The organism is Streptomyces sp. NBC_00503, assembly GCF_036346895.1.
Classification (GTDB): domain Bacteria; phylum Actinomycetota; class Actinomycetes; order Streptomycetales; family Streptomycetaceae; genus Streptomyces.
The window spans coordinates 7,826,054-7,939,662 of sequence record NZ_CP107855.1 but is presented as its reverse complement, the minus strand read 5'-3'; the positions used below and the strand labels follow the sequence as shown (position 1 = coordinate 7,939,662).

Here is a 113,609-nt window from a genome sequence, read left to right as displayed (position 1 = left end):
CGCGGGTGAGGGCACGGTCGAACTCTCACTGGGTGACGGTCCGGTGCTGGCCGTGCTCGCGCTGTCCCCGGGCACGGCCGGTCCGTACGACTACGCCACCATGAGCGCCCCCGTCGCCGTGGCGGCCGGTGTGCACGAAGTCCGCCTCGGACTGCGCGGCCCGGTGCGGCTCGCGCGCGTCGCCTTCTCCGTCTGAGGCGGGGTGTGAGGCGAGATGTGAGGCGGGGTGGTGTGCCCTCGGCACGCCACCCCGGGCGCGCTTTCAGCCGATCTTGGTCAGGTTCCAGTTCTGCGCGGGGCCGCCGTTGGAGGACCACTGGATGACCGGGATTGCGTCCCCGCTCGCGTAGCCGTTGTCCAGGACCTTTCCGCTGTGCCGGTTGGTGAGCCGGAACGCACCCCCGCCCAGCGCGGTGACCGCCCACTGCTGGCCCTGACCGCCGCCATCGGTGCGCTGGACCAGCACCGTGCCGTCGGAGGTGCTGCCGTTGTCATCGAGGGCCTTGCCGCTGCGGACACAGACCAGCTTGTAGTAGCCGTGGCCCAGGTCGGTGACCGTCCACTGCTGGGGAGTGCCGCCGTTGGGGGCCCACTGGGCGACCTGGCCGCCCTCGGTGGTGGTGTTGGCATTGTCGAGGGCCTTGCCGTTCTGCGCGCTGACCAGCCGGTAGACGCCGCCCGCGAGGACCGCCGGCATACCGCTGACCTCCACGCAGACCACGGAGTCGTTCGCGTTGGGCGCCGTGGCCGGCACGCTGGCGTTGATCTGGCCGCCGCTGACCGTGTAGGCGAGCGAAACCGAGGGATTGCTCATCAAGTAGACGCGGCTGATGGTGTTCTGGACCGCCGGGATCTGCAGGGTGCCGCCCGTCGGCCATGTGAAGACGTGGGCGAAGAGCTTGCCGTTCTTCTTGGTGATCCTGCCCCACGACGGCTCGACGGCGAAGGGGCTGCCGCTGGTCCCGTGGATGCTGTCGGCGTGGGTGGCCATCCAGGAAGCCAGCCCGGTCAGTACCGTCGTCGCTCCGGCGGTCACGGTGCCGTCGCCCTTGGGGCCGATGTTGAGCAGGTAGTTGCCGTCCCGGGAGACGACCGTGACCATCTCCTGGACGATGTCCTTCACCGGCCTGTAGTTGTTCTCGGCCCAGTCGGTGTAGCCCCACTGGCCGTTCATCGTGGCGCAGGTCTCCCACGGCCGGTCCAGCGGCGTGACGGGCACGGTCTGCTCCGGGCAGGCGAAGTCCCCCAGGCCGAGGTCGCGCTTGACGCGTTCGTTGACGACGAGTCCGGGCTTGCGGGCCATCAGCCACCTGTAGAGGTCCTCGCCGTCGGCCTTGGTCCACCAGTCGGTGAGCGTGGGGGCGGCCGGGTTGGCACACCAATCGCCGTCGAACCACAGGACCGCCGGGTCGTAGCGGTCGAGCAGTTCCTGCAGCTGGGCCTTCATGTCGTTGATGTAGGCGGTGCGGGCGGCCTGCGAGGACATGTCGGAGAAGAGGGTGCTCCGGTTGATGGTCTGGGAGGGGTGGCTCCAGTCCAGGATCGAGTAGTAGAGCCCGAACTTGACGCCCCGCTTCTCGCACTCGGTCTTCAGCTGGGCCAGCAGGTCGGGCTGGAAGCCCTTGTAGTCGTGCAGGTTGTACTGCTTGGTGCCGGTGGTGTCCGTGAAGCCCGCGACGTTGGAGTCCCACATCGCATAGCCCTCGTGGTGCTTGGCGGTGATCACGAGGTACTTCATGCCGGCGTTCTTGGCCAGTTCGGCGATGTTCGCGGCGTTGAAGCTCGCCGGGTTGAACGGGGTGGTCACCTGGGCCTGGTAGTCGGCCTTGTTCCAGTTCTCGCTGGAGAACGCCCACTCGCCGTGGCCGCGGTAGGAGTAGGACCCGAAGTGGATGAACATGCCGAACCTGGCCTGGTACCACCAGTCCAGCTTCGAGGGGACGCCGTACGCCTGAGCGGTGGCGGGCCACACGACCTGCGGGAGACCGAACGCCACGGCGCCGCCGGCGAGGGCGGCGGCCTTGATCAGGGAGCGTCGGCTGAGGGGGGAGGAGGACATCTTCGACTCCTGGAGAGTGAATGGGCAGGGGGAAGCGGTCTGTTCGGTGAGGGGGGATGGGGAGGGGGTAGGGGGCAGCGCACCGGGCGCTATGCGTCCACGACCAGGACGATGTCCAGCGTCCTGGGCCCGTGCACGCCCTCGACACGGTCCAGCTCGATGTCGCTGGTGGCCGAGGGGCCCGAGATGAGCGTGAGCGGCCGGCAGGGGTCGAGCCGGCTCAGCGCGTCGGGGACGTCGGGCACGATCTGGTCCGCCCGGACCACGCAGACGTGCTGGTCCGGCAGCAAAGTGAGGACCCTGCGCCCCTGGCCGGGTCCGTGGTCGAGGGTCACGGTGCCGGTGACGGCGATCGCGACGGCGACGGTGGTGACCACGGCGTCCGCCCCGTCGAGTTGGCCCACGGTCAGCGGCGGAGCGTCTTCCAGCCGCGTCCAGGGCCCTTCCGGGAGCAGGTCCTCGGGAAACCCGGGCGGCACCACCAGGGACCGGGCCCCGGTGCGGGCCAGCGCGCGCCCGACGGCCGCCGCCGCACCGGCAGCGGGAACCCGGACCACCGTGGCGCGGTATTCGGCGGCGCGTTCGGCGAAGAGCCCGATGACGTCCGGTCCCGCGTGGTCGGCGCGCGGGTTGTCCGGGAGCGGTACGTCGTCGGGGTCCTCCGATCCGGGCACCCCGGCCAGGGCTGCCCGCACCGCGCTCAGTACGCTCTCGCGGTCGTTCATCCTCGTCCCTTCCCTTCCACGGTCTCGGGGCTGTCCGCATGCGCGGGTCTTCTCGTCCGGCGCCACCAGGCGCGGAACGTTTCCCTGGGCGGCACGGGTGTGTCACGGCTGGCGGACCAGCCGGCGAACGGACCCGGCAGGGCGCCGATCCGGCCGTCGCGGGCCACCAGCCGTGCCCCGAGGCCGGCGAGCTTCTGGGCCGCGGCCAGTCGGCGCAGGGAGGACATGACGGCGCCCGCGGCCTTCATGGCGAGCGCCTCGACGGTGGGCAGGCGCGGGCTGCGCCGCCCTGCCTCCACGGCCTTCGCGCGCAGGTGGACCAGCACCTCCGGGATGTCGATCTTCACGGGGCAGGCGTCGTAGCAGGCGCCGCAGAGGGTCGAGGCGAAGGGCAGGGAGGCCGCCCCGCTTTTGATGTCACTGCCGATGCCGACGAGCTGCGGGGTCAGTACGGCGCCGATCGGGCCGGGGTAGACGGACCCGTAGGCGTGGCCGCCGGTGCGCTCGTACACCGGGCAGACGTTCAGGCACGCCGAGCAGCGGATGCAGGCGAGTGCCTGGCGGCCCACCTCGTCGGCCAGTGTCGCGGTGCGGCCGTTGTCGAGGAGGATCAAGTGGAAGTTCTGCGGGCCGTCGCCCTCGGTGACGCCGGTCCACAGGGAGGTGTACGGGTTCATGCGCTCGCCCGTCGACGAGCGGGGCAGGAGCTGGAGGAAGACGTCCAGGTCGGCGAAGGACGGCAGGACCTTCTCGATGCCCATCACGGTGATCAGCGTCTCGGGCAGGGTCAGGCACATCCGCCCGTTGCCCTCCGACTCCACCACCACCACCGTCCCGGTGTCGGCGGCGGCGAAGTTGGCACCCGAGACGGCCACCTTGGCCCGCAGGAACTTCTCCCGCAGATGGAGGCGGGCCGCCTCGGCGAGATCGTGGGGATCGTCGGAGAGCCCTTCGGGAGCCGGCCTTCCCCACTCCCCCATCTCCCGCCGGAAGATCTCCCGGATCTCGGAGCGGTTGCGGTGGATGGCCGGCACCAGGATGTGGGACGGGCGATCGCGGCCCAACTGCACGATGAGCTCGGCGAGATCGGTCTCGTAGGCGCGGATGCCGGCGTCGGCGAGCGCCTCGTTGAGACCGATCTCCTGGGTCGCCATCGACTTGACCTTGACGACTTCACTCTCGTCCGTATCGCGCACCAGGTCGGTGACGATGCGGTTGGCCTCGGCGGCGTCCGCCGCCCAGTGGACCACTCCGCCCGCGGCGGTCACCGACTGCTCCAGGCGCAGGAGATGGTGGTCGAGGTGGCGCAGGGTGTGACGTTTGACGGCCGCGGCCGTCTCCCGCAGTTCCTCCCAGTCCTCCAGCTCGGCGGCGACCGCCAGCCGCTTGTCCCGGATGGTGCCGGTCGCCCGGCGCAGGTTCGCCCGCAGTTGGGTGTCCGCGAGCGCGGCACGCGCCGCCTGGGGGAAGGCCGGGGCGCCCAGCCATACGACGTTGTCGGCGCCGCTCACTGTGCGCCTCCTTCCGTGGAGGCCAGGATCTCGGCCAGGTGCACCGTGCCGACGCCGGTACGCAGACGGGACAGGCCGCCGCCGATGTGCGCGAGACAGGAGTTGTCGCCCGCGCTGAGGAACTCTGCCCCGGTGCCCAGGACATGGCGCATCTTGTCGGCGAGCATGGCGTTGGACACGTCCGCGTTCTTCAGCGCGAAGGTGCCGCCGAAGCCGCAGCAGGACTCGGCGGCGGGCAGTTCGACGAGGTCGATGGCCTTGACGGCGCGCAGCAGCCTGAGCGGCCGGTCGCCGACGCGGAGCATGCGCAGCGAGTGGCAGGTCGGGTGGTAGGTGACGCGGTGCGGGAAGTACGCGCCCACGTCGGTGACGCCGAGTACGTCGACGAGGAGTTCCGACAGCTCGTACACCGTCGGCGCCACTGCCTCGACCGCCTCGGTGAGGGCGGAGTCCCCGTACTGGGCGGCCACCACCCGGTGGTGGCCGCGCACCATGCCCGCGCAGGATCCGGAGGGCGCGACGACGGCGTCGTAGCCCGCGAAGACCTCGGCGAAGCGGCGCACCATGGGCAGGGTCTCGGGCCGGTAGCCGGTGTTGAAGTGCATCTGGCCGCAGCAGGTCTGGCCCTGCGGGAACTCCACGGTGTGGCCGAGGCGTTCCAGCAGTGCGGTCACCGCCTTGCCGGTGCCGGGGAACATCGTGTCGTTGAAGCACGTGATGAAAAGGGCTATGCGCATGGGCTTTCCTGGGGCGGGGGGTCCTGGGGCGGGACCGGGGGTGCGGCGATGGTCAGGCCGTAGGTCCGCACGGCCGTGCCGGTGAAGACCTCGCGGCGCTCGGCCAGGCTGAGCCCGGCTGTCATGTCGCGGGCAGCGGCGAGGACTTCGGCGTAGGTGGCGGCGAGCCGGCAGACGGGCCAGTCGGAGCCGAACATCAGCCGCGCGGGGCCGAAGGCGTCCAGGACGGTATCGGCGTAGGGCCTCAGGTCATCGGCCGTCCAGGAGTCCCAGTCGGCCTCGGTGACCATGCCCGAGAGTTTGCAGACGGTGTTGGGGAGGGCCGCGAGGCGCCTGATCTGTTCCGCCCAGGGGGCGAGTTCGCCGGACGCGACGGGCGGCTTGCCGAGGTGGTCGAGGACGAAGGCGAGACCCGGCAGGCGCTGCGCGGCCTCGATGGCGGCCGCGAGCTGGTACGGCTTCACCACGAGGTCGTAGACGAGTCCGGCCTCGGCGGTCGCGGTCAGGCCGCGCAGCACCTCCGGGCGCACGAGCCAGCGGGGGTCCGGCTCGCCCTGCACCTGGTGGCGCAGCCCCACCAGGTGCTCCCCGCCGGGGCCGGCGCGCAGCCCGGCGAGGGTGTCGGCGACGGCGGGTGCGGTCAGGTCGGTCCAGCCGACGACCCCGGCGACCAGGTCGCTGCGCGCGGCCATGGCCAGGAACTCGGGGGTCTCTTCCGCCACGGTGATCGTCTGCACCAGCACGGTTGCGGTGACGCCGGCCGCGCGGGCGTGGGGCACCAGGTCGGCCAGGGAGAAGTCCCTGCGCAGCGGGGCGAGTTCGGGCCCGGTGATCCAGTCCTGGTCGCGGACGGACAGGTCCCACACGTGGTGGTGGGCGTCCACGATTCCCGGCCCGTGGTCCGCCCCGGTCACAGCTCCCACACCACCGGCAGCGAGGCGTCCGAGCCCTGCGCGGAGTAGTCGTGGACGACGTCCAGCAGTTCGGCCATCCGGGCCTGCCAGGCGATGTTGACCGGCAGTTTCTCGAGTTCGGCGATCATCACCTGGTAGTCCCGGACCTCCAGCACGTGGAACAGGTCGGTGCCGCTGCGCCAGATCGTCCACGCAATCACCCCCGCGGCGCGGATGGCGGCGGTCAGCTCCTCGGGCACCTGGCGGTGCGCGGCGTCGTACTCCTCGACGCGGTCGGCGCGGACCTTGGTGTGCAGGGCGACCTTCATGACGGCTCCTTCGGCGACGGGGTCGCCCCGACGGGCGCCGTGGCGGGTAGGGGGGTGTCCGGGTCCAGCAGGCCCTCGGCGCGCAGCTCGTCCCACAGGGCGTCCGGGATCGGGCGCCGCAGCTGCTCCACGGTGTCGCGCACTTCCTCGGGGGAACGGGCACCGGTCAGGACGCTCGCCACGGACGGGTGGCCGAACGGGAAGCGCAGCGCGGCGGCCCGCAGCGGCACGCCGTAGCGCTCGGTGACCGCCAGCAGCCGCAGGGCCCGGTCGAGGACGGGCTGCGGAGCGGGCGCGTAGTCGTAGGTGGCGCCCGGCCGGGGGGCGGTCAGCAGCCCGGAGTTGAAGACTCCGCCGATGATGACGCTGCGGCCGCGGGCGGCCGCCTCCGGGAGCAGTTCGGTGAGCCCGTCCTGGTCCAGGAGGGTGTAGCGGCCGGCCAGGAGCACCACGTCGATGTCGGTCTCGCGCACGAAGCGGGCGGGCAGGGCGGACTGGTTCATGCCGATGCCGATCGCCCCGACCACGCCTTCGCCACGCAGCCGCTCCAGCGCCGGGTACGCCTCGCGCAGCGCCTGCTCGGCGTGGTCGTCCGGGTCGTGCAGCAGGGCTATGTCCACGCGGTCGAGGCCTAGGCGTTCCAGGCTCGCTTCGAGGGAGCGCAACACTCCGTCGGCGCTGAAGTCCCAGACCCGGCGGTGGGTGGACGGGACGGCGAAGCCGTGGCCGAGGTCGTTGCCGGGGATGCCCCGCGGGTCCGGCTCGAGGAGCCGGCCCACCTTCGTGGAGAGGGTGTAGGTGTCACGGGGGCGGGCGCGAAGGGCGGCGCCGAGCCGGCGTTCCGACAGGCCCAGTCCGTAGTGGGGGGCGGTGTCGAAGGTGCGGACGCCGGCGTCCCAGGCCGCGTCCACGGTGGCGTGGGCGGCCTCGTCGGTGACCGGGTGGTAGAGGTTGCCGAGGGCCGCGCAGCCCAGGGCGAGCTCGCAGACGGGTACCGCGCTGCCGCCCAGCCGAGTGGTCCTCACGGCCGGGCCGCCGGGCGCAGCCTCAGTCCCTGCATGCCGCCGTCCACGGCGAGGGCGGTGCCCGTGACGGACGCCGCGGCAGGACTGGCCAGGTAGACGATGGCGGCGGCCACCTCGTCGGCGGTCACCAGGCGGCCCATGGGCTGGCGGGCGTTGAGGGCGGCCCGTTCGGCCTCGGGTTCGTCGGCGGCGTCGAGCAGCCGGGCCACCCAAGGGGTGTCGGCGGTGCCGGGGTTGACGCAGTTGACGCGGATGCCCTCACGGACGTGGTCGGCGGCCATGGCCAGGGTGAGGGACAGCACGGCGCCCTTGCTGGCGGAGTACAGGGCGCGCTGCGGCAGTCCGGCGGTGGCCGCGATGGAGCAGGTGTTGACCACGGAGGCAGCGCCCGGACGGGCAGTGGCAGCGCGGCGCAGGTGGGGCAGGGCGGCTCGGGTGGTGCGGACCATGCCGATGACGTTGACGTCCAGGACGCGGTGCCACTGTTCGTCGGGGTTGTCCTCGACGGTGCCGGCGGCGCCGATGCCCGCGTTGTTGACGAGGATGTCGATGCCGCCGAGCCGCAGGGCCGCCTCCGCCACGGCGGCGCGTACGGAGGCGTCGTCACCGACGTCGGCCTTGAGGCCGAGCAGCGGTTCGGGTACGCCTTGCGGATCGAGGTCGAGTACGGCGACGGCCGCTCCCCGCGCCGCCAGCGCGCGGGCCGTGGCGAGCCCGATGCCGGACGCGCCGCCCGTGACGAGAGCTTTGAGGCCGGTCAGTTCGCTCATGCCCTTTCCTCCTGCGCGGCGCGGTCGGACACCCAGAACGTGCCGTCCGGGTAGAGGTATTCGGCGATGGACTCCGCGTGCATGGCGGCGGAGAAGCCGGAGGCTAGCGGGGCGGTGTAGTGCCCGTCCCTGATCACCACCGGCTCGATGAAGTGCTGGTGGAGGTGGTCGACGTACTCGATGACGCGGTTCTCGGTGGTTCCGGAGAGGGCAAGGTAGTCGAACATCGACAGGTGCTGCACCAGCTCGCACAGTCCCACTCCGCCGGCGTGCGGGCACACCGGCACCCCGAACTTCGCGGCGAGCAGCAGGATCGCGAGATTCTCGTTGACCCCGGCCACCCGCGCCGCATCGATCTGGAGTACGTCGATGGCACCGGCCTGGAGGAGCTGCTTGAAGACGATCCGGTTCTGCACGTGCTCGCCGGTGGCCACCTTCACGGGGGCGACGGCCCGCCGTACGGCCGCGTGGCCGAGTACGTCGTCGGGGCTGGTCGGCTCCTCGATCCAGTACGGGTCGAACTCGGCGAGCGCGTTGGTCCAGCTGATCGCCTCGGGTACGTTCCACCGCTGATTGGCGTCGATGGCGATGCGGATGCCGTCGCCGACGGCGGCGCGGGCGGTGCGCAGTCGGCGGATGTCGTCGCTCAAGTCGGCGCCGACCTTGAGCTTGATCTGCGTGAAGCCGTCGGCCACGGCCTGCTTGGCCAGCCGGGTGAGCTTGTCGTCGCTGTAGCCGAGCCAGCCCGGGGAGGTGGTGTAGCCCGGATATCCGCGCTCCAGCAGGTCGGCCTCGCGTTCCGCGAGCCCCGTGCGGCCCTCGCGCAGCAACGTGAGGGCCTCCTCGGGCGTGAGCGCGTCGGCGATGTAGCGGAAGTCGACCTGGGAGACCAGCCACTCCGGTGAGGCGTGGGCGAGCAGCCGCCACAACGGCTTGCCCGCCCGCTTGGCCGCCAGGTCCCACACGGCGTTGACCACGGCGCCGATGGCCATGTGCATGACGCCCTTCTCGGGGCCGAGCCAGCGCAGCTGGCTGTCTCCGATCAGGTCGCGGCTGACCGATCCCGGATCGGCGCACAGTTCCTGGACGGAGCGGCCGATGACATGGGGCCGCAGGGCGTCGATCGCGGCGACCTGGACGTCGTTGCCGCGTCCGATGGTGAAGGTGAAGCCGTGCCCTTCGTGCCCGTCGCCGGCGTCGGTGCGCAGTACGACGTACGCGGCGGAGTAGTCGGGGTCCGGGTTCATCGCGTCGGAGCCGTCCAGTTCCCGCGAGGTGGGGAACCGGACGTCGTAGGTGTCGACGGCGGTGATCCGGGCGGAGGTTGTCGTCAAGGCGGTGCTGCCTTTCAAGCTTGGATGAAGGTCTGGCGCTGGCTGCCGAGGCCGTCGACGGAGAGCTCGACCGTGTCGCCGGGGCGCAGATAGGGATTGCCGGGAAGACCCAGGGCCACGCCCGCGGGCGTGCCGGTGTTGATCACGTCGCCCGGTTCCAGGACCATGTACTGGCTCAGGTACCGCACGATGTGCTCGACCGTGAAGATCATGTCGCTGGTGTGGCCGTCCTGCCGCTTCGCACCGTTGACGCTCAGGTGCAGGCCGAGGTCCTGCGGGTCGCCGGCCTCGTCTGCGGTGACCAGCCACGGACCGAGCGGGTTGAAGGTCTCGCAGGACTTGCCCAGGTCCCACTGCGAGGAGTACTCCAGCTGGAACTCCCGCTCCGACACGTCGTGGCTGATCGCGTACCCGGCGATCACGGCCCGCGCGGCATCCGGTCCGTCCAGGTAGCGCGCCCGGCGGCCTATGACGACCGCGAGTTCGACCTCCCAGTCGGTCTTCACCGATCCGCGGGGGACCAGCACCTCGTCGTAGGGGCCGACGACCGTGCCCGGGTCCTTCATGAACACCACCGGACGGGCGGGAATCGCCGCGCCGGTCTCGGCGGCGTGATCGCGGTAGTTCAGGCCGACACAGACGAGCTTGCCCGGGCGGGTGACGGGCGGCCCGACGCGCAGGCCGTCCGGGTCCAGTTCGGGCAGCTCCCCCGCCGAGACCGCCGCGCGGGCCCGGTCGATCCCCCCGGAGGCGAGGAAGACGCCGTCGATGTCCCGGGTCACGGAGGACAGGTCCAGCAGCCGGCCGTCGTCGGTGCGTACCGCGGGCCGCTCTTCACCTGGGGGTCCGACTCGTAGCAGTTTCACCGGGGAACTCCCTCGCCGAGCGGGTTTCGGTTGAGCCTTCGGGACGGTCGGCCGTGCGGGCCGGGCGATTTGAGGTGCGCCGGTCCTTGCCGTTCGTCAGGGCCTCGGTCATCCGGATGGCCAGTCATTCATCGGATGTATCCCGGGCCACAGCGACCATAAGCGCGGAGATCGCGGCTGACAATGGATTCCTCGGATGTATTTCCGCGTCGTTGCCGCCGATGCTCACGACGAGCGGCTCTTCCGGAACCGGCCGGGGTACGCCTCCCGTTCCGTCTCTACCTGCGAGGAGTTGGAGATCGGGCGGGGTCGGACGGGATCGGGCAGTGGCGCGGAACCCGCTTGCGCATCGGTCCGGTACATCAACCCGGTCACGGACCTTGTCAACGTCGGCAACGTCGTCGTAACGTCCCCTCCCAGATACATCGGAGGAATGGCCGGATCATTGGGTGCGCCGTCCGGCGCCCCCCGCCGCCTTCCGCACGGCGCGTACGCCACCCCCTCCCACCGTCGCCGCGCCCCTGGCTCAAGGAGAGAACTCGGCCATGAACCCCACTCGCTTCCGCTCCACCGCCGCAGCCGCCACCGCCGTCCTGGCGATGCTCGCCCTCGCCACCGCGTGCAACCGCGAGAGCCCCGGCTCGGCCGCCCCGGGCGGCGACAAGTCCGTCATCGGCATCGACCTGCCCCGCTCCGACTCCGACTTCTGGAACTCGTACGCGCAGTACGTCAAGAACGGCATCAAGACCGACGGCGTCAACGCGCTGCCCCTGAGCAACTCACAGAACGACGTCACCAAGCTCGTCGCCAACGTCCAGGTGTTCCAGAACACGGGCGCCAAGGCCGTCGTCATGGCGCCCCAGGACACCGGCGCCGTCGCTTCCACCCTGGAGAGCCTCGCGTCGAAGAAGATCCCGGTGGTCAGCGTCGACACCAGACCGGACAAGGGCACTGTCTACATGGTCGTCCGAGCCGACAACAGGGCGTACGGCACCAAGGCGTGCGAGTTCCTCGGCAAGCAGCTGGGCGGTCAGGGCAAGGTCGCCGAGATGCAGGGCGCCCTCGACTCCATCAACGGCCGCGACCGCTCCGAGGCGTTCGCGCAGTGCATGAAGGCAAAGTTCCCCAACATCCAGGTCTTCGAGCTGCCCACCGACTGGAAGGGCGACGTGGCCTCGGCCAAACTGCAGAGCCTGCTCGCACAGCACCCGGACCTGAACGGCATCTACATGCAGGCGGGCGGTGTGTTCCTGCAGCCCACCCTCGCCCTGCTGGAACAGAAGGGCCTGCTCCAGCCCGCCGGGCAGAAGGGCCACATCAGCATCGTCTCCAACGACGGCATCCCGCAGGAGTTCGACGCCATCCGCAAGGGCCGGATCGACGCCACCATCTCCCAGCCCGCCGACCTCTACGCCAAGTACGCGCTGTACTACGCCAAGGCCGCCGCCGAGGGCAAGACCTTCCAGCCGGGTACGACCGACCACGACTCCACCATCATCCAGCTGCCCAACGGCCTGGAGGACCAGCTGCCCGCTCCGCTGGTCACCAAGGAGAACGTCGACGACAAGGCCCTGTGGGGCAACAACGTCGGCTGACGACCGGCGGGCCCCACGCCGCGCGCGGTCGGAACCGGACACCCCCCGTCCCCCCGGTCGCGGCCCCTCCCCCGCAGCCCGGGTGCGCTCCTGCGCACCTCGGCGCCCCAGCCTCCCCCCGTACACGAAGGACGGTATCCACCATGGCGGACACCGCGACCGCCCCGGCGGCCGGCCCCGGCACCCCGGCCCCCGTGGCCGAGGCGACCGGCATCAGCAAACGCTTCGGCGCGACCGTCGCGCTGCGCGACGCCCGCATCAGCATCGCCCCGGGCGAGTCGCACGCCCTGGTCGGCCGCAACGGCGCCGGCAAGTCGACGCTCGTGTCCGTCCTCACCGGCCTCCAGCAGCCCGACACCGGAGCACTGCGCTTCTCCGGCGAGCCGGCACCCGCCTTCGGCGACATCGACGCCTGGCGCTCCCGCGTCGCCTGCGTCTACCAGCGCTCCACGATCATCGGCGAACTGACCGTCGCCGAGAACCTCTTCCTGAACCGGCAGAGCGGCGGCCCGCTGCGGCCCATCCGCTGGAAGCAGCTGCGCCACCGCGCCGGGGAGCTCCTCGGCGAATACGGCGTCGACGTCGACCCCGCCGCTCGGGCGAGGGACCTCACCGTCGAGCAGCGGCAGTTCGTGGAGATCGCCCGGGCCCTGTCGTTCGGCGCCCGCTTCATCATCCTCGACGAGCCGACCGCGAAGCTCGACGGCCGCGGCATCGGCCGCCTCTTCGGCAAACTCCGCGACCTCCAGCGCCAGGGTGTCGCCTTCCTCTTCATCTCCCACCACCTGCAAGAGGTGTACGACCTCTGCACCACGGTCACGGTCTACCGCGACGCGGCCCACATCCTCACCGCGCCCGTCGCCGAGCTCGGCCGTGCGGCGCTGGTGGAGGCCATGACCGGCGAGTCCGCCGCCTCCACGGTCACCGCCGCCCCCGGTCGCCCGGGCACCCGGGCCGATGCGACGGAGCTACTGGCCATCGACGGTCTGACGCTGTCCGGCGCCTGCGAGGGCATCTCCCTCTCCGTACGCTCCGGCGAGGTCGTCGGGCTCGCCGGAGCCACCGCCAGCGGCAACGTGCAAGTGGGCGAGGCGGTCGCCGGTCTGCACCGCGCCAAGGCCGGCCGGATCTCGGTCGACGGCAAGGCCGTGCGCACCGGCAGCGTGCCCTCCGCGCTCACCGCCGGCGTCGGCCTGGTCCCCGAGGACCGCCACCATCAGGGGCTGGTCAACAACCGCAGCGTGGCGGAGAACGCCACGCTCACCGTCACCGACCAGCTCGGCCCCTTCGGCATCGTGCTGCCCGCCCGCACCAGGGCCTTCGCGCAGCGCGTGATCCTGGACCTCGACATCAAGACCCCCGGCGCCGCCACCCCGGTCTCCGCCCTCTCCGGCGGCAACCAGCAGAAGGTCGTCGTCGCCCGCGCCCTGGCCACCGATCCGCACGTGCTCGTGGCCATCCGCCCCACCAACGGTGTGGACGTCAAGTCCAAGGAGTTCCTGCTCGGCAGGATCCGGCAGGTCGCGGACGGCGGCAGGGCCGCGCTGATCGTCTCCGACGAGCTGGACGACCTCAAGGTCTGCGACCGGGTCGTCGTCATGTTCCACGGGCGGGTGGTGGCCGAGTTCGCCCAGGGCTGGAAGGACGAGGACGTCGTCGCCGCCATCGAGGGCGTCGCCGGCGACCCGGCTTCCGCCACCCCGTCTCCCACATCCGCCCTACCCGCCTCACCCGCCTCATCCGGCGCGGACGAGCACGGAAGGTAGTCATGTCCGCCACCTCAGATCTCACCGAGCACGCACCGAGCACGGCGGCGCCGGCCGCGGCGGACACCGCCCGCCGCGGGGCCGGCCTCGGGCGCCTGCGCGAACTGTCCCTGGTTCCGGCGATCCTCGTCCTGGGCCTCATCGGGTTCATCGTCTCGCCGGCCTTCCTCACCACCGACAACCTGATCGGTGTGGCCCAGCAGTCCACCGAACTGAGCCTGCTGGTGCTCGCCACGACCTTCGTCCTGATCGCCGGCCGGATGGACCTGTCCCTGGAGTCCACCATCGGCGTGGCCCCCGTCATCGCCGTGTGGCTGATCCTGCCCGCCAGTGGGGGCCGGTTCACCGGGCTCGGCCTCTTCCCCGAGTGGACGGCGATCCCGCTCTGCCTGCTCGTCGGGGCGCTGATCGGCGCCGTCAACGGCTTCCTCATCCTCAAGCTGCGCCTGAACGGCTTCATCGTCACCCTCGGCGCCCTGACCATGCTCCGAGGGCTGCAAGTCGCCCTCTCCGAAGGCCAGTCCATCGTCGAGCTGCCCCCGTCCTTCACCTACCTGGGCAGGGCGTCCTGGCTGGGCGTGCCCGCCGCGATCTGGGTGTGCGCGCTGCTCTTCGCGATCGGCGGCAGTGCGCTGGCCTGGCTCCGGCACGGCCGGGCGCTGTACGCGATCGGCGGCAATGCCGAGGCCGCCCGCACTGCGGGCATCCGCGTCGACCGCACCGTGTGGGTCGTCCTCGTCCTCGGCGGCGTGCTCGCCGCGTTCGCCGGTATCCTTTACAGCGGGCACTACGGCTCCATCTCCGCCACACAGGGCAGCGGCTGGATCTTCCAGGTCTTCGCCGCGACCGTCATCGGCGGAGTCAGCCTCAACGGCGGCAAGGGTTCCGTTTTCGGCGCCCTCACCGGCATCCTCACCCTCCAGCTCGTCGTCAACGTCATGACGCTGGCGGGCGTTCCGCCCCTGTGGAACCAGTTCCTCAATGGCGCCATCATCATCGTCGCCCTGGTCATCTCCCGGTTCGCGTCCGGTGAGAAGCAGGAATAGCCTCGTCCCGCAAGCGGCTCCGCAGGCCCCGGTCCGGGTATGTGCGGAGCCACCGCCCCGCACATACCCGGCACTGAGAGGCACGTTAGTGGCACTGACGGACGAGGCGATCGACAAGATCAAGGCGATGATCCTCGACGGAGAACTGGCCCCCGGCTCCCGCCTGCCCAAGGAGGAGATCCTCGCCGGACAGCTCGGCCTGTCCCGGAATTCGCTGCGCGAGGCCGTCCGGGCGCTGACGGCCATGCGGATCCTGATCACCCGTCAGGGCGACGGCACCTACGTGTCCAGCCTGGAGCCCCATCTCCTGCTGGAGAGCCTCTCCTTCGCCGCCGACGTCTCCCAGGGCCGCACCGCGCTGCAACTGCTCCAGGTGCGCCGGCTGCTGGAACCGCAGGCGACCGGGCTGGCCGCTGCCCTGCTGACGCCGCAGGACCTCCAGGAACTGCGCGACATCCTCGACAGGTCCCGGGCCGCCACCACCGTGGAGGAGTTCGTCGCCCACGACATCGCCTTCCACCTCAGGATCGTGGAAGCCGTCGACAACCCCGTGCTGTCGATGCTCCTGCGGGTCCTCTCCACCCGTACCCAGCGCGTCCGCATCGTCCGCGGCAGCCGGACCCGTGACGCGTTGGACAACGCCCACCAGGACCACGAGCAGATCCTGGGCGCGCTCCAGTCACGCGACGCCCTGCTGGCCGCCGCGGCCGCGACCGTCCACATCACGGCCGTGGAGCAGTGGCTGGCCGCCAGCCTGAGCGACGACCCGCTGCGAGCCATCGACGACTGACCCGGTCGCCCTTCTGCGAACCTAGTGCCGCGTCAGGCAACGTTTGCCCGTTGAGGAGCGGCGTCCGGTGCGTGCTCTCGGTGCGCCGGCCGGAAGCGCTCGTACTGGACGTACTCGGCTTTCGGCCGGTGCGGCGAGAGTGCGTGCCGGGCGTTGCGACGGGGCGAACGTTGCCTGACGCGGCACTAGGCACTGTTTCTCGGATCTCCTGACGTGAGTGGGGTGTTGGGGTCAGGCTTGCCGTATGGGCCGTGGGGATCTGACGAACGCTGAGTGGGACCGGCTGGAGTCGTTCCTGCCTCCTGGTGGTGCTCGTGGAGGCCGGTGGAGTGATCACCGCCGGGTCATCAACGGGGTGCTCTACCGGGTCCGGACCGGTGTGCAGTGGCGGGATCTGCCGGAGCGGTTCGGGCCGTGGGAAACCGTCTATAAACGCCATCGCCGCTGGTCAGCGGATGGAACGTGGGCGATGCTGCTCTCTCGGATTCAGGCCGCCGAGGATGCCGCGGGCCGGATCGACTGGGAGGTGTCGGTGGACTCGACAGCAGTGCGGGCCCACCAGCACGCTGCCGAGCGCGAGGAAGACACCGGCGGCATCCGGTCCTCAAAAGGGGGACGTTCGGGGGACGAACCAGGTCGATCCGGTGTTGCGGAAACTGGAGGTCCGGCTCGAAGAAGTGGTCAGATCGGCGAGTGCCTGGGACGCTCCCGCGGCGGATTCACGACCAAGATCCACCTCGTCGCGGACGGCCGATGCCGGCCTCTCGCCCTCCTCCTGACACCCGGACACTACGGCGACGGGCCCCAGTTCGAGCGGGTGCTGGAGCAGGTTTCCGTACCCCGCATCGGCGTCGGAAGGCCCCGCACTCGCCCCGACCATGTCCTGGCCGACAAGGCCTACACATCCCGAAGGAACCGCTGCTACCTGCGACGACGCGGAATCCGGCACACAATCCCCGAACGCCTCGACCAGCAAAGACACCGCAAGAACCGAGGTTCCCGAGGCGGCCGTCCCACCGGCTTCGACAGCGAGCGATACAAGAAACGCAACACCGTCGAACGAGCCATCAACCGGCTCAAGGGCTTCCGCGCCGTCGCCACCCGCTACGAGAAACGCGCCTACATCTACCTCGGCACCGTCACCCTCGCAGCCCTCATCATCTGGCTCCGCACATGATCCAAGAAACAGTGCCTAGTGCTGTGGCAGGCGGGCGGGATCGGCGATGATCTGCCGGACGGTCGACCACGCCGCGCCCAGCACCGGTCCGCGGCGCCCCAGGGCGGAGGGGCGTACCGCCTCCGGGTTCCAGGGCCGGACGGTGACCCGGGCGGCCAGCTCGGTGCGTACCGACGGGAGGAGCCAGTCGGCGAGTTCGGCGTAGGCGCCGCCCAGTACGAGGCCGTCCGGGTCGATCAGGTTCACCGCCGAGGTCAGGGCGAGGCCGAGGGCCCGGCCCGCGCGGTCCAGAGCGCGCAGGGTCGTCGCGTCCCCGGCGGCCGCCCGCTCGGCCAGGAGGGCCACCGGGTCGCCGACGTGCGCGAGCCCGGCCTCGCGGAGCACGGCAGCTTCGCCCGCGTACTGCTCCAGGCAGCCGCGTGCCCCGCAGGCGCAAGGGGCGCCCTCCGGATGGACGGGCAGGTGGCCGAGTTCGCCCGCGAAGCCGCGGGCGCCCCGGAACAGCTGCCCGCCGATGATCAGTGCGGCACCGATTCCGGCCTCGGCGGAGACGTGTACGAAGGTCTCGGCGGGGTTGCCCCGGTGCCACTGCTCGGCCAGCGCCCCGAGGTTGGCCTCGTTCTCCGGCTCGGGCGCGGTGTCGGGGTCGGGCCAGTGGTCGGCGGGGCGGACGGCTTGCCAGCCGAGGTTGGGGGCGTTCGCGATCAGTCCGCCCGGCTCGTTCGGCACCACCCCCGGCACGGCCAGGACGCGGCCCGCGACGCGCAGCCCGAGGGCGGCGGCCTCCGCCTCCGCCTCGGCGCCCAGCGCGGCGGCCTCCGCCAGCACCTGCCCGGCCGGCCGGCCCGCGTTGGCCCGCTCCACCCGGCGCCACACCCGGGGTTCACCGCGCAGGTCCACGACGCACGCGGCGAGATGGGTGACGCCGATCTCCAGGCCGAGGCCCGCGGGACCCCGGTCGTTCAGGACCAGTGCCCGTCCGGGGCGGCCGACGCGCCCGCTGGGCGCGGTCTCCGTCTCGGTCAGCGCGCCGCGGCCGATGAGCTCGTCGACCAAGGAGGAGACGGCCGGCCTGGTCAGGCCCGTATGGCCGGCGACGTCCGCCCGGGAGAGCGGACCGTGTGCGGCGACCGCGCCGATCACCACCGCAAGGTTCTGCCGGCGCATGCCCTGCTGCGAGGCGGGCACGGCCTCCGCGCCCCCGCTCGCCCTGCCGATCCCCGCCATTGGGCCGACCCTCCTATCGTTCTGCCGGCGGGAGCTCCTGCAAGGCCCGCGCCCGCCGCAGCGTACTGGTGATCCGTTCGAGCGTGTCGTCGTCACGGCGTACGGGGTCCAGTACCCGGCCCTCGGCGGTCCGCCAGCGCCGGGCGACGGCGTCTGCGGGCTCACCGGTGAGCAGTGCGGCGGCCTGGGCGGCGGCCCCGAGCGCGACCAGTTCCTGTGCCGCGGGTACCTGGACCGCTCGGCCGGACAGTCTCAGGACGGTCCGCTGCCAGGCCCTGCCGCGGGCTCCGCCGCCGATCAGCAGCAGTGGTTCGTCGGGGGCGGGGCTCTCGCCTCCGGCACGCAGTACGTCGTCCAGGGCCACGAGCAGGGCGTGGGCGGCGCCGTCGTAGGCGGCCTGGAGCACCTGTCCGGGCGTGGTGTCGTGGCGCAGGCCGTGGATCAGGCCGGAAGCGCCCGGGAGGTCCGGCGTGCGCTCGCCGTCCAGATAGGGAAGGACCACCACCGTGCCGCCCGCCTCGACGTCCTCGCGGTCGCGTCCGACCAGGGCTGCGAAGCGGTCGACGGCGAGGGTGCAGTTGAGCGTGCAGGCGAGCGGCAGCCAGCCGCCGAGGGCATCGGCGAAGCCGGCGACGGTTCCGCTCGGGTCGGTGGGCCGGGTCCGGCCGACGGCGTAGACGGTGCCGGAGGTACCGAGGCTCAGCACCGGGCGTCCGGGGGTCAGGCCCAGCCCGAGGGCGGCGGCCATGTTGTCACCGGTCCCGGTGGCCACCAACGTGCCCTCGCGCAGTGGCGTCCCGGCCCGGACGGTGCCCGCGAGGGCGCCCGGCGGGAGGACCTGTGGCAGCAGCCCGTGGTCGAGGCCGATCCGGTCGAGGACGTCCTGGTCGTAGCCGTCCGGGCCCCACCAGCCGGTTCCCGAGGCGTCACCGCGGTCCGTCACCGCCTCACCGGTCAGCCGCTCCGTCAGGAAGTCGTGGGGAAGCCGGACGGCCGCGACGCGGTCGGCGGCGGCAGGCTCGTTCGCGCGCAGCCAGGCCCACTTGGCGGCCGTGAAGGCGGCCGTCGGGACGCTGCCGGTACGGCGGGCGAGCTCGGCCGGGCCGAACGCGGCTCCGAGTCCGGCGGCCTGCGGGGCGGAGCGGACGTCGTTCCACAGCAGCGCCGGGCGCACCGGCCCGCCTGCCCCGTCGAGGGTGACCAGGCCGTGCTGCTGGCCGGCGATCGAGCAGGCGGCTGCGCGATCCGCCCAGCCGGTGGCCGCCACGGCCTTGCCGAGCGCCCCCCACCACTGTTCGGGGTCGCTCTCGCGTCCGGGGCCGGCGCTGACGTCGTGCGAGGCGCGGCCCTCGCCCAGGACGGCGCCGGTTTCCAGGTCGACGGCGAGGGCCTTGGTGGACTGGGTCGAGCTGTCGACACCGATCACGACACGCTGAGCAGACATGCGTTCCTCCGGTGGGGTTCCTTCTGGCGTCCCGGCATACTAATTTGTTTTTCGTCATTACAAATAGCCCTCGGCCTGATCCGGAGCGCCCCATGACCAGCGACCCGCTCGTTCCCACCCCCGCGCACAGGTTCACCTTCGGCCTGTGGACCGTCGGCTGGCAGGGGCGGGACCCCTTCGGCGACGCCACCCGGCCCGCCCTCGACCCCGTCGAGAGCGTGGAGCGGCTGGCCGAGCTCGGCGCCTACGGCGTCACGTTCCACGACGACGACCTGATCCCCTTCGGCTCCGGCGACGCCGCCCGCGAGCAGGCGGTCAAGCGGTTCCGTACCGCCCTCGACACGGCCGGGCTGAAGGTGCCGATGGCCACGACGAACCTCTTCACCCACCCGGTGTTCAAGGACGGCGCCTTCACCGCCAACGACCGGGACGTGCGCCGGTACGCGCTGCGCAAGACCATCCGCAACATCGACCTGGCCGTGGAACTCGGCGCCGAGGTCTACGTCGCCTGGGGCGGCCGCGAGGGCGCGGAGTCGGGCGGGGCCAAGGACGTGCGCACCGCCCTCGACCGGCTGAAGGAGGCCTTCAACCTGCTGGGCGAGTACGTCGAGAACCAGGGCTACGACCTGCGCTTCGCGATCGAACCCAAGCCCAACGAGCCGCGCGGCGACATCCTGCTGCCCACCATCGGCCACGCCCTGGCGTTCATCAACGAGCTGGACCGGCCCGACCGGGTCGGCCTCAACCCGGAGGTCGGCCACGAGCAGATGGCCGGGCTGAACTTCCCGCACGGCATCGCCCAGGCCCTGTGGCACGGCAAGCTGTTCCACATCGACCTCAACGGCCAGACCGGCATCAAGTACGACCAGGACCTGCGCTTCGGCGCCGGCGACCTGCGCCAGGCCTTCTGGCTGGTGGACCTGCTGGAGTCGGCCGGCTACGACGGCCCCCGCCACTTCGACTTCAAGCCGCCGCGCACCGAGGACTCCGCCGGCGTCTGGGCCTCGGCGGCCGCCTGCATGCGCAACTACCTGCTCCTGGCTGAGCGTTCCCGCGCCTTCCGGTCCGATCCGCAGGTCCGGGCCGCGCTCGCCGCCTCCCGACTGCCCGAGCTCGCCCTGCCCACCGCCGAGGACGGCCTGGCCGGGCTGCTGGCCGACCGGTCCGCCTTCGACGAGTTCGACGTGGATGCCGCCGCCCGCCGCGGCATGGCCTTCGAGCAGCTGGACCAGCTCGCCCTCGAACACCTCCTCGGGGCCCGCTGAGCCGACGCCCGCTGAGCCGGTGCGCGCAGGAGCCGGTGCGCGCAGGAGCCGGGCCGTGGGGTTCCACGGCCCGGCTCCGCCACGCCTTAAGAGGCCGGCGCCTTCGCGCCGCCCGCCCGCCTCAGGCCGGGTGGGCGAGGTCGGCCTCCAGGGTGCCGGCGGGCCGGGCGTGGACGGTCCCGTCCGGCCCGCCGAACCGGAGCTGCCAGGGATGCAGGCTGTCGGTGGTCACGCGGAGCCGGTCACCGCGGCGGCTCAGGTGGAAGCGGGCCGCCTCGCCGGGGCCGTCGGAGCGCGGGATCACCACGGTGCGCTCGGCGCCGTCGGCGAAGGCGTGCACCCGCAGTTCCACGCCGTCCGCCCAGGCGGAGACCGGGCGCTGGTCCTCGGCGCCGAGCGGGATGACGGAGTCGGGGCGGGCCAGCAGCGGCAGGGTGTGGAAGCCGTGCTGTTCGCGGACCCAGCGGGGACCGTTGATCCGGGCGCCGGTCAGAACGTTCGTCCACGTCCCTTCCGGCACGTAGTACTCGACCGTGCCGTCGTCGGTGAAGACCGGAGCGACGAGCAGGTCGTCGCCGAGCATGTACTGCCGCTCCAGCGCGGCCGCGGCGGGGTCGTCGGGGAATTCCAGCACCATGGCGCGCATGACGGGGATGCCGGTGGCGTGGGCCTGTTGGGCGGCGCGCTGGAGGTACGGGGCGAGGCGGTGCTTCAGCAGGGTGAACTCCCTGGTGACCTCGACGGCCTCCTCCCCGTAGTCCCACGGGACGCGGTAGGACTTGCTGCCGTGCAGGCGGCTGTGCGAGGAGAGGAGGCCGAACTGCACCCAGCGCTTGAAGACGGTGGGGGTCGGGGTGCCCTCGAAGCCGCCGATGTCGTGGCTCCAGAAGCCGAAGCCTGACATGCCCAGGGAGAGCCCGCCGCGCAGCGACTCGGCCATGGCGTTGAAGTGGGATTCGCAGTCGCCGCCCCAGTGCACCGGGTACTGCTGGCCGCCGGCCGTGGCGGAGCGCGCGAAGAGCAGTGCCTCGCCCTCGCCGCGTTCCGCCCGCAGCAGGTCGAAGACGGCCTCGTTGTAGAGGTGGGTGTAGTAGTTGTGCATCCGCTCGGGGTCGGAGCCGTCGTGCCAGACGACGTCCGTGGGGATGCGCTCGCCGAAGTCGGTCTTGAAGCAGTCCACGCCCTGGTCCAGCAGCGTCTTCAGCTTGCCGGTGTACCAGTCGCGGGCGGCCGGGTTGGTGAAGTCCACCAGGGCCATGCCGGGCTGCCACAGGTCCCACTGCCACACGCTGCCGTCCGGGCGCCGCACCAGGTAGCCCTCGCGCACGCCTTCCTCGAACATCACCGACTGCTGCGCGATGTACGGGTTGATCCAGGCGGAGATCCGCAGTCCCTGCTGCCCCAGCCGGGCGAGCATGCCGACCGGGTCGGGGAAGGTGTCGGAGTCCCATTCGAAATCGCACCACCGGTAGGCGCGCATCCAGAAGCAGTCGAAGTGGAAGACGCTCAGCGGGATGCCGCGCTCGGCCATGCCCGCGACGAAGCGGTTGACGGTGGCCTCGTCGTAGTCGGTGGTGAACGAGGTGGTCAGCCACAGGCCCAGCGCCCAGGCCGGGGGCAGGGCGGGGCGGCCGGTGAGCGCGGTGTAGCGCTCCAGGATCTGCTTCGGGGTCGGGCCGTGGACGACGAAGAACTCCAGCGACTGGTCCTCGACGCTGAACTGCACGTGGCCGACCGACTCGGAGCCGACCTCGTAGCTGACCTTGCCGGGATGGTTGACGAAGACGCCGTAGCCCCGGTTGGTCAGGTGGAAGGGGATGTTCTTGTACGCCTGTTCGCTGCTGGTGCCGCCGTCGGCCTGCCAGATGTCCACGACCTGCCCGTTCTTGACGAACGGCGTGAACCGCTCCCCCAGGCCGTAGACCAGCTCTCCTACTCCCAGCGAGAGTTGGCCGAGCATGAAGTGCCGCCCGGTGTCGTCGGTGACGAAGCCGGCACCGCGTTCGCCGACGGAGGTCAGCACCTGCCCGCCGGCGGTGAACTCCAGGCACCACGGCTGTGAGGTGTCCACCCGCAGCGACAGCTCACCCGCACTGAGCTCGACCACCGGGCCGTCCCGGTGCACCTTCCCGCTCCCCTCCTGCGCGCCGGGCAGTGCGAAATCCGGCCCGCGCCGCACCGAACCGGCGTGGTGGGTGACGCGCACCCCGATGACACCCTCGGCCGGCGACCAGCAATCGACCGTCAGGAGCACGCTGTTGAGCATGCCACCGCGGCTGCGCACGTGCTTCACCGGCGCGTGGAGGGTCATCCGGTGCTCGTCGGCCCGGACGTCCGCGACCTCGGCGGCATAACGCGCGGTGACGCCCGGGCGCATCAGCCAGTAGCCATCGGTGAACTTCATCGGGTGGTCTCCTCCGTCCGCGCTCGGTGCGCGGTGATCAGGGCCCGGAACCAGTGGTAACTGTCCTTGGGCGTTCGGGTCAGCGTGTCGTAGTCGACGTGGACCAGGCCGAAGCGCTGGCCGTAGCCGCGCGCCCACTCGAAGTTGTCCAGCAGCGACCAGACGTAGTAGCCGCGCACGTCCACGCCCACCGAGACCGCCTCCGCGACGGCGGCGAGGTGGTCCGCCAGGTAGTCGGTCCGCGCGGTGTCATGGACCCGGCCGTCGGGACCGACGGCGTCGGCCTCGGCGGAGCCGTTCTCGGTGATCCAGACCGGCGGAAGCCTCGGGTAGCGGGCGTGGAGTGCGCGAAGCAGTTCGGTGAGCGCCTCCGGGACGACGGGCCAGCCCATGGTGGTGTGCCGCGAACCGTACGGGTCCAGCTCTCTGACGCCGATGTCCGTGGCAGTGCGCAGTTCGAGGTCGTCCGTGCGGTGGGGGGCGGCGGCGACGGTGATCGGGCGGTAGAAGTTGACTCCGAGGAAATCGAGCGGCGCGCCGATCAGCTCCAGGTCGCCCGGCAGTCGCCAGGGGCCGTCGGCGAGGCCGGCCCAGGTCCCGGCCTCGTGCGCCGGGTAGCGTCCGGCGAGCAGCGGCTCGGTCCAGACCTCGTTGTGGAGGACTTCGGCGCGGCGCAGGGCGGCGCGGTCCCCGGGCAGGGCGGAGGCGGTGTGGATGCGGTCGAGGTTGAGTGCGATCCCGACCTCCCGGGCGCCCGCCGCACGTAGCTCCCGGACCGCGAGGCCGTGGGCGACCAGCAGGTGGTGGGCGGCGGCGAGCGCGCCCCGGCCCTCCTGGGCGCCGGGTGCGTGGCGCCCCTCGGCGTACCCGACGAAGGCGGAGCAGTAGGGCTCGTTGAGGGTGATCCAGCGCTCCACCCGGTCCCCGTAGCGCTCGGCCGCGAGGGCCGCGTACTGCGCGAAGGCCTCGGCGGTCTCGCGGACCCGCCAGCCGCCCCGGTCCTCCAGGGTCTGGGGCAGGTCCCAGTGGTAGAGGGTGACGGCGGGGGCGACTCCGGCGGCCAGCAGATCGTCGATCAGGCGGTCGTAGAAGTCGAGCCCCTTGGGGTTGGCCGGTCCGGTGCCCCGGGGCAGCAGGCGGGGCCAAGCGATCGAGAAGCGGTAACTGTCCACGCCGAGCCCGCGCAGCAGGGCGACGTCCTGCGGATGGCAGTGGTAGTGGTCGCAGGCCGTGTCGCCGGTGGCTCCGTCGAGCGTACGGCCGGGCGTGTGGCTGAAGGTGTCCCAGATGGACGGGCCGCGGCCGTCCTGGTCGTGGGCGCCCTCGATCTGGTAGGCGGCGGTCGCGGCACCGAAACGGAACCCGGCGGGCAGTTCCGGGAAGTCCGGGGTGGTCATGGGCGGTATCTCACGGGTCTGTCGGGCTCCTCGGTCTCGGGGGTGCGGGGCGCGGGGCGGCCAGGCGGGCTGCTCGGCCCGCGGGGCGCCCCCGCGCGCTCTGCCCGGTCCCGTGGTGCGGGGCGGGTCAGAGCTCCGGCGCCAGGCCGCGCTCGCGCAGCCAGGCCAGCTGGACGGGCGGGTTCGAGCCGAGGCCGCCGCCGTGGTCGCCGAACGGCCACACGGTCATGGTGCGGTCCACGCCCGCGTAGTGGTTGAAGGCGGCGTAGACCGTGGAGGGCGGGCAGATCGGATCCATCAGGGCCACGCTGAACAGCGTCGGCGCGGTGGCCCGCCGGGCGAAGTGGACGCCGTCGAAGTGGTCGAGGGTGGCGAAGGCCGGCTCCACGCGGTGACGGCTGTGCCAGCGCAGGTACTTGGCGATCTCCTGGTACGGGCCTTCGCCGCAGATCGCGGTGGCGCGGCGGAAGTGGCACAGGAACGGGACGTCCGGCATCGCGGCCGCCACGCGGTCCCCGGCGAGACCGGCGACGGCAAGCGCCAGACCGCCCCCCTGGCTGCCTCCGGCCACCACGATCCGACGGCTGTCGAGTCCGGGCAGCTCGGCGACCGCGTCCACGGCTCGCACGCAGTCGGTGATCAACCGCCGGTAGTAGTAGTCGTCGGGAGAGTCGATGCCGCGGGTCATGAACCCCTCCACCCACTGCGTGCCGTCGCCCGCGCCCCGGTCCGGGGTGTCGTGGCCCTGGCCCCGGCTGTCGACGACGAGTTGGGCGTAGCCGGCGGCGGACCAGAACAGGTGGTCGGTGGGCAGTCCGCGACCGCCGCTGTACCCGATGTAGGTGATGACGACCGGAAGCGGTCCGGCCGCGTCGCGCGGGCGCAGCAACCAGGCGGCCACCGGTTCGCCGTTCCAGCCGGGGAAGCGCACGTCGTCGACCTCGACGGTGTGCAGCATGTGCTGGGCGGTGACCCGCTCCACCTTGATCGCCCCGTCGTGTGACCGGGCTTCAGCGAGGGTACGCCGCCAGAAGTCGTCAAAACCTATCGGATCGGACAACTTGGGGCGGTAGTCGATGAGTTCGTCTGCACCAAGGTCTGTGAGCGGCATGGGGGCTTCCTCCGGTCGGAGAGGTGACGGGGTGACGCGGTGACGGAGCTCGGCGGACTCAGGGGGCCTTGCCTGCCGCGCAGGTCCGGGCGGTGGTACGGAAAGGGGTGGTACGGGAAGGGGTGGTACGGGAAGGGGTGGCGGCCCGCCCCCCTGTGGCGGGCCGCCGGTCTCGCGGGGGTGCGGGCCTCAGCCGTTCTCGCTGGACGCGGTGAAGCCGAAGGCGGCCAGACGGAAGCCGCCGTGCAGGGTCAGCCGCAGGTCGTGGACGCCGTCCAGGGGAGCGGCGAGTTCGGCCGCGACGGTCGTCCACGTGTAGCGGTTGCCGGTTGCGGGAACCGCGATCTCGGCCAACAGTCGCTCACCGGCCCGGAATTCCAACCGCGCCTGCCCGGAACCCGAGTCCTCGAGGGCGGTCTCGGCCTCCACCCGGACCGCCCCGGAGAGATCGGCGTCGCGGAAGAGGAGCGTCGCGGGCCGCGCCGGATCTGCCGGAGTCACCGCGTCACCGCCGGCGCGGGCGGCGTCGACGATGGTGATGTCCGCGTGGTCGTCGAAGTCGACGGTCAGGGTTCGCCGGCCGACGACCACGCGGGGCTCGGGGGCCGGTCCGGTCACCGTGAGCCGTGCGGTGAGGACCGGGTTCTCGGCGGAGCGGCCGGCGGTGATCTCGTACACGCCGGGGTCGACGGTGAAGGCGCCGGTCGCGGTGGACCAGTGGGCGAGCCGGTCGGCCGGGAGCGAGAACCTCAACTCCCGGCCCTCGCCCGGCTCCAGGCGGACCTTGCGGAAGTCGGCGAGGTGCTGCCGGGGGGCCTCGTAACGGGCGTCCAGCGCGCGGACGTAGAGCTGGACCACCTCGCTGCCCGCCCGCCGGCCGGTGTTGGCCAGGCTTACCGTGACGTCGAGCCAACCGTCCGGGCCGATCGACGGATGCGACAGGCCGAGGCCGCCGTAGGCGAAGTCGGTGTAGGACAGCCCGTGGCCGAAGGGATAGAGGGGCGCGGCCCCGTGGTACTGGTAAGTCCAGCCGGCCTTGATCACGTCGTAGTCGAGCGGATCCGGCAACGGGTCCCCGCCCCGGTACCAGGTCTGCGGCAGGCGGCCGGCGGGCTCGGCCTCCCCGAGCAGCACCGCGGCCAGTGCATGGCCCGTCTCCTGCCCGGCGTGGGAGGTCCACACCACGGCGGGCAGGTGCTCCTGTGCCCAGTCGACGGCGTACGGGTAGCTACTCATCACCACCAGCACCGTCTCGGGGCAGACGGCCGCGACCGTGCGCAGCAGCGCGTCCTGAGTCCCGGGCAGGTCGATGCCCGCGCGGTCCTCGGTCTCGCGGCCGCCCACCATCGGGTGGTTGCCGAGGACGACGACCACCACGTCGGCCGTCTCGGCGGCCGCCCGCGCCTCGGCCGCGCCGTCGCGCAGCAGCTCCCGCTGCCAGCGCTCGGCGACGTCCGCGGTCAAGGCGGTGACGCTCACCCGGCCGTCGGCCGGGTCCACGGCGGCGTAGCGTCCGGTGAGGACGGAGCGCAGCACCACGTCTACGCCCTCGGCCGGTTCGAGCCGGAAGGTCTCGTGGATCTCCCAGCTCTTGAGCACCTCCTGGTCGGCCGCCAGCGAGTCGTCGCCCTTGAGGCTCAGGTAGCGGCCGGTGTCGGCGGCGCGCAGGGTCAGTACGCCGCTGCCCCAGTCGGCCACGTCGAAGGCGGTCTTGCCGAGCGGTTCCCCGGTGGTCCGGGAGCGCAGCGCGATCCGGTCGGCGCCCTCCTCGCAGACCACCTCGCCGCCGTGGACGCCGAGCGCCTCGGAGAGTCCCGCGGCGACGCCGACCTCGTAGGGCGGGGTGCCGCTGTACCAGTCCTCGCACAGCGTGTCGGCGAGCGGGCCGATGACGGCGATCCGTGGTGTCCGCGCCGCGTCGAGCGGCAGCAGGCCGTCGTTCTTGAGCAGCACCACCGACTCGGTCGCGGCGCGCCGCGCCAGCTCGCGGTGCTCGGCGCAGTCGATGACCTCGGGCCCGATACCGGCGTAGGGGTCCAGTTCCGGGTCGAACTCACCGAGCCGGAAGCGGAGCTCCAGCTGACGCCGGACGGCGCGGTTCACGTCGGCCCCGTCGATCAGGCCGCGCTCCAGGGCCTCGCGCAGTCGGCCGACCGGCGTCGCGCTGTCCTCGCCGTGGTCGGTGAAGCTGTCGATGCCCGCCTTGAGCGCCGCCGCGTGGGACTCGGCGTGGTCGTCGAAGTACTCCTCGAGGTCGACCAGATTGGACGGGGCTTCGGCGTCGCTGACCACGAACAGCTCGTGGCCGGTCGGCTCCGCCCAGCGGCGCAGCTCCGACTCGATGAGCGGGCTCACATGGCAGGGACGGCCGTTGACGAGGTTGTAGGCGGCCATGGCGCCGGTCGCGGCGCCGGATGCGATGACGGGGCGGAAGGCGGCCAGGTCGTACTCGTGCAGCACGCGCGGTCGCAGCCCGGAGGAGGTGGTGCACCGGTCGTCCTCGTTGTTGTAGGCGAGGAAGTGCTTGAGCACCGGGGCCACCCGCAGGTAGGTCGGGTGGTCGCCGGACAGTCCCCGGCAGAACGCCTCCCCGAGGCGGCTGGTGTGCACCGGGTCCTCGGAGTACCCCTCCTCGTTGCGCCCCCAGCGCGGGTCGCGCAGCAGGTTCAGCACGGGCGCCCAGGCCTGGAGGCTGTGGGGAGCGCTGCCGACGACGGGCGGGCGGTGGAGGTGGAAGGCGCGCAGTTCGATCGAGACCGCCTCGGCGACCCGGCGCACCAGGCCCTCGTCCCAGGTGGCGCCGAGGCCTACGGCCTGCGGGAAAACGGTCGCCACCCCCATCCACGAGACCCCGTGCAGGGCCTCGCTGCCGGTTCGGAAGGAGCCGACGCCGAGGCGCGGGACGGCCGGTACGCACTGGTGCAGCATCGCGAGCCGCTCGTCGAGCGTGAGCCGTTCGAGCAGGTCGTCGACACGCTTGCGCAGCGGTAGCTCCGGATTGCGGAAAGGAGGCGCACCGGCTGCGGGCGCGGACAGGGAACTCACGTGAACAACCCCTAGGCAGGTTGGGCGTTACGATCTTTTGTCGAAGCGCTTCGACGCTGACATGAACCACTGCCACTGTCAACCGTCCCTGGTGAAACCAGTTTTGCTTTGGTCCGCGTTCCTGCTGAACTCGGAACGCGTCGTTCGCGCGCTGGACGGCGTCCAAGCGCTTCGACAGCCGCCCTGAGGCTACGCCTCCCCGAGAACTCGTGGCTCGACCTGCCGGCGGCGTAGGCCCGGTCCGGTGGACACCTCGCGCTCGGCCCTCGCCCGGCCACGCCGACCCGGCGGCGGGGCCCGAGCGCGCCACGAGCCGGGCCCCACGGGCCTCCCGGCGAGCACAGGCGTGTCTTTCCACGGGGCCGGCGCGACCCGGCCACGGACCTCCCCCTCCGCACGCCGCCCCGGCGGTCCGCTGACGTCCTCCGGCGACCCGACCGCGACCGGCGGCTTGGGGGCCTCACCGCCGGCGAGAAACGGTGCCGGCCGTGCACGACCACCCGTACGTCCGCCGCTCGGACCGGCCCTCAGCACCCAGCGGCACGCCGTCGAGACGCGCACGGATCCGCCGACGTACGGGGCTTCGCCACGCACTGGAGGACGAATGCACACCCCCCGGCCGGTCGGCGGTGGGCCTGGTTCGAGCGCAGCTCCTTGGCGACCCGGCGGATGGCGGCGTCGGATTCGGCATCGGCATCGGCATCCGGTCACCAGGAGTTCCGGGGAGCGGGCAGTAGACGTCGGCGTGCGCGGGGCCGCCGGAGGCGAGGAGGGCGCATGGCCGCCTTCGACGACGTCCCCATCGAGGCCCACGGGGATCCTGCCCTGAGGCGCCGGCCCGTCGCGAGAGACCCCACTCGACCCGATGGCCAACAGGTCCTCACCGCGAACGCGGGGAGGAGACACCCACCCCAAGGCCACCGCCGCGGATAGCCCACATCCGGGGGTGCGCCCCGGGCCAACGGCGGCGCGGATCGCCGAGCCGAGGGGCGGACCTGCCGTAGCGGGAGATCCACTTCTCTCCGTGCACTCCCTCATCCCTCGCACGGGAAACCGGCATCGGTTCCTGTGGAGTTGATGCGCCACCTCTCTCCATGAAGGCAAATTGTTAGCGCTCACAATCTTCCTGTCAAGGAACCCATGGAAGCCTCGCCCAAGTGCGACCGGCCCGGCGGAGAGCCTCGGCCGACTCAGCGGCCGACCCCCCGGCCCGACGGCGCCAGCTCAAGGCCGACACCCGGGCCCGCGCTGCCATCTCGGGCAAGATCGCCAGGCGGGGATGCGGGTGTACAAGCCGCCCCCGACCCCTCGACGAGCGGTTTCCAGGGCCCGGCGGCCGAGCTCGCCGAAGCCCTGCCGCACAGCGGCCACGGACACAGCGGGGCAGGCGGGCTCAACAATGTCGCCGAATCCGGCGAGCCGACGCCTCCCGGAATCGAGCGGGCCGGACTTGCGCGGGGCGCGCCCCCAGCAGACCGAGCACCGTGTCGTCGTCGGCACAGAAGACGGCGGGACGTCTCCCAGTCCGGCGATCCGCAATCCCGCCCGACACCCGGCCCCCGTACGCCAGTCACCGCACTCGACAAAGCCGCAGAAACCGCGGAAGCCGCCCGTGGTCGACCTGCCCGGACGTCCCGCCATGGAGCCGCTCCGGCGAGGAGGCTGCCCGCCTGCGGCGATGTTGCCCAATGGTGATCTGAACAGACCCTTGACGACACACTTGTGAGCGTTAACACTCAGGTATCGCCAGGCCGGAGCCACTGCAAACCTGAACTTCGCAACAGCGCGGGGAACGACTCCCGGCCGGCCCCGCTCGACCGCTTCCGGTTCTCCCAGCCGGGTCGCACTGTGCCGGTCGCGGAACATCACTGGAGGAACTGTGCGGAAGCTTTCAGCGGGCCTTGTCACCCTGGGCCTGACGCTGTCGCTGGCAGCCTGCGGCCAGAGCGCCAACGGAACGGGCGACGCCGGGGCCGGCGGGACCGGCGGGGACGCCAAGGGCGGCCTCATCGGCATCGCGATGCCGACCAAGTCGTCGGAGCGCTGGATCAACGACGGCAACAACATGGTCAAGGAGTTCCAGGCCAAGGGTTACAAGACCGACCTCCAGTACGGCGACAACGTCGTGGAGAACCAGGTCTCCCAGGTGGAGAACATGATCACCAAGGGGGCCAAGCTGCTGGTGATCGCCGCCATCGACGGTTCCTCGCTCACGAACGTGCTGCAGAAGGCCGCCGACGCCCACGTCCCCGTGATCTCCTACGACCGGCTGATCCGCGGCACGAAGAACGTCGACTACTACGCGACCTTCGACAACTACAAGGTCGGTGTCCTCCAGGGCAGTTACATCGTCGACAAGCTCGGCGTCAAGGACGGCAAGGGCCCCTTCAACGTCGAGCTGTTCGCCGGCTCGCCGGACGACAACAACGCCGCGTTCTTCTACAACGGCGCGATGAGCGTCCTCAAGCCGTACATCGACGACAAGAAGCTGGTCGTGCAGAGCGGCCAGACCTCCCTCAACCAGATCGCCACACTGCGCTGGGACGGCGGTCTCGCCCAGTCCCGGATGGACAACCTGCTGAGCAAGTCGTACACCGCCGCCCGCGTCGACGCCGTGCTCTCGCCGTACGACGGCATCTCGATCGGCATCATCTCCTCGCTCAAGGGCGTCGGCTACGGAGCCGGCCAGCCGCTGCCCGTCGTCACGGGCCAGGACGGCGAGCTGGCGTCGGTGAAGTCGATCATCGCGGGTGAGCAGACCCAGACCGTATACAAGGACACCCGCCAACTGGCCAAGGCCGCCGTACAGATGGGCGACGCGCTGCTGACCGGCGGCAAGCCCGAGGTCAACGACACCAGCCAGTACGACAACGGCGTCAAGATCGTGCCGGCGCAGCTGCTCCAGCCGGTCAGCGTCGACAAGGAGAACTACCAGAAGGTCCTGGTGGACAGCGGCCAGTACACCGCGGACCAGCTGAAGTAGCCCGCGGAGCCCGACCGACGGGTCCGGCGACGACGAAACGGCGGTGCGACGCCGGGGAGACCGCCCGGCGCCGCACCGCCCCGACGATACGGATGCACAACCATGGCCCGACCCGTTCTCGAGATGCGGTCGATCAGCAAGACGTTTCCCGGTGTCAAGGCCCTCTCCGAGGTCAACCTGACCGTCGCCGCCGGTGAGGTGCACGCCATCTGCGGCGAGAACGGCGCCGGCAAGTCCACGCTGATGAAGGTGCTCAGCGGGGTCTATCCCCACGGCGGCTACGAGGGCGAGATCTACTTCGAGGGCGAGCCCTGCCGGTTCCGGGACATCCGGGCCAGCGAGCAGCGCGGCATCGTGATCATCCACCAGGAACTCGCGCTGGTGCCCTACCTGTCCATCGCCGAGAACATCTTCCTCGGCAACGAGCACGCCACTCGGGGCGTCATCAACTGGCACAAGACGCTGACCCACGCCGCCGCGCTGATCCGGCAGGTCGGGCTCGACGAGAGCCCGCACACCAGGATCGCCGATCTCGGCGTGGGCAAGCAGCAGTTGGTCGAGATCGCCAAGGCGCTCGCCAAGAAGGTCAAGCTGCTCATCCTGGACGAGCCGACGGCCGCCCTGAACGACGAGGACAGCCGCAAGCTGCTCGACCTGATCCTCGAACTCAAGGCCCAGGGGATCTCCTGCATCCTCATCTCGCACAAGCTGAACGAGATCGCCCGGGTCGCCGACTCCGTCACCATCCTGCGCGACGGGCGGACCATCGAGACCATCGCGATCGGTCCCGAGGGCATCTCCGAGGAGCGGATCATCCGTGGCATGGTCGGCCGCGACCTGGAACACCGCTACCCCGAGCGCGCACCCGAGATCGGCGAAGTCGCCTTCGAGATCGAGGACTGGAGCGTCCAGCACCCGATCGACCACCGGCGCAAGGTGGTCGACGGCGTCTCGCTCAACGTCCGTCGGGGCGAGATCGTCGGCATCGCCGGCCTCATGGGCGCCGGCCGCACCGAACTGGCCATGAGCGTCTTCGGCCGCTCGTACGGGCGGTGGACCGGCGGCCGGGTGCGGCTGGACGGCCGGGAGATCCGTACCCGGACGGTGCCGGAGGCGATCGGGCACGGCATCGCGTACGTGACCGAGGACCGCAAGCAGCTCGGCCTCAACCTGGGCGACGACATCAGCCGGAACATCTCGCTGAGCGCCCTCGGCAAGGTCGCCCGGCGGGGCTGGGTCGATCGGCACGAGGAGGCCCGGATCGCCGAATCGTTCCGGCGGACCATGAACATCAAGGCCCCCTCGGTGTTCGCGGAGACCGGCAAGCTCAGCGGCGGCAACCAGCAGAAGGTCGTCCTCAGCAAGTGGATCTTCGCCGAGCCGGAGGTGCTGATCCTCGACGAGCCCACCCGGGGCATCGACATCGGCGCCAAGGCGGAGATCTACACCGTCATCGCCGAACTCGCCGCCCAGGGCAAGACGGTACTCGTCATCTCCTCCGAACTCCCCGAACTCCTGGGCCTGTGCGACCGGATCTACACCATGGCCGAAGGCCGGATCACCGGTGAGGTCGACCGCGCGGAAGCCACCCAGGAATCCCTCATGCGGCTCATGACCATGAGCGCGGCATACCCCGACAAGCAGGTGTGAGGCATGGCCCAGACCAAGACGACCCCAGAGACCACGCCCAGCACACCGCAGACCGCCCGGCGCGCGTCGGCCGGTGCCGTACTGGCCCGAGCGCTGCGCGGCAACCTGCGCCAGTACGGGATGCTGCTCGCGCTGGCGCTGATCGTGCTGCTGTTCCAGTTCTGGACGGACGGCATCCTGCTCCAGCCGCTCAACATCACCAACCTGATCCAGCAGAACAGCTACATCCTCATCCTGGCCATCGGCATGATGATCGTCATCATCGCCGGCCACATCGACCTGTCGGTCGGGTCGCTCGCCGCCTTCGTCGGGGCGGCCGCCGCGGTGATGATGGTCAAACACCACGCGCCGTGGCCCGTGGCGCTGGTGGCCGCGCTGCTGATCGGGGCCCTCGCGGGAGCCTGGCAGGGCTTTTGGATCGCCTATCTCGGGATCCCCTCGTTCATCGTGACGCTGGCCGGCATGCTGCTGTTCCGCGGTGGGACCCAGATCCTCCTCCAGGGCCAGTCGGTGGCGCCGTTCCCCAAGGGCTTCCAGAACATCAGCAGCGGCTTCCTCCCCGCCGTCGGCCCCCACACCAACTACCACAACCTCACCCTCCTGCTGGGCCTCGTGGTGCTGGCCGTCGCGATACTCCAGGAGGTGCGCGGACGGCGGCGGGCCGCCTCGTACGGGCTGGAACCGCTCCCCACCGGACTGTTCCTGGTGAAGCTCGGCGCGATCACCGCGGCCGTGGTGGCCTTCACGCTGCTGCTGGCCAGCTACCACGGCGTGCCGATCGTCCTGCTGATCCTCGGCGTCCTGCTGGTCGGCTTCGGGTACGTGATGCGCAACTCGATCCTCGGCCGGCACACCTACGCCATCGGCGGCAACGAGGCCGCGGCGCGGCTGTCCGGCGTGAAGAGCAAGCGGGTCGTCTTCCTGGCCTTCGTGAACATGGGCGTCCTCGCGGCCCTGGCCGGGATGGTCTTCGCCGCGCGGCTCAACGCCGGTACTCCGCAGGCCGGCATCAACTTCGAGTTGGAGGCGATCGCCGCGGCCTTCATCGGCGGCGCCTCCGCGAGCGGCGGTGTGGGTACCGTCCTCGGTGCGCTCACCGGAGGCCTGGTCCTGGGCGTGCTGAACAACGGCATGTCGCTGGTCGGCGTGGGCACCGACTACCAGCAGGTGATCAAGGGCCTGGTACTGATGGCGGCCGTCGGCTTCGACGTCTACAACAAGCGCAAGGCCGGGGGCTGACCTCCCTCCTTCCTCTGCCGCTACCCCACCCCTGCCCCTCCTCGGCTCGGCGCCGCCGCCGCTCGCACGAGGAGGGGTGCCTCGTCTACTGGGGCCCCGGCTCCCGCGGCTCCGCCCTCGCGTCGACGATCCGCTCGAAGAAGAACTCGTGCTTGAGGAAGGAGACGTCGTACTCATGGCCCGGGTAGGGCGGGATCAGCTGCGCGGCCTGGATCATGCGCCAGCCCGCCCTGAGCGCCGCCACCCCTGACTCGTACGGTGGCTCGTCGCTGTCGCCCGTGGTCGGTGAGGTGCGGCCCGTGCCGTCGTACAGCGACCAGCCCACGACGTGGGAGTCCAGCGCCGAGGTGGCCAAGTACAGGACCAGCACCTGCTGCCGCAGCACCGGCGCGGCGCCTTCCGCCTCCCGCTCGGGGAGGATTGCTTCGGTCGTCATTCCTGTACCTCCGCGGGGCGGTTGGAGACCCTGGTCACCCAGTGGTCGAGGTCGAAGTGGTCGTCGCCGGTCAGCACCCGCCACAGCAGGATGCGGTTGTACCGCTCCAGCCGGCCGGTCGCCCCCTCGTACCACGGGAACATGGTGTCCAACTCGGCTGCCACCTGCGGGTCTTCGACATCCGAGGTGTTCCACAGGCGCTGTTGGCGCACCCTGGGATTGAAGCGGATCTTGAACATGTAGCGCATCACGTCGCTGTCGTTGCGCCGGCCCCCGTGCCAGAGGCCGTGGTGCAGAAACACCACGGTCCCGGCCGGGCAGACCAGCCGGTCCTGGCCGCGCAGGTTCTGGTAGCGGCCGGTGTCGGACTCGTTGATCCGCCGGAGGTGGCTGCCCGGCACGGTGAGCGTTCCGCCCATCTCCAGCGTCACCGCCTGCGGAAAGTACATCAGCTGCACGTCGAACGCGTCCGGCCGGACGTCGATGACGGCGTCCCCGTGCAGCGGCTGCGCCTCGCCGCCGTGGGGCTCGCGGGTGTGCACGAAGTGGTGGTCCACCCACGGCTCCGGGCCCACGAGGCTGTGCAGGGCTCCCGCCACCTGCGGAACTTCCAGCAGCCGGCGGACGAAGGATCCCTTCGCGTAGGCCTCGGACAGCGGGGTCCCGTACGGCACCAGCGGCACCCCGTCGGCCAGTACCGCCAGGCCCTCGGTGTTCATCTCCGCCGGGACCACCGCGTCCAGTCGCAGCGACCCGCGTGCCACGAACCGCGCCATCCGCACCGAATCGAGTAGTTCTCGCGTGTTCTCCACGGCAGCCACGCTAGGCCCGGCGGCCGCGCGCCGTGTGGGCCGCGTTCACCCTCCGCTGGTCGATTCTCACCACCTGCCCGGCACGCGGGGTGGGAGGGTGGTGGTCATGGAACGGCTCACCGACGCGCCGTCAGGAAAGGTGACCATGCACACGACCCTCGCCCACCTTGACGAGCCGCCCACTCTCGCCGCCGTCGGCATCGGCGTGCACGGCCCGGCCGGCCACGTGGACGTGTTCTCCCTGCCGGACCTCTGGCAGCTCCATCTGTACGACTACGAGGCCGACTTGACGGTTGACGGCACGGAGTACGCGATCCGCCCCGGCCGGGTCAGCCTCGTACCGCCCGGCGCCGAGGTCCGCTACCGCTACCGGGGCCGGTCCTCACACCTCTACGTCCACCTCCACCTGGGCTCGGCCGGAACTCCACACAGCATTCCGGTGATCCAGCACGCGGGCCCCGAACTCACTTGGCTGAACGCCCAGTTGCGGCAGGCACTGGCAGCCTGGCCGAACACCCCGGCACGGGCCGCGGCCGAAGTGTGGGCCGCCCTGTGGCGGGTCGCCCAGCTCGCGCCCGCGAGGGAGCGGAACACACAGGCCGCCCATCCGGCGGTTACGGCCGCCGTGGCCCTGATCGAGGCGCGGCTGGGGCAGCCTCTGACGGTGCCGGACATCGCGTCGGCCGCGGGTGTCTCCCACAACCACCTGACGCGGCTCTTCCGCGCCGCGACGGGGGAGACGGTCGTCGGCTACATCCGGGCCCGGCGGATGGAACGGGCGCGCCACTTCCTGCAGGCCACCACCCTCTCCGTCCCCGCCGTCGCCGCATCGGTCGGCATTCCCGACCTCCAGGCGTTCAACAAGGCTTGTCGCCGCGCGCTCGGAGCTTCTCCGCGCGGCATCCGTGCCGCGCAGCCCGTTTCCCCGCACTCCCCCGCTCAGTGAGCGGACCGGTGCGGGACACCGCTGCCCGGCCGCCCCGAAGGACCCGCCGCACGCCCTTTCCAAAACGGCGGCAACCTTTTCGCGTCCTGCGGCGACCAGGCAGTGCACCTCGACTCGAATCTTGGAACGGACGGACATGCAGACTGCACGGCAAGCCGCGCGGCAGCGCAGGCGCAGAAACAGGCTGATGCTGGGGACGGCAGTGATACTGACCGCCGCGGGCGTCCTCTTCTGCCTGGTGACGGCCATGCTCCCCGGCCCCAAGGCCCGGGCCGGGGCCCCGGCCGACGTGGCCGCCCCCGCCGCCACCCTGGCGGGGGCCACGTCCTCGGCTCCGACGAGCCCGTCCCCGGCGGACCGCCCGTCCGCCTCGGCAACCCCGAGCGCGGTCGGCGCGACGGCCACCGCGCAGACACCACAGCCTTCGGCGAAGCAGACCCCACCGGCGGCGTCCACCCCGGCGCCGTCGGCAGGACGCATCCAGCCCGGGGCCAGCTACAAGGGCGTCGCCACCTCCTACGCCGCCGGCGACGGCAACGGCGCCTGCCTGTTCGGCCCCAGCGACGACCTCATGGTCGCGGCGATGAACACCACCGACTACGAGTCGTCCAGGGCGTGCGGCGCGTACGTGCGCGTCCGCGCGGCGAACGGCGCTTCGATCACGGTCCGGATCACCAACGAATGCCCGCTGCCCTGCGCGCCTGGACAACTGGACCTCAGCCAAGAGGCCTTCGCGAAACTGGCCGACCCCAAGCTCGGCCGCATCCCGATCACCTGGAGCCTGCTGAGCCCCCAGAGCTCCGGGGCGCTCTCCATCCGGTACAAGACCGGGTCCAGCCGCTACTGGTGCGCCATCCAGGTGATCGGCCACCGCAATCCGGTCGCTGGGCTGGAGGTACGCACCGCCGCGGGCTGGCGCAAGCTGCCCCGTACCGATTACAACTACTTCCTCTCCGCCGACGGCAGCGGGTGCGGCGGCGCGATGAGGATCACCGACATCTACGGGGAACAGCTGACGGTCGAGGGCACCGCGCTGCTCCCGGACGTCGCACAACCGACTCGGGTCCAGTTCGCCCCGCACTGAAACCACACGGCGGCGGGTGGCCGTACCGGGCGCTGATACGCTGCCGCCCGGATGTTAGCGCACACATTTGCGAAAGGGGCGACCGTCGGACATGGTCCTCGATGACGCGTCCGCGGAGTTCCACGACTTCTTCGAACGCCACTACGCGGAACTCGCCCGGTTCGCCCATCTCCTGACGGGAGAGGCGGACGGCGCCGACGATCTGGCCGCGGACGCCCTGACCGCACTGTGGCAGCGCTGGGACCGGCTGCGCCAGGCCGAGCACCCCCTCGCGTACGCCCGTGGCGTGGTCGCCAACCTGGCACGGTCACGGATCCGCAGCACGGTGCGTGAGCGCCGCCGGAACGCCCTGTTCTGGTCCCGTGGCGCGGAGCCGTTGGACGGTCCGGACGTGGCCGCCGTGGTGGACGTGCGGACGGCTCTCGCCCGGTTGCCGTTCCGGAAGCGGACGTGCGTGGTCCTGCGGCACGCCTTCGACCTGTCGGAGAAGGACACCGCGCTGGCGCTCGGGATATCGGTCGGTACGGTAAAGAGCCAGACCTCGAAGGGGATGGCCGAACTGGAACGGATGCTGGACAGCACGGGATCAGCCGCGGAACTTCTGACGGGGAGGAGGAGTCGTTGAACGAGGAGCTCGCCGAGCGGCTGCGCGCAGCCGCCGAGGCCCACCAGCCCGACCGCGCCCGGATCCTGGCACGCGTGGAGCGCGGCATGTCCGGCGCCCCCGCCCGCCACCGCCAGCGGTCCGGCGCGAGGCCCTGGCCCAGGGTCGCGCTCGCTTCCCTCACCGCGGTCGGCACTCTGGCGGTCGGTGGTTTCGCCGTCGCCGCCATCGTCCAGTCACCGCCGGCCCGGCCGGAGGTCTCGGCCACCCCCGCAGCGCCGTCGCCCCCGTCCGGGAAGCCCCGGCCGACACCGTCGGCGCCCGCCACCGGCCGCCCGACCACGCCGGACCGTTCGTCCTCGACGGGCCCCAGCCCTTCGGCGTCAAGCCCCGCGGGCTCGACGCCGCCCGGCAGCGCGCACGTCCAGGACGGGCCTCTGTCGTCGTCCGGCGCCTTGGGCGCGAACAGCAACAGCTTCTGGGCGCAGAGCAACATCACCCTCAAGTCCACGCAGCCGCTCACCGCACTCACCGTGGAACTGCGCATCACGCAGACCGGCGCCGTGCAGAGCACCGGCAACTGGCGGACGCTGCCGGCCGAGGATTTCACCGTCACCGTGCAGAACGAGGCCGGGGCAGTGGTCTACCGCTGGATCCTCAAGCCGGGCCGCACGGTACCGGCCGGGCAGCATGTCTTCGCCGGCCAGTACAACCACGCCACCGGCGCACGCGAGGCCGAGCACGACGGCTACCGCGTCGATGCCAACGGTCCCCGCGGCGCCCTCTCGGTCTGGGGCGGATTCACCCCGGCACGATGAGACCGTGCCGGGGCGTACAAGGTGAGACGGCATGGGAATGAGGCTCGTGGATGCGGACCACGCGCGGCTGGTCGTCGCGGCACAGGGCGGTGACGATCGGGCGCGCGAGAAGCTGATCGCCGCGTACCTGCCGTTGCTCTACAACATCGTCGGGCGGGCGCTGAGCGGACCTGCCGACGTCGACGACGTCGTTCAGGAAACCCTGCCTCGCGTGGTGCGCGACCTGCCTGCCCTGCGTGCTCCGGAGAGCTTCCGGTCCTGACTCGTGTCGATCACACTCCACCAGGTCAATGCCCACTGGCAGCGGCAACGCGCCTTCGCCGGCCGGACCACGGTCATCGACGAGGCGCTCCAGCCACCGGACGCCGGCGCCGAACCCGAAATCCGAAATCCGCCACGTCTTGCCCTCGGTTCTCGACGGAAGTTCGTACGACAACTCATCCGATCAGAGCTACCACCTGCGGTTTCTCGGTAGACATGGCGCCTGAACCAGCACCAAACCAGCACAGGATCCGAAGCCCATCTACCGCCGCTACACCGTCGTCCGGATGGTCGCCGCCCGCGCCGACGTCCTGACCGCCGTCCACCAGCGCAACCCTGAACGGTTCGTCAACAAGCCAGCCGCCCCGCCGATCATCCCCACCAACGTGTGGATCAACCAGCCGGACGACCATGCCCCCGTCCGGTGATCACCTCGGACGCCGGCGACCTTGGCTCACTCGACAAACCCCGAAACCGACCGACTCACCAGGCTCGACACGTTCCGCGTCTCGTGGTCGACCATGACGAGGCCGCCACCATTCGGGTTCTCCACGTGCACGGCGGGCTCGGCCTTGTACCGAGCCCGCCGCTCCAACTCCACCCGTTCCTGATCGCTCACTGTGACGCTCACCCGGTTCGGCGTACGTCGTTGCCCGCGAACCTCAGGAACACCGGAGCCGGCCCTGTGTCACGCCACCGGCAAGATCCGAAAGAGACGGCCTAGCGCTGCAGTGTCAGCACGCCCGGCCGGTACGGCAGGAGGCCGTAGTCCATGCCGTCGGTGCTGGGGTCGCGCCCCTGGTAGAGGAACTGCAGGTTGCAGGGGTCGATGGTCTTGGTCTGGTCGGGGTTGGTGCGGACCAGATCGCCGTGGCTGATGTCGTTGGTCCAGGTCGCGCCGCTGTTGGCCTTGCCGGCGAAGGGGTTGCTCAGGGTGTCGGCCTGCGGTGTCCACGTGCCGTCGAGGCTGGTGGCCGTGAACGAGCGGAAGTAGCGACCACTCCCTGTGTAGTTCTGGGCCTCGACGATCATGAGGTACTGGTTCTGACCCTGGACCTTGTAGACCTCGACCGCCTCGAACAGGTTGAGCGGCGTGTCGCTCATGATCTTCGTGGACGACGAACCGAAGCTGCCCGGGAAGTTGCCGATGGGCATGCTGGACCGGTAGATGTCGCCCTCATCGTTGGCGAAGAACATGTACATCTTCGTGTCGTCGCCGATGAGGGTCACGTCGAGAGGGCCCCCCTTCGGGAGGGTGCCCGTGAACAGCTCCTGCTGCGCGGACCAGCCGTTGGGGTTGGTGGGGTCGCTCGAGGTGCGGTAGGAGAAGGCGTATGGCCAACCCCCGTTGTAGGCGAGCACCCAGAGGTTCTTCGGGGCGAAGTAGAACAGCGTCGGCGCGATGCCATCGAAGGGAATCGTGTTCTGGGTGGCAGTGGCCATGCCGGACCAGTTCGTGAAGGGGCTGAAGGTCGTCAACCCCCAGCGCCCATCGTTACCCGCGAGGGTGTTGTGCGTCGTGGCATAGACGACGTGCTTGCCGTTGTAGACGACGCTGGTGAAGTCCTTGAGCGAGGCCCACCCCGACTTCGGCTCCGCCAGCGGGCCGGTCGATGTCCAGCGGTAGGTCGACGGAAGAGCGCACGTGCCGGTGCTGACGTCGGCGACGGGGACGAGTTGCCACTGCTGGTTGCTGCCGCCCCAGTCGGCGTACTGGACGATCTTGCCGCCGTCGGCGGTGGAGGCGCTCTGGACCTCGAGGGCCTTGCTGCTGTGGCGGTTCAGGAGGCGGACGTAGCCGTCGGCGGAGTCGGCGAGGCGGAACTGCTGGTTGGTCGCGTTGAGGTCGCTCCACTGGACGACGTCGGTGCCGTCGGCCGAGGACCAGTTGTAGTCGTCCAGGACCTTGCCGGAGTTACGGTTCTGCAGGCGGTAGTAGCCGCTGCCGGAGTCCAGGAAGCGCCACTGCTGGGCTTCGTTGCTGGAGCGGGTCCACTGGACGACGGGCGAGCCGTCGGCGGTGGCGAAGTTGTAGTCGTCCAGCGCCTTGCCGCTGTTGCGGTTCACCAGTACGTACCACTTGCCGGTGTCGACCGAGGCGGCCGAGGCGGACGACGGGTTCACCATCGCCAGGAAGCCGGCCACGAAGACCATCGAGAGCAGGGCGGCCATCCGCGGCCGCCATCCTCGCCGTGTCGAGTTTGGTGGAGCTGTACCGAGAGCGTTCATCTGCACCCTCCTAGGGGCGACTTGGGCAGGGGCGGTCCTTGTCGGTGCGTGCGTGCGTGTGTGCGGACCGGGCACGACACGTCCGAGGCTGTGGCAAGACGTGACCCCTGCGGGTGGGGGCACCGGATCTCCGACATATTGTTAGCGTTAACAATTTGAAAGTCGAACATCTGGTGTGTTCACGGAGAAGACCATGGGGCCTGAGAGGCCGTCAAGTGCCGTGCCGCAACCTGTCCGTTACTAAGGCGTCATCAGAATCCCGTCCTGTCAGAGTTGTTGACGAGACTGACGTGAGTGATCACACTCTTCGGCGGCCGGGGCGGGCAGAAGACTGACCGCGCAGCGGGCGGTCGCGGTGACAACGGTGGCCAGGCGGAGTGCTCAGCACATCAGGGGACTCCTCCACGGGAACGGAAGACCGGTCAAGGTCTTCCAAGGACGCCCCGCACACGCCGAGTAAATGTCCGCCATGCGCAGGATGCGCACCAGCCGCTCGGACGGTGCACGTCCCCCCGCGCACGGCAGATCAACTGTGGCCAGTGACGGCGGACTCCCACGGATCTGGCAGCCCAGCACGGATGTGGGGGTAGCCCGTCTGGCCCGCACACGGCTCCCGCGGGCACCGGATGACTGGCGCACCGCAGGAGACAGCGCCGATCGCTGCCCCACCCCGCTGCTGATCTCCAGCCTTTTGCAGACAGGTAGCACCGCCCCGGACACGTCCGTGGGCGCCACCTGCACCACCGGCGCCGACGGTGTCTGCACCGCGACCGTCCCACTGGGGAGCTACTACTGGCAGGAGACCAAAGCACCGGACCTCTGGGAGCACTCCCATTCGTAGGCACATGAAGCGAGCCCCGCGCGGTGCGCGTCAAGACACGCGTCCGAGTTCACCTTCCGTAACCGGACTCCCCCCGGCCCCACCGCGTACGGTCGACGGGCCCGTCCGTGTCGATCTCCCCATGGACACCGCCTGGTCCCTTCGGGTTCACCCCGAAGGGACCAGGCCAGCGTTTCCCAACGGCCGTGAAGCCAACGGCCCGAGCCGACCCCCGTCAGTAGCCGACGTGGAAGGTGGCGTCGGCCTTATCCGTGGTGGTGGAGATCGGGTCGATGCGCAGGACGTAGCCGGTGTGCCGGATGTAGCGCGTCGGGAAGTTGTGCGATCGGAACGACGACCAGGCGGAGTCTGCCAGTCCGGCGGTCTTGTGGAACGTGGCGTCCGCGGCGAAGGTCGCGGTGCCGTCGTTCTCTTCCAGCCGCAGGTCGTAGTTGTAGTGCCGCAGATAGCGGGTCGGGAGGTCCACCGACTGGAAGGAGACACCCGCGCTGTCGGCCAGGCCGGGCACGAGCTTCCACTGCGACTCGGTGTACGGGTCGAACGGGTAGACATCGATCCGGCCGATCGAGTTGGCATGACGGACGTAACGGTCGGGGTAGTTGTAGGACTTCAGCCGGTTCCAGGCGGGGCTGCCCCACCTCGCCACGAGGTTGTCGTACTCACTCGTGGTGATCGTCGCGATGGTGCAGTGCTTGGAGTTGAGCGGCTGGGTGTAAAGGCGCTGGTCGAGCGGGGTCCAGGTGCCGGCGGCGAGGTCGTTGCTCTGCCAGGCGTAGAAGACGCCGTTCGGCGAGTAGGTGTCGCCCCACAGGTACCAGGATCCGGCGGTCAGGGACTTCACCAGGGTCGGCGCCTCGGTGGCACCGTGAGCGGCCGCCGTGCTGAAGGGGGTGAAGCTGCCCGGATCGAGGGTGGTCGACCGCGCGCCGACCAGGGTCTCGTCCCTCTTGTGGTAGAGGTAGTTGACGCCGTTGACGCCCACGGCCAGAGTGCCGTCAATGATGTCGTAGCCGGGATCGAAGAAAACCTGCGGGGACGACACCGTCTGGAAATCGGTGGTGTAGTTCACCATGATCACGCCGTGGCCGCTGGCATTGACGGACGAGTAGATGATCCCGTACGCGCCCCGGCCTGCGTCCCAGAACGACTCGGGCGCCCAGCTGTGGGTGACCATGTCGTGCAGCTTCAGGCGTCGGTAGCCCGTGAGGCTGCGCAGGTCCGCAGAGTCCCAGACATGGATGTACTGACTGTTGTAGCCCCAGTCGAAGCCCTTGAGGTCAGTGGCGAGTACGACGAAGGTGCCGTCCTGCTTGCGCATGATGAACGGATCACGCAGGCCGCCCGCACCCGCGGTCGGGGTCACCACGGGGTTGTTCTGGTTGAGCGGCATCCAGCGCAGGCCGTCGGTGCTGACGGCCAGGTGCAGGCCGTAGTTGGCGTCCAGCAAGGCCGCGGACTCGGTGAAGTAGCCCATGACGTAGGCCGCGTCGGCAGCGTAGGCGGGCCGCGCGCCCAGGGCCAGCGTGCCGCTCAGGGCCAGCGGGACGGTGGCGGCCATACCGAGGAACAGTCGGCGCGACGGGTGGGGGCCGGGGCCGGTTGTGGCGGTCATTTGCGCTCCAGGGTGGGTGGGGGGCGGGCGGCCGTCCTCGGGGGTCACGGCATGCACCGTCGCAGTGCTGGGCGGGGCGCCCCGGACCACGGGATGCGACGGGTCCCGCGGGTTGCCGCGGATGTTGGGTCCCGGTGCAGGAGGTTGCTGCCCGTTCCGCGGAGCCCAGTCCATCGAGGTGCGGGGGCGATGGAAGCGGGACTGAATGTTAGCGTTAACAATTCAGTCGGCGAGGTCATGCGTTAGATCAAGGCGGCTCGATGGCCATCACTATGGGTCAGCTCGAGTAGTGCGTCAAGGTCACGCGCAAGGTTGTCCCGCTGCCCGGCCGGGAATCGCGGCCAGGCCCGATCCGTCGTCCCGGACGGGCACGTCGGCCTCGACGAAGCCCCGCCGCCGGTTCATGCCGATGGCCGCAGCGTTGTCCGGGTGGCGGAGGGCCCGCATCCAGTGCACGTCGTGCGAACGCGCGAAGCTGATCGCCAGAAGCTTCATCGCCAGCGCGACGCCCCTCCCCCGGTGGCCGGCCAGCACTCCTGTCATCTCACTCAGGCGTGCCCTTCGGCCTGCAAAGACGTAGCCGCCATGCCGATCCACGTCCCGCCGTCCAGTACGAGGACGACCCCCTTCGGGTAGGTCGCGGTGTCGATGCGCTCAGCGAGGTGAGCGTCGAACGTGTAGAACTCCCCGCGTCCCGGGTGTCGGCGGAGCACTCCTTGTTCAGGTCGTAGAGCGCGCGCCGATGTTCTGCCGTGTCACCGAGAGCCGCCATCGTCATGAACTCGATGCCACCGTCCCGACAGCTCCGCAGACAGTGCTCGAAGCGGGCATCGTCGAACGCGTCCAGGTCGAGCTCGAGTCAAACCTATTCAACTGCCGTGCGGGAGCTCCGGTTTCACCAGCCTCGACGTGCCCTCCAGGGCTGATTCATAGCCCGGTTGGTCATGTGGCGTCGCTGGTCACGGCAGGATGACGATCTGCAGAAGAGCCGTCACACACGCAACGAAGCTCCGGTTTACGGGGTGACCTTGCAAGTCGCCCTGAACATCTGGAGCTTCGGTTCCGAGTCTGCGCTATTGGGGGATGGTGACCAGGATGCGGCCGTGGCCACCGCCGGCGTCGACCTGGTCGTGGGCCTTGGCGATGTCGTCCAGCGGGTGCCGGTCGCCGACGGCGACGGTGAGGGCGCCGACGGCGGCTGCGGAGGTGAGGTCGCGGGCGGCCTGGCGCTTGACCTCTGCGGGGAAGTCGTCGCTGCCGAGCAGCCGCAGGGTGACGTTGTTGAACAGCAGCGGCCAGAAGGGGATCTCGGTGCGGTCCGTGCGGGTGGCGTAGGCGGCGATGACGGCGTTCTCGGCGGCGACGGCGTTGTCGAGGTCGGCGTTGTCGGACAGTGCGACCTCGATGATCCGGTCGACGCCCTGCGGCGCGTACGAGCGGATGGCCGCGGCTGGGTCGCCGGTATCCAGGGCGACGGTGTGGGAGACGATGGCCGGGTCGACGCGGTGGAGGTCCGCGGTGCGGCGGACGGTGGCGATTACGGTGGCGCCGGCCCAGTGGGCGAGCTGGGCGGCCAGTGAGCCGACGCCGCCGAGGACTCCGTGGACCAGGACGATTCGGCCGTCGACCGGGCCGTCGGCGAAGACGGTGCGGTGGGCGGTGATGCCGGGGATGCCGAGGCTCGCCCCCAGCTCGTCGCTGAGGTGGTCGGGCAGAGGTACGGCCTGGTTCTCGGGTACGACGGTGTACTGGGCGGCCGTGCCGAAGGGGCGGTAGGACTGGGCGCCGTATACCCAGACCCGCCGTCCGACGCGGCGGGCGTCGCCTCCGGTGCCGACGGCGTCGATGACTCCGGCGGCGTCGCTATGCGGGATCACCCGCGGGAAGGGCATGGACGAGCCGAGCCAGCCGCGACGCTTCTTGGTGTCGCCGGGGTTGACACTCGAGACGGTGACACGGACGCGGACCTCGCCGGGGCCGGGGACAGGATCAGGGAGCTCGCCGACGTGCAGGACATCGGCGGCGGGTCCCTGGTCGTCGTACCAGGAAGCAAGCATGGAAGTACCTCCGTGGGCGGTCAGCTCGTGGGAGCGGCGGGCTCATGCGGATCACTGTCGGTGCATGCGGTGTCGAATGCGGGCGGCTTCTCCCCGAGGGTCTCGCGCAGCCAGGTCCGTTCGGCGCGGCTGGTGGCGCGGGCGGTGAGCAGCATGCCCCGCCGGTAGGGGTCGGCGACCTCCTCGGCACGCAGGGGCCGCTCGTGGTCGTAGAAGAAACTCGCCGGTTCTTCCAGGAACTCCAGCCGCCTGCGCAGCACCGCGTGCTGTTCGGCCATCTCGGGCAGGTGGGAGAGGAAGGCCAGGACGATGTAGAACCGGGTGAAGTCGGTGATCTCGTGGTCGGCGGGCTTGCGCAAGCGCTGCAGCATGTCGGCCCGGCCGGCCGCGGTCAGGCTGAGCACGTACCGGGCCGCTCCTGCGGCCGGGTCGGCGCGCCGCTCGATCAAGCCCGCCTTGGTCAGGCGATTGATCGCCGGATAGAGGCTGCCGTCACTGACCGGCCGCGTATAGCCGGTCAGCTGTGAGACACGGCGGCGCAGCTCGTGTCCGGGCAAGAGTGCCTCGGCCAGAAAACCGAGTATCGCGAGTTCGAGCATGCCCCCATCTTCGCACACACACATCGAATCGATGTGAACATCGATTCGATGTTACGCTCGGAGGTACCCACCCAAACGTCTCTGGAGAGGCACAGCACCATGCCATCGCAGTCCACCGAGTCAGTGATGAACCGCTTCGTCGAGTTCATCAACACGGGCAACGAGGACCTCGCCCGCGAGGTCATTTCTCCGAACGCGGTGTTCCACGCGCCAAGCCACCCGGAACCACTGCGGGGGCCCGATGGGTACTTGGAAGTCATCGGGATGATGCGCAGCGCCTTCCCGGACGTCCAGTGGACGCTGGAGGAGACGGTCACCGAAGGTGACACCGTGGCCGCACGGTTCACCATGCGAGGCACCCACGACGGTGACTTCTTCGGGATCCCGGCGAGCGGCAACAAGATCTCGGTGCAGGCCATGAACTTCTACTACCTGGCCGACGGCCGGATCGTCGGCGAACGAGGCCAGCCCGACCTCCTCGGGGTGATGCAGCAGATCGGTGCCCTCCCGGCGCCGTGAACCACGTAACGAACTCGCGACCGGCCCGGTGAGCGTGGTCGAGCACGACCAGGACTGCAAGGCCCTGGCCTGCGCGGTGTTCCAGCTGTGGCGCGAGAGCAACGGCACCGACGGCCTGCAGATCGACGGTGCGTCGTCCGACGCCAGGGTCGGTGCAGACCGGCGGCAGCCGCGCCGACACCCTGGCGCCCACCTCCTGCACCACGGACGCACAGGGGCGCTGCGCCTACCAGGGCCTCTCGCTGGGCTCCTACTATTTCAAGGAGATCGCGGCGTCGAAGGGCCATCTGCTGCCCTCGGTCCCGGTCAGCAGCCCCCACCTGCTCACTGCGGCGAACGACGGCAGGCCGCTAGTGCTGTGGCCGGAAAGGTTTGCCGGGTCGCGGCGTCCGGTGCGGTGCATCGCAAGGCGGAGGACCGCGGCTCGTACTGGACGTACCGCCGCGGTCCGACAACGCGCCGAGGTGCCGTGCCGGACGCCGCGACCCGGCAAACCTTTCCGGTCACAGCATCAGTGGTCGTCCGGCTGAACCAGCGCGCCTCCCGGCTTCCGGACACCGGGCTCGGGCTCGGGCTGCCGCTGGCGGCCGCCATCGCCGTCAGCCTGGCCAGTGCCTGCTGCGGGGTGTTCCTGCTGGCCCTGCGCAGCCGACGCCGCAGCAGCAGCCCATGACCGGATGAGGCAAGCGCTGAGGGAGCCGGGTCCGGTGGCCGAACACGGGCTGCTGGACCCGGCCCTCTCAGCGTGACAGCTGCTTCGGCCGTACACCCCAACCGCCTTGCAGACCTACCTTGACGAGAACGGCATCCCCCGGCCGAAGTCCTGGCGAACCCTTGGCACTTGAGCCCTACCATCCAAGATCCCCGACAGAGTCGAGGTAACGGGCGGGGGCGTGCTGGGCGCCGCTGACGATGCGCAGCCCCCAGCGCTACACACCGCCTGGCGGTAGATGTACGACAACAGGACCGTCGCGGTGGCGGCGGCCGCCGTCTTTCTATTCCTGTGCTTCCTGTGCGGCTTCAGCCGCTCGGCCACCGCGGGGCGGTGTGCGGCCGGAGGCATGTGATGGTTCGCGTCGTCGAGGCGGAAAGGGAGCCCGGGTGTGTCACCGGGTCACGGGGGCACGGGTCACCGGATCCGGTGAGTGAGACGGTACGACCGCGTCTCAACGGGAAACGATTGAGGCGGCAACCTTTTCGCTCTGAGTGGCCACTTAGGGGTGTACCGACGAGGGCGAGCCGTGGTCAGCGGCGCTACGCCCTCTGTGTCAACACCCGATCGGAGCCCCACGTGTCACCAGACGACCCGAGATCCGCCGAGCAGCCGATGCCCTGGGATCGCACGCCCCGCCGTAGCCGGATGCGCCGGCGCTTTGTCGCGGGGGCGGTGGCGGTGCTCGCCGCCTCGGTCGGCCTCGGCGCCCTGGCGCCCAGCGCGGGCGCCGCGCCGACCATCGACATCAGTGTGAACGCCGGTGCCTCCCTGGGCACAGTGCCCAGCAGTGGTGTCGGCCTCAACACGGGCTTCGGCGACGAGCACATGGGGGACGCCAAGGTCACATCGCTGATGAAGGCCGCGGGAGTTCGGCAGCTGCGCTATCCCGGCGGCTCCGGCGCGGACGACTACCACTGGAAGACCCACACCTCCGGCGACGGCACCGGCTGGATCCCCTCCAACACCGACTTCGACCACTTCATGGCCACCGCGAAGACGGTCGGCGCCCAGCCGATCCTGACCGCGAACTACGGTTCCGGCACCCCCCAGGAGGCCGCCGACTGGGTCAAGTACTCCAACGTCGACAAGGGTTACGGCGTGAAGTACTGGGAGATCGGCAACGAGGTCTACGGCAACGGGCACTACGGCAACGGCAAGGGCTGGGAAACCGACACGCACGCCGACAAGAGCCCGAGGGAGTACGGGAAGAACCTGGTCGCCTACTCGAAGGCGATGAAGGCCGTGGACCCGACGGTGAAGATCGGAGCGGTGCTCACCACCCCCGGCGGCTGGCCGGACAAGGAGAAGGCTCCCGGTGACAGCGCTGACTGGAACAACAGGGTGCTCTCCATCGCGGGAAGCTCGATCGACTTCGTCATCGTCCACTGGTATCCGGGCGGCACCACCACGGCCGACCTGCTGAACACCCCCTCCCGGATCGCCGGTACCACGTCCGAGCTGCGCTCTCTGATCGCCAAGTACGCGGGCTCGCGCGCCGCTTCGGTGGAGATCGCGGTCACCGAGACCGACGGCGTCGGCTCGCCCGCCTTGACCAGCCAGGCCGCGGCCCTGTTCGCGCCGGACACCTACATGACCTGGTTCGAGCAGGGTGCCACCCACGTGGACTGGTGGAACCTGCACAACGGCTCGGGCGAAGCACCCACCACCGTCAACGGCGAGATCGACTACCGGGACGGGGGTGTGCTCTCCGCTGAAACCTGCGCCGGGGGGAAGTGCCAACCGCCGCGCGATACGCCCTTCCCCACCTACTGGGGCATCCGCTCGCTGACCGCACTGGCGCAGCCCGGCGATACCATGGTCAAGTCGTCCTCGGGCAACTCGTCGGTCACTGTGCACGCGGTGCGGAGCGGCAACGGCGGTCTGAACGTCATGCTGACCAACAAGAGCCCGCAGAACGCGGCGCAGGTGTCGCTCTCGTACGCCGGATTCACCCCGGCCGCAGGGGCAGTCACGACCGTTTCGTATGCCACGGGAGGCACCGCCCTGACTACGGCGGAGCGGGGCACGGCGGTCGCGCAGACACTGCCGCCGTACTCGATCACGACTCTTCAGCTGAAGCCCGCGTCGGGGACTGCCGGCGCTGACAAGCCGACGCCCGTCCCCACGCCGACCGCCGTTGCGCCGGTTGTCTCCGCCCCCGGCACGACCGGCACCCGTGCACAGCGGGAGGCCGGCGCACCCGTCGGCCGGCCGACCCCGAACAGCACGTCCGGCGACCTGGCTTCCACCGGGGCGAGCAGCGCTGTCACGTACAGCGCCCTCGGTGGCCTACTGGTCATCGCTGCCGGCACTGTCCTGGTGCTTCGCGGACGTCGCCGCAGGGCTTCGCACCGGAAGTGAGACCGCATGACTGACTGACGGCCCGGCAGCAACACCACCCACCCGTGGCGTGCGCGCCGGGCCGTCGGCGTCGGCGTCGGCGGTCAGGAAACAACAAGGCCCGGGTCGTTGACCTGGACCTGGCGTTCCGGGCCGCTGTGGAACTACCGCGCGAGGACTTCGCGATGAACCACAACCAGTCGTCCAGGTCGGCATGGCCGCCATCGGCACCACGCTCCGCGTCGGGACCGACCTCCAGGCCGGCCAGGGCGAACGGCCTCCGTCGCTCACCTGACGGCACAGACGGCTCGGCCCCCTGCCTCGCTCGGGAAGCAGGGGGCCGAGCCGTCTGTGGCCTGTGCCGAGGTGGGCCCGCCAAGCTCCCGGGCTTCCGGTCCCGTGCGGCAGGCTCACCTCCAGGCGCCGGTCGGCGGCTGTGGCCCGAAAAGGCCCTGGACAGGTTCGGGCGCCGGGTTGCCGGCCCGGGCCCGACCCTTTATTGGTTCAGCTCTTGCCGGTCAGGCGCCAGACCTGGTTCTTCTTGGTGGCCAGGGCACTGGCGGAGTCACAGGTCCACTGGTGGACCAGCGCTCCGACGGCGGTGGAGATCCCGCTGACGTCCACGCACTTGCCGCTGTGCACCGCGACGAGCTGGTAGTCGTTGGCGGTGACCTGCCGCAGCGTGAACTGCTGGTTCGTGCCGCCGTGGCAGGTCCACTGGTGGACCGCCGCGCCGTCGGCGGTGGAGACGCCGCCGATGTCGAGGCACTTGCCGCTGGAGCGGTTCACCAGGGAGTAGGTGTCCGCCACCCCCAGTACCGGGTGGAAGTCGAACCGCTGTTCCTCACCGGCGCCGCAGGTGTACTGCCGGTACTGAGTGCCGTCGGTGGTGCTCTGGTTGGGGTCGTCCAGGCAGTACCCGCTGTGCTGGGCGACGGCGGTTGACGAGAAGGCGGGCCGGCCGCTGGTGAACTGCCACCAGTTCATGTTGAACAGGTACCCGCTGCCACCGGCGAAGCTCAGGTACAGATCGTGGGTCCCGGTCGCACCCGTGACAGGGCACGAGACCGTGCTCCAGCTCTGCCAGCCTCCGGTGCCCGACACCGTGCAGGTCCCGACCGTTGGCCCGGTAGGACTGTCCAGGTGCAGCTCAACTCGGCCGCCGCTGGTGTTTGAGGCCACCCTGGTGGTGAACGAGCCGGCACCGGCGCCGAATGCCACGCCCTTGACCTTGACGTAATCGCCGTTCTCAATCCAGCTGATGTTCATCCCGCCCTCGCTGGAGGGTTCGGTTTCGATGCCGCTGCCCCACGCGTTGGTCTCGGCTTCCTGGCGGACATAAGGATCGAGTGTGCCGACCTGCGGCGCCCCGGCCGTCGTCATATTCATCGTTGGAATGGTGCCGTCGGCGTTGTAGCTGAACTTCTCCACCGCGACCGACCGGGTGAAGCCACCACCGCCAGGCAGAGCGCCGTTGTGGTAGAAGAAGTACGAGCCGCCGTTGAAGTCGACGATGCCGACGTGGTTGGTGAAGCTGCTGCCCTGCGAGGGCATGATGGTGCCGCGATACGTCCACGGTCCGGTCGGGCCGGGCGAGGTGGAGTAGGCGATGAACTCAGAGCAGCATTTCGCCGCGAACACCATGTAGTACAGGCCGTTCCGCTTGTAGAACCACGGGCCTTCCTCGTACAGGGTGGGTCGGTTCGCGTCTCCCGTGCGGGTGCCGAACCCCGCGGTGGTCAGCGGTATCTGCGTCGGGCTGCCGGAGTACGAGATCATGTCGGCGTTGAGCCGCACGTACCAAAGATTCGGGTTGCCGTAATACAGGTAGGCCTGCCCGTCGTCGTCGATGAAGACGGTCGGGTCGATCTCACTGTTCTCCACCAGCGGGTGGCCGAGGGCATCCCGGAACGGGCCGGTGGGGCTGTCCGACACCGCCACGCCGATGGCGAATTGCCCGGTCGCCCGGACCGACACCGGCACGTACCAGTAGAACTTGCCGCCCCGTTCGACGGCCTGGCCCGCCCACGCGTTGGCGCCCGCCCAGCTGAAGGTGTTCAGGCTGAGCGGTGAGCCGTGGTCGGTCCAGTTGACCATGTCGGCGGAGGACCACACCCGCCAGTCATTCATCACGAACGAGGAGGTGGAGGTGTCCTCGTCGTGCCCGGTGTACAGGTAGACCCGGCCGTTGTAGACCAGCGGTGCCGGGTCGGCGGTGTAAATGTGTTGCACGATCGGGTTGTCTGCCCGGGCTGCAGCCGGAAGAAAACCCACCATACAGAGAAGGCCTATCGTCAAGGCGAGGACGCGTTTCGACCACCGCTGAAGTGTGAATTTCACTGTTTGAGTCCCTTGTTCGGTTGGGATACGAAGGGGTGGCGTCGGCGGCGACCGCCAGCAGCCGGACCTCTAGCGCTGCAGTGTCAGCACGCCCGGCCGGTACGGCAGGAGGCCGTAGTCCCCGCCGTCGGTGCTGGGGTCGCGCCCCTGGTAGAGGAACTGCAGGTTGCAGGGGTCGATGGTCTTGGTCTGGTCGGGGTTGGTGCGAACCAGATCGCCGTGACTGATGTCGTTGGTCCATGTCGCGCCGCTGTTGGCCTTGCCGGCGAAGGGGTTGGTCACGGCGTCGGCCTGCGGTGTCCACGTGCCGTCGAGGCTGGTGGCCGTGAACGAGCGGAAGTAGCGACCACTCCCTGTGTAGTTCTGGGCCTCGACGATCATGAGGTACTGGTTCTGACCCTGGACCTTGTAGACCTCGACCGCCTCGAACAGGTCGAGCGGCGTGTCGCTCATGATCTTCGTGGACGACGAACCGAAGCCACCCCGCCCTCGGGGTTGCCAGCGGGCCGGTCGATGCCAGCGGTACGTCGACGGCAGCGTGCAGGTGCCGGTGCCCTTGTCCACCTGGACGAGTTGCCACTGCTGGTTGGTGCCGCCCCAGTCGCTGTACTGCACGACGTTGGCGCCGTCGTTGGCGGCCGCGTTCTGGGCCTCGACCGCCTTGTTGCTGTTGCGTCGTAGGCCGCGCGGCTGGCGGCGGTGACGGTCGGGCCACCTCCGCAGAGGCGCGCCCGGTATGGCCGCTGTGCGGAAGGGGTCAGGCACGTCCGCGCCCGACCCCTTCCGCGTGGTTCAACCTGCGCAGGGTTCATCAGCACATCTGGGCGAAGCGGTGCCGCCGCCTTGGAGCGGCGGCACCGCTTGTACCCGTCAGGCCGGCGGCCGGGTCTGGTTCATCGATAGCCGGCGGCGGCGATGTTCGCCTGGACCGCATTTTCGGTCGCATCCGACGGGTAGCCCGAGACCATGGCACCCTCGTAGAACGTGCCCGCGCTGTCGTTGATGTTGCCTACCTCGGATGAGCAGCAGTCGCCGCCACTACCCAAGACGATGGCGCCTTGCTTCTTCATCGGGCTGTATACGTTGGGCTCGTTGGGAAGCGCGCCGTCCCATAGGGTGTTCAGGCTTCCGGCCTGGGCATTGCTGCCCTTGAGCGCGAATCGCGTCGTCCCGTTGTTCTTGAGTGTCGCCGTGACGAACTTGCTGGTGAATGCCTGCTGGTTCGGGTTCCACGTGCTGCTGCCACCCGGGAACAGGCCCCATTCGAGGTCGGCCTGCACCCAGGGTCCGGTTCCGGAGCAGCCGCCGAACCAGCAGCTCGTCCCGAAGTAGATGGCATCCATGGCACCTGGCCCGTCGGCCTTGCGGGTGGTTTCGCTGTTGCCGTAGTCGAAGCAGCAGCCGCTGTTGACATGCGTACCGCTGGTGACCATGTACATGCCCTCGGGTTGGCTGCCCGTCGGGATACCCGTCAGGTGGCCGTCGCGCCAGTAGCTGGTCCCGGGGTTGATGTACAGCGAGTAGGCCTTGCTGCCACCGACCGTCAGCGATTCGGTGGTCGCTACGGCCGGGCGGGTCTGTGGTGAGCCCGGGACCACGCTGGAACCCTGGTACCACAGGTCGTTGCCACGCCCGGACTGATCGAACAGGACCGTGATGACACACGTGGTGTTTGCGCAGAAGGAGTCCTGGGCCGCCGCGTTGGCGACGCCGCCAGGGGTCAGTACGCCGATGTTGCGGGTTGTGTTGTCGGAGCGTCTGACCTGATACAGGTCTCCGTTGTAGGAGCTGTAGAGGGCGCGCGTTGTGCTGTGCGCCGCCACGCAGGGCGTACCACCTGCGCTGTAGATGTCGCACGGGCCGGAGCCGGTGCCCTTGTCCACCTGGACGAGTTGCCACTGCTGGTTGGTGCCGCCCCAGTCGCTGTACTGCACGACGTTGGCGCCGTCGTTGGTCGCCGCGTTCTGGACCTCGACCGCCTTGTTGCTGTTGCGGTTGATCAGCCGGACGTAGCCGCTGTCGGAGTCGGCCAACCGGAACTGCTGGTTGGTGCCGCCGTGGTCGGTCCACTGGTGGATGGCGGCACCGTCGGCTGTCGACCAGCTGGACACGTCGATCATCTTGCCCGAGTGGCGTGCCTTGAGCCGGTAGTAGCCGTCGCCGGAGTCCATGAACTGGAACTGCTGGTTGGTGGCGTTGGTGCGGGTCCACTGGACGACGTTGGCGCCGTCGGAGGTGGAGGAGTTGTAGACGTCGAGGGCCTTGCCACTGTTGTGGTTCACCAGTACGTACCAGGCGGTGGTGTCCACCGTGGCAGCCGACGCCGGCGTCGTGGCCACCGTGAACAACCCGCCCACAATCACCATGGCTGCCGCGGCGGCCGCCCCCGACCGCCACCGACGACGCCACCTCGCGGCGCGCGCTAACCAAACCGACATAGCGACTTCCTTCCATTCGGACGCCGACGACACCCGCGCACGGACAATTGCCCGGGAAGGGAGTTGTTAGCGTTCACATTTCTGAGGGCGAGCCGTGCAGGAATATGCGGGGTGTAGGTGTTGAGTAGCCAACCAGCAGTGCGGCTGAACGCATCACAGGTACTGTGAGCGCTAACATTCGCCCCGTCAAGATGTAACGGGAAGGTTTTCGGAGGAAGTCCCCTATGAGACGCTGGCCTCGCTGAGGCTCGACGGCCGTCAAGCCGACCGCAGCCTTTCGCCAACCGTTGATCAAGGCCGCGGTCCGGGCAGTCGATCTCGGGGAGGTCCTCCGGAGTTCACCGGCACGCCGATGGCCCGGCGCGGTGGCCGCAGTCCTCCGCCGACTGCTCGTCGGGACGTGGGCCGGTGTTCAGGCGATCGGTCGCGGTAGCGTGGTCAACCGGGTGAGCGCGTTGACCAGGTCGGTCATCCTGATGCCCTGAGCCGGTCGGATCCGCCACCGCCGACGCAGAAAGCCACGCCAGGCGAGTGGGCGGCCGCGACTATCCACGCCGGGTGTATGTACCAAGGGCTGCTGGCGCTATCGCGCCGGGGCCGAAGGGTCTGGCAGCGCGTTCGAGGACGGGTTCCAGCGTGCGGTGGCTCTCGGTGGACCGGTCGAAGGTGAGTTGGACAGCGGTGCCAGCGGCGATGGCGAGGTTTCCGGTCCTGGCGGTGACGGCCCGGACCCGGGCCCGTTGCAGGCCGAGGGCTGCGAAGGTGGCGTACAGCGTGTCCCGGATTGCCGGAGTGTGGGCGGTGGGTTCGCGCAGGGTACGCGACCCGGTGGTGGTGGAGCGGTCGGCGTAGGTGACCTGGAGCTCGACCGTGCGGGCGAGTTGCCCGGCTGCGCGCAGGTGGGTGCCGAGGTCGGTGGTGACGACGAGCAGGGCACGGCGGATCTAAAGGTTGTTGCAGAAGGTCGGTCTCGGGCAGGCCTGAGGGTTATTTGACCTGCTGTTTCACTGTGCCATGGCGAGGTTGTGCAGGGTGGCGACGGCTACGACGGCTTGGACAGCGTGGTGGAGGCCGTCTCCTTTCTGCCGGCAGTCGCGGAGGATCTTCCAGTTCTTCATGCGGGCGAAGGTGTGCTCGACGCGGGCGCGAACGCGTCGGTGTTCGGCGTTGTCTTCTTCCTGGCCGCGTAGGAGAGGCCGTCCCGGCCTTCTGCGGTGCGGGACGATCAGGCCGGTGCCCAGGTAGGCGCCGTCCGCGATGACCGTCGTCCCGGCCGCCGCGGCCGGTCCGACTCCTGCCAGACGTGGGCATCGGCCTTGTTGCCTGGCGCCGGGCGGGCGCTCGCGACGACCAGACGGCTGTCCGCGTCAATGATGAACTGCACGTTCGCCGAGAATCGATAGTTCCTCGACGAGGCACCGACGGTGCGGTCTCGGACGGGGATCAAGGTTCCGTCCACGATCCATAACCGGTCCACGTCGGCGACCGGCCGCGGCGCCGGCTCCAGCGCCAGCAAGGGCCGTAGGCGTTGGATGACCCGGCAGACGGTGGCCGGGGAGATTCCGAAGAGCGGCGCGAGCTGCCGCATCGTCAGGTTCGTGCGGTAGTAGACCACCACCAGCAGGACCCGGTCGGGCAGCGGCAGGCACCACGGCCGGCCACCGCCGGGGCCGTTTCCGCCCCGCTCCCGCACCACTTTCACCAGCTTCGCGAACCGATCGATCCGCAAACCCGTGAACGTCTCCACCGACACCGGCTCAGCCCGCAACACCCCACCCATACAGGCAAAATGCCCAACACCGAGCTTCTGCAACAACCTTTAGCTTGCCGTTTAACGTCCGGGCATCGAACGGGCTCGAACTTGTTTGGGTCTTCCCAGTTCACCGGACGTGCCACGGGCCAGGGTCTGATCCTGGGGGCAGGGTCGCTGCGGCACGGAGGCCGGGATCGTGGAGCTGGTCGAGCACGAGGTTCAACGAGACGCGTTCACGAACGTGGTGGAGTTCCGGTCGGAGCTGTACGCGTGCCTGGTTTCGAGAAGCGACGCACTGTTTGAGCTGTGCGACGCCCTGTTGTGCTCCGATGGGCCGGTCCGCACTCTCGTGGACCTGGCCCTCGCGCCCGAGCATCGGAGGGGTCATGGTGCCCTCTACTCCGGGCTGAATCGGGGCCGGATCGATGTTGCCCGGCTGCGGCGGGCCCTGGCCGGTGTGCCGTTGCCCAGGGCCGGGGACAATCGCCTGGTGTTGGCGGTGGATGTCTCCCCGTGGCTGCGGCCGGACGCCGACACATGCTCAGACCGGTCCTTCTGCCACACGTTCGGCCGAGGCCTGGGCAAGCACCAGATGGTGCCCGGCTGGCCCTACTCGATCGTCGCTGCCTTGGAGACCGGCCGCACGTCGTGGACGGCCCTGCTGGACGCGATCAGGCTGGAGCCCGGTGCCGATTTGGCAGCGGTTACCGCCGACCAGGTCCGCGACGTCGTCAAACGCCTGGTGGAAGCCGGCCAGTGGCAGGCAGGGGCTCCGAATATCTTGGTCGTCCTCGATGCCGGCTACGACGCGCCCCGCATCGCCCATCTCCTGAGTGATCTTCCCGTCGAGGTGCTGGGCCGGCTCCGTTCGGACCGGGTCATGCGCAAGCCCGTCCCGGTGCCGTGGATCTGTCCACCGCAAGGTGGCCGCCCGCCCAAGCACGGAGGCGAGTTCGTCTTCGGTGACCCGGCCACGTGGGGCGAGGCCACCGCGGTCACCGTCACCAACACCGACCGATACGGGACCGCGACCGCCCAAGCCTGGGATCGGCTGCACCCCCGGCTGACCCGACGGGCGGCGTGGATCGATCACGAGGGACCGTTGCCGATCATCGAGGGAACCGTGATCCGGCTCGCGGTCGAGAAGCTGCCGAGCGGCGGTGTGAACAAGCCCGTCTGGCTGTGGTGGTCGGGCACCGGCGTCGATCCCCAGGCCGTAGACCGCTGCTGGCAGGCGTTCCTTCGACGGTTCGACGTGGAGCACACCTTCAGGCTTCTCAAGCAGACTCTCGGCTGGACCCGGCCCAAACTGCGGGACTCGCGGGCCGCGGACCGCTGGACGTGGCTCGTCCTGGCCGCGCACGCTCAGCTCCGCCTCGCCCGCCCGCTCGCGCGTGATCTCCGCCGGCCATGGGAGCGGCCGGCGGAACCGAACAGACTCACCCCTGCCCGGGTCCGTCGCGGGTTCAGGAACCTGCGGGCGAAAACCGGCACGCCAGCCGGTGCACCGAAACCAACCCTCCCCGGTCCCGGCAGGCCGCCCGGGTCGAAGAATCGCCACCCAGCACTCCGCCACGACGTCGGCAGAGTCCTGGCCACCGGTGAGGCCTACGCCCGGCCCGCGCATCACCAGAAGGGAACCAAGCCCCGACGGACAGGATGAGCGACAAGTGATCCATCCGTGCACCGGTACGTCCGGGCCCGGGCGTCCTGGCCGCATGCCGGGGTGACAGGATCTTGCCGACAGTTCCGTACGAGGAGGCAGCGTGGACGACCGCTCGAAGCATGACCACACCGACTGGGATGCGGTCGTGCTCGCGGCTCGGGAGCGTGCCCGCTCGCGGCAGGCACTCATGGTCGAGCGCTTCGGCCTGTCGGGAGACGTGCAGTACGACTGGTCGATGGACGACGCGCAGATCACGTGGTCGCGTGACGGAAAAGTGTTCCTCACCGGTCGACTCACAGTGATCGGCAGCATCAGCGTCACCCAACAAACCTGGCTGTGGTCCTGGGCGAACGAGTCACTCCCGCACGCCGCCCTGGGCGACATCGAGCAGGTGCGGCAGTTCGGCGAGGAGAACGACTACCCCGTCCTTCCCTGGCCAGGCTTCAACTCCCACCCCGAACTCGTCGCCGAGGCGCGAATGGTCGCGGCCTCCGTGCTCGACGCAGAGGGGCTGTGGGCGGAGTCAATGGACGACGTGCAACTCCACTTCATGGTCCATGACCTGGTACTCACTGCCGAACGACAGTGACCGTTGCACGGATACCCAGGCTGCTGGTGCTGGCCGCCGGACGTTAAACGGCAAGTTTAGAGTCTGTTGCGAAAGTGGATCAGGAGTCGTGGTCGGCTCGGGCGGCTGTCTGGTCTGACCAGCCCCGCGACAGGGGGAGCCGGCCGGATCGAAGCGTGTCGCGCTGTTCGGTCACCCATTGCTCAACCTGATCTACGGATTCCGCGACCAGCTGGTCCGTGGTGTCGAGCAGGTGGGTGCACCAGCGCCGGTCATCGGCGGTCCACCCGGTCCAGCGGCGCCAGGCCATGCGGGGCCAGCTGTCGTCGATGATGACGTCGGGTCGGGATCGGGGATCCTCGGCGTGCTTGCGGTGCCAGGCGGCCCAGCCGAGAAAGGCGTCGACCGCCGGAGCGTCCCATCGGTCCGAGTCGCGCTTGGTGAGCCTGCGGCGCCGGGCCTCGTCGGACACGTCGACCAGACAGACCGCGATGCCATCCAGCAACGGGGCGGAGGGGCTGGCCAGGACCTCTCCCAGCGGGGACTGCCCGGTCAGCAGGAGGTCGACTCCACGCGCCTGGTATTCCAGCGCGCGACGCACCCACATCTCGGTCATGCGGTTTCGCCACTGGCGATCGGCGCCTTCCGGTACGCCGAGCTCGTCGAAGTCGTGCACGGCAATCCGCCCCAGCCGCTCGCCCACGGAGTAGGCGAGCGTGGTCTTGCCCGAACAGCTGGAGCCGGTCAGTTTGAGCAGCATCTCACCAGGGTGGCAGGTCAGTAGTGATGTTCTCGAAGGGTTTTCCCGGAACCTTCCGCCCCGCTCTGGTGCTTGTCACAACCACTCATTGATGGCAGCGACCAGTACGGTCACTTCGTTGCGGACCGCCAGCTTGATGCCCCTATGGATGTCAACCAACGTTCTCGGGGCGTCCGGGCTAGTCGGTCGGAATGTTCGCTGGGACGAGATGTCGGTAGATCTCTCGTGCGACGTAGCGTTTGAGGCAGCGGATGATCTCGCGGCGTGTCTTGCCCTCGGTTAGACGTCGTTGCAGGTAGTCGCGGGTGCGGTCGTCCCAGTGCAGGCGGCTGAGGACGATCCGGTAGAGGGCTGCATTCGCCTGGCGGTCGCCGCCGCGGTTCAGCCTGCGGCGCTGTGTCTTGCCGGAGGACGCCTCGACCGGGCTGGTTCCGCATAGGGCTGCGAAGGACGCCTCGCTGGCGAGTCGCTCGGGGTTGTCGCCAGCCGAGATGAGCAGGGCGGCGGCGCTGTCCGGGCCGACGCCACGGACTTCCAGCAAGCCCGGCGTACTGACTTCGACGGCCTCGGCTATCCGCTTGTTGAGATCGTCGATCTCCTCCGTCAGGTGTCCGATGCGGCGGGCCAGCAGCCTCAAGGTGTGACAGGCGGCCCCAGCCGGCCCCCTCGCGTGCTGGGGATCGAGGTAGGCGCACCGCTTGAACAGGTGCGGGTTGCTCAACCCGGCCAGCGACTCGCGGAGGGCCGAGTCAGCTGAGACCAGGAGGCTCTTGAGCTGGTTGATCGCCTGGGTTCTGGACTTGATCGCGGATCCCTTCGCCAGCTTGAACAGCCGGAGGCGCGGCGGCACCGGCAGGAGGCCATCCAAACTCTCGGCTGCTTCCGCCACCTGGCCCGGTGTCAGCAGCGGAACCCAATTTCTATGTGGACACCTTGCCAGGTCACCGCGCCACGGATCGCCGCTGCGTCGATGGCAAATGATCAAGCTCCAGCGTCACAGGACGAGGCCGGAAGATGAAGAACAAGCTCAGGCCCTGCGCGGCGGGTTCGTCACGGCTTCAGCTTCTCGGCCTCCCGGATTTCGTTGAGGTGGATGAGAATGTCGAAGGACTTGGCGATCGCGATGTCGCGGGGCTTCTCAGGGAACTGCGTGCCGATATTGAGCGTGGGCCGGGCGACGTTCAGCCAGGCGCGCGCGGGGGCCGACGCCTTGCGGACGTCTAGGTAGAAGTCCCGGTAGCCGACCTGGTCGAGAGTGTGCTCATTCCTGCCGGGCTCGGCGGCGCCCACGGAGAACTTCTTCCAGTCGCCGCCGAGGGCGGCGTCCTTCGACAGGAACGAACCCTGGTTGAAGGTGAAGCCCACAGGCAGGTAGTTCTTGCCCATGGTGTCGCGCAGGAACGAGCCCTGCGTCTTGGAGTACAGCTCGGGATTGTCGGATACGTAGCCGACGTGGTTGTTGTGCGCCGACACCAGGACCTTGTCGCCGGTGTGCTTCTGCCACCACGTGACGTTCTGAGCCATCACCTCGTCGCGGAAGCGTTGAAGACTGTTCAGGGACTCCCGGTCGGCGGGATTCAAGGTGAAGAACTTGGCGGTCTGGGCGATTGATCGGGCGTTCTGCTCGGCCCAGTCGAAGGCCTCTCCGCCGGAGCCCTTGTGACTGCTGACCAGTTCCAGTGCCTGCTGCGCCTTGGCGGCGAGCTGCTGCCGGTCCGCGAGCGGCTTGGCCAGGTAGGCGAAGGCGTCGTCGATGGGCCTCAGACCGGTGTAGAGCTCGTTGAGCCGGGGCAGCGCCTCATGGTGGTTCTTCTCCACATAGCCGGTCACTCGTTCGAAGAACGCGTCATTCAACGAGGGGGCGCCGATGTCGTCGCCCATGAAGTGCACGGGGCGGTCGGGGTGGCTGCGGTTGTAGTTGCGCATCCACTCGATGAGACTCACGAATTCTTCGCGTTCCCAAGGAGAGTTGGCCAGCGTCTGTGCGGCGATCTTGCGGGCATCGCCCTTGCCGGTCTGGAGGTAGTCGTCGATCTGGAGTCCCGCGGACCAGCTCAGCTCCAGGGCGAAGGTGGTGAAGCCCTTCTTCTCGACGAGGTGGCGGAAGACCCGCTCCTTCATGGTGAAGAACTCGTGGGAGCCGTGGGTGGCCTCGCCGAGGCCGACCACCTTGGCGTCGCCGATCATCGCGGACAGGGCTCGCAGGTCTGCCGTGTCTCCACCGGGCGCGGTCGAACGCAGCGGATGAGCGGCCCGCTCCAGTACGTGTGCGGGGTCCTGCTTCCTGCCGGCTGTGGCGACCTCGTCGACGGTGGCCGCCTGGACCCCCACGGGAACAAGGACCGCCCCCGCCGCTATCGCCACCGCTACGAGGAGCCGGGGGCGGCTGATCCGCTTCTTGTGAGTAGCCATCTGGTTCTACCTTTCGATCAACTTGCGTCGGGTTTGAGAAACGAAGGCCCAAAGGCCCGTTGCCGCGCGCTGAGGGAAATCGCCGAAGTCTCGGCCAGCCCAAGAGGGCGGACGAGACCCCCTGCTGCGCGTGGCTTTCCGAGCGATCGGGCACAGGCGAGGAGTGGTCTGGGGACCGGCGCCTCCCCAGGGGTGTTCAACAGCGGTGACCTTGTCGAACCGGCAGCCAACGCCGAGGCCGCGACCCCGCACATCCATGGACTTCGCGTGGAGAATCCGGACAGGGCGCGAATCACGGGAACTTCCGTTCGTAGGCGAACTCGGACAGTGCCCTTTCAGCACATCACCGGAATTCGCGCAGATCGTCGGAGTGCGGGACGAGAAGCCGTACGGGGCCCTGGACCTGTCCGTCCACCGGACCGGGACCCTGGTCCTGGTCCGATCTCGGCCCTGGGGCGGAGCCTGGGCCGCCAGCGAGCCGGGACAATGGCAGGAGCCAGCTACCGACTCGGTCTCACGGCGCTGGTCGTACCTGGCAGACGGGGACAGACTCGGGAGCGGCCCGCTGACGGTGCCCGCGCTCGCCGCCGGGGAGAGCGCGGAGGTCTCTCTACCCGCACCGGGCTACAACGCCGTCCACCCCACCGAGACCATCGAGGCCCACCGCGCCTTCATCGCCCGCCGCCGCACCCTGCGCCCCGCCGAGGGATAAAGGGTCTGCGCGTCAGCCTCGCCCGGCGCCGAAGCCAAGATCGACCGGATCGACGCCGTCTCCGGAGGTATGCCGATCAACCTCGGCATGCCTCGCCAGGCCCCAGCTCAACCCGCCCGACAGAGGGCAGCAGCGCACCGTTGAGACAATGACGGGATGATCAGCAATGAGATCCGGTTCGACTGCCATACCCGAGGCGACGGCGGCCCGCTCGTGGTGGTCCCTCACATCGACGGAGCACCACTCACCGAGCTGATCGACGGATTCGAGAACTCGGCCAAAATGGAACCCGCAGGTGATGCCTACGGTGGTCTGATCCCGGCGTTCTTCCGGTTCGGCCCGATGCAGGACCACTTCCTCGGACGGTCCACCAGCGCCATGGGGCCGAAGACACCCGTCCTCGGTTGCGAATGCGGCGAGTGGGGATGCTGGCCGCTCATGGCCCGCATCACCGCAACAGCCAACCTCGTATCCTGGGACGCCTTCGAGCAACCACACCGCACGACTCGCAACTACGTGCCATTTGGCCCGTTTCACTTCGGCCGTCACCAATACGAAGACGCCTTGCGGACCCTGAGTTCGGTAATCGGCTGAGGCCCAACGATTCGCACGCATGGGCGCTGCAGCCACATGGTCAGGCTGCAGGTGGAGCTACGGGATCGGGAACAACGACACGGGGACCTTTGTCCCGCCACCGCCATCCGCCCAGCCTCCGGGTACGCCGACGCCACCCGGTACTTGCTCAACACCCTCCTCGCCCACAAGCAGGCCCGTGGCCTGGCCCGACGGGCCGAGTTCACCACCGCGACCGGCCAGGACGTCGACGCCGTCCTGGCTACGCTCGCCGCCCGCGCCGAGGCCCTGGAAGGCGTCGACCAGGCTGCGGCCGCCACCTGTGTGAGCAGGTCCACCCCCCAGGTCGCCACGTACGCGGCCGCGCTGGAGCAGGCTGGCTACCCGCCGAGCCTGTTCTTCTCCCGTACCTTCACCATCGACACCGGGCAGATCGTCAACCAGGGCCGCGCCGAGAAGGTGTTCCGCGGCCTGACCGCCACCAACGGCGAGCCGATGGCCCCGCGCGGGGAACGCGGCTTCGGCCAGGCCAGCCTCTCCGCCGTCCGCGGCCCGATCTGGCGGATCACCCCGCTGCCCCTGCCCCCACCCGGCGCCTGTCGATCGCGGTTGCGGGGAAGAAGAATCCGCCCGCGAGCACGCCGAGCCTGCTGGTGGAGGAACTCGACCCCTGTCACCTCTCGCCGGTGATGCGGTCCACTGGCTGCCGACTGCGCCGCCACGTGCTGACCCTGCCGGACGGCTGGATCGAGCACACCAGCATGAAGGAGGGGCGTAAGGCGTTTGCCCTGCCGGGCCTGCCTGCCCGGCACCCGGATCCCGCCGCGATACTGGTGGTCATGACGAACACCCCTGCCACACCCGCCCCGTTCTCAAAAATCAAGATCAGGACCGGGGCGCTGGTGTTCTGCGGCGACGACGTGGCCCTCATCCGGCGCGACCGCGCCGACTCCACCCACTACACCCCGCCCGGCGGCAACGTCGAACACGGCGAAGACCTCGCCCGCGCCCTCGCCCGCGAGCTCGCCGAAGAACTCGGCCTGGACACGGCGGCGGCCGAGGGCGGGGACCTGATGTGGGTCGTCGACCAGCGCGTGACCCGCCCGGGCCCGACCCCGCCGCCGCGCAAGCTCCACCTGATCTACCGCTTCCACATCAGCCCCGACATCCGCGCGACCCTCGCCGAACAGGAGCTGGACGAGCTTCCCGACGGCAGCCACGAGGTCGGCGTCATCGAGTGGATCGACTACCGCAAGACCGCCGCGCTGCCCATCTTCCCGCCCATCGGCCCTGCCCTGGCCGCCCTCGCCGATCCACACGCCGCCGTCACCAACGCGGCCCTGGAGGCCGTCACCGACGCGAACTACACCTGGGTGTAGCGCTCAGACGCCTTGGCCCGCCAGCAGGCTCTCCCCGCACGACCGGGCCTCGGCGATACGGAGGACGCCGGGGCTGACCAGGTTGCCCGGTCCGGCCTGGGCGCCTGGCATGCCACTTCGCCCTCGGACCGCCGCGCATCACCGCCGCCGCCTCCAGTGCGGACGACACGGCCGCTGGACGGACCGGGGCTCTCACCAGGACTGGCAGCGGCTGTCCTGGTGCCCGGTCGCATCGCGCTCGTCGTTGTGCCAGTTGCCCAGGCGGTCACAATGCCAGTCGTTGCCAGAGGGATCACTGGGATCACTCTGGCCGGGGTGCTCCGCCCCCCACCATCCGTCCGACCCGGACGACACCGAAGGCGACGGTGGATCCACGAAGGTGGATGCCTGAGCACCCGGCGCACCCGACACTGAGGCCGCCAACAGCACGCCCATGACCGCCGCGGCCCACCAGGTGCCGCCTGCCCTGCGATCCACCATGGATCCTTCCCGTCGCCCGAACCTCAACCGGCAAGGTACGGACCCCGGCCAGAGATCGCCCCGCCTGCCCGGCGTGCCGTACCGCAAGACCACTCTCCCGGCCCACACTGGGCATAGCCGGGGGCGGCGCGCAGGCCAACAGCGTCTGAGTGCTGCACGATGCCGGGCATCCAACGCGGCCGCCGAACAGCAGTCGACTGCGGGCGGGGACACGACTGTTCCCCGAGGAGAATGGCGGGTTGGTTCTTGAGTTACGCCCCCACCAGCGGGAGGTCGTCGATGCGGTCATGCGTGTTCTCGAACTTCACGCCGTACACACAGTGCCCGGGCGCGGGCTGCGCACCCAGGTGGTCATGGCGACCGGGTCCGGGAAGACGCCGGTGGCAGCTCACAGCGGGAAGGAGCTCCACGCGGCCCGGGTGCTGGTCCACGCGCCGCTGGACCGGCTCGCCCAGACCGAGGCCGCGTGGCGTGAGGGCGGCCGCCGGGCCCCATGATCGGGTTGTCCTCGCTCCGGGGCGAGGACGTGCCCTTCCCCAACACCACGGACGTGGACGAACTGGTGGAGTGGACGCGGGGGCTGGCGAAGGTGAGGTCTCCACAAGTGGCGGCGCGCATCCTCGGAAACCATCTCCCCGGTACCCGGGCGGGCCGGAGTCCGCCCAGCCACAGAGGCGGGAGAGGGAAGCGACCCGGCGGCGGGCACCGGGCACCGATGACCGAGCAGAAAGTGAAGGGCTCCGCAGAAGCGGACACCCCCTCACGACAGGAGCCTGCCCAAACCGCGAAAACCTCGCAGGTCGAGACTCTGGGTAGCCCAGTTCTGCCCGGTCATGGACCCAGCGATGAGTTTTCCCGGCCCGGCAAGTCTCACCATCGTTGTCGATAACAGGAGGAGCACGTGGCTCAGCTGCTGAGAGTCCAGAACTTCAACGTCTCGAGTGACGGGATCGGTGCCGGTGCGGACCAGACCCTCGAGAGGCCATTCGGTCATGTCGATCCCGAGAGGCTGTTCTCCTGGGCCGGCGCCACCGCGAGCTGGCCCATGCGCAGCGACCCCGGCGGGAGCCGGGGCCTCGACGACTACCTCACGCGAGACTACCCACGTAACATCGGCGCCGAGATCATGGGCCGCAACAAATTCGGGCCCCAGCGCGGGCCCTGGAAAGACCACGACTGGCGCGGCTGGTGGGGTGCCGAGCCCCCGTTCCACACCCCGGTGTTCGTGATGACCCACCACAAGCGTCCTTCGTTCACGCTCTCCGACACCACGTTCCACTTCGTCGACGGCGACCCGGCCGCGGTCCTCGAACTGGCACGGGAGGCGGCGCAGGGCAAGGACGTCCGGCTCGGCGGCGGGGCCACCACCATCCGGGAGTTCCTTGACGCCGACCTCGTCGACACCATGCACGTGGCGGTCTCACCGGTGAAGCTCGGGTCCGGAGTACGTCTCTGGGAGTCACCCGATGAGCTGCTCGACCGGTTCCACCTCGAGGTCGTGCCCAGCCCCAGCGGTGTGACGCACCACCTGTTCTGGCGAAAATGACCGGTCCTCAGGGCTGGCCCAGGCCGGCTGTTCTGCCTGCCGGGGCCAGCCCTGAGGCGGGCCGTCGAGTCGCGCCTCGGGCGGTCAGCCGACCTTGGCGGTCTCCTCAGCTCATGCCCGCACGGTGATCACTCCGGATCGCCGCGTACAAATCGACCTTGGACATCTGCAGCATGACCAGGGCCTTTCACCAGGAGCACCCCGATGCTGCCCTGGCGCAGGCCCCGGACGGCCACCCGGCGCCAAGAACAAACACCGGGCCCCCGCTACGCCGCCGGTAAAACCGTCAAACGCCCCGAGATCGAAGGCCATCGGCAAGCCCAGAAGAATCATGTTCGGAGCCAAATGAAACCGGTCCGGCCCCGGGGCAGGACTGGGTCACCAGCACGACCGCGGGTCTTGTACGTGCTCTGGCGAGTGCCGGTCTTCTCCCCTGCCCAGGCCGGTCTGGACCAGGAAGCCGGGGTCCACCTCCCACGGCGGGGCAGCGATGTGCACTCGCTGGGTGCCGGGGATGCCCACCTCGACGAGGACCCCGCCGCGGAACATCCACAGACCGAACAGGTCGTCGTCCTCGTCGTGCAGCATGACCTGCACGCAGGCAGGCTCGTTCCACGGCAGGGACTCCAAGTCCTTGAGCACGCCGCGGCGCCGGTTCCACCGCTCGAACTCGATGTGCCACCCCCCTACGAACCAGGGGATCTGGACGAAGCAACCGTGCCAGGTGCGGGCCTCGTCCGGGCGCGTCAGCGGCTCCATCACCTCGTCCTCGTACCGCGCCAACACGATGACCTGCGCCATTCTGCTCATGCCCACATGTCACACCGTGCCGGGTACCGAGGGCAATCGATTTGGGACCCGGAGCCGTCGGTGTTCCTTCCGCACGTCCCAGCGGTTCGGGTAGTAGGCCGGGAAGTACACCGCGCCGTCCGCGCCGCAGATCTCGGTCTCCGGAATCCGGCTTGACTGCTTCTCGTAGGAGAGGAGAACCAGCTGGCGGCCCGAGGCTGAGGTCACGACGGCGTTGTGGACCGGGCCCGCCGCCTCCGGCGCCGTCCCCTTGTAGTCGTACGGGCCGTGCTCGCCCTCGACGACAGCGAGGACCTCGTGGCCGGCGGCGCGCAGGGCCTGCGTGGTGGGGTCATCGGGAAGAGGAGGCCGGCCGAGGCCGGTCCGGTGAAGAGTATCCGCACGGCTTCTCCTTGTTCGTGGTCCAGCGGTCGGCGGCACGTGCGGATGCGCCGCCGGTCTCCTTCGCCAACTGCTGCGGCGGCGGGGGGTGTTCCTGGACGAGGGACAATATCCGGACGTTCTGGCAGGGCCCCACCCCGAGCAACCCCGCCACGCCCCGGCCGGGCACACTGGTGTCCTCGGGGAGCATGGGCTCCAGGGGAGGGAGAGTGTTGTGGATCCTGCCGTTGTGACCGTCGCGGCCACCGCCGCGACCACGCTCGTCGCCGCCATGACCACGGATGCGTGGGGGCATGTCAAGCACGGTGTCGCCCAACTGCTGCGGCTGGAGCCCCGTCCCGGGAGCACCGAGGGCGTCGAGGAGGAGCTGGAGCGGGCGCGCACCACGGTCCTCGTGTCCCGTGACCACGGGGACGCCTCGGCCGAACGCGCCGTGCTCGACCTCCTGGCGCAGCGGCTCGAGGCGGTCCTGGAGGCGAACGCGCACCGTGCGGACGAGGTGGAGGAGCTGCTGCGCCGGCTGCTCACCGGGGACAGGTCCTCGGACGCGCAGATCCGCGCCCTCACGGAGGCGCTGAGGCAGCGCGGGAGCACCGTGTACAACCAGTGGGTGGACAACGGCGGTGGCGGCGCGCAGGGCCCGGGGGCCTCGGTGACGGTGAACCACCATCACCACGCGCCCGGCGGCAACCCTGCGGCACCCGGCCCCTCGTGACGGAGAGCCGGAACGAACAGTGGGTGGCCTCGGGCGGGGCGGGGGCGCAGGGTCCGTACGCGACGGCGACGGTCAACAACTTCTTCGGGTCCCGCCTGCCCACGGTCGGGGAATTACCGGCGCCGGTCGCCCCCGACGCGGCCTGGCTGATGGCCCAGCCCAGCCGGCTGCTCGACGCGCGCAGTCACGTGGTGCCCTTCACGGGCCGCGAGGCCGAGCTGGACCGGATGCGGCAGTGGCGGGACGCGGGCGACGCCCGGCTGTCCGTGCTCCTGCTGCACGCTCCCGGCGGGCAGGGCAAGACGCGGCTCGCCGTCGAGTTCGCCGAGCGTTCTCGGGCCCCGGAGCACCCGGCGGGCCGACGGTGGCACGTCCTGCAGGCGGGCTTCCGCGGCGCCGCCACCGGCTTCTCCCCCGTCGTCCCCGGGACGGTCGCCTCGCCCGGCGACGCGGCAGGGGTCCTCCTCGTCGTCGACTACGCCGACCGGTGGGTGCACAGCGAGCTGGAACGCCTGCTGTCCGAACCGGTGCTCCACCAGCAGCTGCCGGCCCGCGTCCTGCTGGTCGGCCGGACCGTACGGTGGTTCGCGGCGCTGCGCGGTTCGCTGGACGAACGGCGGGCCGACGCGTCGGACCTGCTCGTCCCCGATCTGGCCACGGACCGGCTGCGCATGTACGCCGCGGCCCGCGACCGCTTCGCCGCTCCTGATCTGTACGCCTGTGCCGACATCGCGGCGGCGGAGCCGCCGGGCGCGCTCGAGCACCGCGAGTTCGGCCTGACGCTGACCCTGCACATGGCGGCCCTGGCGGCGGTCGACGCCCACGCCCGCGGGGCGCGTCCGCCCGGCCGGCCGCACGGGTTGTCGGCGTACCTCCTGGACCGCGAACGCCTCGCGTGGCAGCGGCTCTCCGAGGCCGGGGCACAGGGGCAGGACTTCCGGACCCGCCCGGCCACGATGGCCAAGACGGTGTTCACCGCCGCGCTCACGGGAGCGCTCAGCCACCGCACCGGTATGAGGGCCCTGCGGACGCTGGAGGTGCCCGGCGATCCGCAGCACCTCATCGAGGATCACCGCTTCTGCTATCCCCCCGCCGACCGGGCGCTGGTCCTCGAACCGCTGTATCCCGACCGGCTCGCGGAGGACTTCCTCGGCCTGATGACGCCGGGGCACGAGGTCACGGGCGACGATCCGGATCCGTGGACCCTCGATGTTCCGGCGGCCCTGACGGAGGAGAGCGTACTGCGGTCCCTCGTGGCCCCGCGTACGGTCACCGTGCTGGCGTCCGCCGCCTCCCGTTGGGCGCACGTGGGCCACCGGGTGCTCTATCCCCTGCTGCGGGCCGATCCCGGCGTGGTGTTGGAGGCGGGCGGTCCGGCCCTGACGACGCTGGCCGAGATCGGCGGCTCGAACCCGTACGACGACCGATTCGATCCCGAGCTGCTGTCCGTCCTGGAGGCCGTCGAGGCCCGGTTGCCGGACGGGCGCCACGCCGACCTGGACACCGGGATCCTGGCGATCGAGGAGGTCCTGATCGCCCGGCGCATGGCCGCCACCACCGATCCGGCCCGGCTCGGGCGGCTGCACAGCACGCTGGCGTGGCGCCGCGGCAACGCGGGGCGCAGGCAGGAGGCGCTCGTCGCCGCCCGGGAGGCCGTGCGGCTGAACCGGCAGGTGGCCGCCGCGGATCCGCGCCACCGGCGCCGGCTGGCGATGTCGCTCACCGACCTGGGCAACCGGCTGTCCGCCGTGGGCCTGGAGGAGCAGGCGCTCGCCGCGGCCGAGGAGTCCACCGCCCTCAGCCGTGACCTGGCCGAATCCTCCTCGGGAACCGGCCGGGACGAACTGGTGACCTCCCTGATGAGTCTCGGCGCCAGGCTCAACGCCCACGACCGCCGCGAGGAGGCGCTGGCCGTCACCCAGGAGGCCGTGGCCCTCTGCCGCGCCCGCGCCGAGGACGACCCGGACCGGCACCGGCACAGTCTGGCCGGGGTGCTGGGCAATCTCGGCCTGGGCCTGTCCAGCGTGCGCCGCCACGAGGAGGCGCTGGCCGCGCTGCGGGAGGCCGTGTCCCTGGAACGGCAGCTCGCCGGGGCCGATCCCGCCGCCCACGGCCCCGAGCTCGCCGGGGCCCTCACCAACCTGGGGCACGTGTCCTTCCTGGCGGGCCACGAGGAGGAGGGGCTGGCCGCGACCCGCGAGAGCGCCGCGCTCTACCGCCGGCTGGCCGGGGCCAACCCCGCCGCCTTCCTGCCCGATCTGACGAAGGCGCTGATCAACCTCGGGAACTGTCTGCGCGGTGCGGAGACGGGCAGCGAGGAGGAGGCCCTCGCCCCGGTCGAGGAGGCCGTCGCCATCCAGCGACAGCTGGTCGAGCAGGACGCCCGGGCCCACCGGGCGGGTCTCGCACTGGCGTTGAGCGGCCTCAGCCAGCAGCTGGCCGCGATGGGCCGCGCCCCGCAGGCGCTGGCCGCCACGGAGGAGTCCGCCGATCTCTACCGTCAGCTGGCCGAGGCGAACCCCACCATCACCTCCCCCGAGCACGCCCGCGTACTGAGCGATCTCGGCCAGCGGCTGGCCGCCGAGGACCGCCGGGAACAGTCGCTGGCCGCCACGCAGCAGGCCACCGAGCTGTACGAGCGCCTCGCCGAGGCGCATCCCGCCACCGACCTTCCCGACCTGGGCCGTTCGCTGCGCAACCTCGGCTGGACGTTCACCGCGGTGGGGCGCATCGACGAGTCCATAGCGGCCTGTGAGCGGTCCGCGGCCGCCTACCGGAGCGCCGGGGATCTGCGCCAGGCCGGTGAAGTCCTCTCCGACTTCGGGCACGCGCTGCTCGGCATGCGCCGGTTCCGGGAGTCGGCGGCCCTGGGCGAGCAGGCCGTCGCCCTCTTCGCCGAGACCGGCCACCGCGAACCCGAGGCCGCGGCCCTGACCAACCTGAGCCAGGCGCTGGCCGAGACGGGCAGGGGCGAGGAGGCCGTCGGCGCCTCCGAGCGGGCGCTGGCCCTCTTCCGGGACATGGGCGCACCGTTCCTGGAGGCGGTGGCGCTGACCAACCTGAGCCATGCCCTGACCAGCCTGAAGCGGTTCGACCAGGCCGCCGAGGTGAGTGCCCGCTCGACGGCCGTCTTCGAGGCGGCGGGCGCCGGCCGTCAGGCCCGGCCGCTCCACAACGAGGGCAATGCGCTGCTCTCCCTGGGCCGCGCCGAGGAATCGATCCTCCCCAGCAGGCAGGCGGCGGACCTCTACCGCGCCGAGGACGACCCGCGCCACGAGGCCGACTCGCGCTTCAACCTCGGCGACGCCCTGTCCCGCACCGAGCGGTACGAGGAGGCGGCCGAGGCCCACGAACGCGCCGCAGCGCTATTCCGGGACACCGGAGACCGCGTTCTGGAGGGACGCTCCCTCTTCCGGCTCGCGACCGACCTCATACGCGCCCGGCGGTACGCGGAGGCCGCCGCGGCCGCCGAACAGGCCGCCGCCGTCTTCCGTGAGACCGGCGACCGGCAGGGCGAGGCGGAGGCCCTGACGAACTTCAGCGCCGCCTGCGCCCATACCGCACGGTGGGACGAGGCCATCGCCGCCGGGGAGCGGGCCGCGGCCCTCTTCCGCGAGACGGCCGACCCGAAGGGGGAGGGCGACGCCCTGGCCAACATCAGCGAGGCTCTGACCAGGGTGGGACGGCACGAGGAGGCCGTCGGCACCGGCGAACGCTCCCTGGCCCGCTACCGCGAAGTGGGAGACCGCGACCGCGAACGCGTACTGCTGCACAACCTCGCCATCAACCTCTTCGCCGTCCACCGTCCTCTGGAGTCCGCCCGGGCCTACCGGCAGGAACTCGCGATCTGCCAGGAGTCGGCCGAGCGCCCCGACGAGGGGCCGGCGCTGCACGGCCTCGGTACCGCGCTCGTGGCCGCCGAACGCTTCGAGGAAGCGATGGCCCCCCTCGAACGGGCCGCCGCGCTCTACCGCGAGGCGGGCTACCACGAAGGCGAGGGCCTGGTCCACGACCGGCTCGCGGCCGCCCTGCGCGGCCTGGGGCGGCGGGGCGAGGTCGTCACGGCACTGCGCGCCGCCGCGGTCGCCTTCCGCGGGGCGGGGAACCGGGCGGGCGAGGCGCAGGCGCTGGGCGAACTCGGCATCCTCCTGGGCGAGGCGGACGACCCGGAGACCCTGACCGCGTTCCGGCGGGCCGCCGACCTCTACCGGGAAGTCGGCGACCGCAGCCACGAAGCCCTGTCCCTGACCCACCTGGGCAAGGCGCTGGAGGGGCGGGGCCGGTCCGAGGAGGCCGTACGGGCCTGCTCGCGGGCCGTGGCGCTGTATCGGGAGGCCGACGACGGCCCCCGCGAGGCCAAGGCCCTGCGCGAACTCGGTGGCGCGCTGGGGTCGGTGGGGCGGGCGGAGGAGTCCCTCGCGGCGTGGCGGCGCTCCGCCGACCTCTGCCGGGAGGCCGGCGACGACCAGGGGGAAGCCCTCACGCTGTACGCCATGGGCGGCACCTTCCTGGAGCTGCGCCGGTTCGAGGAGGCCGTCACCGTGAACCAGCGGGCCGCGGAAGTCTTCCGGGCCGCGGAGGTCGCCGTGGTCGAGGCGAGCGCGCTGCTCAACCTGAGCCGGGGCCTGCTGGCGCTGGAGCGCTGGGAGGAAGTCATCACCGCATGCGGACGGGCCTCCGTCCTGCTGCGTGCCACGGGCGACCGGCCCCGCGAGGCGCACGCCCTGCACCATCTCGGCGCGACGCTCCTGAAGGTGGGCCGGCCCGGGGAGGCCGCGGAGGCCTGTGCGCAGGCCGCCGCGGTGTTCGCGGAGCTCGGTGACGGGGGCGCGAGGGCCTCGGCCCTCCACCACCTCCTCGACGCGCTGCTGAAGACGCGGCGCTTCGAGGAAGCGGTCCCGGCCGGTTTCGAAGCCGCCGCCGCGTACGGTGCGGCGGGCGAGCGGGCCGCCGAGCTCCAGGCGCTGTTCCAGCTGGCCACCGGCCTCCAGGCAGGCGGGCGGACGCTCTTGGCCGTCCCGGTCCTGCGGCGGTTCCTCACGGCCTGCAGGCAGGCGGGAGACCGCCCCCGCGAAGCCCAGGCGCTCCTGCTGCTCGGGGCGTCGCTCGTCGACACCGGCAGCTACGAGGAAGCCCTCGGCATCACCGAGCGGGCGGCCGGCCTCTACCGGGAGCTCGGCAACCCCCGCAGTGCGGAACTGGCTTCGGAGCACCACCGGATCGCCCTGCGCGCCCTCGGCCGGAGCGACGGCCGGCGACGAGGGCGCTGGAGACGGTGACGCCGCCGCGGCCTGTCTGACAATTGGTCTTGTGGCAGGTCGAGGCGAGTTGACGGAGGCGGCGTGGGGATGAAGCGCCGCTCCCGGTCGTCCGTACGCAGGTGGCCGATCAGCAGCGCGCCGCATGCGCCGGCCACTCCCGCAACCGACCAGAGCAGGCCGTTCATCGAGTCGGCATGGGCGACGTCGGCTGTCCGCTCCCGGACGAAGACCGGTACCGCCACCGCGAGGACTCCCCAACTCACTTGGTAGAGCGAGTACGACACGGCCAGTCCGCGCAGGGTGCGGTGCTTGACCACGTACAGCAGACCCGCGAGGGAGGCCTGGAGCAGTCCGGTCTGTGCCGAGCCGACAGGCGCGGGGCCGCTCATGGTCCGGCGCACGATCGGGACCATCGACACCACGGACCCGGCGTACAGCACCGCCACCACCAGCAGGGTGTTCTCGCCGCCGACGGCCGCGTAGAGCAAGCCGCGATCACCGGGGACACCAGCGACGAGCGCGACGTCGCCGCCGCCGTGCGCCGCGTGGTGGACACCTGGGGCCGGCTGGACAACGTCATTGCCAACGCCGGGTTCTCGCTGCCCGGGAATCTGGAGAGCCACGCCCCCGAGGACATGCGGGCCATGGTCCTCACCAACGTCCTGGGCCCGGCGCTGCTGGTGCGGGAGACCCTGCCGCAGCTCAGGGAGTCCAAGGGCCGGATCGTGCTGATGGGTTCGGTCGCGGGAGTGCGCCACACTCCTGGCAACCTGTACTCGGTCACCAAATGGGCCGTGCACGCGCTGGCCGAGAACACACGGCTGCTGGTCGGGCAGGACGGGGTCGGCGTGACCGTCGTCGCTCCCGGGGTGGTGGACACTCCGTTCTGGGACGAGCGCGGCGGCAGCCCCGAGACGGCGCTGACCGCCGAGCAGATCGCGGACACGATCGTCTTCGCCCTCAACCAGCCTGCGGGCGTGGACATCAACCACATCACCATGCGGCCGACCGGGCAGCTCGGCTGAGCAGGCCGGGCCTGTGGGTGGACAAGCGAGGTACGCAGCCGGCCGCGTACCGTCTCTACGCGTGGCTCGCAGCCGGCCGGAGCGTGCCGCCTGGCGGAACCGCGCTCCGGGTGCACGCGACCGGCCGCTTGCACCCGGTGATCGTCGAGCCCGCCAGGCGGCGGCCTACCGCGCAGCCGCAGAGTGGCCAGGTACGCGGACCGCCGCCCCGTCGGCGGATCGGCGCGCTCATGAGCCGGGGCGTCGCCTCATAGCCAGGGGAACTGGTCGGCGGAGTACCGGTAGGCGCGGAAGACGGAGTTCTGGGCGCCGGCCGAGGACTCCAGACCGACGCCCTCCCCGAAGGACCGGAACTGCGGGACCACGAACTCCCAGACCACGTCACCGGCGGGGGTCACCTCGAAGAGCCGTCCGAAGGAGCCCTCGGCGATGAAGGTGTTGCCGTTGGGGAGCCGCTGCGCGCTGGACATGTAGGGGCTGTAGAAGTTCTGGGGCGGGTTGTCCTCGTACGACCACACCTCCTTGCCCGTGCTCGGGTCGAGCTCGAGCACCCGCGAGTACGGTACGGACGTGGTGTCGCGGTAGGTGCCGTTGTCGAAGACCAGGATGTTCCCGCCCTCCAGCTCGTGCGGATGGTGCTGCTGCGCCAGGACGTCGGGGCCGATGTGCCACACCACCGAGCCGTCGGTGCGGTCGATGGCCACGGTGGAGGACGCGCTGCGGAAGCCCACGACGATCGAGCCGTCGGCGCGTTCGTTGACGGTGTTGGCCATCGGCCAGTGCTCACGCGCGAAGTGGGCGTTGAGCGGGAAATCCTCGGGGTCGAGGTGTTCGATCGCGGCCCAGCGCCACACCTGGTCACCATCCCAGGTCAGCTCGTACACCACGTCCCCGTAGATCACCCCGTCCGGGGCCTCGGAGCCGGGGATGCCGCCCCGGATGCGGGCCGCGTCGGCCGGGTCGAGCGGTTCGACGACGGTGACGATGAGGTTGCCGTTGCGCAGGACGGAGGCGTCGTGGTGGTGGAAGGGGTGCCGGACCTCGCGCAGGACCGTGGAGTCCGGGGCCAGCTCCTGGAAGATGCCGCCGTGGTAGACGTCCCAGATGGGGAAGAGGGTCGGGCTGCTGGCGTCCTTGGCCGCGTAGAAGAGGTTGCCGCCGGGGAGGAGCTGCGCCTGACGGCCGGGCGGGTGCGGGGAGCTCCAGGTGTGGACCGGACGGCCCTCGATGTCGACGAGGTGGATCTCGCCGGAGCCGGTGATGGGCGTGTAGAGGGTGAGGCCGCCGTAACTGCGGACGGGGTCGTGGGCGATCAGGCCGACGCCTCGGCGGCGCAGCGTGTTCTGGTCGACGGTCATGAGGATCTCCGTGAGGTGTTGGTCGTGCTCGGTGGGTGTGGTGGGTGCGGTCGGTCTGGTCGGTTCGTGCGGTCAGTGGACGGTGACGGCGGCCGGGTCTACGGCCGTGAGGGGCGCGGCCTGCAGGTACCGCAGCAGCGCGGCCCGGTCAACGGCGCCGGGCAGGCTCTGGGTGGCCTTGGCCCAGGCGGCCTCCTGCTCCAACTGGCTCAGCAGCTCGGGCGAAAGGGTCGCGCCGTAGGCGTAGCGGGGCTGGAAGGCGTCCACGTAGTCGGCCTGGAGCGCGCCCCTGGACTGGGCCAGTACGGCCTTTCGCGCGGCCTTCGGGTCGGCCGCGATCTCGCGCTGCGCCTTCAGCAGCGCCCGCAGAACGGCCGTGGTGGTCGCCTCGGTCGCCTTCGGGCCGGCGACGAGCAGGGTCCGCGCCGTGTAGCCGGTGAAGCGGAGCTCGGCGTAGCGGTCGCCGAGGGTCGTGCGGGCGGCGGCGTAGAAGCTGGGGAAGGTGACTCCGGCGTCCACGTCCCCCCGGGCCAGCGCCGAAGTCACTTGGTTCGGGGCGAGGTTGACCACGGTCACGTCTGCGGCCGTCAGCTGTGCGGAGGCGAGCATCCGCGACAGCGCGTACTCGACGTTCGTGCCCTGCGGGACACCGACCTTGCGGCCCTTCAGCGCGGCGAAGTCGGTGATCTGCCGGTCGGTCCGGGTCAGCAGGCGCCAGTCGTCGAACCGGGACAGGTCGGCGACGATCCGTAGCTCGCGCCCGCCCAACGCGGCCGTCACCGCGGGCAGGTCACCCACGACGCCGAGCTGCGCCTGGCCGCCGAGTACGGCGTTCAGTGAGTCCCGCCCCGTGGGCTGGGTGGTCACGGTGGCTTCGATGCCCTCGGCGGACCACAGCCCGCGCTCCTGGGCCACGTAGACGGGCGCCCCGCCGAGGTAGTCGCTCGCCGCGAGGGAAACGGCTGGGCGAGCGCCGGCCGCGGAACCGGAGCCGGATCCGGCACCACAGGCCGAGGTGAGTGCGCAGAGCAGGGCTGCCGTCAACAGGGCGGCCGCTGCACGGGGTCTGAGCATGGGAGGGGAGGTCCTTCCAGGAAGGGAGACGGGCATGGAAATGGAGCTGTAGGCGGAGCTTCAGGTGAAGGTGAAGGTGGAGACGGGTGCGGGAGACGGGTGCGGGAGTAGGGGGCGCTCTTCAGCCCACGCCGAGGTGACCTGCGATGAGTGAGCGCAGGGCGGGGTCGGGAGGCCCGGCAGGCACCGCGTGGTCGGCCAGTACCCGCCCCGGAGTTCCGCCGAGGACGACGACCCGTTCGGCGAGGGCCAGTGCCTCGTCGATGTCGTGCGTGACGAACAGGACGGTGGTGCCGCGGCGTTGCCACAGCTCCCGCAGCAGGATCTGCATCCGGGTCCGGGTCAGCGCGTCCAGCGCTCCGAACGGCTCGTCCATCAGCAGCACTTCGGGCTCCGCGGCCAGCGCCCGGGCCAGTGCCACGCGTTGCTGCATGCCGCCGGACAGCTGCGCCGGGTACTTCTCGGACCCGTCCGCCAGCCCCACCTCGGCCAGCGCCGCGAGGGCCCGCTTGCGACGCTCCGGGCGCGGCAGGCCGAGCCGCTTGAGGGCGAACTCGACGTTGCCGCGGGCGGTACGCCAGGGGAAGAGCGCGTAGTGCTGGAAGACCACGCCCCGCTCCGGGCCGGGCCCGCGCACGGGTGCGGAACCCGCCGTCACCCGGCCTTCGTTGGGGCGCGCGAACCCGGCCACCAGGTTGAGGATCGTGGACTTGCCGCACCCGCTGGGCCCCAGCAGCGCCGTGAACGAGCCCGCGGGGAGCTCCAGGTCGGTGCGCTCCAGGACCGGGGCGGCCCCGTAGCGGACCGACAGCCCCTCCAGTCGTACGCCGAGGCTCATGAGGTGCTCCAGTGCACGAACCGGCGGCCGACCGCGGCCAGTACGAGGTCGACGGCCACGCCGAGCAGGCCCAGCACGAGCAGCCCCGCGAACATCCTGTCCACCCGCAGGAACTGTCCGTCCACCTGAAGTCGGTATGCCAACCCGCTGTCCGCGCCGCCCAGTTCCGCCGCCACCAGGGCGAGCAGCGCGACCGAAGCTCCGTACCGCAACGCGGCGAGCAGCGCGGGTGCGGCGGCGGGCAGCAGCACCTCGGTGAACCGCCGGTGCAGCGGCGCCCCCAGCGACCGGGCCGCCCGCAGGTGGGACACCGGTACCCGGGAGACCCCGTCGTGGACGTACAGCCAGACGGCGAGCAGCACGGCGTACGCGATGAGCAGGCGCTTGGCGGTCTCCCCGATGCCGAACCAGGCGGTCGCGAGCGGCACCAGTGCGATGGCGGGGATCGGGCGCAGGAAGGAGACCACCGGGGTGACGGCGGCGGACAGCCTCGGCAGGTAGCCGGTGGCGAAGCCCAGCGCGCTGCCGACGAGGGCGCCCAGCGCGAAACCCTGCCCGGCACGGACCAGGCTCGCGCCGAGATCGGTGGCCAGCATGCCGCTGCGGGCGCTGTCCACGAGCGCGGCCATGGTCGCGCCGGGGGTGGGCAGCAGCCCCGGCGCCACGGCACCGGACCGGGCGAGCAGGTGCCACAGTGCGAGCACGGCGCCCGCCGCGCCCAGGGCCGGGCCGAGCCTGCGCAGGGCCCGGCCGGGCGGTGAGGGGGTGGCGGGCACGGGGCGGCTCCTTGGTTTGGTTCCTCGACGTCTATAAGTGAGGTCAATAATTGACCACGCTTATGACGGGAGTGTTGCGGCAGTACGAAACCTCACCGGGGCCTCCGACCCCCGAGCGGTGATGAGGTACGTTCACCTGCGTGTCTCGACCCGAACCCACACCGGAGGCGATCGAGGTCGGACGGGTGATCCGGGCCTGCCGCAGACAGCGCGGCGTCTCCATGGCCGTCCTCGCCACCCGTTCCGGGCTCTCCCAGCCGTTCCTCAGCCAGCTCGAACGCGGCCTCGCCACTCCCAGCCTGAGCTCGATCTACCGGATCGCGGAAGCGCTGGACGTCGCCCCGGGGACCTTCCTGCGACCACCTGCGCGACCGGGCGCGGTCAGCCACGAGAGCGACCCGCAGGTGATCCGCGTGAACGAGGCCGCAGGGCAGACCGCACAGGTCCTCATCCCCGGCGGCCGCAGCGCACTGATGGAGGCCTACGAGCACCGCTTCGAGCCCGGCCAGGGCGAGCGCGGCTGGTTCGAGCACCCTGGCGAGGACTTCCTCTACGTCCTGGAAGGCGAGATCGCCCTGGAGGTCGAGGGCGAGGAACCGCTGATCCTGCGCGCCGGACAGAGTGCCCACCACCGGGGCCAGGTCCCACACCGGTGCCGCCTGACGGGGCCGGTCGCCGCCCGCACCTTGCTGGTCATCGCGAGCGCCTGAGCCACCCGCACCTTGCCGGCACGGCGGGGCTCCTTCCTCTCAGGGGGTCCGGGCAGCGGTGTAGCCGCATTCCGGGGTGCACAGGGTCACCACGGCGCCGTACCGCATCACGGTGTCCCGCCCGGTCTTCTTCTCAGCTGCCGCAGACTTCTCGCGCAGCTCCCGCTTCCCGCACCGAGGGCACGCGCCACTTGCGGGCTTCCCCCACGGCCTCGACGGGCTGAGCTTCACGACGCCCGGTACCGCGAGGAGTAGACCGAGGGCCATGATGACTCCGCCGGCCGCCCGGTTCTCCGGCTTGTCCATCTTCCGACGCGCCCTGATCTCCTCGTAGCCCTCGTCGGTGCGGTCGCTGCCCTTCCAGGTGATGCACACCGACCCCGGGCTCATCGCCTTCCCGTCGCAGTTCGGCGCGGAACGGTCATTGCTGGGACCCGAGTTGGCGAAGAACAGCAGCCCCACCACGAAGAGGAGTACGGGCAGGCACAGAGCGGCGGCCAGGGACTTGCCGGAGCTTCTCCACTGCCGCTCGCGCACCGCCTGGTCCACCAGGAGCCGTGCCCCTCCTGGATCCTCCCGCTGGGGGGCAGGCTTCGGGGCGGGCCGACGGAAGGTACGGGGCTCATCGCCCACCATGAGCGTCACCGACTTCCCCGCCTCCTGTACCCGCCAGGTGTGGCCGCCGGGAAGGGACACGGAGGGTTGGCCGGGGTACACGGGCAGCGCCCGCAGGCGGGCGGCCGCTTCGGGGTAGCGGGCGTCGAGGTGGACCTGGAGGGCGGCGCGGGCCTCCTCGGTGGTGTCGTACGTCCGTCTGCTGAACTGCACCGTCGCGCCCTGGATGTGGATCCAGTCGTACATGTGAATCTTCCTCATGATCGTGCCGCGCCTCGAGGACAGGACCACACGCCCCGGCGGAATGTGACGCTCCAACGGGGTGGCCCGGGTCACCGCGACTGTCCGGTCCGGCCACGAGGGCCAGCGCCGTGGCCCGCCGGATCCCGCCCCCGTAGGAATCCGGCGGGATAGCGGCTACGCCCAGGGGTCGAGGGCGAGCTTGCCGGTGGTCTGGCGGTCCTCAAGCGCCTGGAGGACCTTCGGGCCGTCGGCCAGGGGGTGGATCTCGGGGGTGCCGGGCGGGTAGACGCCGTCTGCGATCAGCGTGTTCAGTTCCGTCAGCAGCCCGATGAAAAGGTCCGTGGCGGTGGCGGCCAGGGCGCCGATGTGCAGGCCCTGGATCCGGACGCGGTGGGTGAAGACCAGGTCGCGGGTGGAGATCGTGGCGTGTCCGGAGGCGGCGCCGTAGACGACGACGCGGCCCGTGAAGGGCCTGGTGGCGCCCAGGGAGGCGGTGAAGGTGGCCTGTCCGACCGATTCCAGGACGAGGTCGACGGGGCCGAGGTCCAGGAGCTGCTGGGCCAGGTCGGGGTGGGCACTGTCCAGAACTTCGTCGGCGCCAAGTCCCTTGACGAGGTGGTGCTTGGCCGGGGAGGCGGTGGCGATGATGCGGGCGCCGTAGTGGCGGGCGAGATGGATCGCGGCCTGGCCCACGCCTCCGGCGGCAGCGTGGATCAGGACCGTCTCACCCTGCTTGATCTCACCCAGCGGCTTCAAAGCCGCCAGAGCCGTCGCCCAGTTCGTCACCAGGCCCAGGGATTCGGCATCGGACCAGCCGTCAGGGACCGGGAGCGCCGCCACAGCCGCGAGCACCATGTACTGGGCGTAGGCGCCCACGCCGAAGCCGACCACGTGCGTGCCCACGGGCAGCGGGCTTTCGATGTCGGGGCCGAGGGCCACGATTTCGCCGGCTGCTTCGATGCCCGCCACGTGCGGGGCCGCCGGCCCGCCCTCGTAGCGGCCATGGGCCTGCATGACGTCGGCGAAGTTGACCCCCGCCGCCCCGACTCGGATCAGGTATTCGCCGGGGCCGGGCTGGGGCACGGGGTGGTCGAGGGTCAGTTCCAGGTGCTCGGGGCCTTCGAGGCGGGTCTGGACAAGAGCGTGCTGAGTTGGCGTGGTGATGGCCGTATTGATGGCCGTGTTGATTGTCATGGCGGGACCGTAAAACCTTTCCGTAAGGGAGAAGGTCAAGCGCGTCTTACGCTTCGGTCCGAGCGGTGCCCAAGAAGGCTTCCAGCGCTGCCTGTTGGGCAGCGAGGGAGGCGATCCGCTCCGCGAGGCCGTCGCGGCATTTCTCCACCTGAGCCAGGAACGCGGCGCACACCGCGCTCTGGCGGGGTTCGGCGGGGAGGTGGGGCAGGACTGCCTGGATCAGCTTCATGGGCAGCCCGGAGTGGGCCAGGTAGCGGATCACCCGTACGCGGTCGATCATGGCCGGGCTGTAGTACCGATACCCGTTGGCGCCCCGCTCGGGGGTGATCAGGCCCTCGTCCTCGTAGTACCGCAGTGCTCGCGCGCTGACCCCGCCGGCTCTGGCGGCTTCGCCGATCTTCATCGCAGACGTCATGGCGGGGCAACATCGGGGCGTTCCAGGGGTGTTCCGGCACGTCCGCAACGTGGACTGGGATCTACGCGGCCTTCACGACGAGGTCGCATCACGCGACGGCGGTTCCCTCTAGCTCGACCATCTGACTGGGGACGGCCAGTCGCGTCACTCCGAGCATCGTGGTGGTCGGCGCCACCCCGGCAGCGCCCAACCGTGCCGCCAGCACGCCGTAGTGCGGAAAGAGCAGATCGACGTCGGTCGTGTACACGTTCAGCCGGACCAAGTTCGCGAGAGACATCCCGGCCTCCCCGAGCACGCGCTCCAGGTTGTCGAGGCTCAGCGCCAACTGCGCCGCCATGTCACCGTCGTGTTCGGGCCTGCCCTCGGCACTCATGGCGGTCTGCCCCCCGAGATGTACAGGGTCCGGGTCTGCCCGGAGACGACCTCGCCCTGGTTGAATCCCAGCTCCTGCGACCACGTCACCGGGTTGACTGCGGTTCGTTGCGTTGCCATGTGTGGGCCTCCATCGGGTGGGGGCGGTGGCTCGGTTGCCGCCGCTCGTCCTGGTGGAGAGCCTCGCAACGAATCACGACATCCTCAGTCATGTATTCCGATAACGTTCCCGCATGCGCGCCGACCGGCTGGTCTCACTGGTTCTCCTTCTACGACAGCGCGGCCGGCTGACCGCGGACATGCTGGCCCGCGAGCTGGAGGTATCCACCCGCACCGTGCTGCGCGACATCGAGGCGCTGTCCGCGGCCGGCGTCCCGGTCTACGCCGAACGCGGCCGGCACGGCGGTTTCGCGCTGTCGCCCGGCTTCCGGACCGAGCTCACCGGTCTCAACCACGACGAGGCCCTCGCCCTGCTGACCGCCGGGTCAGGGAGCCGCGAGCGGGCACTCGGCCTCGGCCCGGCACTCGCTTCGGCCATGCGCAAGGTGGTCGACGCACTGCCCGAAAGCCACCAGGCCACCGCGAACGAAGCAGCCCAGCGTTTTCTCGTCGAACCGAAGACCGACCTGCTCTCACGCCGCCCGGCCAGCCAGGACGCACCCGACACCACCACGGTGACCGAGGTCCGGCGCGCAGTGCTCGCCGGACACAAGCTGCGCATCCACTACGCGGCCACGGGCCAGAGCCCACATTGGCGCACGGTGGACCCGATCGGCCTGGTCACCGTACGCGACCGGGGCTACTTGCTGGCCACAAGATCCGGCGCGGACCGCACCTACCGACTGTCGCGGGTGCTGGCCGCCGAGGAACTCCCCGAACCGGCACAGCGACCCGACCGGGTCGACCTCGTCCGCATCTGGCGGGAACGATCCGCACAGTTCCTCTCCGACGGCCACATCACCGTACGGGTGCGGGTGAAGCCCGCGCGGCGGGAAGACCTGCTGGAGCTCGCGCTGGCCGTCCGCGCGGAAGAACCCGACACAGAGGGATGGTTGCGGCTGGAGGTGACTTTCCAAGATGCACGGCACGCCGAATGGGCGCTGTGGCAGCTCAGCACGGACACGGAAGCCCTGGCCCCTCAGTCGCTCCGCACCTCCCTGCACCGCCGCGCCGCCGCAATCGCCACCCGCTACGAAGACTCGTCCTGAGCGCCTACGCCGACACCCACCCCGCAGGCGGCCCGTGACCCGCGGGGTGGGTGTCGGCGGAGCTTTGTTGTGGTTTTGGACGGTGCGGGGCAGCATAAACAGCCTGCTCAAGCAAAGAATTCAGAGCGTGACCGGGGTGAAAGAGCCGGGTGGCTGCTCGCCTTGGGGGGATGCCCGGCAGTAGAACGCGCGCGGCGCCTGGACGCTCGCCGGCGAAGCACGGTTCGCCGGATGTAGGCGGTGGGTCATACGGCGGCCGCGCGGGAGATTGGGTGTGTCCGGGGATCCGGGGTGCAGCAGGCGCTGCATCTGCTGCCAGCGCTGGTACTGGTTTCGCGGGTAATGGTTGGGTGAAGGCGGGCCTGCGGCGCCTGAACCTTTCGCGCGGGACGTGGGGCGTCGCTCTGCCGGGTGTCGTGTGGCTACCGTCCAGCGCAGGAGTAGCCGAGCCGGCGTGCTCGCCTGCTCGCCTGATCGGGTCACCCCGGGTGTAGGTGGCCGCTTACCGATGTGGACTGGGCCTATCAGCCAAGTGTGCGGATCAATCGGTGATCCGTGTCGAGCGGAGGAAACGTTCCGATGGCATCGCCGAAACCGAGCATCGTCTTCGCCCACGGCTTGTGGGCCGACGGTTCCTGCTTCAGCAAGCTGATCCCCACGCTGCAGCGCGAGGGACACGAGGTGATCTCCGCGCAGAACACCCTGGAATCGCTGGAGGGAGAAGTCGACGCCATCCACCGCGCCCTGGAACGGGTCAGCGCGCCGGCGATCCTCGTCGGCCACTCCTGGGGCGGGTTCGTCATCAGCGCCGCCGGAAACCACGAGAAGGTCGCCGGGCTGGTCTACGTCGCAGCCCTCAGCCCGGAGGCCGACGAAAGCGCCCAGGAGCAGATCGGCCGGTTCACCACGCCCGAGCTGTTCTCCCACCTGCAGGAGGAGAACGGGCGAATCTGGATCGCCCGCGACGGCATCTCCTACTTCTGCGGTGACCTGTCCCCGGAGGACCAGCAGCTCGTATGGGCTACCCAGGGCGCCCCACGCGCGGAGATCCTCACCGCCACCACCGACAACCCCGCCTGGAAGTCCAAGCCCACCTGGTACCTCCTCACCACCCAGGACCAGGCCGTCCACCCCGAGCTGCAACGCTTCGTCTCCCAGCGCATGGGCGCCACCACCGTCGAGGTCAACAGCAGCCACGTCCCGATGCTCTCCCAGCCCGAGGCCGTCCTCGACCTGATCCGCAAGGCAGCCGACGCCGTGGCCGCAGCCTAGATTCCTCACCGCAGGTCCCGGCGACCATGCGGGAGGCACCCAGCCCTGCCCCGGAAGCAGCGGGGATGGCTGGGTGCCTCCCGTTTTCGGGTTCTGGCTGAGAAGTGAGCCAGAACCAAGAAGTGAGAACACTCCTTGGTCTCTTCGTGCCACGTGGCTCTGGACTACGCCGGTTCCAGCAGGACCGTCGGCAGGGTGCCGTTCACGATCGGCTCCTTCGGGAGCGAGAGGTCGAAGAACTCTCCGACGATGCCCAGCGCGATGCGGTGTACTTCCCTCTCCCCCCGCTCCGGGGCCGGGAGGCCGGCAGCGGTGAGCAGCTCCTCCAGGCGGGCGGCTGTCGCGGGGTCGCCGTCGACTCCCTGGTAGCCCCACGAGGCGTCCAGGTGCAGGTTGCAGCCGCTCAACAGGCGGCCGTCGTGGAAGTACTCGAATTGTGGTGGGACCGGCTTGCCGTTCTCCTCCTCGTACTCCAGGAGGCAGATGTGCGCGCCGTCGCGCGAGACCGGCGCCAGCGGGCCGAACTCGCCTGGCCAGCCGCCGTACGCGACTGCGTACGTCCAGTCCCCGGCGCGTCCGAGTCGCAGGCCGATGCCGTCGAAGGGGTCGCCGTAGGTGTCGTCCATGAGCTCCAGAAGGGAGTCTCCGGTGTGCTCCCCGACTGCCACGGCGATGTGCTCGGCGTCGTACAGCACGGTCGCGGCGAGGCGGTCGGCGAGCTCTTCCGGGGACAGCCCGCGGGCGAGCACCACGTGGTAGCCCCCGAAGGCGATGGATTGAGGGGCAGCGAGCCAGGTCGTTCCGTCTGTCATGACCGTCATCCTGACTGCTGCCTCTGACAACGCGCGGGTCGGGATCGTCGAATTCGGCATCTTTGCGTAGGCAGCCACGGCGCAGGGAGTAATAGTCAAGACCTGTGGACAAGGAGTGATTGGCTGTCGTCAGACGGATGGGCTTGAGTCTCCACTAGGGGGAGACACGAAGGTGGGGGCATGCACGACGACACGCTCTACTCGATCGGCGAGCTGGCCCAGCGGACCGGTCTCACGGTCAAGACCATCCGGTTCTACTCCGATCGCGGAATCGTGGCGCCGACTGACCGGAGCCCGGCCGGCTACCGCCTTTACGACATAGATGCCGCTGCACGCCTGGACCTCGTGCGAACCCTGCGCGAACTGGGACTGGACCTTCCCACGATCCGGAAGGTCATGGACCGGGAGCTCTCATTTCCCGAGGTCGCCGCAGCGCATGCCGAAGCACTGGCGGTACAGATCAGTACCCTGCGCCTGCGGCGCGCGGTGCTGACGGCGGTGGCCGAACGCGGGTCCACTCCCGAGGAGACGGATATTATGCACAAGCTTGCCCAGCTCTCCGAGGACGAACGCCGACGCCTGATCGGCGATTTCCTCGACGCCGTCTTCGGCGGTCTTGACGCCGCGCCCGTATTCGCGGGGGTCATGCGCTCGATGACCCCCGAGCTGCCCGACAACCCGGAGGCGGAGCAGATCCAGGCATGGGTGGAACTGGCCGAAATATCCCAGGATCCGGATTTCCGGGCCAGCCTGCGGCGGATGACCGAGGACCAGGCGGCCGTGCAGGCCCGAAGCGACACCACGGGCCCGCGCCGCGACATTGCCGCAACCGTCCATGACCAGGCCGGCCCGGCCCTGACCGCGGGCATCGACCCGGCCTCGCCCCAGGCCGATCCAATCGTCGCGGCGCTCACGGATCACTACGCGCACCTCCTCGGCGTCCCCGACGACATCGAGCTTCGCCGCCGGCTGGCGACTCGGCTGGAGAGCGTGAACGACCCGCGCAGGGAGCGGTACCTCCAACTGCTCGCCGTGGTCAACGGCTGGCCGGCCCCGGAGAGTCTGGCTCCAGTGCTCGAATGGTCCGTCCAGGCTCTGCGCGTCCGGACACAGCAATGATGGGGCGATCGCAAGGCGGCGGCATGGGCCGGACGCGGCCGACGTCGGGCAAAGACGCCGCCGCGCACGTTCGGTTCATGAATGCCCCCGTCACCGGAATCCCGCATTGCGCCAGTGGGGCTCATGACCGAGCCGCCTCTGAGCGGTATTGAGCCGCCGATTCCTCGCGTGACTTGGCTGACCAGCAGTTCTTTCCCAAATCGCTGGGCCGTTCGAGGAGGGCGCCCGTAGGTTGGCGCCATGGTGAATGAGGGTGGGCAGCAGCTGTTCGTGAACCGGTGGGGCGATACGTCCTCCGCCCCGGGGCCGGCCGGAGGCAAACCCTACGTGGATACCTGCAGCTGCTTCGACCAGCGCAAGCCGCACCCGCGTGCCCGCGCCGGGTTCCACCCCGAGCTCCAGGACACCTCGGCTCCCGGCTGGCAGCACCTGCTCGAGCTCATCGACGAGGCGGCCGCCGACGGCCGGGAGGAGTTCCGTCCTCTCGTTGAGCTCAGCCCCGGGGAACGGCGGCAGGTCATCACTCTGCCGCCGACCATCGGCAAGCTGACGGCGGTCAAGCACCTCGTGCTCTACGGCAGCAACCTCGTCCGGCTCCCACCCGAGATCGGGGCGATGACCAGCCTGGAGGAGTTCACTCCGTACACCTCCTACCGGCTGCACTGGTTTCCGTACGAAATCACCAGATGCACCCGGCTCATGAGAAGCACGGTCAGCACGCGTTCCCTCTTCGGAAACCACAAGCTGCGGGCACCGTTCCCCCGGCTTGCTCCCGCCCTCGACTCGGTCGCCGGCCTCGACACGGCAGCCTTGGACGCACGTCGCTGGGGCACGACAGCCGTCTCCTCATGCAGCGTCTGCGACCGGCCCATGGATCAAGGCGGGCTCCACCCGGTCTGGATCTCTTTGCGCGTGGCCACGGATGTCCTGCCGCTCCTGGTCAACGCATGCTCTCCGCGATGCGTGGCCGCCCTCCCCCGGGCGCCCGAGGGCTACGTCCGGTCCGCGCACACGGGTGGGCCGGTCGGCCAACCCGCAGCCGACTGGGACTGAACTCGAAAACGACGCCCCTCATCCAAGAGAACGCACCCGAGGTCATGCATGCCCCTGCTCTACCAGGACTGTACGTTTCGCTACGGTCGCCGCGCACATCCCGTCTTGAACGGGCTGAACCTGGCATTGGCTCCAGGCCACACCGTCCTCCTCGGTCCCAACGGCGCCGGGAAGAGCACCCTGCTCTCACTCGGTGCCGCGCGTTCCGGCCGGGAACCGGGCGGGTGGACCTCGGCAGGTTGTCCGCCAGCGGCTCCCGTGACGCCCGCGCCTACCGGCGCAAGGTGGCCTGGCTGCCGCAACGGCCCGGCTTCCTGCCAGGACTGACCGCCCGTGAGCATGTGGCGTACATGGGCTGGCTCAAGGGGATGCGGGAGCGCGACGCCTGGGCGGCCGCCCCCGAAGCCATCGATCGTGTCGGGCTTGCCGAGAAGATGAACGACCGCATCAAGACGCTCTCCGGCGGTCGGCAGCAGCGCGTCGTCATCGCCGCTTCCTGGACCTGCTGGTGTCCTTGCGCGGCCAACCTCCGTGCCTCGGCCGCCCCCTGGGTGGCGCTGCCCGCCCTCGTCTACTCGGGCCCGTACATCACCGCCAACCGCATCAGCGTGCCGACGGCCTACGGGGTCGAGGCCGGCGAAGCCGTCGCGCAGGCCCTGCCGGTCATGGTCGGCGCCGTGGCCGCGGTCGCCGCGTAGGAGGCCGGACGCCACCGTCTGCTCGGCGCGTTCCCCGGTACGGCCGCACGCCGTGCGCTGCGCCGGTTCGTCTGGGCCGTCACCCCCGTCGTCATGCTGCAGACGGTGCTCCTCGCCGCCTCCTTCCTGCTGGCCGCCCACACGGTCGGGACGCTTCCGAGCGGAGCGGGCGGCTGGCTGGGCGTCGCCCATGCCCACGTGCTTCCGCTGGGATGGACGGCCATCGGATGGCGGCTGGGACACCTTCTTCCCCGGAGCCTGGCCGCCCCCGTCGCGGGCATCGGCGGCTGGATGTTCCTTTCCTTCCCTCAGGGCATGTCGAACCCGTGGCTGCGGCACCTGGGCGGGTTCATCGACGGGTTCTCCTCCCCGACCGACACCCGATCGCCGCTCGCGTACCTGATTCCCTGGGCGGTGCTCTGCGGTCTGGTTCTCGCGTTCTGGCTTCCCGCACTGGTCCGGCAACGGGTTGCCGCGATCTCCCTCGGTGTCGCTCTCGCGATCGCCACGATCCTGCTGGGACGGGGCGCGGTCGCGGACTGGGGCTACTTCCGCCCTTCGGAGGCGCGGATCGTCACCCCGGTGTGCGCGGGCGAGGCGCCCCGGGTGTGTCTGCCGCCCGAGTACGCCTCCCACGCGGACGGGATACGCAAGGACCTCACGGAGCCGCTGGCCAAGCTGCAGGCCGTAGGCGTGCCCATGCCCGGTGAACTGCTCCTGGCCTCCTCGAAGGAACCGCTGAAGCCCGGAGTCTGGCTCCTGATCTGGTCGCTGCCGCTCGCCCATGGGCAGGCGGATCCCGACTCCCTCCGGGCCGACCTGGCGGAATCCGCCGTCACCGGCACCGCCGTGAGCGCCGGGGTGACTCCCTGCCGCCTTCCCGGTTCCCCGCCTGCCTCTTGGGCTTCCCGGGGGCTGACTGCCGCCCGACCTCGAATCACGGCGACGGGACGTGAGCACCGTTAGTGCAGTCAACAAGCCATCCGCGGTATCCGGCGAGGTACTTCTGGGCCATGCCTTTGCAGGCCAGACGCTCGGCGACGGAGACCTTGGTCCAAGGCTCCAGCCGCTCCCGCGCCGTCGCGGGGTCCGTCGTCATGGGGCACAGCGTCCACGGCGCCGTCGGACCGTGGTCGGGTAACAGCTCCTCCAGAACGGCGCGCCGATCCTTGTACGGGCGCGCCGCGGCCGCGGGCAGCGGCGGCCCCGCGCTGCAACGCCTCGGACGGCGCGGTTGCCCACCGTCCGCAGCGGATCTCACCGGAGCCGGCGGTGCCGCCGGTATGGCCGAGAGATCTGAACCGATACCGGGAATCAGGCCGCGACGAGCTCCTGCTCGCGGTCCGGCGTCTTCACCTTGGGCTTCTTGTTCGGCAGCGAGAGCCGGAAGACCTTGTGCCAGGCGGAGAACACCTGCTTGGGCAGCGGGCCGGTGACGTACTCCAGCTCGTACTTCTCGAACAGCGCGCGCACCTTCACCGCGACCTCGGCGTAGCGGTTGCTCGGCAGGTCCGGGAAGAGGTGGTGCTCGATCTGGTGCGACAGGTTGCCGGTCATGAAGTGCATGGCCTTGCTGCCGCTGATGTTCGCCGAGCCCATCATCTGGCGCAGGTACCACTGGCCGCGCGTCTCGTTTTTGATCGACCGGCGCTCGAAGACCTGTACGCCCTCGGGGAAGTGCCCGCACATGATCACCGAGTGGGTCCAGAGGTTGCGGACCAGGTTCGCGGTGAACGTGGCGGCGAGGGTGGGGAGGAACGACGGGCCCGACAGCAGCGGGTGGATCACGTAGTCCTTGAGCACCTGCTTGCGGATCTTGCGGCCCACGGCCTTGGCCCGCGCGCGGAACTCCGGGTTGTTGCGGCGGCGCTTGTGGAGGTTCTTGGCGAGCTCCAGGTCGTACGCTGCGATGCCGTACTCGAAGAAGCAGGCGTTGATGAAGTTCCACAGCGGCTGGCCGAGGTGGAAGGGGTGCCACCGCTGGTCCTCGTCGACGCGCATGATGCCGTAGCCGAGGTCGTTGTCCTTGCCGATCACGTTGGTGTACGTGTGGTGCAGCTCGTTGTGCGAGTGCTTCCACTGCTCGGACGGGGAGACGTGATCCCACTCCCAGGTGGTGGAGTGGATCTTCGGGTCCCGCATCCAGTCCCACTGGCCGTGCAGGATGTTGTGGCCGATCTCCATGTTGTCCATGATCTTCGCCACGGACAGGCCGGCGGTGCCGATCAGCCACGCGGGCGGGAAGATCGAGAACAGCAGTACGCCCCGGCTGACCAGCTCGAGCTTGCGCTGCGCCGAGATGACCTTGCGGATGTAGGCGGCGTCCTTCTCACCGCGGGCGGCGATCACCTCGTCGCGGATCGCGTCCAGCTCGCGTCCCAGCTCCTCGATCTGCTCCGCGGTCAGGTGGGCGGTGGGGTCGATGGCGGTCAAGGTGCTCCTACCGTTCGATGTCGCAGGGGCCCGCCGCGGCGGACACGCAGGTCTGGATGAGGACGCCCGGCTCGGCCTCGGTGATCTCGCCGGTGCGCAGGTCGCGGACAGCGCCCGCCTTGAGCGGCGTGACGCAGCCGAAGCAGATGCCCATGCGGCACCCGGAGGGCATGAGTACGCCGGCTTCCTCGCCGATGTCCAGCAAGGGTGTGGCGCCGTCCGCGTCGACGGTCTTGCCAGTGGCACTGAAGGTGACCTCGCCGCCCTCGCCCACGACGACGATGCCGGGTCGGAAGCGTTCGGTGTGCAGGCGCTGCCGGACGCCGTGCTCGGTCCAGTGCGCTTCGGCGGCGTCGAGCAGGCCCGCGGGTCCGCAAGCCCAGGTCTCGCGCTCGGCCCAGTCGGGTACGAGTTCGGCGAGACGGGCGATGTCGAGCTGGCCGTCGGTGTCGGTGTGCAGCTCGGTGAGACGCAGCTTCTTGTCCGCGACCAGGTCGTGCAGCTCCTTGCGGAAGATCACGTCTTGCGGCTGTGGCGCGGAGTGAACCATGACGACGTCGTCGAACTCGGTGTCGCGCAGCATGCCCATCACAGGCGTGATGCCGCTGCCGGCCGTCAGGTAGAGCACCTTGGCGGGCTTGGCCTGCGGCAGCACGAAGTCACCGGTCGGCTGGTCGAGCTGGATCAGCGTGCCCGGCTTCGCCCTGCGGACCAGGTGGTTGCTGACCTTGCCGTCCGGGATCGCCTTCACGGTGATCGTGACGCGGCCGTCCTGGCGGTTCGTCGGCGAGGTGACGGAGTAGGCACGCCACAGGCGCACCCCGTCGACGTCGACCCCGATCCGCACGTACTGACCGGCCGTGTGGCCGCGCCAGCCCCGGCCCGGCTTGATCACGATGGTCGCGGCGTCACCCGTCTCGGGGTGCACGGCCTCGATGCGCCCACGCAGGTCGGCGCCCGCACGCAGCGGGCTGACCAGGTCGAGGTAGTCCGACGGCAGCAGCGGCGTCGTGACCATCTCCAGCAGTTTCCAGGCCCTGCTGCGGAGGGCTGTGCTCGTCATGACTCCAGCTTGCTGCGCCTCAGGGCGTAAAGTCCTGACCGCAGGACGTAAATCTGATCGGCCGAATTGTTCGCAAGGAACAAAAATATGAGCCATGCAATCCGGAGGGCCACCGAGCTGGCCCTGGATGAGACGACGGTCACAGCACTTCGGGCCACGCTGAAGGCCACCGCCGACGAGGTCGTCGAGGCGATCATCGACGAGGTCCCGTCCTACGCCAACGCCCTTTCGGGCCGCATGGGCGGCACCATCCGCCGATCCGTCCACACCGCCCTGGGGCACTTCCTGGACCTCGCGAGCGGGAACGCCACGGGCGGCGACGGCGATGACGCGGCCTACGAGCTGGGTCGCGGCGAAGTGCGCGACGGCCGTTCGATGGACGCCCTGCTCAGCGCCTACCGCGTCGGCGCCCGTGTGGCCTGGCGATGCCTGGCAGCGGGTGCCGTACCCGCGGGTCTGCCCGCCGCCGAGGTCGCCAAGTTCGCCGAGCTGACCTTCGCCTACATCGACGAGCTCTCGGCCGCGAGCGCCGCGGGCCACGCCGACGAACTGGCCGCCCGGGGCAGGGCCCACGAGCGCCACCTGGAACACCTGGCCCGCGACCTCCTCGCCGACGCGGGCCCGGACGTGCTGCTGGCCTCTGTTCAACGGGCCGGGTGGCAGCCTCCGGTTTCGCTGACCGCCGTCCTGCTGCCCGCCGCCCAGGCCCGGCCCGCCTACCGCGCACTCGACCCGAGCACCCTCGTCCTCGACGACCTGCCGGATGCCACCGGTGTGCTGCTCGTCCCCGATGCCGACCGATCACATCTCCTGCGGCAGCTGACCGACCGCACCGCCGTGGTCGGCCCGGCCCGGCCATGGACCCGCGCGTCCGCCTCGTACGCACGAGCCGTACGCGCGCGCTCCCTCTCCTCCGATATCCGCGACACCGAGGAACACCTGCCCGAGCTGGTGCTGAGCGCCGACGTGGACGCGTTCGCAGACCTGCGTGCCCGAGCCCTGGCACCGTTGCGGACCTTGCCCGTCGCGACCGCACGGCGGCTGGAGGAGACGTTGCGGGCATGGCTGCTGCACCAGGGCAGGCGGGACGAGGTGGCGGCGGCGTTGTTCGTCCATCCCCAGACAGTCCGGTACCGGATGTCGCAGCTGCGGGAGCTGTTCCCGGATCTCGCATCGCCTCACCGGGTCCTTGAACTGACGCTGGCGGTTGGTCTTCGGGTCGGCTGACGCGTACTTCGACCGCCGGTTCAGAAGGCGGTCAGCGCGTCGCGGGTGTTGGTGCGGTACAGGCCGACCTTCGGGTGGGCGACGCTGCCCGGCTTGGCCAGCTGGAGGCTGGCGCCGTCCGCGTTCGGCATGTGCTCCTTGTCGGCCAGGACGTTGACCTCGTCGGCCACGGGGCCGTTGCCACCCGACGGGTTGAGGTCCACGGCCGCGTACGCGGTGGCGCCGGGGTGCACCGGGTACGCCGGGGCGCCGCCCAGACCACCGGGAGCGGTGGCCTGGAGACCGAGCGCGCTGCCCTTGGCGCTGAATCCGACGGTGGGGAAGTAGTCCAGACCGCAGGAGGTGGAGCCGTTGTTGGTCACGGTGATGACGCGAACGGTGGCCGGAGTGCCCGTCGGGAAAGTGACTTTGACGGTCAGGTTCCGCGCCGAGCAGGGGTGGGTGTAGGCGTAGGAGTCACCGGTGGTGTCCCCCGTGTCCTTGCCGCCCGAACCGGCCTTCGCCGGGGTGGCGGCGGCCGTGCCGGTTCCGGTGACCTTGCCGGCGGACGGGGCGGCGGACGGGGCAGCGGAGGCGCCCTCCCCGGACGGCGTCACGGTCCCGGTCGAGACCGGCTTGTCCGCGCTCTTGGTCGCGGCGGGGTTCGCGCTCGGCCCGCCGGCGCTGTCCGAGCCGCCGCAGGCGGTCAGGGCCAGAGCGAGGCCGGCGGTGGCGGCGGCCAGGGCGGTGGTGCGGAGTCGGTAGGTGCGCATGGGGAACTCTCCGTTTTGGTGCGGTCGTCAGACGGAGGCTTCCGCTTCCCGTCTGACGAGATGTTGGGTGGGGCTGCTGTTCCGGTCGGCTGCTGCCGAGGGCGGCGGCCGAGGGGCGTCGGTGGGGCGGGTGGGGACCCTCCCGATGCGGCCGCCGAATCCGACTGCCGATCCGACCGGCGGACCGACTGGCTGACCGACTGACCGACTGACCGACCGGCTGATGACGCAACTGTGGGGCCGGTTTCGTCCCAGTGGCGTCTGGACCTGGATAGTTGGAACCCTGGAACGCTCCCGACCCCTCTCACCTGGGTGATCGGGCGAGCCTGGAACGTGCTTCCGGGATGAGGGGGAGGGTGGAATGGCCACGGAGACGGAGACGCAGCGGTTCGCGGAGCTGATGCGCGGACTCAAAGAGCGCTCGGGGCGCAGCTACGGCACGCTCGCGAAGCGTCTGCACTCCAGCAACTCGACGCTGCACCGCTATTGCAGCGGCGCGGCGGTGCCCATGGATTACGCCCCGGTGGAACGGTTCGCCCGAGTCTGCGGTGCCTCGGCCGACGAACTGCTCGCGCTGCACCGGCAGTGGCTGCTGGCGCTGGTGGAGCGGCGACGGGGGGCTACGGAGGGGCAGGCCTCGGGCCCGGGGGCGGCGAACTCCGCGGCGCCGCGGGGCGGTGACGCCGCGCCGGAGGCGCCGCCTGCGGCGGTGGTGGTGGCCGGGGAGGCTTTGGAGGTCCGGTCGCAGGCAGAGACCGACCCTGCGCCGGCACCAGCGTCCGCGGCCGGGTCCGCACCGGCGCCCGGACCTGCCGCTGCGGACGCACCCGCACACGCGGAGCCACCCGCCTCGGCGCCTACCCCGGCTCCCGCGCCGGGACCGGCCGAGGCCCCCGCCTCTTCACCGGCAACGGAGGCACCCGCACACGCCCCCGCCGCCCCTGTCCAGCCGGGCCCCGCCCGGGCCTCAGTACCGAGGGCCCGGCGTCCTCGGCTGCTGGTCGCCGTTGCGGCCGCCGTGGCCACCGCCGCGGTGGCGGGGACCGCCGCCGTCTCCGCCATGGGAGATACGGGTCACGGGGACACGCGCCACGGCGCCGCCCAGCCGTCCTCGCGCGAGCGGGCGGCGGGCCCGGCCCTGCCGTCCGGCGGGTCGTCGTCACCCACGCCCACAGCCGATTCCACATCCCCGTCCAGCCCCGGACCGTCGTCCCCCTCGGCAGCGTCCGCGTCCACCTCATCGACCACCGCCAAGGAGGGGGCCTCCCCCACCGCCCCCTTCACGGTCAACGTCCTGCCCGACAACTGGGACAGCCCCTGCGACCAGTGGTTCGCCCTGGACAAGGCACCCGGCACGGTCCCCCCGCCCCCCGCCGGGCAGGCGACCGAAGGGTGGGCCCGGGCTCTGCACGCCGTCCCGGCGGGGCACCTGCGCATGCAGCTGACCGTCCAGGGCACCGAGGGCAAGGCCGCGGTCCTGCACGCGCTGTACGTCCATGTCGTGAGCGGCCGCAAGGCTCCCGGCTGGAACGCGTACACCATGGGCGCCGGTTGCGGCGGCGCGCTGGTGCCTGCGTCCTTCGCCGTGGACCTGGACGACGCCTCCCCGCGGGCCAGGCCCGTACCTGGCAAGGAGGGCGAGCGGCCAACGGCCTCGACCGACTTCCCGTACAAGGTCTCCACCACCGACCCCCAGGTGCTGAACATCGACGCCGCCACACTCGGTCAGGACGTCAGCTGGTACCTGGAGCTGGCCTGGAGCAGTGGCGACCGCCAGGGCACCACCCGCATCGACGACCACGGCCGCCCGTTCCGCACGGTCGCCCTGAACGCCGGCCACAACTACTGGTACAACGCGAACAACAACGCCTGGCTACCGGACACGGAATGAAAGAACGCCTGCCCGGGTTCCGTGTCGCTGACGTGATCCACGGCCCACGGCGCCAGGGTGGGCGAGTTCAGCCGCGCCCTGGCCCACGCGTTGTGACCCCTCCGAGTCTCGTGGTGGTTCAGGTGCGTGTGGACCGTCGTTGGTGGCTGGGGCGAGGGAATCCTGTTTCGGGAGCGCCAGTACCCTGCTGACTTCTCGTGATTTGATCACTTGGGGTGGGAGGTGTGCTGGGGTGACCAACTCCGGGATCCGGTGGGTGGCCGCACTTGTGGTGCTCGCGTCGGTCACAGCCTGCGGGAGCTCGGCGAAGCCTCGACCGCCGGTGCCCGCTGCTGAGCCGCAACCACTGTCTGCGGCTGAGCTGCGAACACACCTCCTGCCCGCAGTCCTGCAGGGCGGCTGGACCTCCGTGGCAGATCCCAAGGATGTAAAGCCGAAGGGAGCCTCGGGCGCCTCGACAACGCCACCGTCCTGCACGGACCTTCTCGACGGGCAGAGTGTTGTGGACGCGAATACGAAGGCATCGTCCGCGACCGCAACAGCCATGTTCAGCGGCGGACACACCGCCGAGAACGGCGTCATCCCCGGCGCGGAGAAGCTCTACTCGTTCCAGGGCAACGGCGCGCACCAGGCCATGCAGGACATGCGCAACCTGGTGGACCGGTGCCGGAGCGTGGATCTGCCCCACGCGTCATGGGAGCCCGCCGAGACCTCGCGCTTCGCCGTCGCCGAGGGTCCCCGGCTCGGAGATGAGAGCCTAGTCATCCAGGCGGTGGTGACGACGAGCACCACGGGCAGAACGGATCACGCTGACGCGACTGTCGTACGCGTGGGGAGTTCGCTCGTCGTCATCAGCAGCGTCTTCACGCTGACCCGGGCAGAGGCCGATACCGTCGCGGCGTTCATGTCTGTTGCCGTGGAGCAGCTCGAGTCGAACCATCCCGAGCCCGTCGATGCAGTCTCGTGACACCCGTTCGGATCCGTTTCGGGAAACGATCAGTCAGCCAGTGACAGGGGCCGCGTCGTAGCCGATGCTCCGCGCGAGGATCTCCAGCCGGCTCGCGGCCTTGGCAACTGCTGCTTGCGGAGGTCCGACTCGGGCATGCGTGACCGGATCAACGGAGAGAGCTTCTCGTCCGTGCCGCACGAGAAGCCCGCCACGCCGCCAAGCTGCGCAACCACCCCAACATCGTCACCGTGCATGACGTCGTCGAAGTCGACGGCGTGCCCTGGATCATCATGCAGTTGGTGGAGGGCCACTCCCTCGCCGACGAGCTCAAGGCGAACGGTCCGCTCAGCGAGGCCAGAGCACGCCCCGTCGCACAGGCCCTTCTGAAGGCCCTGCAGTTCGCGCACGAGGCGAGCATTGTCCACCGTGACGTGAAGCCCGCCAACGTGATGCTCACACCTCACGGAGACGTCCTGCTCACGGACTTCGGAATCGCGGTGGACCACACCGATACCCGGCTGACCCCGACCAGCTTCGTCATCGGAACACCCGGATACACCGCACCCGAGCGGTGGCATGGCGCGCCACCGAGCGGCCCGTCGGCCGACGCCCGCGGAGGGGCTCGCTCTCCTGTCCGCCCCCTCGGCCAAACCTAAGGCTCCGAAACGGCGCAAAGTGGGAGTGCAGCGAGCGCAGACCGAACTCGCCCTCGGACGGGAAGAGATGGTTACCCAGAGGGTGCATCGGCGTATCTGGCCGAGCCTCGGACTCGGTCTGATGTGGGCTGTTGTTGCCGGGATCTCGAACAATGGACCGGCCACCACGTCCCCTTCGTGCCCGCTGAAGAACTGCACGATGCGTTCCGCACCTTCGCCGGACCGCTGTACGACGACCCGGACCATGCACCTGATCCGGTGTAGCCAGGCCTGATGCGGCACGTCACTCACAGCGCGACAGACGACTTCGGCACACCCGTCCGCGTCACCACACTCACCACGCGCTCAAAGAGCCGGCCGGACCCCGCGTCACCCGGCCTGTGGCTCCGAGACCGGGCCGGCCGAAATCAGTCGGTCGATGAGGATCATCGCCACGTCGTCCGTCAAGCGGCCCTCTGTGTGGCGGATGAGCGCCTTGTGCAGTTCGTCCAGGAACTCCTGTGGGGAGGTGCTGGCGGGTATCTTCTCCATGGTCTCCGGCAGGGGGAGGAAGTCGTTGTCACGGTTGCGGGCTTCGATCACGCCGTCGGTGTAGAACAGCAGCCGGTCGCCGGGCAGGAACGGGTAGCTCTCGGGCTTGGCGGGAAGGCCGTGGACGAGGTCTTCGAGGCCGAGCGGTGGCATGGGTGAGGCGGGCATCAGGGCATGGACCTTGCCCTCGCGCAGCACCAGCGGGGGTGGATGGCCGCGGTTGACCAGGTGCACCACCTGTTCGTCGGGCACCTGGGCGATGAGCGCGGTGGTGAATCCCTCCATGAGGACTTCGGGAAGTTCTGCCTGGGAGTAGGTACCCGGCACGGCGGCTTCTCGTCGCAGCGCGGCCGCGCAATGGTTCATGACCTCCTGCACCTCGGCCTCGTAGTGCACGGCCTCCCGGAACGCGCCCAATGCCACGGCGACCGCGCGTATGGCCGACAGTCCTTTCCCCCGGACGTCCCCCACGATCAGGCGGACGCCGTAGCGCGTCTGCACTGCCTCGTACAGATCGCCGCCCACCAGTGCCCCGGTCCCGGCCGCGAGGCACAGGCTGGCCGCCCGTACCGGCCCCAGGAGCTCGGGGACGGGCCGCAGGACGACCTCCTGGGCCGCCACTGCGATCCGGCGGACCTGGTCGAGCTCGCCCTGCCTGCGCGTGCGCACCGCGTTACTCAGAATGACACTGGCCACGGACACCACGATCAGCCCCAGGAAGTTGCCGATGATCAGCTGGGTCTGGGTTCCCCACGACTGGTTGTAGGTCGCGGAGGTCACGTTCACACCCACCGCGACGGCTGCGGCGGACAGAATGCCCTTCGGGCCCATCGTCAGCGCGGCCAGCGCCGGCGTCGTGGTGAGGACGGGGCCGGTGACCAGATAGTGGGCGGGCGAGAGCTCGATCCCCAGAACGCCCAGCGCGATCACGAAGGGCGCGCACTGCTCCAACAGGAACAGGACCGCGCCGTGACCGCCCGCTCCCGGCCGGGAGGACGCTCCTGGCCGGACGGGCGATCGAGGATGTGACCTCATGGAAACAGCCTGCCTCGCGAAAGCCGCCAGGGCCTCCCGGAAGCCCGTGACCAGCGGCAGCCCTGCTCCCCCTGCCCACCGTACGTCGCCCGCATCCTTGCCGAAGCTCCGCCTCCGCCTCCGCCTCCGTGACCGCGACCGCGTCCGAGCGGTGATCGCGGCGTGCGCAGTCCGGACGGCCCGTACCGGCGGGCGCCCGGACTGCGCCTGCCACGGCGCAGACCTACGCTGATCAGGTGACGGCCGTGTCGGAGACCATGGCCATTGCGGAGGCGGCCGGAGGGAAGTGTGGCCGGATGTCCGCATCCCGGCAGCGGCGCCGCCGCCGGGAGGGGCGATCGCGTCTGCCAGCGCCGTCTCCTCCAGCCCTCGAGCTCCACCATCCAGTGACTGTTACGCCGCTGTCGGTGGCGGTGGCGTCCTTGCTGCACCAGATGGCGTTGCCGGTGCCATACAGCACGTGCCCGGAGTCGAAGGGGTCGACGGCCAGGGCGGTCCGCCCGGAGAACCCATAACCGCCCTGCGGCGGAGAGACATTCCTATATACCCCGCCGGTCGGCGTGTACTTCCACACCGAGCCCGCTGTCACATCGTTGGGTCCGACAGTGTTCGCGTACGTCAGGTACAGCGAGCCGCCGCCGAAGAGGACGCCTGGGTCTCGGCTGGTTTCACCAGCTTCCACTGCTGGTTGGTGCTGCCCTTGTCGGGATACTGGATGACCGCGGCGCTCTCGGCCGTGGAGCCTCCTGAGACGTCCAGGACCTGGCCGCTCCTGCGGGAGGTGAAGGTGACGGGGTTCTCCTTGCGAACTGTTCACGAGAGAAAGGCTGATCCGGGCAGTGGAACCGGCCGGATCTACTTCCTTGTGGTCACAGGCCCCGCAAAGGGTTGCCTCGAGCCGGAGAATCTTTCAGGGGCCGGGCTCACGGACACCAGGAGCCGCCGCTCCGGCTCGCCCGGGCCTCCACCGTGTAGCCCTTCTCCCCGTCGAAGGCCCAGGACACGGCGAGATGGGAGGTGGCGCCGTCGATCTGCTGGGTGAAGCAGAGGCCGATCCGTTCGCCGGCCGGGTCGCGGCGCCAGGCGGGCTCGTCCGGCTCGGGCGGTGCCGGCAGCCAGCCGTTGCGGGCAGCGGCCGCCTGGTAGTAGGCGACGACATCCGCTCGGCGGGCGGGCTCGGCGTACCCCCGGCCGAAGTACGCGAAGCGGTCGTCGTCGTCGCAGCCGGAGTAGGAGTCGTCGGCCTGTGCTCCTTGGGGAGTGCCGAGCGTCCGGACCTGGGCGGCCATCGGGTCCTGCAGTGCCGCGTCCGCGGCGGTGCAGCCGTAGATCCCGCCGTTGAATGCCCACCAGCCACCGATGACGGCGAGTGTGCCTATGACCAGTCCGCCCGCAACTACGGACGCCCCCACTCGAAGATCGTTCACGGGCGGGAGCGTACCGGTCGGCGGCGGCGGCGAGAACCCGGGCACCCGCACCCTGCGCGACCAGGCTGCCCCGGCCTGAACCCCGGTCCTGGTGGGTCAGCGGGCGAGGGAGACGGCGAAGGGGCTGAAGCCGTGTCGGCGCAGGATGTGGGGCACGACCAGGATCATGGCTTCGGTGGCTCGGGCCGTGGTGATGTCACCCAGGTCCTCGATCAGTTCGGGCTGCCAGCCCAGGTCGCCGAGCAGGCCGGTGACGGTCTTCTTCGCGTATTCGTCATTGCCCGAGAGATAGGCGGTCGGTGGGGTGGCCAGAGTTTCGGGAGCGGTCATGACCATGAAGAGCATGGTGTTGAGCGTCTTGACCACATGGGTGTCGGGGAGCGCGGCCTGGAGCTTCTCGGCGAGGCTGCTGCCGGGATAGCACAGGTCGCCGGGCAGGCCGTCACGGTCGTCGCGGGTGGCGTTGGAGACGTCGATGAGTATTTTGCCGGCGAGTTCGGTGCGCAGGTCGGTGAGGCGGTCCAGGGAACTGTCGCCAGGCGTCGCGTTGATCACGATGTCTGCGGTGCGGGCAGTGGTGCGCTGGTCTGCGAAGGCGACCGGCGGGGCGAGTCCCGCGGTGCGGGCGGCGGTGCCTTCGGGGCTCCGGCCTCCGGGGCTCCGGCCTCCGAGGGTGACGTGGTGTCCGGCCGAGGAGAGCTTGGCGGCGAGGTTGGTGCCGACGCGGCCGGCGCCCAGGATTCCGATGCTGGTCATGTGGTGATGCTCCTTGCGGTATCGGGGTGGGGAGGGGCGGAGAGCTCCAGGTCAGGCGATCGGCGAGAGGACCTTGAGGGCGGCGCCCTGTATGCCGGGGGCGGCGGCCAGGAAGTCGCGGCTGGCGGTGTTCCAGGGTTCGCCCGTCAGGTCGGTGACGGTGCCTCCGGCTTCGGAGACCAGCAGGGCGCCGGCGACCAGGCCGGAGCGGACGTCGGAGAACTGCCAGAACGCGTCCGTGCGTCCGGCGGCGACGTGGATGAGTTGCATCGTGGCGGGAACGGACACCCGAACGACCAGGCCGTTGATGAGCATGGCGGTGACGGAGTCACCGATCTTCCGGAAGGTGCGCTCGTCCTCGCCGGGCTTGGCCTGGCCGGTGCCGACGAGCGCGGCGCCCAGGTCGGTTTTGGCGGACACCTTCAGGGGCTGGCTGTTCAGGCGGGCACCGCCGCCGGCGACCGCGGTGTAGGTGTCGCCGGTCAGCGGCAGGTGGACGACGGTGAGTACCGGCTGGTTGTCGCTGACCAGGGTGGCGGTGACGGCCCAGTCCTCCATGCCGTGGACGTGGTTGATGTTGCCCTCGGCGGGGTCGACGACCCACCACTCCCCGAGCGGGAGCGGGCCGCCGGCCAGCTCGTCCTCGGCCCATTGCGAGCCCGGCCGGGCCCGCAGCAGCGGTTCCCGCAGCACGTCCAGTACCGCGTCGTCGTTGGCGTGGATCTCCTCCACGACCTCGTCCAGGCTTACGCCCCGGGCATGGGAGGTGTAGCGGTCGCGCAGCGTGACCCCGGCGGTCTTCACCGCGGCCGTCACGTCGGAGAGGAGGGTCGTACCGGCGGCGAAGGGCATGGCTGTGCTCATGGCGGGCTCCCTGGGATCGATCGCAGCGGGGTGGTTGTTCCGCCCCCGCACTTCGAAGGTAGGTCGCCCGATCATTAACAACAAGTGCATGCTTGTCACTTGTAGAGTTACTGTCATGCAACTGGATTTGAACCTGCTCACAGCCCTCGACGCCCTGCTGGAAGAGGGCAGCGTCGCCGGCGCCGCAGCACGACTCCACGTCACCGCACCGGCGATGAGCCGCTCCCTGGGCCGCATCCGCAAGGCCACCGGTGACCAGATCCTGGTCCGCACCGGCCGCAGCATGGTCCCCACCACCCGCGCTCTGGCCATGCGCGCGCAGGTCCACGCCCTGGTGCAGCAAGCCCACCAACTTCTCTCCGCGCAGCAGGAACTCGACCTGGCGGCTCTGGACCGGGTGTTCACCGTGCGCTGGCACGACGCCCTGACCGCAGCCTCCGGCACCGCCCTGATCACCGCCGTCCACCGCCAGGCCCCCGGCGTCCGGCTGCGCCTGTCCGCCGAACCCGGGACGGACGACGCCGAGCTGCGCCGGGGTGAGGTCGACCTCGAATCCAGCTCCAGCACTCCGACGCTCCCCGACATCCGCCACCGCCTCGTCGGCAGGGACCGGCTGGTCGTCGCCGTCCGACCGGGCCACCCGCTCACCGAAGGCACGCTGAGCCTCGAGCGGTACGCAGCCGCCGAACACCTCACCGTGTCGCGGCGCGGCAGCCTCCGCGACCCGATCGATGACGCCCTGACCGCACGCGGCCTCGAACGACGCGTCGCCGCTTCCGGACCCACCGCCGCCTTCGCACTGCAACTCGCCCTCGACACCGACCTGGTCGTCACCCTCCCCGACGCGGTCACGCGCACGGCCCGGGAACAACTAGGCCTGGTCACACTGCTGCCGCCACTCCCCCTGCCCGACGTACCCCTGTACCTGCTGTGGCACCAGCGCTACGACAACGACCGCGCCCACACCTGGCTGCGAGACCTGGCCACCGAAACCGTCCAGGCACTGTTCACACCACCGACCGCCTCTCACCAGCCCGTCACCAACCGGACCGGGAGGTGACACATACGCCCGGGGGAAGGCCTGCGGCAGCAGACTCCCGTTCTCACTGACATCACCAATTCGCGCGAGCGTCCGATTCGCGATGTCGCTCGCGGGCATCAGGACGTCTGCGGTCGCTGGAGCCCCTGGAGTCCCTGGAGGAGGATGGCGATCATGCGTCGGGGGTCGTAGCGGGGGTCGTTGTCGCGTCCGATGCAGAGGTTGCCGATGCCGCGCATCAGCTCGTAGGGCTGCGTGCCGGGCCTGATGTCGTCGGCCTCGACTGCGGCGTCGAGCAGTTGGGCGCAGACGGGCAGCAGACGGTCGAGGAAGTAGGCGTGCAGCGCGGCGAAGCGGTCACTGTCGGACTGCAGGGCGTCGGCGAGGCCGTGCTTGGTGACGAGGAAGTCGACGAAGAGGTCGATCCATTGGCGCAGTGCGTCGAGCGGGGAGTCGGCGCCGGCCAGCAGGCTGAAGCACAGGGCCCAGCAGTCGCGAGAACCAGGGCGGCGCACCAAAAGCCCCCTGCCGCGCCTCGGAAGGGGACGCACGGGTCCAGCAACCTGGCTACTCGACGACGGCCTCCGGGCAGCCGGCTGCCACAGCGTGAAGTGGCTCGGCAACCCAGGATCCCCAGCCGCAACTGGCAATTTTTGAGGTCGCGGCTTCTGGATCATGGCGGGAGCAGGGCTGCCCGTTTCCCGCCGACGGCTGAGGTCATATGTCGGACCGTCGTCCGGCGCTGTCGGTGGCGCCTTCTACCCTTCCTCCCATGTCGGTCAACATTGATCTCGCCTTCACCGTTACCGGTGTCACGGGTGAGCCGCAGGCCTGGGAGATCGTCCGTGCTCTCGAGGAGCTGCTGCGTGAGGAGTCCCTCATCCTCCAGGTGTCTTTGGGGGTGGCGGTGGACGACGACGGCGCGTTCTTCGTGTCCGGCGAATCCGACTTTCCGCTTGGGATCAGCCGCTTCTACCTGTGGCGGCCGCATTTCGAAGGGCTCTTCGCGGCCACCGTCGCAGAAGTAGCTGCCGGTGCGAGCGGGAAGGTTCAGTGGGGCTATCCCGACGAGGAGTACTGATTTCCGACCGGCACCGGGGACTCTGCTGCCCTGAGGTAGCTCAGCCCAGCTCAGCTCACAGGTCGCACCCGACGACGGACCTGCGGGGGCGGTGGAAGTGACCCTGGCGTCCGCTCCTGGCGCGCCCCCGTCGCTGACCGGCCACGGCCCCAGCGAGAGCCCCGCAGCGGCGCCCTGGGCCCCCTCCCCGACCAGCTGTCTGCCGCGAGAGGGGGCATCCGCTGGGCTGACGCCCCTTGGCGTCCGTGGCGTGATGTGTCCGGATCTGCGAGCCGTCGGCCACCGGGGCGCGCTACTCACACGACGCCAGTGAACCTGTCTTGCACATAGGCCTTCCTCGCCTCATCGTCGCGCTCGGAAGCCAGGTACCTTGACCAGGCTTGCGCCTCGTGCCAGACGGCACCCATTTCCCACACGCAGAACGTGCCCCGGTGGTTGCCCGGCCAGGTATGCAGTTGGAAGGGGCCGTCGTTCTTGGCGAACACCGTCTCCCAGAGCTCGTTCTCTCCACGCCAGGTTTGCACCAGCAGGAACGAGAACGTCGGGGTGCACTTGTGGAGGATCACGAAGCCCAGCTCGTCATCGAACGGCAGTTCTGTCGAGACGAGGAAGTCGCGGGCCTGCTGACGTTCCTCCTCGGAAAGTTCCAGATCGGCCCGGCGCAGGTCGTACCACTTCAGATAGGCGCCCGGCAGACGCAAGTCGTCGGCAGGAGTCACCAGTTTCGAGACGTGGCGATAGGAATCGGCGACGCTGCCGCCGCCAGGAAGAGGAGTCATGCCGGAAACCTAGCCTGGACAGTGCTCCGACCACCCTCCAGGCCCGGCACGGCACCTCGCCACGTTGTCGGACCGCGCAATTACGTCCATCACATGACGGTGCCCCGGCAGCTTGACTGCTGGGACACCGTCACGTGTCAGCGGACCCGGCGGACTACCTTCCCGTCCACGAGTTCCACGACCGATGGCCGTTGATCCACGGGGTCCTGTTCCGTGTGCGGACCGGCATACCGCGGCGGGACCTTCCCGAGTGTTTCGGGAGTTGGAAGAACGCCTATGAACGCCCTCGCCGCTGGTCGGCGGATAGCGCGTGGGACCGGATCCTGCGCGCCGTCCAGGCCTACAGAGATCGACGCCCCGAACCCACCGCCTCGACGAGGGAAGTCCGGTTGTACGCCCGCCTCCCGCCCGGCCGCCGCGTCTGGAGAGGTGGGGTGTACTGTGCCGAATGTTTGAACGTGTTCAATGTCGAGATCGCCCGGCGCCCCGGAGCGAGCGGGGGAATGAGCAGTGGCACGGAAGACGGCAGGAAGGCGGACCCTGTGCATCACGGGGTACGCGACAACAGCCCAATACGCGGCCATCGGCATCCTACTGATCGCGCTGTCCCTGGTGACCGAGGGGCTGCCCATCAAGGGCAGCGACTGGCTGTACTCACTGGTGTGGCTCGCCTTCCTCAGCGCCGTCCTGGGACTGGCCCAAGCCGTATTGTTTGCCACTCCCACCGCCTTGATCGGCGAGGCCCTGGCCCGGCGGCTGCCCGGCCGCCGGATTCTGTGGCACCTGGTCCCCGTCCCCATCCTGCCGCTCGCCCCGGCCGCTGTCGCCTACTCCTTCGACGGCGCGGCCTGGCAGTGGTGGGCCTACCTGACCCTGCTGGGCTGCGTCCCCGCTGTGGCCGTGGGACGGTTTCGGGTCCGGGCCGCCCGGTTCGCCTCCTCATGACATCCACGATGTCTTCCGCACCCCCGGATTCGCACCGATCCGCTGGCGACGCCTGAACTCCGTCAGGGCATCAAGACGGGCACGGCTGAGGTTGACGGCCCGGCGGCCGGCCTCAGGTCGGCTTGCGCCACACGGAGACGTGCTTCGCGGAGTCCTGGGTGAACGGCGCCCCGTCCCAGTCCGCGACGCGGCGTTCCAGCTCGAGCCCGGCGATGCGTGCCATCAGGTCGAGCTCTGCCGGCCAGGCGTAGCGGTGCCGGGAGTTTTCGCGGCGGTAGCGGCCGTCGTCGCCGTCGCGGGTGAGGTGGTGCGAGACGAGAATCTGCTCGACGAGGTCGAAGGTGTCGAAGCCGAGATGCTGCTCGGAGACGTCGAACGGCACCGCGACCTGGCCGGGCGGCAGGAACCGTAGCGGCGGCACGCCCAGCTCGATGACGAATCGGCCGCCGGGTTCCAGATGGCGTGCGGCGTTGCGGAAGCACTCGACCTGCTCGTCCTGCGTGAGCAGGTTCGTGATGGTGTTGTAGACGAGATAGACCAGGGTGAACCCGCCGGGGACAACGGTGGTGGCCATGTCCCCGATGACCACCGGGAGGGTGTCCTCGTCGATCTTGCGCCGCAGCACCGCCGCCATGTGCTCGGACATTTCGATGCCCGTCACCGGCACACCGCGTTCCCGGAGCGGGACGCCCACCCGTCCGGTCCCGATGGCGAACTCCAGCGCCCGGCCGTCTCCGGCGAGCTCGGCAAGGAAGGCGAGGGTCGGTCCGAGAACGGCGGCCGAGGACATCTCGGTCTCCTCGGCGTCGTAGCGGTCGGCGGTCGCACGGGTCCACAGCTCACTGCTCGTCACGGGCGGCCACTTTGCCGGGTGGCGCGGAGCACTGTCGACGCATTTACCTTCCGCCGGGTCCGATCACATGGTTCGGGACGGGCCGGTACAGACCTTTCCGGGCGCCGCCCGGCTCGGGGCGGACGATCACAGCAGGGGTGGGATCAGAGGGCTCGGGCGGTGTTCCCGACGGTCCCGCTGAATGGCTCCTACCGGGCGTCGACCAGGTCGAGGACCTCGGTCAGCGCGGCGGTGAGGGCCTGGCGGCAGGGTCGGTCCGGGCCTCGGTGCACCAGGATGTAGAGGGGCCGCAGGGTTCGGACGGTGTTGGAGTACCAGGCGGGGACCGGACCGCGCGGCAGCGTGCGGAACGCCTGCGCCACGGGCTCCAGCCAGGCCGTCACCGTTTGTTCGGTCAGATCCTGGCGAGCCAGGACGATGTCGAGGGCCTTGGCCAGCCGGTCGTCCTCCTGCTGCTCCAACACGTGGTCCGTGGGCGTCAGCAGGCGGGTCGCGGCCAGGCGCAGCAGCAACCTGGGGTCCGCCTCGAGCCGCAGCCCGAAGGCGCCCAGCAGGTCGGCGCCGTGGGCCACCGCATGCAGCCAGCCGATCGTGTCGTCGTAGCCGCGCAGGTCGGTCTCGGTGACGAACCAGTCGGCGAAGGCGTCCAGCCAGCCCGGCCGGAAGTCTCCGGCCCGCACCAGATAGGTCAGCACCAGCGGAGCGAACGTACGGGCCTGAATCTCCTGGTCCGTGAAGCGGACCGCCATCGCGTCACCCAGCGCCGACCGCCTCGGGCCGTCGATCACCCCGCGCGCGATCCATTCCCTGAGCACCATGTGCGGGGCGCCGTCACGGATCTCGGGGTCCGGGTCGGCCAGTGCCTGCGAAAGATCGGCCACGAGGTCGTCGAAGGACCGAGTGGCCGGAACGGCGTAGTCGTGGTCCTCGATGACGCTGTCCCAATTGATCATGGAGGCATCGTAGGCAGGCCTCAGTTCCCCTGCACAACCGGATTTCCACATCCTGCGGATCGGGCAGGGAGCTGGGCTCCGGAGTTCACACCCCGGCGTTCCCGCTGCTGCCCCGCTCGACCGGGATCCACAGCTGGGATCCGGTCTCCGCGCCGATCTCCACCGGCTGCGTCAGCAGGAGCTCCGGACCTGGCCTGCTCGCGTACGGGTTCGAAGGGAACCACTGCGTGAACACGTCCCGCCACAGCTCCTGGATGGCGCTCGGATAGGGCCCGTGGTTGTCGAAGACCGCCCACGTACCGGCTGGCACGTCGAGGGCGTCGAGCTCCTCGGCTGTCGCCTCGGGATCGGTCACCACACCGATCCAGTAATCCGCCTCAGCACCCTCCTCCCGGCTGTCGGTCAGGTGCACCCACGCCGACAGGACCCCCTCCGGCTCCCGCTGGACCAGCGCCTTCATCCGTACGATCGCCTGCCGGTCCAGCCCCGCCAAGTGCGCCGTGGCAGCCGCGTTGACCCCCTCGTGCACGAGGGGGACCCGGGCCTTCCTTCCGACGACCCGGAACGCCTCCTTCTCCACGATCCGGTACCGCATGGTCGTACCCCCTTCGACGACGACACGGAAGGACATGCGCGGCTGTGCCGTGAGCACCGCACCGGTGCGCCGGGCCTCGCCCGGCCCGATCCCGTGCACCGACCGGAACGCCCGGGCGAACGCCTCGCCCGAGCCGTACCCGTACCGCACCGCGACATCGAGCAGCGTCAGCTCCCCGGCCAGTACCTCGGCCCCGGCGAGCGTCATCCGCCGACGCCGCACATAGACCGGGAGCGGCATCCCTGCGAGCGCGGAGAACAGCCGCCGGAAGTGGTACTCCGACACCGCGGCGATCCGGGCCACCTCGGCCATGTCGACCTCCCGGTCGAGGCAGGTCTCCAGGTGGTCCAGCGCCTGATTCAGCCGCTCCAGCACGTGTATCCGTCCTTCTTTTCCTTGTGTCTCCGCTGCAGGAACTCACCTTGCCGACCGCCCGCAACCGCAGAACCGGAGCGGTCGACCGCCCAGCGGTCAGGCCGTCTTGATCGAGTTGAGCGCATGTGATCGCGCCCCGCCCGATAAATCCAGTGCAGGAATTGTCGGGCAGGAAGACCTGGCGCCGCCTGAGGCTTACGCCCATGACTGATATTGATGGAGTATGCGAGCCGCGGTTTGCCTCGGTCCGTGAGGCGCTTGCGGCTTCGCTGGGCAAGGACGACGTGGGTGCCTCGGCGGCCGTCTACCTTGACGGCGAGCCGGTGGTCGACATCTGGGGTGGGTACGGCGATGTTGACCGTTCCGTCAGGTGGGAGCGCGACACCCTCACCAACGTGAACTCGACGACCAAGAACATGACCGCCCTGTGTGCGCTGATCCTCGCCGACCGAGGCCAGCTCGACCTGTCCGCGCCGGTCGCCGCCTATTGGCCCGAGTTCGCCGTGGCCGGCAAGGAGAACGTGCTGGTCCGGCACGCCCTGTCACACACCGCGGGGCTGCCGGACCTGTCCGGGCTGAGGGCGGTCGAGGAGCTCTACGACTGGGAGGGCGTGACGGCGGGGCTGGCCGCGCAGGCTCCCAAATGGGAACCCGGAACGGCCGCCGGCTATCACGCGCTCACCTTCGGGTTCCTTGTCGGTGAGATCGTCCGCCGCATCACCGGCCGCAGTCTCGGCGAGTTCTTCGCCGAAGAGGTGGCGGGGCCGCTGGGCGCGGACTTCCACATCGGGCTCCCTGCCAAGGACGACCACCGCGTCGTGCCGCTCGTCCCCCCGCAGTCGCTGACCGACGAGTACGCCTCCAGCGCGCCGCCCGGACCGGACGGCGCACGCCGGGAGTACACCGGTGCCGCGATCCGGGTCCGGGACGTCAACTCCGTGGCGTGGCGTCGTGCGCAGATCCCTGCGGTGAACGGCTTCGGCAACGCTCGGTCTGTCGCCCTCACCCAGTCGGTACTGGCGAACCAGGGATCGGCCGGCGGTGTGCGACTGCTGTCTCCCCGGGGCTGTGAGCCCGCGTGGCAGGAGGTGTTCCGCGGCGACGACCTGGTCCTGCGGACGCCGATGTCCTGGACCGTGGGCTTCGGCAAGTTCGGCAACACCTTCGGCTGGGGCGGCTGGGGCGGCTCACTGGTCGTGAGCGATCCCGACTCACGCATGACGGTGGCCTACGTCATGAACCAGATGATCGACCGGGACCGGCAGGAGGACAACCGCGGCATGGAAATCGTCATGGCCGCCTACGGCGGACTGCACTGACGGCCCGAGAGGAGGTCCGTGGGGTTCCCGTTTACACGGCGGGCAAGCAGAAGGAGGCGTAGACGTACGCGTATGTGGTTGAGCTTCTCGGCGATGTTCCGTCTCGGGCGGCGAGCGTTGACTGTTCTCATGACGCAGACACAGGGAACGCAGACGCAGGACACGCAGGCGCAGGCGAAGGCCGCGCAGGGCATGACGCTGGTCATCGGTGGTACGGGCAAGACGGGGCGGCGTGTGGCGGAGAAGCTCACCGCGCTGGGGCGGCCGGTGCGGATCGGGTCGCGCTCCGGTGTGCCGGCCTTCGACTGGACCGAGCCGGCGAGTTGGGGGCCGGCCCTGGAGGGTGTGGACCGGGTGTACGTCACCTACTACCCCGACCTCGGCTTCCCCGGCGCCGCCGAGAAGGTCGGGGCCTTCGCCCGGGTGGCGGTGACCGCCGGAGTGCGCCGACTGGTGCTGCTCTCGGGGCGCGGTGAGGAGTCGGCGCAGCGCAGCGAGGACGCGCTGAAGGAATCGGGGGCCGACTGGACGGTTGTGCGGGCGGCCTGGTTCAACCAGAACTTCGACGAGAGCTTCTTCCTGGAGCCCGTGCTGGCGGGCGAGATCGCCCTTCCGACGGCCGACGCGGTGGAGCCGTTCGTCGACGCCGACGACATCGCCGACGTGGTGGTGGCCGCGCTGACCGACGACCGGCACATCGGCCGCACCTACGAGCTCTCCGGTCCGCGGCTGCTCAGCTTCTCCGATGTCGCCGCCGAGCTGTCGAAGGCGACGGGGCGCGAGATCTCGTACGTTCCGGTCTCGGACGAGGAGTACCGGGGGGCGCTGCGCGAGCACGGGCTCCCGGAGGAGTTCGCGGACCTGTTCGCACTGATCCTGGACGGGCGCAACGCGCACGTGGTGGGCGGGGTGGAGGAGGCGCTGGGCCGCGGGCCACGGGATTTCGCGGACTTCGCACGGGAAGCGGCGGCGCGGGGGGTCTGGGACGTGGAGGGCGACGCGGGGGCGGGCGCGTAAGGGAACGGGCGCATGGGGAACGGTCGCGTGGAGATCGGCGTGAGGAGCGGGTGGGGATGGGGAGCGCGTGGGGAGAATGGTCGGATGGACGCGCTGACGGCTCTGCTCGAAGGTCCCAAGGCCAGGTCGGCCTTCCTCATCAAATCGGTCTTCAGTCCGCCCTGGGCGGTCCGGATCGAGGACCGGGCGCCGCTGTCGGTGATGACGATGGTGCACGGGTCGGCGTGGCTGCTGCCGGACGGGGGTGAGCCGGTGCACGTCGCGCCGGGCCAAGCCGCCCTGGTACGGGGACCTGACGCCTACACCCTGTGCGACGCCAAGGACACGCCCGCGCAGATCAGGGTGGGTCCGGACCAGAGGTGCAGCAGGATCGAGGACGGGGAGGACGTGTGCGACTCCATGACCCTCGGCGTGCGGACCTGGGGCGAGGTGGCCGGCTCGGCGGTGCTGCTGAGCGGTACCTACCAGGACCCGGGCGAGATCGGCAGCCGCCTGCTCACCGCGCTCCCCCCGGTCCTGGTCGGTCCCGTGGACCCCACGCTGGTGGGCCTGCTGAGCGGGGAGATGTCCCGTACGGAGCCGGCCCAGGAGGTCGTCCTGGACCGGCTGCTGGACCTGCTGCTGATCGGCGTCGTACGCGGCTGGCTCGCGGAGCGCGGCGGCGCCGAGAACGACCCGGTCACCGGCCCGGCACTGCGGCTGCTGCACGAGAACCCCGCGTACGGCTGGACGGTGGAGGCTCTGGCCCGCAAGGTCGGCGTCTCGCGGGCCGCGCTGGCCCGCCGCTTCACCGAGCTGGTCGGCGAGCCCCCGATGGCCTACCTGACGGGCTGGCGCCTTGCCATGGCGGCGGACCTGCTCCGCGACCCGTCCACGACGCTCGCCTCGGCCGCCCACCAGGTCGGCTACAGCTCCGCCTTCGCCCTCTCGACGGCCTTCAAACGGGTCCGGGGGGTCAGCCCCCGGGAGTACCGCACGGGGACGACCGCTTCGGGAGCGGTGGCGTCCGCGGCCACCACAGAGTCTTCTCGCGCAGGCGGACGTTGAACGGCCTTGACAGGCCAAGTGGTTAGCCGCCATATTATTCATATGACAAGGGATGGCATCGACGGCGAGGCGCCCACGCTCGAGCAGGCCAGGCTGCAGGTCGAGCACTACGGCCTGGACGTCGATCCGCAGGCGGTGCTGGTCGCGGTGCGGCTGATCTCGGCGGGCGCGAGGGTCGGCCGGGCGGCCGAGGCGCATTTCGCCAGGTTCGGCCTGTCGACGGGGCGATACCGCCTGCTCGCCGACCTCGAAGACCACGGCGGGGAGAAGTCCCCCTCGCACCTTGCGGTCGACCTCGGCGTCTCCAGGGCCACGGTCACCGGCCTGCTGGACGGCCTTGAGCGCGAGGGCCTGATCGCCCGCCGGCCGTCCACGGAGGACGGCCGGGGCACCGTGGCCATCCTGACCGCGCGCGGGGCGCAACGCCTGCGCGACATGGCGCCCGAGCACTTCGGGCGGCTCGAGGCGATGGTGGACGGGCTTTCCACCGAGGAGCGTGCGGTGTTCCTGGATCTGCTCGCCCGCGTCGTGCGCGGCAGTGCGGCTCTGGCCGCCGACTGACCCGCCCCTCCATCAGGTTGGCCCCACCCGCCGGGTAGGGCCCTTTTTTCGACGCAATAGTTAGCCACCTAATTACATTGGCGGGGGTAGGCCTGCCAGCCCTACCCGCCGCACCCTTCGCGCCCTCACACCGAATGAGAAAGAGGCCCCGCATGCCCGCAACGAAGGACAGAACCAGCCGAAGCCGGGCAGCCTCCCGGCCACTGCGTCCGTTCATCCTGTGGCGCGAGGTGCTGGCCGCCTACGCCGCCCCCGCGCTGATGGCAGGTACTGCTGGAGCCGTCACCGGGCAGCACGACCTGGTCGTCGCCGCCTGCACCACCATCGCCGGGACCTCCGCCGTGGTGGCGTTCCTCGTCGGAACCTGGCTGAGGCACGGCGGGCAGCCCCGACGGTGGACCACCACCACGCCGCGCGTGGCCCTGACCGGCGTACTCGTCATCACCGTCGCCGGAGCGGCGGCCCTGCTGGGGTGGTTCGCCACGCAATGGCTGCCCGCCCACACCCCGATCCCCACCGCCCCGTGGCTGGAGCGCCTGCGCATAGACCTGCCCGTCTCCGCAGCCCTCGCCACCACCATCGTCACCCTGCGCTGGCGCAGCACCACCACTGCACCCCGGCCGT

99 protein-coding genes and 10 pseudogenes (2 of these 109 running past the window's edge) are annotated in these 113,609 nt (G+C 70.2%); 51 read left to right on the top strand and 58 right to left on the bottom strand.

The annotated features are described in order from the left end of the window. Positions 1 to 196 carry the 3' end of a glycoside hydrolase family 3 C-terminal domain-containing protein gene (locus OG490_RS36360; protein WP_330300537.1) on the top strand. 2,651 nt of this gene lie to the left of the window's left edge, so 196 of the gene's 2,847 nt are visible here — the last part of the coding sequence; its start codon lies off the left edge, out of view; the stop codon is at positions 194 to 196. Between the two features lie 66 nt (positions 197 to 262). On the opposite strand, the gene OG490_RS36355 is transcribed toward OG490_RS36360, so the two are convergent. The 10 genes from OG490_RS36355 to OG490_RS36310 all read right to left on the bottom strand — a co-directional run bounded on the left by OG490_RS36355 (position 263) and on the right by OG490_RS36310 (position 10,249). After that, entirely contained in the window at positions 263 to 2,059 is a 1,797-nt protein-coding gene (locus tag OG490_RS36355; RefSeq protein WP_330300536.1) for an alpha-L-fucosidase, read from the bottom strand. An 89-nt stretch (positions 2,060 to 2,148) separates the two neighbouring features. Further along, positions 2,149 to 2,784, bottom strand: a complete 636-nt coding sequence (locus OG490_RS36350) for a LutC/YkgG family protein (RefSeq protein WP_330300535.1) — start codon at positions 2,782 to 2,784, stop codon at positions 2,149 to 2,151. Further along, complete coding sequence (locus tag OG490_RS36345) at positions 2,781 to 4,295, bottom strand: LutB/LldF family L-lactate oxidation iron-sulfur protein (protein ID WP_330300534.1); 1,515 nt, start codon at positions 4,293 to 4,295, stop codon at positions 2,781 to 2,783. Before OG490_RS36345 ends, OG490_RS36350 begins: the two co-directional genes overlap by 4 nt. Continuing rightward, a complete protein-coding gene (locus tag OG490_RS36340; protein ID WP_330300533.1) occupies positions 4,292 to 5,032 on the bottom strand; it encodes a (Fe-S)-binding protein in 741 nt (246 codons plus the stop codon). Before OG490_RS36340 ends, OG490_RS36345 begins: the two co-directional genes overlap by 4 nt. Beyond that, the gene (locus OG490_RS36335; protein WP_330300532.1) at positions 5,023 to 5,946 is read right to left on the bottom strand and encodes an amidohydrolase family protein; all 924 of its coding nucleotides are present in this window, start codon (positions 5,944 to 5,946) and stop codon (positions 5,023 to 5,025) included. The genes OG490_RS36340 and OG490_RS36335 overlap by 10 nt, the downstream gene beginning before the upstream one ends. After that, the gene (locus tag OG490_RS36330) at positions 5,943 to 6,254 is read right to left on the bottom strand and encodes an L-rhamnose mutarotase (protein WP_330300531.1); all 312 of its coding nucleotides are present in this window, start codon (positions 6,252 to 6,254) and stop codon (positions 5,943 to 5,945) included. The genes OG490_RS36335 and OG490_RS36330 overlap by 4 nt, the downstream gene beginning before the upstream one ends. Beyond that, positions 6,251 to 7,279 (bottom strand): aldo/keto reductase, encoded by a 1,029-nt coding sequence (locus OG490_RS36325; RefSeq protein ID WP_330300530.1) that lies wholly within the window; start codon positions 7,277 to 7,279, stop codon positions 6,251 to 6,253. Before OG490_RS36325 ends, OG490_RS36330 begins: the two co-directional genes overlap by 4 nt. Then, the gene (locus tag OG490_RS36320; RefSeq protein ID WP_330300529.1) at positions 7,276 to 8,049 is read right to left on the bottom strand and encodes an SDR family NAD(P)-dependent oxidoreductase; all 774 of its coding nucleotides are present in this window, start codon (positions 8,047 to 8,049) and stop codon (positions 7,276 to 7,278) included. The genes OG490_RS36325 and OG490_RS36320 overlap by 4 nt, the downstream gene beginning before the upstream one ends. Continuing rightward, positions 8,046 to 9,383, bottom strand: a complete 1,338-nt coding sequence (locus tag OG490_RS36315) for an L-fuconate dehydratase (RefSeq protein WP_330300528.1) — start codon at positions 9,381 to 9,383, stop codon at positions 8,046 to 8,048. Before OG490_RS36315 ends, OG490_RS36320 begins: the two co-directional genes overlap by 4 nt. Positions 9,384 to 9,397: 14 nt before the next feature. Next, positions 9,398 to 10,249: a fumarylacetoacetate hydrolase family protein gene (locus OG490_RS36310; protein ID WP_330300527.1), complete on the bottom strand. Its 852-nt coding sequence runs from the start codon at positions 10,247 to 10,249 to the stop codon at positions 9,398 to 9,400. A gap of 545 nt (positions 10,250 to 10,794) precedes the next feature. Here OG490_RS36310 and OG490_RS36305 point away from each other — a divergent pair. The 5 genes from OG490_RS36305 (at position 10,795) to OG490_RS36285 (ending at position 16,623) form a co-directional block, all read left to right on the top strand. Continuing rightward, the gene (locus OG490_RS36305; protein WP_330300526.1) at positions 10,795 to 11,844 is read left to right on the top strand and encodes a sugar ABC transporter substrate-binding protein; all 1,050 of its coding nucleotides are present in this window, start codon (positions 10,795 to 10,797) and stop codon (positions 11,842 to 11,844) included. A 143-nt stretch (positions 11,845 to 11,987) separates the two neighbouring features. Continuing rightward, positions 11,988 to 13,610 (top strand): sugar ABC transporter ATP-binding protein, encoded by a 1,623-nt coding sequence (locus OG490_RS36300; protein WP_330300525.1) that lies wholly within the window; start codon positions 11,988 to 11,990, stop codon positions 13,608 to 13,610. 2 nt (positions 13,611 to 13,612) lie between these two features. After that, positions 13,613 to 14,656 (top strand): ABC transporter permease, encoded by a 1,044-nt coding sequence (locus tag OG490_RS36295; RefSeq protein ID WP_330300524.1) that lies wholly within the window; start codon positions 13,613 to 13,615, stop codon positions 14,654 to 14,656. A gap of 88 nt (positions 14,657 to 14,744) precedes the next feature. Continuing rightward, positions 14,745 to 15,446 (top strand): FadR/GntR family transcriptional regulator, encoded by a 702-nt coding sequence (locus tag OG490_RS36290; RefSeq protein WP_330300523.1) that lies wholly within the window; start codon positions 14,745 to 14,747, stop codon positions 15,444 to 15,446. A gap of 244 nt (positions 15,447 to 15,690) precedes the next feature. Further along, positions 15,691 to 16,623 (top strand): IS5 family transposase, encoded by a 933-nt coding sequence (locus OG490_RS36285; protein ID WP_330301187.1) that lies wholly within the window; start codon positions 15,691 to 15,693, stop codon positions 16,621 to 16,623. Between the two features lie 15 nt (positions 16,624 to 16,638). Here OG490_RS36285 and OG490_RS36280 read toward each other — a convergent pair whose 3' ends face one another. Both OG490_RS36280 and xylB read right to left on the bottom strand, forming a co-directional pair. After that, positions 16,639 to 17,850: an ROK family protein gene (locus OG490_RS36280; RefSeq protein WP_330300522.1), complete on the bottom strand. Its 1,212-nt coding sequence runs from the start codon at positions 17,848 to 17,850 to the stop codon at positions 16,639 to 16,641. 13 nt (positions 17,851 to 17,863) lie between these two features. Beyond that, complete coding sequence (gene xylB, locus OG490_RS36275) at positions 17,864 to 19,294, bottom strand: xylulokinase (RefSeq protein ID WP_330300521.1); 1,431 nt, start codon at positions 19,292 to 19,294, stop codon at positions 17,864 to 17,866. 92 nt (positions 19,295 to 19,386) lie between these two features. On the opposite strand from xylB, the gene xylA reads away from it, so the two are divergent. Continuing rightward, the gene (gene xylA, locus OG490_RS36270; RefSeq protein ID WP_330300520.1) at positions 19,387 to 20,559 is read left to right on the top strand and encodes a xylose isomerase; all 1,173 of its coding nucleotides are present in this window, start codon (positions 19,387 to 19,389) and stop codon (positions 20,557 to 20,559) included. A 121-nt stretch (positions 20,560 to 20,680) separates the two neighbouring features. Here xylA and yicI read toward each other — a convergent pair whose 3' ends face one another. The 4 genes from yicI to OG490_RS36250 all read right to left on the bottom strand — a co-directional run bounded on the left by yicI (position 20,681) and on the right by OG490_RS36250 (position 28,507). Beyond that, positions 20,681 to 22,963 carry an alpha-xylosidase gene (gene yicI / locus OG490_RS36265; RefSeq protein WP_330300519.1) on the bottom strand — a complete coding sequence of 761 codons (2,283 nt, stop codon included), beginning with the start codon at positions 22,961 to 22,963 and terminating at the stop codon, positions 20,681 to 20,683. After that, on the bottom strand, positions 22,960 to 24,360 hold the full coding sequence (locus OG490_RS36260; RefSeq protein WP_330300518.1) for a GH1 family beta-glucosidase: 1,401 nt from the start codon (positions 24,358 to 24,360) through the stop codon (positions 22,960 to 22,962). The genes yicI and OG490_RS36260 overlap by 4 nt, the downstream gene beginning before the upstream one ends. 127 nt (positions 24,361 to 24,487) lie before the next feature. Then, positions 24,488 to 25,471 carry an acetylxylan esterase gene (locus tag OG490_RS36255; RefSeq protein ID WP_330300517.1) on the bottom strand — a complete coding sequence of 328 codons (984 nt, stop codon included), beginning with the start codon at positions 25,469 to 25,471 and terminating at the stop codon, positions 24,488 to 24,490. A 189-nt stretch (positions 25,472 to 25,660) separates the two neighbouring features. Further along, positions 25,661 to 28,507: a glycoside hydrolase family 3 C-terminal domain-containing protein gene (locus tag OG490_RS36250; protein ID WP_443066009.1), complete on the bottom strand. Its 2,847-nt coding sequence runs from the start codon at positions 28,505 to 28,507 to the stop codon at positions 25,661 to 25,663. 1,888 nt (positions 28,508 to 30,395) lie between these two features. Between OG490_RS36250 and chvE the strand changes: the two genes are divergently transcribed. From chvE to mmsB, 3 genes are all read left to right on the top strand, one after another. Beyond that, complete coding sequence (gene chvE / locus OG490_RS36245) at positions 30,396 to 31,499, top strand: multiple monosaccharide ABC transporter substrate-binding protein (protein WP_330300515.1); 1,104 nt, start codon at positions 30,396 to 30,398, stop codon at positions 31,497 to 31,499. Between the two features lie 102 nt (positions 31,500 to 31,601). Then, positions 31,602 to 33,149, top strand: coding sequence for a multiple monosaccharide ABC transporter ATP-binding protein (gene mmsA, locus OG490_RS36240; protein WP_330300514.1), 1,548 nt, complete (start codon positions 31,602 to 31,604; stop codon positions 33,147 to 33,149). 3 nt (positions 33,150 to 33,152) lie between these two features. Beyond that, the gene (gene mmsB, locus OG490_RS36235; RefSeq protein ID WP_330300513.1) at positions 33,153 to 34,388 is read left to right on the top strand and encodes a multiple monosaccharide ABC transporter permease; all 1,236 of its coding nucleotides are present in this window, start codon (positions 33,153 to 33,155) and stop codon (positions 34,386 to 34,388) included. 85 nt (positions 34,389 to 34,473) lie between these two features. Here the strand turns inward: mmsB and OG490_RS36230 are convergent, their stop codons facing one another. Both OG490_RS36230 and OG490_RS36225 read right to left on the bottom strand, forming a co-directional pair. Continuing rightward, complete coding sequence (locus OG490_RS36230) at positions 34,474 to 34,824, bottom strand: hypothetical protein (RefSeq protein ID WP_330300512.1); 351 nt, start codon at positions 34,822 to 34,824, stop codon at positions 34,474 to 34,476. Continuing rightward, positions 34,821 to 35,600: a phytanoyl-CoA dioxygenase family protein gene (locus tag OG490_RS36225; protein WP_443066008.1), complete on the bottom strand. Its 780-nt coding sequence runs from the start codon at positions 35,598 to 35,600 to the stop codon at positions 34,821 to 34,823. Before OG490_RS36225 ends, OG490_RS36230 begins: the two co-directional genes overlap by 4 nt. A 142-nt stretch (positions 35,601 to 35,742) precedes the next feature. Between OG490_RS36225 and OG490_RS36220 the strand changes: the two genes are divergently transcribed. The 6 genes from OG490_RS36220 to OG490_RS36195 all read left to right on the top strand — a co-directional run bounded on the left by OG490_RS36220 (position 35,743) and on the right by OG490_RS36195 (position 39,777). Continuing rightward, the gene (locus OG490_RS36220; RefSeq protein ID WP_330300510.1) at positions 35,743 to 36,582 is read left to right on the top strand and encodes a helix-turn-helix transcriptional regulator; all 840 of its coding nucleotides are present in this window, start codon (positions 35,743 to 35,745) and stop codon (positions 36,580 to 36,582) included. 187 nt (positions 36,583 to 36,769) lie between these two features. Next, positions 36,770 to 37,666 carry an expansin EXLX1 family cellulose-binding protein gene (locus OG490_RS36215; RefSeq protein WP_330300509.1) on the top strand — a complete coding sequence of 299 codons (897 nt, stop codon included), beginning with the start codon at positions 36,770 to 36,772 and terminating at the stop codon, positions 37,664 to 37,666. Between the two features lie 91 nt (positions 37,667 to 37,757). Then, entirely contained in the window at positions 37,758 to 38,291 is a 534-nt protein-coding gene (locus OG490_RS36210) for a SigE family RNA polymerase sigma factor (RefSeq protein ID WP_330300508.1), read from the top strand. Next, positions 38,288 to 39,088 (top strand): hypothetical protein, encoded by an 801-nt coding sequence (locus OG490_RS36205; RefSeq protein ID WP_330300507.1) that lies wholly within the window; start codon positions 38,288 to 38,290, stop codon positions 39,086 to 39,088. Before OG490_RS36210 ends, OG490_RS36205 begins: the two co-directional genes overlap by 4 nt. 31 nt (positions 39,089 to 39,119) lie before the next feature. Beyond that, complete coding sequence (locus OG490_RS36200) at positions 39,120 to 39,350, top strand: RNA polymerase sigma factor (RefSeq protein WP_330300506.1); 231 nt, start codon at positions 39,120 to 39,122, stop codon at positions 39,348 to 39,350. Positions 39,351 to 39,636: 286 nt separating this feature from the next. Beyond that, positions 39,637 to 39,777, top strand: a complete 141-nt coding sequence (locus OG490_RS36195) for a hypothetical protein (protein WP_330300505.1) — start codon at positions 39,637 to 39,639, stop codon at positions 39,775 to 39,777. A 26-nt stretch (positions 39,778 to 39,803) separates the two neighbouring features. On the opposite strand, the gene OG490_RS36190 is transcribed toward OG490_RS36195, so the two are convergent. The 7 genes from OG490_RS36190 to OG490_RS36160 form a co-directional block, all read right to left on the bottom strand. Continuing rightward, positions 39,804 to 39,980 carry a hypothetical protein gene (locus OG490_RS36190; protein WP_330300504.1) on the bottom strand — a complete coding sequence of 59 codons (177 nt, stop codon included), beginning with the start codon at positions 39,978 to 39,980 and terminating at the stop codon, positions 39,804 to 39,806. Positions 39,981 to 40,069: 89 nt separating this feature from the next. Then, positions 40,070 to 41,521: a non-reducing end alpha-L-arabinofuranosidase family hydrolase gene (locus OG490_RS36185; RefSeq protein ID WP_330300503.1), complete on the bottom strand. Its 1,452-nt coding sequence runs from the start codon at positions 41,519 to 41,521 to the stop codon at positions 40,070 to 40,072. Positions 41,522 to 42,633: 1,112 nt separating this feature from the next. After that, a complete protein-coding gene (locus OG490_RS36180; protein WP_330300502.1) occupies positions 42,634 to 44,031 on the bottom strand; it encodes a glycoside hydrolase family 43 protein in 1,398 nt (465 codons plus the stop codon). A gap of 300 nt (positions 44,032 to 44,331) precedes the next feature. Then, positions 44,332 to 44,574: a hypothetical protein gene (locus OG490_RS36175; protein WP_330300501.1), complete on the bottom strand. Its 243-nt coding sequence runs from the start codon at positions 44,572 to 44,574 to the stop codon at positions 44,332 to 44,334. A 5-nt stretch (positions 44,575 to 44,579) separates the two neighbouring features. Further along, positions 44,580 to 44,744, bottom strand: coding sequence for a hypothetical protein (locus OG490_RS36170; RefSeq protein ID WP_330300500.1), 165 nt, complete (start codon positions 44,742 to 44,744; stop codon positions 44,580 to 44,582). A gap of 360 nt (positions 44,745 to 45,104) precedes the next feature. After that, complete coding sequence (locus OG490_RS36165) at positions 45,105 to 46,088, bottom strand: NADPH:quinone reductase (RefSeq protein ID WP_330300499.1); 984 nt, start codon at positions 46,086 to 46,088, stop codon at positions 45,105 to 45,107. A 20-nt stretch (positions 46,089 to 46,108) separates the two neighbouring features. Continuing rightward, positions 46,109 to 46,687 (bottom strand): PadR family transcriptional regulator, encoded by a 579-nt coding sequence (locus tag OG490_RS36160; RefSeq protein ID WP_330300498.1) that lies wholly within the window; start codon positions 46,685 to 46,687, stop codon positions 46,109 to 46,111. 99 nt (positions 46,688 to 46,786) lie between these two features. Between OG490_RS36160 and OG490_RS36155 the strand changes: the two genes are divergently transcribed. The 3 genes from OG490_RS36155 to OG490_RS36145 all read left to right on the top strand — a co-directional run bounded on the left by OG490_RS36155 (position 46,787) and on the right by OG490_RS36145 (position 50,282). After that, positions 46,787 to 47,206 carry an ester cyclase gene (locus tag OG490_RS36155; protein WP_330300497.1) on the top strand — a complete coding sequence of 140 codons (420 nt, stop codon included), beginning with the start codon at positions 46,787 to 46,789 and terminating at the stop codon, positions 47,204 to 47,206. 514 nt (positions 47,207 to 47,720) lie between these two features. Then, a complete protein-coding gene (locus tag OG490_RS36150) occupies positions 47,721 to 47,879 on the top strand; it encodes a hypothetical protein (RefSeq protein WP_330300496.1) in 159 nt (52 codons plus the stop codon). A gap of 687 nt (positions 47,880 to 48,566) precedes the next feature. Continuing rightward, entirely contained in the window at positions 48,567 to 50,282 is a 1,716-nt protein-coding gene (locus tag OG490_RS36145; protein WP_330300495.1) for an LPXTG cell wall anchor domain-containing protein, read from the top strand. Positions 50,283 to 50,765: 483 nt separating this feature from the next. Here OG490_RS36145 and OG490_RS36140 read toward each other — a convergent pair whose 3' ends face one another. The 6 genes and pseudogenes from OG490_RS36140 to OG490_RS36125 all read right to left on the bottom strand — a co-directional run bounded on the left by OG490_RS36140 (position 50,766) and on the right by OG490_RS36125 (position 56,819). Beyond that, positions 50,766 to 52,493, bottom strand: a complete 1,728-nt coding sequence (locus tag OG490_RS36140) for a family 43 glycosylhydrolase (RefSeq protein ID WP_330300494.1) — start codon at positions 52,491 to 52,493, stop codon at positions 50,766 to 50,768. Between the two features lie 177 nt (positions 52,494 to 52,670). After that, positions 52,671 to 53,084, bottom strand: a pseudogene (locus tag OG490_RS36135) (non-reducing end alpha-L-arabinofuranosidase family hydrolase); the annotation flags it as partial. 63 nt (positions 53,085 to 53,147) lie between these two features. After that, positions 53,148 to 53,366, bottom strand: a pseudogene (locus OG490_RS39310) (RICIN domain-containing protein); the annotation flags it as partial. 128 nt (positions 53,367 to 53,494) lie between these two features. Continuing rightward, complete coding sequence (locus OG490_RS36130; RefSeq protein WP_330300493.1) at positions 53,495 to 54,967, bottom strand: arabinofuranosidase catalytic domain-containing protein; 1,473 nt, start codon at positions 54,965 to 54,967, stop codon at positions 53,495 to 53,497. Between the two features lie 617 nt (positions 54,968 to 55,584). After that, the gene (locus OG490_RS39305) at positions 55,585 to 55,971 is read right to left on the bottom strand and encodes a DinB/UmuC family translesion DNA polymerase (protein WP_443066007.1); all 387 of its coding nucleotides are present in this window, start codon (positions 55,969 to 55,971) and stop codon (positions 55,585 to 55,587) included. Positions 55,972 to 56,043: 72 nt separating this feature from the next. Then, positions 56,044 to 56,819: pseudogene (locus OG490_RS36125) on the bottom strand (transposase family protein). A gap of 169 nt (positions 56,820 to 56,988) precedes the next feature. Between OG490_RS36125 and OG490_RS36120 the strand changes: the two are divergent. Beyond that, a complete protein-coding gene (locus tag OG490_RS36120) occupies positions 56,989 to 58,455 on the top strand; it encodes an NF041680 family putative transposase (RefSeq protein ID WP_330300492.1) in 1,467 nt (488 codons plus the stop codon). Positions 58,456 to 58,558: 103 nt separating this feature from the next. After that, complete coding sequence (locus OG490_RS36115) at positions 58,559 to 59,047, top strand: DUF6882 domain-containing protein (RefSeq protein WP_330300491.1); 489 nt, start codon at positions 58,559 to 58,561, stop codon at positions 59,045 to 59,047. A gap of 79 nt (positions 59,048 to 59,126) precedes the next feature. Here OG490_RS36115 and OG490_RS36110 read toward each other — a convergent pair whose 3' ends face one another. The 3 genes and pseudogenes from OG490_RS36110 to OG490_RS36100 all read right to left on the bottom strand — a co-directional run bounded on the left by OG490_RS36110 (position 59,127) and on the right by OG490_RS36100 (position 62,198). Then, positions 59,127 to 59,786, bottom strand: a complete 660-nt coding sequence (locus OG490_RS36110) for a hypothetical protein (protein WP_330300490.1) — start codon at positions 59,784 to 59,786, stop codon at positions 59,127 to 59,129. A gap of 178 nt (positions 59,787 to 59,964) precedes the next feature. Next, positions 59,965 to 60,672 (bottom strand): annotated as a pseudogene (locus OG490_RS36105) (transposase); the annotation flags it as partial. Positions 60,673 to 60,836: 164 nt separating this feature from the next. Continuing rightward, positions 60,837 to 62,198, bottom strand: coding sequence for an erythromycin esterase family protein (locus tag OG490_RS36100; RefSeq protein ID WP_330300488.1), 1,362 nt, complete (start codon positions 62,196 to 62,198; stop codon positions 60,837 to 60,839). Between the two features lie 370 nt (positions 62,199 to 62,568). On the opposite strand from OG490_RS36100, the gene OG490_RS36095 reads away from it, so the two are divergent. The 6 genes from OG490_RS36095 to OG490_RS36070 all read left to right on the top strand — a co-directional run bounded on the left by OG490_RS36095 (position 62,569) and on the right by OG490_RS36070 (position 66,888). After that, complete coding sequence (locus OG490_RS36095; protein WP_330300487.1) at positions 62,569 to 62,910, top strand: hypothetical protein; 342 nt, start codon at positions 62,569 to 62,571, stop codon at positions 62,908 to 62,910. 156 nt (positions 62,911 to 63,066) lie between these two features. Then, the gene (locus OG490_RS36090; RefSeq protein WP_330300486.1) at positions 63,067 to 63,504 is read left to right on the top strand and encodes a hypothetical protein; all 438 of its coding nucleotides are present in this window, start codon (positions 63,067 to 63,069) and stop codon (positions 63,502 to 63,504) included. Positions 63,505 to 63,540: 36 nt separating this feature from the next. After that, a complete protein-coding gene (locus OG490_RS36085; protein WP_330300485.1) occupies positions 63,541 to 64,173 on the top strand; it encodes a hypothetical protein in 633 nt (210 codons plus the stop codon). Continuing rightward, positions 64,173 to 64,862 carry an NUDIX domain-containing protein gene (locus tag OG490_RS36080; protein ID WP_330301186.1) on the top strand — a complete coding sequence of 230 codons (690 nt, stop codon included), beginning with the start codon at positions 64,173 to 64,175 and terminating at the stop codon, positions 64,860 to 64,862. Before OG490_RS36085 ends, OG490_RS36080 begins: the two co-directional genes overlap by 1 nt. Before the next feature lie 767 nt (positions 64,863 to 65,629). Next, a complete protein-coding gene (locus tag OG490_RS36075) occupies positions 65,630 to 65,839 on the top strand; it encodes a hypothetical protein (protein ID WP_443065915.1) in 210 nt (69 codons plus the stop codon). A gap of 404 nt (positions 65,840 to 66,243) precedes the next feature. Next, positions 66,244 to 66,888, top strand: a complete 645-nt coding sequence (locus OG490_RS36070; RefSeq protein WP_330300484.1) for a dihydrofolate reductase family protein — start codon at positions 66,244 to 66,246, stop codon at positions 66,886 to 66,888. 378 nt (positions 66,889 to 67,266) lie between these two features. Here the strand turns inward: OG490_RS36070 and OG490_RS36065 are convergent, their stop codons facing one another. Further along, positions 67,267 to 67,698: a hypothetical protein gene (locus OG490_RS36065; protein WP_330300483.1), complete on the bottom strand. Its 432-nt coding sequence runs from the start codon at positions 67,696 to 67,698 to the stop codon at positions 67,267 to 67,269. 9 nt (positions 67,699 to 67,707) lie between these two features. Continuing rightward, on the bottom strand, positions 67,708 to 68,118 hold the full coding sequence (locus tag OG490_RS36060; protein ID WP_330300482.1) for a hypothetical protein: 411 nt from the start codon (positions 68,116 to 68,118) through the stop codon (positions 67,708 to 67,710). Positions 68,119 to 68,293: 175 nt separating this feature from the next. On the opposite strand from OG490_RS36060, the gene OG490_RS36055 reads away from it, so the two are divergent. The 3 genes from OG490_RS36055 (at position 68,294) to OG490_RS36045 (ending at position 75,080) form a co-directional block, all read left to right on the top strand. Further along, positions 68,294 to 68,794: a hypothetical protein gene (locus tag OG490_RS36055; RefSeq protein ID WP_330300481.1), complete on the top strand. Its 501-nt coding sequence runs from the start codon at positions 68,294 to 68,296 to the stop codon at positions 68,792 to 68,794. Continuing rightward, positions 68,791 to 74,073 (top strand): tetratricopeptide repeat protein, encoded by a 5,283-nt coding sequence (locus tag OG490_RS36050; protein WP_330300480.1) that lies wholly within the window; start codon positions 68,791 to 68,793, stop codon positions 74,071 to 74,073. The genes OG490_RS36055 and OG490_RS36050 overlap by 4 nt, the downstream gene beginning before the upstream one ends. A 287-nt stretch (positions 74,074 to 74,360) precedes the next feature. After that, entirely contained in the window at positions 74,361 to 75,080 is a 720-nt protein-coding gene (locus tag OG490_RS36045; protein ID WP_330300479.1) for an SDR family oxidoreductase, read from the top strand. A 248-nt stretch (positions 75,081 to 75,328) separates the two neighbouring features. On the opposite strand, the gene OG490_RS36040 is transcribed toward OG490_RS36045, so the two are convergent. The 4 genes from OG490_RS36040 to OG490_RS36025 all read right to left on the bottom strand — a co-directional run bounded on the left by OG490_RS36040 (position 75,329) and on the right by OG490_RS36025 (position 79,126). Beyond that, the gene (locus OG490_RS36040) at positions 75,329 to 76,438 is read right to left on the bottom strand and encodes an aryl-sulfate sulfotransferase (protein WP_330300478.1); all 1,110 of its coding nucleotides are present in this window, start codon (positions 76,436 to 76,438) and stop codon (positions 75,329 to 75,331) included. Between the two features lie 72 nt (positions 76,439 to 76,510). Continuing rightward, positions 76,511 to 77,512 carry an ABC transporter substrate-binding protein gene (locus tag OG490_RS36035; protein WP_330300477.1) on the bottom strand — a complete coding sequence of 334 codons (1,002 nt, stop codon included), beginning with the start codon at positions 77,510 to 77,512 and terminating at the stop codon, positions 76,511 to 76,513. 121 nt (positions 77,513 to 77,633) lie between these two features. Next, a complete protein-coding gene (locus tag OG490_RS36030) occupies positions 77,634 to 78,350 on the bottom strand; it encodes an ABC transporter ATP-binding protein (RefSeq protein ID WP_330300476.1) in 717 nt (238 codons plus the stop codon). After that, positions 78,347 to 79,126 (bottom strand): ABC transporter permease, encoded by a 780-nt coding sequence (locus OG490_RS36025; RefSeq protein ID WP_330300475.1) that lies wholly within the window; start codon positions 79,124 to 79,126, stop codon positions 78,347 to 78,349. Before OG490_RS36025 ends, OG490_RS36030 begins: the two co-directional genes overlap by 4 nt. A 140-nt stretch (positions 79,127 to 79,266) precedes the next feature. On the opposite strand from OG490_RS36025, the gene OG490_RS36020 reads away from it, so the two are divergent. Continuing rightward, positions 79,267 to 79,836, top strand: a complete 570-nt coding sequence (locus OG490_RS36020) for a helix-turn-helix domain-containing protein (protein ID WP_330300474.1) — start codon at positions 79,267 to 79,269, stop codon at positions 79,834 to 79,836. Between the two features lie 39 nt (positions 79,837 to 79,875). Here OG490_RS36020 and OG490_RS36015 read toward each other — a convergent pair whose 3' ends face one another. The 4 genes and pseudogenes from OG490_RS36015 to OG490_RS36000 form a co-directional block, all read right to left on the bottom strand. Beyond that, positions 79,876 to 80,712 (bottom strand): hypothetical protein, encoded by an 837-nt coding sequence (locus OG490_RS36015; RefSeq protein ID WP_330300473.1) that lies wholly within the window; start codon positions 80,710 to 80,712, stop codon positions 79,876 to 79,878. A gap of 156 nt (positions 80,713 to 80,868) precedes the next feature. Beyond that, on the bottom strand, positions 80,869 to 81,888 hold the full coding sequence (locus OG490_RS36010; protein WP_330300472.1) for a zinc-binding dehydrogenase: 1,020 nt from the start codon (positions 81,886 to 81,888) through the stop codon (positions 80,869 to 80,871). A 46-nt stretch (positions 81,889 to 81,934) separates the two neighbouring features. Further along, entirely contained in the window at positions 81,935 to 82,303 is a 369-nt protein-coding gene (locus OG490_RS36005) for a MerR family transcriptional regulator (RefSeq protein ID WP_330300471.1), read from the bottom strand. A gap of 88 nt (positions 82,304 to 82,391) precedes the next feature. Then, positions 82,392 to 82,795, bottom strand: a pseudogene (locus OG490_RS36000) (RidA family protein). 113 nt (positions 82,796 to 82,908) lie between these two features. Here OG490_RS36000 and OG490_RS35995 point away from each other — a divergent pair. Together OG490_RS35995 and OG490_RS35990 are read left to right on the top strand one after the other, a co-directional pair. Beyond that, positions 82,909 to 83,883: a helix-turn-helix transcriptional regulator gene (locus OG490_RS35995; protein WP_330300470.1), complete on the top strand. Its 975-nt coding sequence runs from the start codon at positions 82,909 to 82,911 to the stop codon at positions 83,881 to 83,883. Positions 83,884 to 84,462: 579 nt separating this feature from the next. Next, a complete protein-coding gene (locus tag OG490_RS35990) occupies positions 84,463 to 85,155 on the top strand; it encodes an alpha/beta fold hydrolase (protein WP_330300469.1) in 693 nt (230 codons plus the stop codon). A gap of 164 nt (positions 85,156 to 85,319) precedes the next feature. Here the strand turns inward: OG490_RS35990 and OG490_RS35985 are convergent, their stop codons facing one another. Next, entirely contained in the window at positions 85,320 to 85,967 is a 648-nt protein-coding gene (locus tag OG490_RS35985; RefSeq protein WP_330300468.1) for a DUF6461 domain-containing protein, read from the bottom strand. Between the two features lie 180 nt (positions 85,968 to 86,147). Between OG490_RS35985 and OG490_RS35980 the strand changes: the two genes are divergently transcribed. The 5 genes and pseudogenes from OG490_RS35980 (at position 86,148) to OG490_RS35965 (ending at position 89,803) form a co-directional block, all read left to right on the top strand. Next, on the top strand, positions 86,148 to 87,086 hold the full coding sequence (locus OG490_RS35980) for a MerR family transcriptional regulator (RefSeq protein WP_330300467.1): 939 nt from the start codon (positions 86,148 to 86,150) through the stop codon (positions 87,084 to 87,086). Positions 87,087 to 87,413: 327 nt separating this feature from the next. Then, positions 87,414 to 88,139: a leucine-rich repeat domain-containing protein gene (locus OG490_RS35975; RefSeq protein WP_330300466.1), complete on the top strand. Its 726-nt coding sequence runs from the start codon at positions 87,414 to 87,416 to the stop codon at positions 88,137 to 88,139. 48 nt (positions 88,140 to 88,187) lie between these two features. Further along, a pseudogene (locus tag OG490_RS39300) lies at positions 88,188 to 88,319 on the top strand (ABC transporter); the annotation flags it as partial. Further along, the gene (locus OG490_RS35970) at positions 88,265 to 88,837 is read left to right on the top strand and encodes an ATP-binding cassette domain-containing protein (RefSeq protein ID WP_443066006.1); all 573 of its coding nucleotides are present in this window, start codon (positions 88,265 to 88,267) and stop codon (positions 88,835 to 88,837) included. The pseudogene OG490_RS39300 and the gene OG490_RS35970, both read left to right, overlap by 55 nt. Positions 88,838 to 88,930: 93 nt before the next feature. Beyond that, positions 88,931 to 89,803 carry a DUF7224 domain-containing protein gene (locus tag OG490_RS35965; RefSeq protein WP_330300464.1) on the top strand — a complete coding sequence of 291 codons (873 nt, stop codon included), beginning with the start codon at positions 88,931 to 88,933 and terminating at the stop codon, positions 89,801 to 89,803. Positions 89,804 to 90,151: 348 nt separating this feature from the next. Here the strand turns inward: OG490_RS35965 and OG490_RS35960 are convergent, their stop codons facing one another. Both OG490_RS35960 and OG490_RS35955 read right to left on the bottom strand, forming a co-directional pair. After that, positions 90,152 to 91,270, bottom strand: coding sequence for a fatty acid desaturase family protein (locus tag OG490_RS35960; protein ID WP_330300463.1), 1,119 nt, complete (start codon positions 91,268 to 91,270; stop codon positions 90,152 to 90,154). 7 nt (positions 91,271 to 91,277) lie between these two features. Next, on the bottom strand, positions 91,278 to 92,333 hold the full coding sequence (locus OG490_RS35955) for a ferredoxin reductase (RefSeq protein WP_330300462.1): 1,056 nt from the start codon (positions 92,331 to 92,333) through the stop codon (positions 91,278 to 91,280). 87 nt (positions 92,334 to 92,420) lie between these two features. On the opposite strand from OG490_RS35955, the gene OG490_RS35950 reads away from it, so the two are divergent. Then, positions 92,421 to 93,560: a PucR family transcriptional regulator gene (locus OG490_RS35950; RefSeq protein ID WP_330300461.1), complete on the top strand. Its 1,140-nt coding sequence runs from the start codon at positions 92,421 to 92,423 to the stop codon at positions 93,558 to 93,560. A gap of 20 nt (positions 93,561 to 93,580) precedes the next feature. Here the strand turns inward: OG490_RS35950 and OG490_RS35945 are convergent, their stop codons facing one another. Continuing rightward, a complete protein-coding gene (locus OG490_RS35945; protein WP_330300460.1) occupies positions 93,581 to 94,312 on the bottom strand; it encodes a DUF4232 domain-containing protein in 732 nt (243 codons plus the stop codon). 361 nt (positions 94,313 to 94,673) lie between these two features. Between OG490_RS35945 and OG490_RS35940 the strand changes: the two genes are divergently transcribed. From OG490_RS35940 to OG490_RS35930, 3 genes and pseudogenes are all read left to right on the top strand, one after another. Continuing rightward, a complete protein-coding gene (locus OG490_RS35940; RefSeq protein WP_330300459.1) occupies positions 94,674 to 96,203 on the top strand; it encodes a helix-turn-helix domain-containing protein in 1,530 nt (509 codons plus the stop codon). 409 nt (positions 96,204 to 96,612) lie between these two features. Further along, entirely contained in the window at positions 96,613 to 97,170 is a 558-nt protein-coding gene (locus OG490_RS35935; protein WP_330300458.1) for a hypothetical protein, read from the top strand. A 182-nt stretch (positions 97,171 to 97,352) separates the two neighbouring features. Further along, a pseudogene (locus OG490_RS35930) lies at positions 97,353 to 97,808 on the top strand (serine/threonine-protein kinase); the annotation flags it as partial. 369 nt (positions 97,809 to 98,177) lie between these two features. On the opposite strand, the gene OG490_RS35925 reads toward OG490_RS35930, so the two are convergent. The 5 genes and pseudogenes from OG490_RS35925 to OG490_RS35900 all read right to left on the bottom strand — a co-directional run bounded on the left by OG490_RS35925 (position 98,178) and on the right by OG490_RS35900 (position 102,421). Next, complete coding sequence (locus tag OG490_RS35925; protein ID WP_330301185.1) at positions 98,178 to 99,374, bottom strand: PP2C family protein-serine/threonine phosphatase; 1,197 nt, start codon at positions 99,372 to 99,374, stop codon at positions 98,178 to 98,180. Between the two features lie 321 nt (positions 99,375 to 99,695). Next, positions 99,696 to 100,074 (bottom strand): annotated as a pseudogene (locus tag OG490_RS35920) (carbohydrate-binding protein); the annotation flags it as partial. 223 nt (positions 100,075 to 100,297) lie between these two features. Beyond that, the gene (locus OG490_RS35910) at positions 100,298 to 100,801 is read right to left on the bottom strand and encodes a hypothetical protein (RefSeq protein ID WP_330300457.1); all 504 of its coding nucleotides are present in this window, start codon (positions 100,799 to 100,801) and stop codon (positions 100,298 to 100,300) included. A 96-nt stretch (positions 100,802 to 100,897) separates the two neighbouring features. After that, a complete protein-coding gene (locus tag OG490_RS35905; protein WP_330300456.1) occupies positions 100,898 to 101,557 on the bottom strand; it encodes an NADPH-dependent F420 reductase in 660 nt (219 codons plus the stop codon). Between the two features lie 51 nt (positions 101,558 to 101,608). Continuing rightward, positions 101,609 to 102,421: an inositol monophosphatase family protein gene (locus tag OG490_RS35900; RefSeq protein WP_330300455.1), complete on the bottom strand. Its 813-nt coding sequence runs from the start codon at positions 102,419 to 102,421 to the stop codon at positions 101,609 to 101,611. A 115-nt stretch (positions 102,422 to 102,536) separates the two neighbouring features. Here OG490_RS35900 and OG490_RS35895 point away from each other — a divergent pair, with 115 nt between their 5' ends. Then, entirely contained in the window at positions 102,537 to 103,481 is a 945-nt protein-coding gene (locus tag OG490_RS35895; RefSeq protein ID WP_330300454.1) for a LysR family transcriptional regulator, read from the top strand. Between the two features lie 98 nt (positions 103,482 to 103,579). Here OG490_RS35895 and OG490_RS35890 read toward each other — a convergent pair. After that, a pseudogene (locus OG490_RS35890) lies at positions 103,580 to 103,933 on the bottom strand (SbtR family transcriptional regulator); the annotation flags it as partial. A gap of 299 nt (positions 103,934 to 104,232) precedes the next feature. Here OG490_RS35890 and OG490_RS35885 point away from each other — a divergent pair. Continuing rightward, positions 104,233 to 104,541, top strand: coding sequence for a hypothetical protein (locus OG490_RS35885; protein WP_330300452.1), 309 nt, complete (start codon positions 104,233 to 104,235; stop codon positions 104,539 to 104,541). A 296-nt stretch (positions 104,542 to 104,837) separates the two neighbouring features. On the opposite strand, the gene OG490_RS35880 is transcribed toward OG490_RS35885, so the two are convergent. Further along, positions 104,838 to 105,320 carry a hypothetical protein gene (locus tag OG490_RS35880; RefSeq protein ID WP_330300451.1) on the bottom strand — a complete coding sequence of 161 codons (483 nt, stop codon included), beginning with the start codon at positions 105,318 to 105,320 and terminating at the stop codon, positions 104,838 to 104,840. Between the two features lie 134 nt (positions 105,321 to 105,454). Here OG490_RS35880 and OG490_RS35875 point away from each other — a divergent pair. Together OG490_RS35875 and OG490_RS35870 are read left to right on the top strand one after the other, a co-directional pair. After that, a pseudogene (locus tag OG490_RS35875) lies at positions 105,455 to 105,670 on the top strand (transposase); the annotation flags it as partial. A gap of 160 nt (positions 105,671 to 105,830) precedes the next feature. Then, positions 105,831 to 106,265, top strand: a complete 435-nt coding sequence (locus OG490_RS35870; protein WP_330301207.1) for a hypothetical protein — start codon at positions 105,831 to 105,833, stop codon at positions 106,263 to 106,265. A 112-nt stretch (positions 106,266 to 106,377) separates the two neighbouring features. On the opposite strand, the gene OG490_RS35865 is transcribed toward OG490_RS35870, so the two are convergent. The 3 genes from OG490_RS35865 to OG490_RS35855 form a co-directional block, all read right to left on the bottom strand. Further along, complete coding sequence (locus OG490_RS35865) at positions 106,378 to 107,118, bottom strand: class I SAM-dependent DNA methyltransferase (RefSeq protein WP_330300450.1); 741 nt, start codon at positions 107,116 to 107,118, stop codon at positions 106,378 to 106,380. A gap of 188 nt (positions 107,119 to 107,306) precedes the next feature. Next, positions 107,307 to 108,071 (bottom strand): DUF2785 domain-containing protein, encoded by a 765-nt coding sequence (locus tag OG490_RS35860; RefSeq protein WP_330300449.1) that lies wholly within the window; start codon positions 108,069 to 108,071, stop codon positions 107,307 to 107,309. Positions 108,072 to 108,156: 85 nt separating this feature from the next. Continuing rightward, the gene (locus OG490_RS35855) at positions 108,157 to 109,041 is read right to left on the bottom strand and encodes an AraC family transcriptional regulator (RefSeq protein WP_330300448.1); all 885 of its coding nucleotides are present in this window, start codon (positions 109,039 to 109,041) and stop codon (positions 108,157 to 108,159) included. 203 nt (positions 109,042 to 109,244) lie between these two features. On the opposite strand from OG490_RS35855, the gene OG490_RS35850 reads away from it, so the two are divergent. The 5 genes from OG490_RS35850 to OG490_RS35830 form a co-directional block, all read left to right on the top strand. Further along, positions 109,245 to 110,360: a serine hydrolase domain-containing protein gene (locus tag OG490_RS35850; RefSeq protein ID WP_330300447.1), complete on the top strand. Its 1,116-nt coding sequence runs from the start codon at positions 109,245 to 109,247 to the stop codon at positions 110,358 to 110,360. A gap of 129 nt (positions 110,361 to 110,489) precedes the next feature. After that, the gene (locus OG490_RS35845) at positions 110,490 to 111,377 is read left to right on the top strand and encodes an NmrA family NAD(P)-binding protein (protein ID WP_443065914.1); all 888 of its coding nucleotides are present in this window, start codon (positions 110,490 to 110,492) and stop codon (positions 111,375 to 111,377) included. Between the two features lie 84 nt (positions 111,378 to 111,461). Further along, positions 111,462 to 112,424, top strand: a complete 963-nt coding sequence (locus OG490_RS35840; protein ID WP_330300446.1) for an AraC family transcriptional regulator — start codon at positions 111,462 to 111,464, stop codon at positions 112,422 to 112,424. Between the two features lie 42 nt (positions 112,425 to 112,466). Beyond that, the gene (locus tag OG490_RS35835) at positions 112,467 to 112,985 is read left to right on the top strand and encodes a MarR family winged helix-turn-helix transcriptional regulator (protein ID WP_330300445.1); all 519 of its coding nucleotides are present in this window, start codon (positions 112,467 to 112,469) and stop codon (positions 112,983 to 112,985) included. A 152-nt stretch (positions 112,986 to 113,137) separates the two neighbouring features. Continuing rightward, positions 113,138 to 113,609: the 5' portion of a hypothetical protein gene (locus OG490_RS35830; protein ID WP_330300444.1), read on the top strand. The gene runs 2 nt beyond the window's last position; the window shows 472 of its 474 coding nt (coding positions 1–472); the start codon lies at positions 113,138 to 113,140; only part of the stop codon is in view: it crosses the right edge, with 1 base visible at position 113,609.

Excerpts from the sequence above, each read along its gene's own strand:
- OG490_RS35980 (WP_330300467.1), top strand. The coding sequence starts at position 86,148 with ATGCACGACGACACGCTCTACTCGATCGGCGAGCTGGCCCAGCGGACC.
- OG490_RS36110 (WP_330300490.1), bottom strand. The coding sequence starts at position 59,786 with ATGCTGCTCAAACTGACCGGCTCCAGCTGTTCGGGCAAGACCACGCTC.
- xylB (WP_330300521.1), bottom strand. The coding sequence starts at position 19,294 with ATGTCTGCTCAGCGTGTCGTGATCGGTGTCGACAGCTCGACCCAGTCC.
- OG490_RS36330 (WP_330300531.1), bottom strand. The coding sequence starts at position 6,254 with ATGAAGGTCGCCCTGCACACCAAGGTCCGCGCCGACCGCGTCGAGGAG.
- mmsA (WP_330300514.1), top strand. The coding sequence starts at position 31,602 with ATGGCCCGACCCGTTCTCGAGATGCGGTCGATCAGCAAGACGTTTCCC.
- OG490_RS36035 (WP_330300477.1), bottom strand. The coding sequence starts at position 77,512 with ATGCTCAGACCCCGTGCAGCGGCCGCCCTGTTGACGGCAGCCCTGCTC.
- xylA (WP_330300520.1), top strand. The coding sequence starts at position 19,387 with ATGACCAGCGACCCGCTCGTTCCCACCCCCGCGCACAGGTTCACCTTC.
- OG490_RS36305 (WP_330300526.1), top strand. The coding sequence starts at position 10,795 with ATGAACCCCACTCGCTTCCGCTCCACCGCCGCAGCCGCCACCGCCGTC.
- OG490_RS35840 (WP_330300446.1), top strand. The coding sequence starts at position 111,462 with ATGGACGCGCTGACGGCTCTGCTCGAAGGTCCCAAGGCCAGGTCGGCC.
- OG490_RS36255 (WP_330300517.1), bottom strand. The coding sequence starts at position 25,471 with ATGCCGCTCACAGACCTTGGTGCAGACGAACTCATCGACTACCGCCCC.
- OG490_RS36185 (WP_330300503.1), bottom strand. The coding sequence starts at position 41,521 with ATGGCCGCCCTGCTCTCGATGGTCTTCGTGGCCGGCTTCCTGGCGATG.
- OG490_RS35940 (WP_330300459.1), top strand. The coding sequence starts at position 94,674 with ATGGCCACGGAGACGGAGACGCAGCGGTTCGCGGAGCTGATGCGCGGA.
- OG490_RS35885 (WP_330300452.1), top strand. The coding sequence starts at position 104,233 with ATGTCGGTCAACATTGATCTCGCCTTCACCGTTACCGGTGTCACGGGT.
- OG490_RS36100 (WP_330300488.1), bottom strand. The coding sequence starts at position 62,198 with ATGGCTACTCACAAGAAGCGGATCAGCCGCCCCCGGCTCCTCGTAGCG.
- OG490_RS35925 (WP_330301185.1), bottom strand. The coding sequence starts at position 99,374 with ATGAGGTCACATCCTCGATCGCCCGTCCGGCCAGGAGCGTCCTCCCGG.
- OG490_RS36200 (WP_330300506.1), top strand. The coding sequence starts at position 39,120 with ATGGGAATGAGGCTCGTGGATGCGGACCACGCGCGGCTGGTCGTCGCG.
- OG490_RS35950 (WP_330300461.1), top strand. The coding sequence starts at position 92,421 with ATGAGCCATGCAATCCGGAGGGCCACCGAGCTGGCCCTGGATGAGACG.
- OG490_RS36260 (WP_330300518.1), bottom strand. The coding sequence starts at position 24,360 with ATGACCACCCCGGACTTCCCGGAACTGCCCGCCGGGTTCCGTTTCGGT.
- OG490_RS36220 (WP_330300510.1), top strand. The coding sequence starts at position 35,743 with ATGGAACGGCTCACCGACGCGCCGTCAGGAAAGGTGACCATGCACACG.
- OG490_RS35880 (WP_330300451.1), bottom strand. The coding sequence starts at position 105,320 with ATGACTCCTCTTCCTGGCGGCGGCAGCGTCGCCGATTCCTATCGCCAC.
- OG490_RS35850 (WP_330300447.1), top strand. The coding sequence starts at position 109,245 with ATGACTGATATTGATGGAGTATGCGAGCCGCGGTTTGCCTCGGTCCGT.
- OG490_RS36215 (WP_330300509.1), top strand. The coding sequence starts at position 36,770 with ATGCTGGGGACGGCAGTGATACTGACCGCCGCGGGCGTCCTCTTCTGC.
- mmsB (WP_330300513.1), top strand. The coding sequence starts at position 33,153 with ATGGCCCAGACCAAGACGACCCCAGAGACCACGCCCAGCACACCGCAG.
- OG490_RS36180 (WP_330300502.1), bottom strand. The coding sequence starts at position 44,031 with ATGACCGCCACAACCGGCCCCGGCCCCCACCCGTCGCGCCGACTGTTC.
- OG490_RS35985 (WP_330300468.1), bottom strand. The coding sequence starts at position 85,967 with ATGACAGACGGAACGACCTGGCTCGCTGCCCCTCAATCCATCGCCTTC.
- OG490_RS36175 (WP_330300501.1), bottom strand. The coding sequence starts at position 44,574 with ATGACAGGAGTGCTGGCCGGCCACCGGGGGAGGGGCGTCGCGCTGGCG.
- OG490_RS35835 (WP_330300445.1), top strand. The coding sequence starts at position 112,467 with ATGACAAGGGATGGCATCGACGGCGAGGCGCCCACGCTCGAGCAGGCC.
- OG490_RS36085 (WP_330300485.1), top strand. The coding sequence starts at position 63,541 with ATGGTCAGGCTGCAGGTGGAGCTACGGGATCGGGAACAACGACACGGG.
- OG490_RS36030 (WP_330300476.1), bottom strand. The coding sequence starts at position 78,350 with ATGAGCCTCGGCGTACGACTGGAGGGGCTGTCGGTCCGCTACGGGGCC.
- OG490_RS36090 (WP_330300486.1), top strand. The coding sequence starts at position 63,067 with ATGATCAGCAATGAGATCCGGTTCGACTGCCATACCCGAGGCGACGGC.
- OG490_RS36155 (WP_330300497.1), top strand. The coding sequence starts at position 46,787 with ATGCCATCGCAGTCCACCGAGTCAGTGATGAACCGCTTCGTCGAGTTC.
- OG490_RS36160 (WP_330300498.1), bottom strand. The coding sequence starts at position 46,687 with ATGCTCGAACTCGCGATACTCGGTTTTCTGGCCGAGGCACTCTTGCCC.
- yicI (WP_330300519.1), bottom strand. The coding sequence starts at position 22,963 with ATGAAGTTCACCGATGGCTACTGGCTGATGCGCCCGGGCGTCACCGCG.
- OG490_RS36010 (WP_330300472.1), bottom strand. The coding sequence starts at position 81,888 with ATGACAATCAACACGGCCATCAATACGGCCATCACCACGCCAACTCAG.
- OG490_RS36210 (WP_330300508.1), top strand. The coding sequence starts at position 37,758 with ATGGTCCTCGATGACGCGTCCGCGGAGTTCCACGACTTCTTCGAACGC.
- OG490_RS36295 (WP_330300524.1), top strand. The coding sequence starts at position 13,613 with ATGTCCGCCACCTCAGATCTCACCGAGCACGCACCGAGCACGGCGGCG.
- OG490_RS36355 (WP_330300536.1), bottom strand. The coding sequence starts at position 2,059 with ATGTCCTCCTCCCCCCTCAGCCGACGCTCCCTGATCAAGGCCGCCGCC.
- OG490_RS36195 (WP_330300505.1), top strand. The coding sequence starts at position 39,637 with ATGGTCGCCGCCCGCGCCGACGTCCTGACCGCCGTCCACCAGCGCAAC.
- OG490_RS36280 (WP_330300522.1), bottom strand. The coding sequence starts at position 17,850 with ATGGCGGGGATCGGCAGGGCGAGCGGGGGCGCGGAGGCCGTGCCCGCC.
- OG490_RS36040 (WP_330300478.1), bottom strand. The coding sequence starts at position 76,438 with ATGACCGTCGACCAGAACACGCTGCGCCGCCGAGGCGTCGGCCTGATC.
- OG490_RS35995 (WP_330300470.1), top strand. The coding sequence starts at position 82,909 with ATGCGCGCCGACCGGCTGGTCTCACTGGTTCTCCTTCTACGACAGCGC.
- OG490_RS36005 (WP_330300471.1), bottom strand. The coding sequence starts at position 82,303 with ATGACGTCTGCGATGAAGATCGGCGAAGCCGCCAGAGCCGGCGGGGTC.
- OG490_RS35965 (WP_330300464.1), top strand. The coding sequence starts at position 88,931 with ATGCTGCAGACGGTGCTCCTCGCCGCCTCCTTCCTGCTGGCCGCCCAC.
- OG490_RS36075 (WP_443065915.1), top strand. The coding sequence starts at position 65,630 with ATGCGTGTTCTCGAACTTCACGCCGTACACACAGTGCCCGGGCGCGGG.
- OG490_RS35945 (WP_330300460.1), bottom strand. The coding sequence starts at position 94,312 with ATGCGCACCTACCGACTCCGCACCACCGCCCTGGCCGCCGCCACCGCC.
- OG490_RS36340 (WP_330300533.1), bottom strand. The coding sequence starts at position 5,032 with ATGCGCATAGCCCTTTTCATCACGTGCTTCAACGACACGATGTTCCCC.
- OG490_RS36130 (WP_330300493.1), bottom strand. The coding sequence starts at position 54,967 with ATGGTGATTGTGGGCGGGTTGTTCACGGTGGCCACGACGCCGGCGTCG.
- OG490_RS35845 (WP_443065914.1), top strand. The coding sequence starts at position 110,490 with ATGACGCAGACACAGGGAACGCAGACGCAGGACACGCAGGCGCAGGCG.
- OG490_RS36300 (WP_330300525.1), top strand. The coding sequence starts at position 11,988 with ATGGCGGACACCGCGACCGCCCCGGCGGCCGGCCCCGGCACCCCGGCC.
- OG490_RS36080 (WP_330301186.1), top strand. The coding sequence starts at position 64,173 with ATGCGGTCCACTGGCTGCCGACTGCGCCGCCACGTGCTGACCCTGCCG.
- OG490_RS35990 (WP_330300469.1), top strand. The coding sequence starts at position 84,463 with ATGGCATCGCCGAAACCGAGCATCGTCTTCGCCCACGGCTTGTGGGCC.
- OG490_RS36165 (WP_330300499.1), bottom strand. The coding sequence starts at position 46,088 with ATGCTTGCTTCCTGGTACGACGACCAGGGACCCGCCGCCGATGTCCTG.
- OG490_RS36350 (WP_330300535.1), bottom strand. The coding sequence starts at position 2,784 with ATGAACGACCGCGAGAGCGTACTGAGCGCGGTGCGGGCAGCCCTGGCC.
- OG490_RS35895 (WP_330300454.1), top strand. The coding sequence starts at position 102,537 with ATGCAACTGGATTTGAACCTGCTCACAGCCCTCGACGCCCTGCTGGAA.
- OG490_RS36145 (WP_330300495.1), top strand. The coding sequence starts at position 48,567 with ATGCGCCGGCGCTTTGTCGCGGGGGCGGTGGCGGTGCTCGCCGCCTCG.
- OG490_RS36285 (WP_330301187.1), top strand. The coding sequence starts at position 15,691 with ATGGGCCGTGGGGATCTGACGAACGCTGAGTGGGACCGGCTGGAGTCG.
- OG490_RS35860 (WP_330300449.1), bottom strand. The coding sequence starts at position 108,071 with ATGATCAATTGGGACAGCGTCATCGAGGACCACGACTACGCCGTTCCG.
- OG490_RS36015 (WP_330300473.1), bottom strand. The coding sequence starts at position 80,712 with ATGAGGAAGATTCACATGTACGACTGGATCCACATCCAGGGCGCGACG.
- OG490_RS36065 (WP_330300483.1), bottom strand. The coding sequence starts at position 67,698 with ATGAGCAGAATGGCGCAGGTCATCGTGTTGGCGCGGTACGAGGACGAG.
- OG490_RS36320 (WP_330300529.1), bottom strand. The coding sequence starts at position 8,049 with ATGAGCGAACTGACCGGCCTCAAAGCTCTCGTCACGGGCGGCGCGTCC.
- OG490_RS35955 (WP_330300462.1), bottom strand. The coding sequence starts at position 92,333 with ATGACGAGCACAGCCCTCCGCAGCAGGGCCTGGAAACTGCTGGAGATG.
- OG490_RS35905 (WP_330300456.1), bottom strand. The coding sequence starts at position 101,557 with ATGACCAGCATCGGAATCCTGGGCGCCGGCCGCGTCGGCACCAACCTC.
- OG490_RS35900 (WP_330300455.1), bottom strand. The coding sequence starts at position 102,421 with ATGAGCACAGCCATGCCCTTCGCCGCCGGTACGACCCTCCTCTCCGAC.
- OG490_RS36230 (WP_330300512.1), bottom strand. The coding sequence starts at position 34,824 with ATGACGACCGAAGCAATCCTCCCCGAGCGGGAGGCGGAAGGCGCCGCG.
- OG490_RS36225 (WP_443066008.1), bottom strand. The coding sequence starts at position 35,600 with ATGGCGCGGTTCGTGGCACGCGGGTCGCTGCGACTGGACGCGGTGGTC.